The sequence below is a fragment of the Leucobacter sp. UT-8R-CII-1-4 genome, assembly GCF_030010235.1.
In the GTDB taxonomy this organism is placed as follows: domain Bacteria; phylum Actinomycetota; class Actinomycetes; order Actinomycetales; family Microbacteriaceae; genus Leucobacter.
Genome location: NZ_JASCRS010000005.1, coordinates 172,083 through 287,425 on the forward strand (window position 1 = coordinate 172,083; position 115,343 = coordinate 287,425).

The window sequence follows — 115,343 nt, forward strand, 5'->3', positions numbered from 1 at the left end:
ACTCAGGTGAAATTCGTGCTGGTCTGTGATGCTCACGAACCAAAGTGTCGTGTGTGCTACTTTCCTCGACGAGCGCGCAGCAGCTGAAGTCGTTCTTCAAGAAGCTCTTCGAGTTCTTCGCGGCTGCGGCGTTCAAGCAGCATGTCCCAATGGGTGCGTTGATTCTGGCCCTTTTCTTCAAACTCGGCGCGAGCTGCCTTACCGGCCTCGTCATCGAGAAAGCCAAGTTCACCGCTTTTCGGATCGAACCATTCGGGTGGAACTTCAGCCTCAGAATCGAACATTACCGAGAATGTATTGCCAAGGTCGGTAAGGTATTCAACGCGCTTTCGTGGTGAAAACTCGATGCCCTTATCGCCCTGCAGACTCGTCGCTCCAATGCGCGATCCGCGCAGTGTTCGCTCGGCCATGTCTACCTCCATGTCTCGCGTGCCAGGGTTCTGGCACCGCGTCGCAACGGCTGTTGTTTCTTGCAGAGTAGCGGTCCAAGCCGTGAAGCAACAGACCCCGTGTCCGTATCGTCATATTTCGACCGCTACGCTTGACTACATATATAGACATGGTCGCCATGTTTTGACGAACTCTATTCGAAGGAGACATCTTGACTCAGCCGCTCGCAGCAGGCAGCCTCGCGGGGAAGCGTGCCCTCGTAACCGGTTCATCACGTGGCATCGGTGCAGATACCGTCAGCTACTTCGCAAACGCTGGCGCAGACGTTGTGGTGAACTTCCGCAATAAGGCGCCGCGTGCAGAGAAGCTTGCCGCTCAGCTTCGCGAACTGGGCGTACGCGCGCTTGTGCAGGGCGCTGACCTGACCGATAACGATTCGCTTGCAGCTATGTTCGCTGAGGTGAAGCAGGAGTTCGGCGGCCTCGACATTCTCGTGCTCAACGCTTCTGGCGGCATGGAAAGCGGCATGGCTGAGGACTACGCGCTCAAGCTGAACCGTGATGCTCAGCTTGCAGTGCTCGACGCAGCATTGCCTTTGCTCGGCGAGGGATCGCGTGTCGTGTTTGTGACCAGTCACCAGGCGCACTTCATCCACACCACTCCAACGATGCCGGAGTATGAGCCGGTGGCACTGTCAAAGCGTGCCGGTGAAGACGCGCTTCGCGAGCGTATTCCGGCTTTGGCTGAACGAGGCATTGAATTTGTCGTTGTTTCGGGTGACATGATCGAGGGCACTGTGACCGCTACGCTGCTTGAGCGGGCGAATCCCGGTGCCATTGAAGAGCGCCGCGAATCTGCGGGCAAGCTCTACAATGTTTCCGAGTTTGCGGCTGAGGTTGCCCTGGCAGCTGTTGAGCCGGTCCCGGCTGACAACACTCGCCTGATCGGTGACACCTCTGGATTCAATAGCTGAGTGCAATTCACAACAAAACTCCTCGAGTCTCTTCGTGCCGACATCGAGCGGGCCGCATATCGTGTGAGCGATGTGCGGGCTTTGCTCGGCGCTTCGGCAGATGATGCTCGACTTCGGGGCGTCTTCGAGCCAGCCGTGATTGTGCTCGCCGAACGCGAAGAGACTCAGCTGGCGCTGATGATCAGGGCGCTCCTACTTGGTGAAACGCTTAGCGAGGCCGAACTTGATCTTGCTTTTCCTGAGCTTCGCTGTGCTGGGCTCTGCGAACTTGGTCTTTTGGCTGCCAAGGCTGAGGGCTTTAGGCTGCAATTCTCGCTCAACCCGATCGAATTGCCAGACGTAGACGATGCGACTGGAGGTACGAGCGATTGGTGGATTCTTTCCGATCTTGACGACCAGCTGCGTTTTGGTCCGGCTCGTTCAGATCACGTCATGGGAGTTGGGGGAGCAACTCGTTCGCTGCTCGCTCAATTGCCGCTTGGTGACGTACCAGATCTTCCGTCACAGGCGCTTGATCTTGGCACAGGTTGCGGTATCGTCGCGCTCTATCTTTCTCGCGCAGGAGTGAACAAGGTCGTCGCTAGTGACATTTCGGAGCGAGCGCTTGAGCTTGCGGCAGCAAACGCTGTGCTGAATCGAATTAACGGTGCTGTCAGTTTTGTGCGGGGTGACCTCTTCGCTCCGGTAACTGGGCAGACATTCGACCTCATCGCTTCGAACCCGCCTTTTGTGATTACTCCCCGAAATACCGATGAGAACGTCGAACGCTACGAATATCGAGACGGTGGCCTTGTCGGCGACGAACTGGCTCGACGTGTAGTCAGCGAAGCTCCCGGCTTCTTGGCTGACGAAGGCACCCTGGTCTGCCTCGCCAACTGGGAAAGCCACTGGGGGCAGCAGGGTTTGCACCGAGTAGCGTCGTGGATTGAAGAAGCGCAGCAGGCGCACGGTGCTCTCGCCTCATGGGTGATTGAACGGGACCGGCTCGAACCGATCCGCTATGCCGAAACTTGGATACGTGACGGCGGCACGCGGCCGGATCATGCTGAGTTTTCTGAGATGATGCGTGCCTGGCTCGGCGACTTCGCCGAACGAAGGGTCACCTCAATTGGGCTTGGCTCGATCCGCATACAAAAGCTTCGTGCAGTTCAGCAAAACGCTGGATCCGGGCACACGAGCGCGCCTATCCTGCGAAGCGAATACGCCCCGGAACCCTTTGCGCAAAGGCAATTGGGTGCCACAATCGATCGGGTATTCCGCAACGCGATCGCGTGTTCGCAAATGTCCGACGCTGAGATTCTTGATTGCTTCTGGATTCAGGCCGGCTCAATCACCGAGACTCGTGAACACAAACCGGGCGTTGACGCGCCATTCTCAATACAACTCCACACTGATCGACCGCTCGCCCGGGTCGTTCAGGCTGACCCGCTGCTCGCAGCTGCGGTTGGCGCTTGTGATGGCGATCTCACTCTTCACCAGATTGCTGGAGCGCTCGCCCAGATTCTTGAGCTCGAAGCCGAAGCCTGCGCGGAAGCTCTTGTAACGGGCGTCCGCGAGCTTGTCTGGCTCGGAATGCTTGAAACGCCCCAACGATAGAATAGGCAAGCTATGCTTCGTACGATTGACCTCCGAGGACAAAACCTTTCCCGCGCCGAGCTTTTGCGTTTGGTGCCGCGAGCTGCGGTGGATACCGCTGCTGCGACTCTTCAGGTGCGCCCACTTGTCGAAGCTGTGCGCGATCGTGGCGAGGAAGCGTTGCGTGAGCAAGCACGTGACTTTGACCGAGTCAGCGATCACGCGCTTCGTATTCCGGCCGAAGAAATTCAGGCCTCACTTGAAAGCTGCCCACCCGCACTGCGGGATGCGCTTGAACAGTTGATTGCGCGGCTTCGTATCGCTTCGGCCGCGCAGGTGCCTGCCGAACAGGTCACGCGATTTAATGACGGCGCCACGATTACCCAGCGTTGGCAACCGGTCAGCCGCGTTGGTCTTTACGCTCCAGGCGGGAAGGCAGCCTATCCCTCCTCAGTGCTGATGAATGCTGTGTCTGCGCAGGCCGCAGGGGTCAAAGGTCTTGCGCTTGCCTCGCCAGCGCAGCTCGACAACCGCGGTCGACCACACGAATCCGTACTTTGGGCAGCAGCTCTCGTGGGGGTTGACGAGGTCTACGCAATTGGGGGAGCCGGAGCAATTGCTGCCTTCGCCTACGGGGTGCCATCGATCGGGCTTGAACCGGTTGACGTTGTTACTGGCCCAGGCAATGTGTTTGTTGCGGCAGCGAAACGCGCGGTGACGGGCCTTGTCGGGATCGACAGCGAAGCTGGCACCACCGAAATTCTCGTGATCGCCGATCGAGACGCGAACCCAGACTTTGTCGCAGCGGACCTCGTAAGCCAAGCAGAACATGATGAGGCAGCTGCCTCGGTTCTGGTAACTGACTCTGCTAGCTTCGCCGAACAAGTACGAGCGGCCGTCGAGCGCCGCGTAGCTGCGACGAGGCACGCGCACCGCGCGCTTGAGGCTCTTTCTGGGCCGCAGTCGGCAGTGATCCTCGTCGATTCGCTTGAAGAAGCTGCCCGCGTAAGCAACGCTTATGGCCCTGAACACCTCGAAATCCAGACTGTTGATAACGATCGAGTGTTGGCGCTGATTAACGACGCCGGCGCAATCTTCGTCGGCGGATACACACCTGTCAGTCTCGGCGATTATCTTGCTGGTTCAAACCACGTGCTTCCAACCGGCGGTACCGCACGGTTCTCGGCCGGACTCGGTGCACACACTTTCTTACGGCCACAGCAGATCATTTCTTACGATCGTGGCGCACTCGCTGAAGTGCACGAGCCATTGCTCGCAATCTCGGCGGCTGAGGGGCTGCCGGCGCACGGCGAAGCCGTATCTGCCCGCTTCGAAAACGAAAGGTAATTCAGGTGCATTGCCCTTTTTGTCGACACCCGGATAGTCGCGTAATTGACTCGCGCACAAGTGACGACGGTCTCTCGATTCGTCGTCGTCGACAGTGCCCGGAGTGCGGCCGACGTTTCAGCACCACTGAAACCGCGAGTCTTACCGTGATCAAGCGCTCAGGAGTTGTCGAACCGTTTAGCCGCGGCAAAGTGATGAGCGGTGTGCGTAAAGCCTGCCAGGGCCGACCGGTAACCGAGAGCGACCTTGCAATGCTTGCGCAGCAGGTTGAGGAATCGGTTCGCTCAAGCGGTCAAGCACAGCTTGATGCAAACGACATTGGCCTTGCGATCTTGCCGCACCTGCGTGAACTCGACGAGATCGCTTACCTTCGATTTGCGAGTGTTTACCAAGCCTTTGAATCGCTTGAAGACTTCGAGTCGGCCATCGCGGGGCTGCGGCAGTTCCCAGGCACTGGCCAGATCCCAATCTTGGGTGACAGCGTTGAGACGAAGAAAGAGACCGACTAATCGTGCGAATCTATCCTGCGCTCTTTCAAACCTTCTTGCGCCATATGGAACCCGAACAGGCCCACCACCTCGCTTTCCCCGTGATCCAGGCAGCAGGCCTCGCGGGAAGCGCCGTGCGCGACTTCTGCGCGCCAGATCGTAGCCTGCGCGTTCGGGCGCTTGGGCTGGACTTTCCTAGTCCGTTCGGCATGGCGGCAGGCTTCGACAAGAACGCTGAGGGGATTCTCGGCCTTGGCGCACTCGGTTTTGGCCATGTTGAGATCGGTACCGTCACGCGACACGCCCAAGATGGAAATCCAAAACCAAGGATGTTTCGACTTGTCGATGATCGCGGCCTAATCAACCGAATGGGTTTCAACAATAAAGGTGCTGCCGATGCCGTGCCGCGCATCGAGAAAGCACGCCTCTCAAAACACCGACCAATTATCGGTGTGAATATCGGAAAGAGCCGAATCACTGAGGTCGAGAACGCGACCGGCGACTATGTTTACAGCGCTGAGCGACTCGCGCCCATCGCTGACTACCTGGCCGTCAACGTGAGCTCACCGAACACGCCGGGCCTGCGTGGTCTACAGGAGCTCGACTCGCTGGCACCGCTTCTCGCAGAGGTGAAGCGAGTCTCTGGCAGCACCCCGCTGCTCGTGAAGATCGCGCCAGACATGGACGACGAACAGCTCGATGGCATTGTGAAGCTTGCCAAAGATTTGGGCCTTGCCGGCATCATCGCGACAAACACGACGATTTCTCGCGATGGACTCAACGTAGCTACTGAGAAAATTGAGGAAATGGGTGCGGGTGGGCTCTCGGGTGCTCCGCTCAAGGAACGCTCACTCGAGGTGCTTCGACGCATCCGCGCAACCGAGCCTGATCCAGAGTTCTGCGTGATCTCTGTTGGGGGAGTGACCACTGCCGCCGACGTACTTGAACGTTTGGATGCTGGAGCGACGCTGGTGCAGGGCTTCACCGCGTTCATCTATGAAGGGCCGCTCTGGGCCCGAGAGATAAACCGGGGCCTCGCAGCGGCCGGTTGGCGGGCTCCGAAGCAGTAAATTCTACGGCGGATCGCCCGCTCTGCATACGGGCTGGGGGATCCAACGCAACATAAGAGGGGCTGAGTTTCAGAACGAAACTCAGCCCCTCTATTAGTTATGCAGATTCTCTAGTTATTCAGGAAACTGCAGGCGCTTCACTTGCGCGACGAGCTAAAAGAACGGGCCATTTCTGGCCTGTTCGCGAGGAGTCGGCGAGACCTCCGGGCTCGTGATGCGTGGGCGTTCCCAGTTATTCAGGGAACTGCAGGCGCTTCACCTGAGGCTTCGGCATGCGCAGCATGCGGAACTGGAAGGCGCGCATAGCGGCGTACCAGCGGAAGCCTGGCTGCACATTCGCCTCGCCGAACTTCTCAGCGAGCTTGCCCTTTAGCCGAAGGCCAAGGAAGACAGCGTCGAGTACGGACACGCCGAGGTAACCCCAAATAGCGAAGAGGCTAATGACCTGCCACTGCGCAGGCAGGAAGGTCATCACGAGGACTACGAGCATTGCCGGGATCAGGAACTCGCCGAGTGAGAACCGGGCGTCAACGTAGTCACGCACGTACCGGCGCTGTGGCCCCTTGTCTCGGGGGCCCAGGTAGCGTTCTTCACCGGCCATCATGCCAGTACGCGCCCGCTCACGGAACTCAGCTTCTTTTGCGCGCTGAGCTTTGCGTGCTTCTTTGTCTCGCGAGCCTACGAGCGGCTGCGCCTTCGCGGCCTGAGCTTCTTTACGGCTCGGAGTTGGGCGTCCCTTACCAACTGGGGTGGTCTCTTCTGGCTGCTGCTCGGACGCTCCCGATTCAGCGGTGCTCTTTTTTGCCACGCCATTCCTTTCGCACTGCGTACGTTTTGGGCAAACCAAAAACGCACTGTTCGTCTCATATAAGGATAGTGCGTCAGGGTGCGCCAAGATACCGCGCGAGAGAGGTAGACTGAAGCTTATGAGCGACACAGTAATGACGCCTGCGCATGAGGTGACGATTACCGATGCGGCACGCGAGAAGGTTCGTAAACTTCTCGACCAAGAAGGACGCGATGATTTGCGCCTTCGTATCGCCGTTCAACCGGGAGGTTGTTCGGGTCTGATCTATCAGCTGTTCTTCGATGAGCGCACCCTCGACAACGATGCAATCGTTGATTTTGAAGGTGTTCAGGTCGTCGTTGACCAGATGAGCGTCCCCTATTTGAGCGGTTCTACGATTGGTTTCGAAGACACCATTCAGAAGCAGGGATTCACCATTGACAACCCGAACGCGCAGGGAAGTTGCGCATGTGGCGACAGCTTCAGCTGACGACACCCCTGCCTCGTGTTCAGTAAACCCTCAGCTTCGCGCTAAGCTATTCCAGAGAGTCATCAGCTTTGTCTGCTTGCAGGCATCTCGACAGTCAGTTTCGAAAGGTATGCGGTGCGTCCCAATCGTCGAATGAAATGGGCCCTGACCGGCGTTGCAGTATCTGCGGCGTTGGTTCTTGCCGGTTGTACACCGGCTCAGCAGCGGGGATTCCTCCCCGAAGGGTCAACCAACGCTACGGAGCACACTCCGGGCATTACCAGTCTGTGGGTTAACTCATGGATTGTGTTGCTCGGTGTTGGTGTGATCACCTGGGGGTTGATCCTCTGGGCGACAATTGCTTACCGTCGCCGTAAGGGACAGACCGGCCTACCGGTTCAGTTCCGCTACAACATGCCCATCGAGACGTTCTTCACTGTGGTTCCAGTGATCTTGATCCTCGCATTCTTTGGCTTCACCGCTAAAGAGATGTCGTCGATCGAGGCTCGCTACGAGAACCCAGATAACGTCGTCGAAGTTATCGGTAAGCGTTGGAGCTGGGACTTCAACTACCTGAACGATGACGTGTACTTCCAGGGCGTACAGGTGCAGACCGACGATAACGGTTCTGCAATTCCTGAGACCATGCCGGTTCTTTACTTGCCGGTTGGCCAGAAGACCGAGATCCGTATCGAGACGCGCGACGTCATCCACTCCTTCTGGGTGGTCGAGTTCCTTTACAAGAAGGACATGATCCCGGGTCAGACCAACTACATGTCGGTCACGCCTCAGGAGACTGGCACTTACATGGGTAAGTGTGCAGAGCTCTGTGGCGAGTACCACTCGATGATGCTCTTCGAGGTTCGTGTTGTTGAGCAGGCTGAGTACGATGCCTACATCAAGGCACAGCGCGAAGCCGGTTTCGAGGGAAGTGTCGGTCTCGACTACAACCCGTTGCAGGACGAGTTCTTCGGTGACGAAGCTAAGGCTCAGAACGAGTAGTGAGAAGCGAGAGTAAGAAGATGAAGAAGGGCAACGTGATCGTTTCGTGGCTTACGTCCACGGATCACAAAGTGATCGGTTACATGTACCTGATCAGCTCGGTCGTGTGGTTCATGATCGGTGGCCTGATGGCCCTGATCATCCGCGCGCAGCTGTTCGCTCCCGGTCTCGAAATCGTCGCGACCAAGGAACAGTACAACCAGCTGTTCACCATGCACGGCACCATCATGCTGCTGATGTTTGCAACTCCACTGTTCGCAGGCTTCGCAAACGTATTGATGCCACTGCAGATTGGTGCTCCTGACGTGGCGTTCCCACGTCTGAACGCACTGGCATTCTGGCTCTACACGTTCGGTTCGCTGATTGCTGTCGGCGGCTTCCTCACCCCACAGGGTGCGGCATCGTTTGGCTGGTTCGCATACGCTCCGCTTTCGGACGTAACGTTCTCGCCGGGCGTCGGCGGAAACCTCTGGGTTCTCGGACTCGGCATCGGTGGCTTCGGCACGATCATGGGTGGCGTGAACTTCATCACCACCATCATCACCATGCGTGCTCCAGGCATGACCATGTGGCGTATGTCGGTGTTCACCTGGAACACTCTGATCACCTCGATCCTCGTGATCCTGGTGTTCCCAGTTCTCGCAGCGGCCTTCTTTGGCCTTGCAGCTGACCGTATCTTCGGTGCACATATCTTTAACGGAGAAGGCGGTGCCATTCTTTGGCAGCACCTGTTCTGGTTCTTCGGTCACCCAGAGGTCTACATCATTGCGCTGCCGTTCTTCGGTATTGTCTCTGAGGTCTTCCCGGTATTCAGCCGTAAGCCGATCTTCGGTTACAAGACGCTTATCTACGCGACAATTTCGATTGCTGCTCTGTCGATGACCGTGTGGGCTCACCACATGTATGTCACCGGTTCGGTGCTGCTACCGTTCTTCGCGCTGATGACGATGCTCATCGCGGTTCCTACCGGTGTGAAGATCTTCAACTGGATCGGCACAATGTGGCGTGGTTCGATCACCTTCGAGACTCCGATGCTGTGGGCCCTCGGCTTCCTCGTATCGTTCGTCTTCGGTGGTCTGACCGGTGTCATCCTGGCTTCGCCAGCGCTTGACTTCCACCTCTCGGATACCTACTTCGTTGTGGCTCACTTCCACTACGTGATCTTCGGTACCGTTGTGTTTGCCATGTTCTCGGGCTTCTACTTCTGGTGGCCAAAGTGGACCGGCAAGATGCTCAACGAGCGTCTCGGCAAGATTCACTTCTGGATCCTGTTCATCGGCTTCCACACCACCTTCCTTGTGCAGCACTGGGCTGGCGTCATGGCTATGCCACGTCGTTACTACACCTACCTGCCAGAAGACGGCCTGACCTGGATGAACCAGCTCTCGACCGTAGGCGCGATGATCCTCGGCATCTCGATGATTCCATTCCTGCTGAACGTCTACCTGACCGCACGCAATGCGCCAAAGGTCACCGTAAACGATCCATGGGGCTTCGGTCGTTCGCTGGAGTGGGCAACCTCTTGCCCTCCACCACGCCACAACTTCACCTCGATCCCACGCATCCGTTCGGAGTCTCCTGCCTTCGACCTCAACCATCCTGAGGTCAGCGGCGTGAAGCAGCCCGGACAAGAGGGCGAGCCTGCGCTCGCTCAGGCGAAGTAACGCAGAAAGGAAAGAAGAACCATGAAGTCAAATGTCGTAATCTTCGGAATCCTGACTGCTTACTTCCTGATCGTGGGCAGCATGTACACGATCTGGAACCTGATCACTCACGGTTACGTTGAGTGGGCTGGCACCACAGCCATCCTGCTCTCGGGCGGACTCACCGCAATGATCTCTGTCTACGTCTGGCTCGTCCAGAAGAAGCAGGGTGGCGTGCTGGTTGAGGACCGTCAGGACACCGACATCGATGATGGCGATCCAGAGATCGGCGAGTTCAGCCCTTGGAGCTGGTGGCCAATCGTGCTGGCGTTCTCGCTGTCACTGTTCATCCTTGGCCTCTGCATCGGCTTTAACTTCTGGCTGACATTCCTGTCGCTGCCAGTGGTGCTGATCGCAGTCGTCGGCTGGGTGTACGAGTACTACCGCGGGCATTTCGCTCGCTGATCGGTCCGCATAAGTCGTGACTATCACTATTCGGCGAGGGCGTGTTGAAGACGCTTCGGTGCTTCACGCCCTCGCCGTCCAGTATCAGACTGGACGCGAAGCTATCGGGCGTGACGAGTTTGACGTCGCGCTCGATAACGTGCTTCGCCATCGAGACCAAGAGACCAACGTTCTCTTCGTAGCCGAACAAGACGGTCGCGTCGCCGGCTACTCACTGCTTACCGTCTCCCGCCTGCTGCACGCACCAGGTCTCACTGCTCACTTGCAGGAGATCGTGGTTGATGCCGAGGCGCGCGGACACGGCATCGGTGACCGCCTCATGCAGGCCAACGAACACTATTGCATGGGCCGCGGTGTGCGTCAGCTTTCTGCTTCGACCGCACGTATCGGCTCGTTCTACAACCATCGCGGCTTTGAGCCAGTTGGTGAACACTACCGTAAGGTGCTCGAGCTCGGCTAAGTCGCCGAGATACGAGTATGTCCTCACACGACAACGACGTAGACCCTGCCGCTCCTTCTGTGAGCCGCAGGGTCCGTCGGCGTCCGGGGGAGAACCGTGCCCGGCTCATTGAAGCTGGGCTTTTCGTCTTTGGGCGTCAAGGTTTTCACGGTGCCTCAACCTCAGCGATCGCTTCTCTCGCAGATGTGCCTCAGCCGCACGTCTATGCGAGTTTCAGCACGAAGCAAGCTCTCTTCATCGAATGCGGCAATGAGGCCGCTCAAAGGCTCGCTGCGCGTGATTTAAGCGCGCTACTGACTCAGCCGCTCGACGAAGAACTCCGCTTGCTCGGCGCTTTCGTTTTGCAGTGTCTTGCGAACGTGTACGATCCTAAGCTTAAACTCGAACTCGAAGACCTGCTGAGCAGGCTCTCTGCAGCCCATGGGCAAGAGAACGTCGCCAACTTGGCCACAGCTACTACGCGGGATCTTCTCGGCGCTCTAGCGGACGATTCCTAGAACAGCTGCCTTTCCTCGCACAGCTGCCTTTCCTCGCACGGCTGCATTCTTCGCGCGTTCCTGCATTCCTTCGCGCGTCGCCCTGCATAGACGGCGCCGCCCAGCTCCCTCCAGTCGCGTCGACGAATCCTCCGCGATGCCCGTGCCATCTGCCCTGCGAGCCCGTAGTCGCCGGCACCCTGCAGGAGCTCGTGAGCCGCAGGATCCAGTGGAGCATACCAAGATCTTTACGATCCGCCTCAGCAGGCTGAAGAACGCCTCAGAATGACGGGCTGGGTGATGGGCAGGGTGACGATAGCCCCACAGAAGAGGATGGCAGGACGACGCTTACCGGAGCACGACCGTTGACCGATGATAAGGCCAGGGGAGTGCGCTTGCATTTAAGCGGCCGTCATCATCCAGTACAGACGTCATGAATCGCAGAATCAAACTGCGGCGAAGGATCGTGGGACCCACGCCCGGTGGCTTTGGATAGCAGTGGCAGGAAGATGCGGGGGTTGGCTTTGTGTGAATCCACGTTTCAGCGCTGCGCCAGCCTACAGAAACAGATGGAAGTCTCAGAATGTCATGGCGACGGGGGAGCGAGGGCATTGAAGTAACGAATTGGGTATGAAAAAAGGAGGCCCCGATCGGAAACAAATCCGATCGGGGCCTCCTTTTGACGAGGGCTTAGTGGCCTTCGTGCTCAGCCTGGTCGAGCTCACCCTGAGTTGGGGGAACGACGCGGTCTTCGAAGAACCAGCGGCTGAAGCCTGAGCGCAGACGACGTGAGAACGGAATACGTCCATCGTCGTTTGGACGAAGCATCAGTGGCTCGTAGCTGTGGTAGCTGACTAGCTCCCAACGCTCGTACTCGCTAACTGGCTTGTGAACCTCAACGTACTCGCCGCCTGGGAGGCGAACAATACGTCCCGACTCGTAGCCGTGCAGAGCGATCGAACGATCCTTCTTCTGCAGTGCGAGGCAGATGCGCTTGGTCACTACGTAAGCGACGATCGGTCCAAGGATCAGCAGAATCTGCAGAGCGTGGATCACGCCTTCCATCGAAAGCTGGAAGTGTGTTGCCATGAGGTCCGAGCTTGCGCCGGCCCACATCACTGCGTAGAAGGTGACACCTGCAGCACCGATAGCGGTACGGGTAGGAGCGTTGCGTGGGCGATCCAGGATGTGGTGCTCGCGCTGGTCACCGGTTACCCAAGCCTCTACGAACGGGTAGATAGCTACCAGGATCAGGAAGATTCCGATGATAATAAGCGGAATCAGCATGTTCCATGACCAGGTGTAGCCGAACCACTCGGTCTCGAGCCCTGGTGGAATCAGACGGAGCATACCGTCGGCGAAGCCGATGTACCAGTCGGGCTGGGTACCAGCCGAAACTGGTGACGGATCGTATGGACCGTAGTTCCAAATCGGGTTGATTCCAACGAAGGTGGCGATCAGCATGATCACGCCGAAGACGATGAAGAAGAAGCCACCGGCCTTTGCTGCGTACACAGGGAGAACAGGGAAGCCAACAACGTTCTGCTGGGTCTTGCCTGGGCCAGGGTACTGGGTGTGCTTGTGGATGACCACAAATGCGAGGTGGAGCGCGACAAAGAGGATAACCAGTGCAGGCAGCAGCATGATGTGCAGCATGTAGAGGCGGCCAACAATGTCGGTACCTGGGAACTCGCCACCGAAGAAGAAGAACGACAGGTAGGTGCCGACGACTGGAATCGCCTTGATGATGCCATCGATGATTCGCAAGCCGTTACCCGAGAGAACGTCATCGGGGAGTGAGTAGCCGGTGAAGCCCTCAGCCATTGCGAGAACGAAGAGAACGAAGCCGATCAGCCAGTTCAGTTCGCGTGGCTTGCGGAATGCACCCGTAAAGAAGATACGGAGCATGTGCAGGCCGATCGATGCCACGAACAGCAGGGCTGCCCAGTGGTGCACCTGACGCATCAGCAGACCGCCGCGAACACCGAACGAGATGTCGAGGGTCGAGGCCATTGCGCCCGACATTTCGACGCCCTTCATCGGCACGTATGGGCCGGTGTAGTGGGTCTCGATCATCGTCGCCTGGAAGAACAGGGTCAGGAAGGTACCCGAGAGGAGGATCACTACAAAGCTGTAGAGAGCTACCTCGCCGAGCAGGAACGACCAGTGGTCAGGGAAGACCTTGCGGCCGAACTCCTTGACTGCAACACCGATCTTGGTGCGGTCGTCAATGTAGCTGGCGGCCTTGGCGGTAAACGTTGAACCGCTCTGGCTTTGCGTTGATGGAGTAGTCACAGTGCTCACTTGAGGCGCTCCCAGAAGCTAGGTCCGACAGGTTCTTCAAAGTCGCTGCGTGCAACCAGGTAACCCTCGCTGTCCACCGTGATGGGGAGCTGCGGGAGTGGACGCTTGGCTGGGCCGAAGACGACCTTTGCCTGGTCGCTGACGTCAAACTGCGACTGGTGGCAAGGGCAGAGCAGGTGGTGCGTGTGCTGCTCGTTCAGAGCAACTGGGCAACCGACGTGCGTGCAGACCTTTGAGTAAGCAACGATGCCGTTGTATGACCAGTCCTTGCGATCTTCTGGCTCAGTGAGGTCAGCTGGATCGAGACGGATCAGCAGGACGATGGCCTTGGCCTTTTCGTCAAGCACGTTCGTTGCCTGGTCGAGGTTCTCAGGAACCACGTGGAAGACCGAACCGATGGTGACATCGGAAGCCTTGATCGCTGCACCAACCGAAGCTCCACCGAGGTCGCGGGAGAGGCGAGTGCCCTTTTCCCACATGGTGTGCTTGAGCAGAGTTACTGCGTCCTGATCCTGCGGAGCTAGGCCACGCAGCAGGGTGATGCCTGGGATCGGGAAGGCAACGAGTGCGCCGATGAGGCTGTTGCGAACCAGAGTGCGGCGCGAGAAGCCCGACTCCTTATCAGCGAGCTCGAATACCTCGGCTGCTGCTTCGCGCGTTGGCTCATCGCTTGGGGTTGGGTGACGCTCATCGATCGACTCGTGGTCGGCCATGATCGCCTTGCCCCAGTGCACTGCACCGATGCCGATGGCAAGCAGCGCAAGGGTCATGCCAATGCCGACGAACATGGTGTGCAGACGGATCTGCCCCAGGTCGCCTGACTCGATCGGGAAGAACATGTACGCCAGTACGGCGCCAAGGCTTCCTACGATTGAGATGTAGAAAAGCGAGTATACGATGCGCTCTGCGCGCTTCTCACGCTTTGGGTCTAGATCGGTTACCCGCTGACGATGCGGGGGAAGACCGGGGTTCTGAACGACATCGGGCGCAATGATCGCGGTGCCTACCGCTGCGCCATCGTTGTCGTGGCTCTGAGCGGGGACAACGGCGGTTGTGCCGTTGTTCTTCGCTTCCTCTGCCATGATGCTCCTTGCTTACTGACTGTTCTTGACGATGTTGATCGGTGCTAGTCGACTAGTTCGACTTTGCAGTGACCCACACCGTGAGCGCGACGATAATACCGAGGCCGATGACCCAGATGAAGAGACCCTCAGCAACTGGACCAATTGATCCGAGTGACAGACCGCCAACTGCAGGCTGCTCCTCGATGTACTTGAGGTAGCTGATGATGTCCGACTTCTGCTCTGGAGTGATGTTGGCATCGTTGAAGACTGGCATGTTCTGCGGGCCGGTAACCATGGCCTCGTAGATGTGCGTTGAAGGAACACCGGTGAGCTTTGGAGCCCACTTGCCCTGCGTCAGTGCGCCACCGGCGCCAGCAACGTTGTGGCACATTGCGCAGTTGATGCGGAAGAGTACGCCACCGTTAGCAATATCGCTATCGCCCTGGAGGTACTTTGCATCTGGCAGATCCGGTCCTGGTGCGAGCGATGCCACCCAAGCAGCGAGCTGCAGGGTCTGCTCTTCGTCGAACTGCTTTGGCTTGACCATGCCCTGTGGGCCCTGGAAAGCAAGCGGCATACGACCGGTACCAACCTGGAAGTTCACCGAAGCTGCGCCCGAGCCGATGAGCGATGGGCCATCGTTGGTGCCTTCAGCGTTCAGGCCGTGGCAGGTGGCGCAGTTGGCGCCGAACAGCTTCTCGCCAGCGGTGAGGTTCTTCTCATCCTGGCTGAACTTGGTCCAATCAACCTCTGCGGTAGCTGAGGTCTGGTTGAAGCCGGTGTATGCGGCGCCCGTGACAAGCAGACCAACTGCCACGAGGGCAACGGTTGCGAGCGGGTGACGACGACCAGTCTTGCTGGTGTTCTTCTTGAAGAGAGCCATGGTTCTCGGTAACTCCTGGGCTATTTGACCACGTAGATGACGATGAACAGCGCGATCCACACGATGTCAACGAAGTGCCAGTAGTACGACACAACGACCGCGGTGGTCTCTTCCTTTACGGTGAAGTTCTTCACTGCGTAGATACGACCGATCACGAAAAGGAACGCGATGAGGCCGAGACTCACGTGGATGCCGTGGAAACCTGTGGTCAGGTAGAAGGCCGAACCGTAAGGATCGCCGTTGAAGAGAATGTCTTCCGACACGAAGGTTGCGTACTCCCACGCCTGACCCGACACGAAGATCGCGCCAAGGAAGAAGGTGAGGTAGAACCACTCGACGGTGCCCCACTTCGCAGGCGACTTGCCAGTCGCGTACGGCTGCATACGCTCTGCAGCGAACACGCCAGCCTGGCAGGTAAACGACGACGCCACCAGGATCAGAGTGTTAATCAGGGCAAACGTGAAGTTGTGCTTCTCTGTTTGCTCGACCCAAAGGTCAGGGTTCATCGCTCGAAGCGTGAAGTAAATGGCAAATAGGCCAGCAAAGAACATAAGCTCGCTGCCTAGCCATACGATCGTGCCCACAGCGACCGTATTTGGACGCTTTACCGCAGACACGGCTGACTGAGTATTCATGGTGGTTGTCGTCACCCCTCCATTATGACTGAAAGTTTGGTGTGTATCTTTCACATTCACACGGCGCGCCGAACAATCCGCTGTGCGTTTGTGCCAGCCTAGCGGGTTTCGGGCCATTCCTTTTCATCAGATGAAGTCGTGGCGTGGTGGTAACGCTCGAAGCACCTTAAGCAATTAGGATTTACTTATGCTTGAAGAACGAACTTGGCCTGTCGTCCTCACCACTCTTATTGAGGGAGGCGACCTCAGCGTTTCCCAGGCTGACTGGGCGATGGGCGAGTTTATGACCGGCACCGCGACTGAGGCTCAGATGGGTGCATTTCTCGTCGCCCTGCAGCGCAAGGGCGTAACGGTTGACGAAATTGTTGGATTTCGTGACGCCATTCTTGCTGAGGCGAAAGAAGTAAACCTTCCGGCCATGTCACTCGACATCGTCGGAACCGGCGGAGATCGCTTCGGCACAGTGAACATTTCGACGATGGCCTCTGTAATCGCCGCAGCAACGGATATTCCTGTTGTGAAACACGGCAACAAGGCCGCGAGCAGCAAATCAGGGTCGTCTGATGTTCTTTCAGCTCTCGGGATCAACCTAGCTCTCGAACCGGATCAACTCGTGCGTAGCTTCGAAGAATCCGGTATCGCCTTTGTGCACGCAGCACGATTCCTCCCGGGGTTTCGCCATGTTGCGCCGGTTCGTGCCGAACTTGGCGTGCAGACAGTGTTTAACTATCTCGGGCCGCTATGTAACCCGGTTCGCCCTGAAGCAACCGCCGCTGGTGTGGCAGATATCGCGCGCGCCCCGCTTTTTGCGGACCTGTTCCGATTCCGAGGTGCGACAGCGCTAGTGTTCCGCGGTGACGATGGTCTCGACGAACTCACCACGACAGGTCATTCGCACATCTGGGAAGTGAGCAGGGGAGCACTCACCGAGCACGATATCGACCCCCGCGATCTAGGTATCAAGCGGGCTCGCATGGAGGATCTGATCGGCGGCACCCCTGAAGAGAATGCGGCAGTGGTTCGTCGTGTATTTGAGGGCGAAGAAGGCCCGGTGCGTGACATTGTGCTTTTGAATGCTGCTGCGGGCATCGTGACGTACAACCTCGTTCGTGATCCGGAATCGGTGGATCGACCCATTCTTGATCGTCTGCGCGAGAGCCTTGAGCTTGCCGGTGCAACTATTGACTCGGGTGCGGCGCTGCGCACACTCGACGGTTGGGTCGCGGCAACAAACCGCTAAACAAAAGACCTCGCTTCGAAGATAAAGTCATTTCTCTCTTCGAAGCGAGGTCTGTTGGTTCATCCGCAACTAGCGGCTCGACCACCACTAATACCGGATCGCGTCGATCACTCGAACCTTTGTAGCAACAATCGCGGGCACCAGACCGGCAAGCGCGCCTGTGAGCACCGCGGCGGCGAGCCCGATCAGCGCAGCAAGGATCGGGAATGGCGGCACATCTTGCATGCCGTAGAAAAGATTGTTCATAATCAATGGGCTGCGCACGACCGCAACAGCGAGAATGATCCCGAGCACACCGGCCACAGCCGTCGCAACAACGCTCTCCATCATCACGGAAGCAAATATTCGGCCGCTACTGGCACCAAAGCTTCTGCGCACGCCAATTTCTCGAATCCGCTGCCGCATCGCCACCAATTGAATGTTGACCAGGCTTAGGCCCCCGAGCAACAAGACAATGCTCGAGATAGCACTCGTAATGATCTGCATCATCATAAAGCTCTGTTCAAAGTCAGGGCTGGCGCCTGAGTCCGTGCGTGAGACGCTCACCTTCACGCCGGTCGGTAAGCCGGCCCGAAGATCCATCGCTAAAACTGGGCCAATTTCAGAAGCCTTCTTGCCGCTTACCCATACCTCTCGAACAACCGGCACCTCTTTGGGTACCGCCCCAACACGCTGAATATAGCTGTCAAAAAGCATGCTTACGCGCAACTCTTGATCCCACTCGCCAGCTTTTGGCAGCACCCCAATGATTTGGTAGGTACCCGCGTACGCATCGGTCATGGTGAGTGTCGGATGGCTTGAAAGCGGAGGGCTGCCAAGACGCTCCCACATCGGCGCAGAGACAACTACTGGTGGGGCCAAAAGCTCTGCGTCGCGCGCAGTAAACCAGCGCCCTTCTTGCAGTTTGGCGCGGTGAATGATGGGGTACGCCGGATCGATCTGCTGCGAGGCGACCATTGTGACGCCTTCTGGCAACTGAACGGGCACCTGCACCTGGCCGTCGATCAACCGGGTTGTGTGGGTAAACCCGTAGCGTTCGTTCACCGCAGCGAAGCGTTCGTCGGCGGCGCCCCAATCAACAGGGGTGCCATCTTCGGTGAAAGTATCGATGCGAAGGGTTGCGATTCGACCGCCCCAGCGCTCAGAATTTTCAAGAGTTGCTTGCTTTTGCAGTTCTCCAAGACCAACCACTGCGGTAAGCGCGGCGACGGCGACAGCAATGCCAATCAAACTTAAGATAACCCGAAGCTTATGGGTGCGCAGCTCACCCCAAGCCTCACCAAAGGTGCCCACCAGGCCAGCCGCGAAACGTGACCAGGTGCTCTCAACTTCAAGACGGTGATCATTGTGCGACATACGCGGCTCCCGCTACTTCAGAGAGGACGCCATGGTCAAGCCGAAGCTGACGAGCCGCAAGCGCCGCGACACCCGGATCATGCGTAATTGTGATCAAGGCTGCACCGTGCTCGGTCGCTACCTCTTCGAGAAGCTGCATGACAGTGGTACCGGTTTCAATGTCGAGCGCACCCGTTGGTTCATCGGCGAGGATCATGCGCGGTCCGCGCACAAGTGCTCGCGCAATGGCAACACGTTGCTGCTCGCCGCCAGAAAGCTGGTCTGGCATTGAATCGAGCCGGTGCGATAGCCCAACACGATCAAGCATCGCTTCAGCGAGTTGCTTACGTCGCCAAAACATTTGACCGCTGGCGTAACCAAGGGGCATCATCACGTTCTCGCGCGCATTCAGGCCCGAGAGCAAATTGAACTGCTGAAAGACATAGCCGATGCTGCTGCCGCGTTTGTGGTCGAGCGCGGCTTTGCCGAGCGTGCCCGTATCGACGCCGTCAAACATGACCGTGCCCGACGAGGGGGAGTCAAGCAGCCCGAGAATGTTCAGCAAAGTGGTTTTTCCTGATCCGCTTCGCCCGACCACGGCAACATGCTCACCAGAGTCAACCGTCATGTTAATGTCGTGCAGAATCTCAAGCTGGCTGCCATCCGGAAGCTCAACCTGTTTTGATACTCCGCTGATCTCGATCAGGCTCACCAGCTAGTGCCCGTCTCGCAAACTTCTTCGCCGGGAGCGACTTCATAGCAGAACTCTTCAACCGGAGCCGCAATACCCGGCACAAACTGGCGAAGAGTTGCGCCAGCTTCAATACCTGAAAGTACCTGCACCATCGTGCCATCGCTGACACCGAGCTCAACCTTGGTTTCAGTGATCTCATCGTCCTTGCCAACAAGCCAGACGACGCCAGTGCCAGAGCCGCCCTTTACCGCAGTTGCAGGGATCGCGAGAACGTCTTCAGCTGTTCCAACTGCAACGTTGAGCTGAGCCGGCAGGCCCGGGAACACAATCTGATCACTTGGGATGCTGCAACGGACACTCGTCGCCCCATCGTCCGAGACCTGCGTGCTCAAGCCCGTGCAGGTAAATGGTGCCGGGCCGCCGTTAATGGTGACCTCGGCCTCTGAAGGAGCGTTCAGTAGGCGATACAGCTGAACTGGTTCAACTGTTGCGAGCAGATGGAAGCGGTCAGGGGTGAGCTTGCCAATCTCGGTGCCGGTGCTGACGTCTTGACCCGCAACAACCCCAAAGCCGCTCAGACGACCGGACTCTGAAGCGACTACCTCGCCGATTCGATCGTTTTCAAGCTTTACCGTGAAGAGTGTTTCACCAGCACCCACCACACCCCCGTCGACAACATAAACCGTGCTGACGGTGCCGCCAGCGGTGGAACGCAAGGTGATGTCAGCGTCACGAGCAATCTTTCCCTGCAGTGAGAGGTTGTTCACAATTGTTGTGTTCTCTGCCGTTACCACCGGATCGGTGACGGAACCTCCTGGCGAGATAGATGACTGGCTATCTGTCGAAAAGAATGCCATTTTTGTGAGCGAAGCGGCAATTGCGCCAAAGACGATCACCATCAAAATAGGGAAGACCCAACGTCGCCAAATCACCATTGCAGCATTGCCTTTCGGTTTGCCCTCGCGGGAGTTACTCCAAACTATCTCCTGCGGGTGTCTGATTGCCTGGGAATTTCACTGGCAACACAAAGCGAATAACGCCATGAACTGGGAATTAGTCTATGAGATGGCGAATAAGGATCTGGCCCGGCCAGTCACCCTCGTCAAAAGGAAGCAGAAGTTCATAACCGCAAGATTCGTAGAAACGAACCAGGTTGCCAGAGCCGCCGGCATAACAATCAACCCTCAGCTGCGAAACCTTTGCAGCCCGCGCCTCCGCCTCTGCAAAACTCATCAGTGCGCGCCCCACGCCACGAGCCAGCGGGTGTCTCGAAGCGATAAGGAGGCGGACATATAGCTCTGTTGAATCCGCCGGTGGAACATAGGGCATTGCTTCACCCAATACGAGAGCGCCGCAAACGCCAATCTGCTCGTGCACTGCGATCCAGGCCCCCGGAAGCTCACAGGCCTCTCTCACCCGCGCGACCTGGCGGTCCTGCGTCGACCAAGGATCGGTGCCCCACTGTTGACCATTGCCAAAAGTCTGAAACCACTCAATTGCCTCGTCAAAAAGTTGAAGCACGGCTGCGGCATCCGCCTGGTTTGCTTGACGAAAAATGACGCCCTCAATGATGTTTGTCTCTTGAGAATTCATGATTCCTCTAATTCGTTCGTGCGTTAGAAGTCGAGCTTCTCGTGCTCGATGAAAATCGGTGCTTTGGGTGCCATCGATCGAAGCTGATGCCAGGCTTCAACAAAACGCGCGCGAACCACAACCGGCAGCCACGGCTTCGCACGAAGCTCATTTGGCAGGAGCGGATCTTTCAGCAGTGCATGCTCGAGCCCCTGCGAAAGCTGAAGCGCCACAGCAGCGACCGCGATTTCATCATGCAACGACTTGAGATCGATCTTGGAGAGCTGATCCTCAAGCTCAGCATATGACTCTGCGATGGGGGCTGCTGGCCAAAATTTTTCGGCAATCGCGAGGTCATTTTCGCACTCGGGCACTGAAAGTCCGGCAAGTGTAGCTGTGGTCAAAAGATTGTCGCCGAGCAGCTCTGGCACTGTGATGGCGAGCTCGTCTCCGAGCTCGTGCGGGGTGAGGTAGCTGCCCGGTGCAAGGGCTGCTGCCCCAAGCTGAGTGAGAGCGCTTCGAAGCGTGTCGCGAGCGGCTCGCTTCGACTCCGGCACATTAAATAGGTAGAGCCGCCAATTACCATCCCACTCGCTTAGGCCAGCGTCTTGGGCATACGCAAAGGCAACCAAGCTCGCATTTGTTCTCATCAGAGACGCGCCACGATTGCTCAACACCAATTGCCCTGCGCGGCCTCTGCCTTCTTGCCGAAGCTCGCCAGCGCGTTCCATGCGTCGGATCGCGAGACGTACCGTTTGCTCGGGAAGACCAAGCTGAACTGCGAGGTCATAGACATAGCGCAGTTCGGCTGTGCCAGTCGCGGTGAAACAGCCTTCAATAAGCGTGCGAGCCGTTACCGTCACTGGTGCAACTTCGGCGGCGCCCGATTTAGTCTTGTCGTTCACGGAGCGCCCTAGTCGTCAATCTTCTTCGAGTTCACGGTGCCTTCCCAGGGGTAACCGTGGGCGATGAAAGCATCGGCGGTCGCCTCGCGTTTTGTAGAGACGTCACCTTCGAATAGCACTCGGCCCGATGGGGATTCGATGCGGACTTTGCCGCTTCGGCGGTAGACTCCGGCAACTTGTTCGCGTTCGATCGTGCGAAGATCATCGCCTTCTTTTACCTGAATTGTCTGATCGGTGATGGTGAGCTCTGGGCTTTCATATGTGATGACAAAGGCGATGATCAAGCCGACAATTACCAGCACGGCTGGACGGCCAAAGACCATTAGGGGGTTGTCAAAGGAACCTAGAAACTTTAGGTATTCAATGAATGGAATTGGCCAGCTTGCGATGTGGCTGAGTAGCCACGGAAGCGCGAGCCCGAGAGCTAGACCAAGAACGCCGCAGGTTAACCAGACAAATACCTTGTCGCCGACCGTCATTTTGAGGGTGGTCTGTGTTGTCATGCTGTGTCCTTTCGGGTTTTCTCAGCTTTCATAACTATCATAGCACGCACGGTCGTAATCTAAACGATAGTAATGAAGTAAGATGAAATGAACAGAGGGACTATGCCCGAGAATTCCCACGTAGGAATGCCCGACGCCAGTGCGCATTCGCCGATAGCACACTGGCGTTCTGCCGCACTCAGCGACGTGCCTGACATTTATGCACTCATTACTGCTGCAGCGAGTGTCGACTCACCAAAAGACAGCACCACCCTTGAAGAGGTCGATCTTGCACTGCGCAGTTCGAATTTCAGTGAATCGCGGTTTCGCCTCGAGACCGATACTGCGCTCGGATTCGGACAGGACGGCTCGCTGATCGCGTTTGCGACAGTAAAACTCGCGGAACCGGGGGAGCGCGAGGTCGAGGCGAGCCTTGACGGCACGGTACACCCCGCCTGGCGAGGTAAGGGCGTAGGACGATCATTACTCGCCTGGCAGGAGAAGCGAGCGAGAGAATTGCTCCGCACGGATCAAAGTGGATTGCCGGGAATGATCCACCTCGGTGCGCGCGAGACCTGCGCTGACCACCTCGCTCTTTACCGCGCCGCCGGCTTTCACCCAGAACGTTGGTGGATGGATCTGCGCCGTCCGCTTGGAGACCTACCCGCGCTGAGATCCTTGCCGGAAGGAATGATGATGAGTGAGTTCAAAGCCGGCTATTCGGAGCGTGTGCGAAAAGCAATTAACGATGCGTTTCGAGACCATTGGTCGACTCAAGCAATCTCGCCTGAGCAGTGGGAGTCGGAGGGGAATCTTGCTGCTTTCTCGGCGTCCTGCTCGCGCGTCGTGCTGGCAAAAACCGGTAGATGGCCGCGAAAAAAGCGTGTGGTAGCGGCGCTGCTCAGTGAGATTCGGCCAGAAGACTGGGCACTCCACGGTGAATCATTTGGCTACATTTCTGCAATCGGTGTAGTGCGAGACGCGCGCGGGCAGGGACTGTCTTCTGCGCTAATCATTGAAGCGCTGCATGCTTTTTCCAATCGGCACCTTGACAGCGCAATGCTGAGTGTCGACTCCGTAAATCCCAGCGGAGCTTTGGCAATGTACGAGCGTCTCGGATTCAAGCTGGTCGATCGCTCGGTGAGTTATGTGAAGTACTGCTAAGCAGAGCGACTCAATCGTGAAGGCCGATCGTCGCTAGAGCCGATTTTGCATGCTTTGAAGCGGCTTCAACATTAGGCGCTGGCGCCAAACCGAGCAGTCGCTTGCGGTGCGCCTCGCCCAGGAGGAGGGAAAATAAGGGTTCGGCGAGTGCCGCGTTCTCGGCGCTGAGCCGGACTCGAATTTGCCGAATGTAGCCCTCTGGACCTTCCTGATAAAAGCTGCGGGCCAGATCTGGTTGATTCGCTGCTTCAATGATCATGAGCCGGTGCAGCCCCACAGCCTCATCCGAGTGCAGGGCGAGCACTATGTGCTCTGCCAGTTCACTCAGTGTTGCAGTTGACGGAGCTTGGTTCATCGTGCGCTCACGCAGGCGTTCAACACTGGCAAGGAAAATCTCCGTGCGGTCACCGAAGTGCGTGTAGATAGTGCGCTTTGCCACGCGCGCTTCGGCGGCGATGTCGTCGATTGTCACGCTTGAAAGACCCCTTGCCGCGAAAAGGCGAATGGCCGCATCTAGCAACTCATTGAGTCGTTCAGCGCGTTCAGCCGCGGTGGGCCGCCCACGCTTGCGCGCATCGACTGGGTTGCGATCCATACTGGGCTCTCCTGTGGGTTGGAAGTCTTCCCGTCTATTCTATAATGAAACGAAATCTGTTTCATTAACTCGGTGGGGGAACATCACACCCGCACCGTAAAAGTCTTTTCGACCTCAACACAGACGAAAGGGCAGGAATGCAAGAAGGAGAGAACCCAGTTATGTCTGCACCAAAAACGCAGTCTCGACGCGCTACATCGCGCAGCAAGGGCAAGTTGGGTGAGCTTTCCGCCGATGAAACACGTAGTTTCTATCGGCAAATGCTGATGATTCGCCGCTTCGAAGAGCGAGCCGCACGCGCCTACACAGAGGCAAACATCGGCGGATACTGCCACCTCAACCTAGGCGAAGAAGCAGCAGTTATCGGAATTACCGCTGCTATGCGCAAGAGCGACTACCTGTATACGAACTACCGCGAACACGGCTACGCACTCGCGCGAGGAATCGCTCCCGAACGACTCATGGCCGAACTATTTGGGAGACAGGACGGTGTCTCAAAGGGTTGGGGCGGATCAATGCACATGTTTGACGTCGCCACCAGGTTCATGGGCGGATACGGCATTGTCGGAGGACAAATACCACTCGCCACCGGAACAGCACTCGCGATTGACTATCGAAGCGGCACCGAAGCAGTGGTGTGCCTCATGGGCGACGGTACCACCAACATTGGTGCCTTCCACGAGTCACTGAACCTCGCCGCCATCTGGAATCTACCCGCGGTGTATGTGGTGAACAACAACGGCCTAGGAATGGGAACGACAGTGGAACAATCCTCGGCCGAGCCTGAACTCTACAAACGGGCCGCCGCCTATCGTATGTCATCGGCGCGAATCGACGGGAACAACCCCGAAACTGTGTACGCGGCAATGCTGAAAGCCCTTGAATCCGCGCGAAACGGCAAGCCGTACCTGCTTGAGGTCATGACCGGGCGCATGAAAGGCCACTCGGTGGTTGACCCAGCGAAATATCGAAATACAGACGAAGTGGCTGCGGTGCAAGCAGCAGACCCCGTTACGGCTTACGCCAGTGAACTCCTGAAACGCGGGGTGCTTCTCGAGGGTGACCTGGCAGAACTCGATGCCGAAACCAAAGCAGCGGTGCATGCGGCCGTGCTATTCGCCGAGCAAAGCCCGCACCCCGATGTGACGACCCTTTTTGACTACAACTATGCAACGCCTGTACCAAACGACTCACAACGGTTGCCGGGCGAACGCCTGTACCCCGCAGAGGAGCTCCCAGCATGAGCGTCATGAGCTACCGCCAGGCTTTGCACGACGCCCTGCGCGAAGAAATGCTACGAGATCAGAATGTCTTTTTGATCGGCGAAGAAATTGGCGTGTTCGAAGGCTCATACAAGATTACGGCAGGATTGCTTAAAGAATTCGGCGAGAAGAGAGTCCGCGATGCCCCAATTGCCGAAGAAGGCTTCACGGGAGCCGCAATTGGCGCCGCAATGGTCGGCTTGCGGCCGGTCGTTGAAATCATGACCATCAACTTCTCACTACTCGCTCTGGACCAGATCGTGAACCATGCGGCGAAAATCTACGGCATGTTTGGCGGGCAAGTCAGCGTTCCCATGGTGATTCGCACTCCGGGCGGTGGCGGACAGCAGCTCGGGGCCACACACTCACAAAACATTGAGCTCTACTACGCCTTTGTGCCCGGCATGAAAGTAGTCGCACCAGCCACGCCGGCTGACGCAAAAGCAATGATGCGGGCAGCTATTCGCGACAACGATCCGGTGCTTTTTCTCGAGAACCTATCGCTCTACAACACTGTCGGTGAAGTGCCAGATGACCTGCCCGAAATAGAAATCGGTAAGGCGCACGTAGCGAGGCAGGGGAGTGACATCACTGTGATCGCCTACTCCAGAATGAGCACCGTGGCGTTGCAGGCTGCCGAGACGCTGGCTGCCGAGGGCATAGACGTTGAGGTGATTGATTTGCGCAGCCTACGACCACTTGATCGAGAAACCATCATTCGCTCAGTCAAAAAGACCAACTGCGCAGTCATGCTGGAAGACGACTGGCTCACCTATGGCATCGGCGCCGAGATTGCCGCGACCATTTCTGACGGGGCATTCGACTGGCTCGACGCGCCGGTGAGACGAGTGGCTATGGCCGAAGTGCCCATGCCCTACGCAAAATCGCTCGAAGCTGCCGCCCTGCCATCACTCGAGGACGCGCTCACCGCAATACGCGAAACCATCGAAGCCGTAGCGCGGCGCAGCTGAAAGGACCAACTCATGATCGATGTACTGATGCCACGCCTCTCAGACACCATGACCGAGGGAACCATCGCTACCTGGCGAAAACAAGTTGGTGACACCGTCACTGCCGGGGAAGTGCTCATGGAAATCGAGACAGACAAAGCCCTGATGGAACAGGAAGCCTATGAAGATGGAACGCTGAGCGAAATCATTGTTGCCGAGGGTGAGCCCGCGCCAATCGGCACGCTCATCGCACGGATCGATAACGGCAGTGGGCCTGAGGAGGCCATTTCAGCGCCAGACGCAAGAGCTAACAGCGATACTTCCGCTAGCGCAACCACCACTCCCGATACGCGTCTATTGGCCAGCCCACTGGTGCGAAAGTTGGCTCGGGAGCGGGGGATCGACCTCGCCCCGATTCAGGGAAGTGGCCCAGGGGGCCGAATTGTGCGTGCGGACATTGAAGCTCGGGCGTTGCCTGCGACAGTTGCCGCGGTCAGCACTACCGATCGCAATGTGGACGCCCAGCGTGGAGCAGCGGCAGTCAGCGAGGGCGATCCCGTCTCCGTTGTGCCCTTCGATCCGATTCGCCAAACGATTGCGAAGCGGCTCAGCGAAAGTGCTACGACAATCCCAAGTTTTACCGTGACGAGCTCGGCAGATGTTACAGAGTTGCTCGAACTTCGGCACACGCTGAATGCGGCGCTCGATGCCCGGGGCGAAAAGCTGAGCGTAAACGATCTGATCGTTCGCGCAGTCGCGCTGGCTTTGCGGGCGCACCCCGGCGTAAACGCCTCGTATACGTCAGAGGGTGTCGGAGCTACCGTGCTGCATTCAGATGTGCACATTGGAGTTGCAATGGCTACGGCTGCGGGCCTCGTAGTGCCCGTGATCCGAAACGTAGACACACAATCGGTAACTGCGATCGCGAAGGCCGTAAAGGAGATGGCAATAAAAGCTGCAGAACGCAGACTCTCACCCGCCGAGATGAGTGAGGGCACTTTCACGGTGAGCAATCTCGGCATGTTTGGGGTGGATCAATTCGACGCGATCATAAACCCGCCGCAGGGAGCGATTCTTGCAGTGGGTGCCGCGCGAGACGAACTTCAGTTGCGTGATGGTGCGGTTGTTCAGCGCATACGTATGAGTTTCACCCTCACTTCTGATCACCGCATTATTGATGGCGCACTTGCTGCTCAGTTCTTGAAGGAGTTGACCGCTCTTATCGAGACTCCGATGCGCGTGATTGCATAAGGGAACGCAATAGCGGTTAGGGTGGCGTTAACTGAACGTCGCCACTTAGGGACACCAAGCCACATCGGGGGGATACGCGGTGCACACTCAACTGGATAGCGAAAGCTACGCGCGGGAGATTGTGCGAGCGTTGGCGCTTCGAGCCGAACAACAATTCGGCTCGAAGCTCTCCGGTGTCTTTATGCTGGGCAGTCTTGCACACGGAGGTTTTGCCCCAGACTCAAGCGACATTGATGTGGCGCTTGTGCTGCATGAGGTTGACGCAGAAACCAGGGGAGAGGTTGCTCGGCTGCGTGATTGGGCTGCTGCCAACTTTGACACTCCGCTTGCAGGCAGAGTGTCAATCTTCTGGAGCGATCTTGCGCATCTTGAGACCGGGGCGGGGCAGCACATGCGTCTAGGTGCGGTGGATCGCGCAGATCTTCTTGCTTTTGGAGTGTGCATGGGTGGGACAGACCTTTCCGATCGAAGCGCGCTGCCCACAAGGGACGAGTTGGTTGCTGAGGGGGCGAAATTCGCTGTCGAGAAATTCACGCTTGAATACGTTGAGACGCCAGCAGAGGCACTTATTTCTGGTGGGCCGAGGCAGGCCACGAAATATGTGCTTTTCCCGGTGCGATTGCTTTACACCTTGCACAGCGGCAACATCGGCCTGAATGAAGCAGCCGCGCAATGGTATGTTTCAGGAAAGCGTGCGTATTTCACCCTCGTGCAAATGGCTTTTGAATGGCGCCAGCGGGGAAGTATTACTGGCGGTGAGGCGATCGATGAGATTCGAAAGTTCGGGCCTTCGCTTTACGCAGAGTTATTTCACGAGCTCGGCAATGAGCCAGCAATAAGTTCAATGATGCGAGAGGTGTTCGCGGAGCGCGCGAGCAAGATTGACGCACGAGGGACGATGGTCTCGTAACTATCTGTTCTGCCTATGAAAAGGTTTTTCGGCGAAGCGGCTGAGTGTCGGGGTAGCTCGGTTTGGGGCGGTAGGGAACCTCTAGAGATCTTTGACCTGACATAATACAGATTATCCCACTAATAGTAATTTTGAGTCACACCTGATGAATTAGCAAGGATCACGTGCCGGCGTGCTCGCGCAATCGCGTGCGCGAAAACCAATCACTGTTGACGCCAACACAACGGCTTCGCTCAGAACGATCCTCAGGATCAAGCGAACAACCTCCGCGCACACAACTGAATCAGTTTGCTAAGGATTCGCCTGGTCCAACGAGCAATCGGCCCCGACCGCGCAAATCCCCCGAAAAACAACCTGACATAACGTGGAGGTGGTTGTTTACAGGACAGAGAGCTGTTGTGCCGTAGCTTCGATCCGCGCGATTCGTTCCCGTGCCGGTTCGCCAATTCGAACCAACAGCGCTTCAAAAAGCGCCTCGATCATTGCCATCACTGGCACAACCGAATCAAACGGCCCACGCTCTGAGGCAACGCTTGTCAAAACAGCATCGGCCTCTGGCGCACACGGCGACAACCACTGATCGGTGATCACAATGACACTTGCGCGACGTGACGTTGCGAGCTGCACAAGCTCTCGTGTCGACGCTTCGTAGCGACGGAAATCAAAGGCAACCAGCACGTCTTTTGATCCGAAATCTGCCATCGTTGCGGCTCGAAGGCTCGCCATTTCGGGCACCATTCGCACCTCTGTGCGCAATTGCTGCAAACTCGCGGCGAGGTACTGCGCCAGAAATCCGCTGTAACGGCCGCCAACGATCCAGATTCGGTTTTTGGGAGCGGCGAGAGCGTCAAGCGTGGTGTTGAAGTCATGCTCAGTGAGGCCCGCAAAGGTTGATTTCAGGTCTTCCGACGGTGGCGTTGCGAGCTCCGCGAGCTGGTCTCCCCTAGTTGCCCTTCGGTTTGAGCTTGTGCGCTCATAAAGAGATGCGGGTGAAGCGCCACGCATTTCGAGCTCGATCCGAAGCGCTTTCTGGAAATCTGGAAAGCCTCGGTAGCCCAGCCTGCTCGTGAATCGCACCACCGTCGCGCCACTGACACCAGCGATCTCAGCCAACCCGGCGACGGTCTCAAAGCCAGCGCCCGGATAGGTCGCCAGCAGTGTTCGGGCCACTTTTCTCTCAGCGGGGGTACACTCCCCCATCCGCTCGCGAATTCGAGAGGCAACAGAGTCCTCTGCATCGTGCGTCGTTGACGCGCGGAGCGAATCTGAGTTCACGGTGCGACCTCCAGGTGATCGGAATTATGCCGATGCGGCTGTGCGTAGCGCCTCGAGGCTGTCGGCTTCGACGGGACTCGCTGCGCCGAGTGTATCAATGAGCGTGGCTAGGAACGCGACACGCTGCGGAACGGTGCGAAGTTGCAGCCACTCGCCGGGTGTGTGGTCTCCGCCCCCAATCGGGCCAAGTCCATCTAAGGTTGGCACGCCAAGCGCAGACACACGATTGGCGTCAGAAACGCCGCCTGTGGTGGCGAGACGAATGCTGAAACCGAGCGAATCTGCAATCTTCGAAGCTGCGGCTCCGATCGACTCACTCGCAGCCGTTCGTTCCATTGGCGGGCAATCTTCAAGCTCAAGAATCGAAATCTTGGTGCCTGGAACGAGTGGCTTTGCAATTCGCTCACGAATCTTTGCCATCAGCAATTCGAGGTCTTCTTGCCTTGGTGCGCGCATTTCAACCGATAGCCTCGCGTAATCAGGAACGATGTTGAGTCGCTCGCCCGCACGAAGCTTGCCGACGTTGACTGTGATCCCGGCAGGCCAATCGGCAATTGATTGCAAAAAGATGGTGAGGTGCGCGGCTTCGAGTCCCGCGTGCGCCCCGCGCTCGGGCTCGATTCCCGAGTGCGCGGCAATACCGTCAATTTCGAGTTCAAGATCGATGACGCCCTTGCGCGCAGCCACCAGGTCACCGTTTTCACGCGCGCACTCAAGGCAAAGTGCAACATCAACGTCGCGTGCAGCGCTCGCAAGAACGGTGCGCCCAAAGGGTGAACCAATCTCCTCGTCTGGGGTGAACACCAACACAAGTTCGGAGTAGCGTTCACTCCCCTCCGCGATGAGGTGGGCGGCCGCATGCAATCCAGCAACGATGCCTGCCTTGTCGTCTGTGACGCCGGGGCCGTGCGCAAGTCCATCGCTATCGATGCTGAAAGGACGCTTCGCTGCGTCACCGCGCAGAAATACCGTATCCATGTGCGCAAACAGCAGCACTCGACTCTGGCCACTTCCCTTACGGCGCGCAACCAGCGCATCTCCGTAACGGGCTTGGCCCGTTGCCTCATCGCTTGGTGCAGTCTGCCGCTCGATCGAGAATCCTAGGGCAACGAGTCTGTCTGAAACCCAATCGGCAACTCGGTTGACACCCGCGGGATCATCGGAGCCAGAATCGATCCCCACTAGGGCGCTGAGGTCACTCGTGTACTGCGATGCAGCAGCCTCAGCGCTGCGCAGCATGTTGCGTACGAAATCCACATTGCTCCTTTACATGCAAGATTGCAATGAACGTTACATGTTTATTTCATAATTCACCAACAGAAATGTGTATTTCAAAGTGCAATTGTGCGAGAGATTGCATATGGATAAAGGGAACACGCCCAATTCGACGAACTCTTACATTCCCGAAATAGGCGTTTCAGTAATTGCGAATGACCCAAAGGTGTGAAATGATTCGATCACTTCAACGAGGAGGAATTTGTGAGCAACCCCGCATCGCACGCCACACGGAACGCCCCGCGCCTTCACGCGCCAGCGGCGGGCACACTCGTGCTGATTGGCGGGGCTCTTGAAGAAGATCCAGTCATCTTGCAGCGAATTGTTTCACTCGCAGCCAACTCGCGATCCGACCACAACGACACCTCTCCCCCGCGAATCTCGATTCTCACGACAGCTTCCGAACCAGCAAACTCGGCCGCAGCAGCAAGTTCGAACGAAGAAGAAAACGACGAAGCCGACGGGCGCTACTACGTCGAGCTCTTCGCCAGGCACGGAGCCCTCGGCGTACCCGTACCCATCGGAGTCGCGACCGAACCAAGCTTTTCCGGCTCAAACTATCTGCGCTCGAATGCGCTGAGCGAGCAGATCGCAGAGTCTGTGCGATCCAGCGATGCCATCTTTTTAGGTGGCGGCGACCAAACCCACTACCTGCTCGCCCTCTTTCAAAGCGCACAAGCAGGCGAACCCCCATTCGGTGAACGCTTCGACACGCCTGTCATGACGGCTATGCGCGATGTACTTGCTCGCGGCGGCGTAATCGCCGGCACAAGTGCCGGGCTCGCCGTGCAGCAGGCAGCTCCAATGGTCTCAGGCGGAGACAGCCGCGAAGCATGGCTCTACGGAGCCAGCGCTGGCTACGCCGACGACAATCGGCTGCGATACATACCAGCCGGTGGACTCGGATTCTTTGGTGAAGGTTTGCTCGATTCACACTTCAACGAATGGGGCCGAGTGGCACGCGCCGTCAAGCTCGCGCATGCGTGCAGTGAACGGCTAGCAATCGGAGTTGATGAAAACACCGCGCTCATCTACTCACCGGCTTCACGCCGTGGCGAAGTAATCGGCAGCGGCGGCGTCAGCATTCTTGACCTGAGTGAAGCCACGTTCGCGGAGGGCATCAACGGCGCAGCTGCAACTGATGTTCGGTGGAGCCACTACACGGTCGGTGACCACTACGATTTCGCAAACGGCGAAGCCCAGAGAGCGAACGAAACTCATGCGATACCCGGCAACAGCGCTTCGCCTACAACGGCGATCGACGTCTGGGCAGAAGAGAACGGCCTCGCACTATTGCGCCTGGCCCAGACACTAGTCGCCTCACCCGAGCGCATCGCAGCCGGCGAATCTTCGCTCACTGACGAAACACGTTTTCGGATCACCCTGCACCGAGACGAGCGCACCAGCTGGAACGCTGCCGGTGGATTCGCAGACCTCAAACTTTCTATAACCCCCATCGCACCATCAGCTTAGAAAGGCAACGAATGCCATATTCACACTCCACCACGGGTGATAACGCCCGGACGTTTGCCCGCAAGGCGCGACGTTTCGCAACCGGCACAGCCATGGTCACAGCCGGAGCACTGTTGCTCGCAGGTTGTGCCTCAGGCGGCAACTCCGGCGGCGACGCAGACAAAAACATGGTAAACCTGGTCACTCCAGCGCAACCAGAGAGCATGGACCCGCAGATCTCAACCGATTCGATCATGGGCGAAATTGCCAGCCCAATCTTCGAAACGCTCGTGACAACAGATGAAAACCTGCAGGTCACACCAATGCTGGCCGAATCGTTCGAAGCAAACGCCGACAACACTGAGTACACATTTGTGCTGCGTGAGGGCGTCAAATTTCAGGACGGCAGCGATATGGATGCCGACGACGTCGTCGCATCGATGAACCGTTGGCTTCGAGTATCGGTTGCTGCGGTCGAGGCATTCGCGGGCGCAGAGTGGACCAAGGTCGACGATCGCACAGTGAAGCTCACCACGCCGTCGGCAAGCTTTCTGCACCTGCTCTACCTTTCGCAGGTCAGCACTGCCTTCCCAGCAGTACTTCCGCTAGAAGTCGTTGATAAGGTCGGTGACGCGCCCATTCAGGAAGTCAGCGACATCATCGGTACCGGTCCATACAAGCTTGTTGAATGGGACGCTGACCAGAAAATCGTGATCGAGAAGTGGGACGATTACCAGTCAGTAGAAGCGCCATCAAGCGGTCGTAGCGGCGCGAAAGAGGCGAAGCTGGACCAGGTAGTCTTCAACTTCGTAGCAGACGCATCCACACGCTCGCTCGGCCTGCAGTCGGGTCAGTACGATGCAACCACTGAGCTGCCTTTCGACAGCCTGGAGCAGTTCCAGAACGATCCCAATTTGGTGCTCGACACCTACATGGTTGGCCCAATCAACCTGGTATACAGCGACGATCCATCAAGCAAGTTCTCGAATGTGATCAACCGTCAAGCCATCAACACTGGACTTGACCGCGACCCAATCATGCTCGCCGCCGTTGGCTCAGCTGATCTGTACGATCTAGTGCACCACAACATGACACTCGGCCAGGCCGCGATCTGGGACACCGAAGTTGGCAAAGCAGACTTCAATCAGGCCGACGTCGAGAAGGCAAAGAAGATGCTCGCCGAGGGCGGCTACGACGGCTCGCCAGCGGTAGTGCTCGCAAACAAAGATTACTCGGAAGCATACAACTCAGCAGTTGTCGTGGTTGAGCAGCTGAAGGCAATGGGTGTAGACGCAACACTCGACGCCTACGAGTGGGGCGCATTCAGCGAGAAATACCGTGAGCGTCGTGGCGAGTGGGATTTCGTGGTCTTCCCGTTCGGTACCGAGCTTGACCCAACCCAAACCATCGGCTTCCTGCCAACCCGTGCGGGTTACTTCGATGGACCAGAGCTTCAGGCACTGCTGACCAAGTTCCGTAGCGCGCCAACTCAGGCCGACGCGAGCGCCATTTACGACGAGATGCAGCAGTGGATCGAAGACACTAGGCCAATGAGCCGAATCGGCGATGCACACAATGTGTACGCTGCGAACAAGGATCTCGAACTGCCTTGGTTCGATGGTCGCTTTGTCTGGTGGAACGCTCACTGGAAGTAAGCAGTACCGGGTGGTGTGGTGATCAGAACCCGGGTCACCACACCACCGCTGGCCCCAACAGTGCTCAGCTGACCATAAGTTTTGCCCCGCTCCCCCGCCAAACCCCCTGAAGACCGGAACACCGATGCTTAGATTCATCTTCCGCAGACTGCTCAGCCTGATTCCAGTGCTGTTTGTAGTGTCTGTGGTGATCTTCTCCCTGATCCACCTCACGCCCGGTGATCCAGCGCGCCGAATTCTCGGCGAAAAAGCCTCAGACCAGGCGGTAGCGGCGCTCCACGCGAGTATGGGCCTCGACGCACCCGTGGTCGTGCAGTACTTCAAATGGGTCGGCGGAGTATTTACCGGCAACCTTGGCAACTCATACTTCCTGAACAAAACAGTTGTTGAAGCAATTGGCGACAACGCAGTGCCAACTATTCAGCTCGCCATAATCGCGATTCTCGTCGCTGTGCTGCTAGCCGTGCCGTTTGGCACCCTGGCGGCCCGCTACCGTGATGGAGTTCTTGACCGTTCGGTGAACGCCTTCACACTGATCGGCATGACCGTGCCGAGCTTTGTACTAGCGCTCGCGATGATGCTGATCTTCGGGCTGAGCCTGCGTTGGCTGCCCATTTCGGGGTACATTAACCCCTTTGAAAACTTCGCTGATGGCCTGCGCACTCTGCTCATGCCCGGCATCGCACTTGGCGCCATCACCGCCGCTCTCATTGCGCGAACGACCCGAGCTTCGGTGCTTGATGTGTTGGGCGCCGACTACATTGATGCCGCCCGTTCACGCGGCGTAACCGAAAAGCGTTTGCTTTTCGCGCACACCCTGAAGAACGCAAGTTTGCCCGTGCTCACCATCGTTGGACTCTCACTTGGCTCACTCGTCACGGGAGCTGCGGTGACCGAAACTATCTTTAACATTCCGGGACTCGGCCAATTACTGATCAACGCAATCTCGCGCCGCGACTACCCGGTGATCCAAGGCGTGATCCTATTCATCACCCTGATCTATTTGCTCACCAACCTGATCATCGATTTGCTCTACGGCATTGTTGATCCTCGTGTACGAGTCGGAAAGGCGTAACCATGTCACGACCTGAATCGCCAAACTCCGCTCCTTCCGGCCCGGGCCAGCGAGGAGAACAACCGGCAGATCTCGGCCCATCGAAATCGGCTCCCTCAACTCGATCAAATACTGTGCCAAGCACTCAGATGATCTCAATGAGGCCAGCCGCGAGCTACCAGCGTCCGACGCTGTGGCAACGAATGCTCGGCAACACGCAACTTATGGTTGGCCTGTTGATCATTCTGGTGATCTTTGTGATCTCGTATGTGATTCCACCTCTGCTGCAGCTCGATCCGCTAGCCGTCGACCCAGCAAACCGACTCGCGCCACCATCTTCCGAGCACGTCTTCGGCACCGATCCATTTGGGCGCGATCTTTTCGCGCGAATCGTGTCAGGTGCATCTACCTCACTCATTGTCGGATTTGTCGTAGCAGCCGTGAGCGGTGTGCTCGGCACAATCATCGGGGTCGCAGCAGTCTTTAACAGCGCACTCGATGCTGTACTCATGCGTATCTGCGATGGCCTGATGGCAATACCAGCAATTCTGCTCGCGGTAGCCCTCGCTGCCGCTCTCGGACCAAGCGTCACCAACCTAGTGATCGCGTTGACGATTGTTTACACTCCGGGGCTTGCCCGGCTGGTTCGATCACGAGCAATGGCGATCACCCAGGAAACCTTTGTGACCGCGAGCACAATGCAAGGGGCGAATATGTTCCACATCATGTGGAAGCATATTCTGCCAAACACGCTCTCGGTGCTCGTAGTGCAGTCAACCTTCACCTTCGCGGAATCGGTAATCACCGAAGCGGCGATGAGTTTTCTCGGGGCCGGTGTTCCTGCGCCGCAGGCCAGCTGGGGCAACATTCTTTACGATGGCAAAGCAGTCATCATGCAGTCACCCCAAATGATTGTGCTCACGAGCGTGTTCCTGATCGTGACAGTGCTTGCGCTGAACATGATCGGTGACGGCCTGCGCGACCTGGTAGATCAGCGCTCTCGCGCGCTGCTTGGCAAACCCGGCATCTTTGCCCGACTGTTCAACATCATCGGGCCACGCACCGTTGGAAAGGAAACCCAGCGATGAGCACCACACAAAAGGCTCTGCCTATCAAGATCGACCAGCTCACACTCGATATCGACACCCCCCAGGGAACCGTGCACGCGGTGAGCGGGGTAAGCCTCGAGCTTCGCCCCCGCGAGATCCTTGCGGTCGTTGGAGAGTCAGGTTCAGGAAAAACACTCACTGCACGCGCCGTGCTTGGTTTGTTGCCGCCACGCACAACAGCGGGCGGCGCAGTATTGCTCTCGGGCAAGAATGTGCTGACGGCTGATGCCAAGTCGCTTCGGGCGATGCGCGGCGGCGAAGCAGCAATGATTTTCCAAGAACCCTCGACTGCCTTGAACCCCGTGTTCCGTGTGGGATGGCAACTTGAAGAAGGCCTTCGCGCACACGGGATGAAAAGCAAAGCTGAGCGCCGCCGCGTGGCGATCGATATGCTGCGGGCAGTGGGCATTCCAGAACCTGAGGTTCGTGTTGACCATTACCCGCACCAGTTCTCTGGCGGTCAGAAGCAGCGAATTGTTATTGCGATGGCACTAGCGCTTCGCCCTTCAGTGATCATCGCAGACGAACCAACTACCGCCCTCGATGTCACAGTTCAAGCAGAAATCTTGCAACTGCTTCGCGAGTGCCGAGACAACTTTGGTGCGTCAATTCTGCTGATCACTCACAACATGGGTGTCGTCGCCGATCTGGCTGACCGAGTCGCAGTGATGTATCGCGGCGACTTGGTTGAAGAAGCCCCGGTTGACGAGCTTTTTCGTGCACCACGCGAGCTGTACACCCAAGAGCTACTGGCAGCTGTGCCGAGGCTTGGGAGCGGCCGTCAGGCAGGCCAAAGCACAGTGGTCACTGTCGCTGAAGAGCTCGAACAGTCGCAGTCAACCAGCACGAGCAGCGACGGGGCTGCTTCAGAAACCCCGACGGTACAGGTAAAAGACCTCGATATTGTCTATCGTTCCGGGTTCGGAAAAGACCCGGTTCGCGCGGTGCGCTCGGTCAGCCTAGATATCGCGCCCGGAGAGGTAGTTGGCCTGGTCGGTGAATCAGGGTCTGGCAAATCAACTATCGGTCGCGCTATCGGTGGACTTGAACCGATCGCTGCCGGTACGCTCAAGGTTTTCGGCGAGGATCTGCGCAAGTTGCGCGGCCGCCGCTTGCGCGAACTTCGGCGACGGGTGGGTTTTGTTTTCCAAGACCCCGCGGCATCGTTCAATTCGTTCATGACAGTTGAGGAGTGCATTACCGAGCCAATGGGCATTCACCGACTGCCCGGTGGTAAATCAGCTCACCAGCGTCGGGCGCTTGAGCTCCTTGATGCCGTCGAATTGCCAGAGTCGTATGCACAACGGTACCCATTCGAGCTCTCAGGTGGTCAACGGCAACGAGTCGGCCTAGCCCGGGCGCTTGCTCTCTCACCCGAACTCGTCATCGCGGATGAGCCAACCAGTGCACTCGACGTATCGGTGCAGGCGAAAGTGCTCGATATTTTCGCAGCGCTGCAGCGAGAGCTGGGTTTTGCCTCACTGTTTATCAGCCACGATCTTGCCGTGGTCGAAATGCTAGCGGACCGCGTAGGTGTCTTATGCAAGGGTGAACTGGTGGAGCTCGGGCCAACAGAATCAGTGTTGCACTCCCCCAAGGACCCCTACACGCAACGTCTCATCGCCGCAGTGCCGGTTCCTGATCCAGCGGTGCAGCGGAAACGCCGCGAACAGCAACTTCTCGAAAACCCTATTTTGATGCCAGAGGAGCACAGCAATTGAGTTTTGACCCGAGCGTCATTCGAGCTGACCTGGTGCTGCTTGCGGGAAGGGTACACACTGGCTGCAATGCAGACGAAGCTGCACCTGTGCCCACGGCGGTTGCCGTGAGCGGTCGCCGCATCGTCGCGGTTGGGAGTCAGCATGATGTCGCGAAATGGGACACCTCGGGCGCCCAGGTGATTCAGCTCGGCGACGCAACTGTGACTGCCGGTTTTGTCGACGCGCATGTGCACCCGCTTTCCGGCGCCGAGTCACGTCATCAGGCGCTCATGCTGCACGACTGCACCACGGTTGAACAAGTTGCAGAGCGGATCACCGAATTCGTAAAGGAACTAGGCCCTGATGAGTGGGTGCGCGGCTTCGGGCTTTCCTTCGACATGTTCGTCGGCACCGAAGTAAGTAACGCTCCGTTCGAAGCGGCTTTCGGTGGCCGACCCGCCTACCTGCTTCTCTTTGATGGGCACTCGATCATTGCCACGAATCGTGCCCTCGAACTGGCCGGTATCGATGGGCCGCGCGATTTTGGGAACAACTCTTCAATTGAGGTCGATTCTGCGGGCAGACCCACTGGCTACCTGATCGAGAGCGACGCAGAAATGCTCGTAACGGATCTTTACCCGCGTATGCCGTTTGCTGAGCGTTGCGCAGCAGTGAAGAACAAACTGCGTGAGTTTGCTGCCAGCGGTTACACCTCACTGCACCAAATGAACATGGAAGTCGGCGACCTAGAGGTACTGCGAGCCCTCGAAGCGGAAGGCGAACTGCCCGTAAAGGTCCGCGTTTCGCCTATTTGGCGGGCGAGCGATCCGTGGGCTGAAACGCTGCAAGAAATGATCTCGATGCAGGGAGTCGGCGGCCGTCGCTGGCAAATAGAGGGCGTCAAGTTCATGCTCGATGGCAGCATTGACAACGGATCCGCCTGGCTCTTTGAAGCTGACACTCGTGGCGGTGGCCTCGAACCCTACTGGGTGCCGAACGACACTTTCACCCGCACGATTCATGCTCTGAATGCGAGTGGCGTGCCGACAGCTACCCACGCGATTGGCGATCGAGCCGTCGAGTTTGTGCTCGATACGGTGCAGGCCATTCCAGCTGACGTGCCTCGGGTCACGCACCGTATTGAACACATTGAAACGATTCCCGACCGTTTGATCCCACGTTTTGTAGAACTGGGAGTTCCCGCAAGCATGCAGCCGATTCATGCCTTCGCCCAGCGGCCAGACGGACAGGACATGTGGACCACACTGCTCGGGCGCGACTCAGAGCGCGCAGCGCACGGCTGGCGGATTGCCGACCTCGATGCTGCGGGAGCCTGTGTTGCGCTCGGTTCTGATTGGCCTGTCGAAGAGTTTGATGCCAGGCGGGTATTTGCAGCGAACGTCACCCGCCGCAGGCATGGTTCTGACGGTCCCGCCGTCGATCCGCACCAGGCGCTTTCGCCCGAACGCACCCTCGCGGCGCTCACCAAAAACTGCTGGGAGTCGATCGACCAGGGCGGCAATGGAATGATCGTTCCTGGCGCCATCGCAGATCTCGCGGTGTTCGCTGAGGACCCATTGAGCTGCGACCCTGATCTCTTTGCAGAAGGCGAAGTGTTGCTGACTGTCGTGAATGGGAAGGTTTCGCACCATCAATGATTCGCCGCATTCGCTCAGCAAAGTATCTTGGGTCGCCAGAACTGCTCGATATTGAAATCGGCCATGACGGTGTGATTCAGGCGATCACGCCGGCCGACAAGGGCTCATTCGGATCAGGCGGATCACGGGAATCGTTTACTACAGCTGAAGAGATTTACGCCGGCGGCCGAACGGTGACTTCAGGTCTTTGGGACGAGCACGTTCATTTTGGGCAATGGGCTCAGCAGGCATCGCGCATCGACCTGAGTGATTGTGTAGATGCCGGGCAAGTGTTGCAGCTGGTCAGTGATGCTGCCCGCACCCAGGCAGAGGTTATTGCTGTGCGCGTGCGCGGGAGCATCTGGGGCAGAGAACTCACAAGGGAACGCCTAGACACCGCAAGTGGCACTGTGCCTGTGGTGCTTATCGGGCTTGATCTGCACAGCGCCTGGCTGAACACCGCCGCCTTACAAAAATATGGATTTGATACCGCTGGCCCGTCGCGGGTGGTGGAAGACGAGTGTTTCGCGCTTGTTCGAGAACTTGATCGAATCTCTGACGCTGAGCTTGACGAGGCGGTGCACGCTGCGGCAAATGCAGCTGCGGCCAGAGGCGTTGTGGGCGTCGTCGACTTCGAGATGCGCTGGGGTGTTGCCGACTGGCTGCGCCGCGAAGAAGCGGGTTTCGATGCGCTGCGCGTCGAAACTTCGGTCTACCCGCAGTATCTGGATAGGGCGATCGCATCGGGCCTTTCTGCCGGAACGGTGCTCGGCTCGACAGGCCTGATTCAGCTTGGACCGCTCAAGGTGATTACCGACGGCTCACTGGGCACCCATACGGCTTGGTGCTGCGAACCCTATCCGAGTGGGGATTTTGGGCGGTCACTGGTATCGAGCGACGAACTTGAAAGCCTTTTGCTTCGTGCAGACCGCGCCGGTATCTCGGCAGCAATCCACGCTATCGGAGATCAGGCTGCGTCACAGGTGCTTGAGACATTTGAGCGGACCGGGATTCAAGGCAGGATCGAGCACGCTCAGTTGCTCCGCTCGGAAGACATCGCCCGTTTCGCACGGCTAGGGATTACCGCGAGTGTGCAGCCTGAACACCTGCTTGACGACCGCGCCGCCATTGCTGAACTCTGGGCTGATCGGGCGGATCGTGCTTTTGCCTTCGCATCGCTTCTGAGCACCGGAGCCAGGCTGTGTTTCGGTTCCGATGCACCGGTTGCCCCGCTCGATCCGTGGCGCGCAATCGCTGCTGCGATCCACCGTGCATCACCTGGCGAGGAGTCATGGCGGCCTGAGCAGCGTATCTCGCTCGAGCAGGCGCTTCAGGCGTCTATGCGGGGCTCATTGCTGCCGAAGGTGGGCGAAGTGGCAGACCTGGTGTTGTTGGAGGAGGATCCACACGATCTCAGCCACCGTGAACTCGTGGAGACGCAGGTCGCAGCCACCCTCATCGCGGGTAAGCCAAGTTACCTTGCACCCAGCCTGAGCTAATTCTTTCTTTCTTTCTCAGCAGACAAGCAAGAGAGGCGCCGCCCCCGAAGGGACGGCGCCTCTCAGAGCGCTCATCTCAGCGTTCTGCTTATGCGCGGCGCTTTCGCAACACGAGGGTGCCACCTGCTGCCAGCATCAGCAGCGCGATGCCGCCGAGCCAGAGCAGTGAGCTGCCACCGGTGTTCACGAGGCCGTTGCCGCCTGCCGCAGCTGGGGACACAGATGCGTGCCAATCATCTGCGTCTTCGACGTTCTTGCCCGAGTGCACTCCGACTGCGGTCACAGTTGCGCGGTCTGCGTGATGCTGACCGGCTTGAAGCGCAGGCATCGTAGCAACACAGTCAAACTGTGTGCCAACCTCAAATTCGCCAGCCCATTCGGTGCCGGTGGAACCATCGGGGAACTCGCAGACCAGGTCGCTGATCGTTCCCTTACCCGAGATGAGTGCATCACTCACCTGCAGCTGCTTGAGAGCCTCGCGTCCGTCGTTTGAGATCGTGAAGTTGATCTGCTGTTTCGCGCCAGCAGCGAGCTGCTTTCCTGGAGCTTCGTTGAAGTCACCATCGAAGTCAGCATTCAGCAGTGCGCCAGCCGCATCAAACTCGGGGGTCTTACCCTCGTCATTCCACTTCACAATGCTGATACTCGGATCGCCAACCGGGTGAATCGTCGCAGAAGAGCCCGCTATCGTGTTCACAATGCTCTGACTGGTGTCATTGCCCGAGACCGCGAAGTAGGCGACGATGCGTCCCTGCTTCGGGTCAAGGCTCGTACCAGGCTTCTGCTTGACGGTGACGGCGCCAGATTCATAGCTCGCGATGAGATTGCCGTTGAGTTCAATCTCGCTAGCTGTCGATTCCCCATCAAGTGGGGCACCGTTGGCGTCGACATCAACAAAACCGAGGAAGTCGACACTCGCAGGCAGTACGTCTTGGCGTGGGTAGACCTCAACCGCAAACTGCGAACCGTAGTTGCCGCGCGGGATCAATTCAATCGAGTAAACAAATCGTGGCGCTACGAACTCGCCGCCCTCAATGAGTGCGTTCAGGTTCGAAACCCAGCTCCCGGTTTCTGGGTCGTAAATACGCTTGCGAAGCTCTGCTTCGTCGCCGAATGAGGTTGCCTCAGACTTCTGATCGCTCCAGTAGTCCCAGTCGGTCTTCTCGCCGAGCAGCGAAGCTCGGTTGTAGATTTCGAACGTTTCCTTATTCGTTTTGTCGAATGGAACCGTAGTCAGCACGAGATCGACGATCCACTGCTTTCCGGTTTTCTCGCCAGAAACAACGGCCTTACCTGCGTCACTCAATTCAATGACCAGGTGACCCGCTTTGTTCAGGCTCAGAGCGAAGTGTTCCTGACTGAGTGGGGTTTTTCCGTAGAGTCCGCTCACGGGGAGCGCGTTGAGATCTTCGATGTCGAAGACAGTCGTATCGACCTCGTCTACGATCTTGCTTTTCAGCGGATCAATTTGAGGCTTGGCGGTGTCAATCGTGAAGCGGTATGGCACCTGTGCGCGTTCCCCCGGGCTCACCCTGACAGCGTCGCTGTTGGTGGTCTTGTTGAACGCTGCCGAGTCGTTTACGCCTGCTTCGTAGTCTTCTGGCAGCACCACCACGGTGGCATTGTGGTCGCGTTCGGCGGTGTACCCGTCTTCGTAGGTGAAGCCGGCGCGGTTATTCCATGAGTATTGGAAACCGCCGAGCACGGTCTTGCTCGGCGCTGCGGTCAACCCTGTGACGGTGTTGAGCGCGGCACGCACCTCAATGTCGATGTTGGTGGTGTTGTCCTGCCCCACGTTCACGAGCAGGGTCTGGCCCACAATTGCGTAGTGTCCGACGTACTCTTTGGCAGCAAATTCGAGAGCGTCACCGGAGAAGTTTTTCGCCTCACTGAGCTTCTGAATCGGGCCATCACCGGTGACCGAGATGAAGTCTGAACCGGTCGACCAGGAAGCCTGGTCAATGAGCGTGTCGCTGATTACTACATTGCGCTTGAGCGTGAAGTTCTGGTTTCGTTTGTCCCAGACGGTGAGGTCTGCGTGCAGGTGGTACTTCATTTCGGCAGCCGGAAGCAGCGTTCCCTGCTCGTCGGTCAGTGCGTCGATGGTGTTCCAATTGCCAGACTTCGCAAAGTTTTCACCGATGCCAACCCCTGGAATGTTTCCGCGCAGACGGACGTCAGCAGTGCGTTCTTCGGTGCCTCCGAACATTACTTTGTTCTGCAGGTTGATGAGGTAGTCGCCGGGAACATCGTTGCGGGCTTCGTAGCGGTCTTTCAGTTCTGCTTCGAGGGCCCTCATATCGGTCACCATGACCTGGTAGGTGATGGTGAGACGCGACTGAGCGGGAACGCTCACGACTCCTGAGAATCCTTGACCGCTAAGAGTAGGAACGAAGCTCACGTTCTCTTCACCATCAGCTGTGTTGAGTGTCGCAACAAACGATCCCCGCTGGTATGTCAGGCCGGCCCCAAGCTCGTCAGCGATCTCGTAGTTGTTACGTGCATCGGCTGAGTCCATAACGAGTGTGTAGGTGAGCACTTCGTCGGTAATGCTTGGCTTGAGCCCAAGGAACGCGTAGCTGGGCGCATCGTCAATGCTTACAAACCCGTCGAGATTGTTCGGGGTGACACTCTTGCTGTAGCCATCGGTAATCTCTGTCACCGGTGGAACCTCATGCTCGACCACGAGATTGACGCCGCCCTTATCGTCGCCAATTGTCCAACTGATCGGTGCTTCGGTGTCTGCTCGCACAGACTCAGTGCTGAGGTTGATAACAAATGCGCCCTCTGCAATTCCGTTTGGAATTGGGTCTTTGAAGGTCACGGTCACAGTGCCGTCACCGTTGCCGGTGATGGTGTCGATGGCTTCGTTGCCCGGGAGGTCACCCTTCACGGTGATCTCGGGCGGCAATTCAATGTTGATCTGCGTTCCGCCGATTGGCTGCGCCGCGTCATACTGTACGCGCAGCTGGATTTCATCGCCTTCTGGAACGACGGCGTCGTTTGAGATGACCTGCCCCTTGTGCAGCACGTCAATCGCTACGGGTGGTTTATCAGCGTGTGCGGTGGCGCTCGTGACGCTGACCAGGCCGAGACTCAAGGCGGCCATACTGACCATCGCAATGGCGCGGCGCACAATGTTGCCCGCAGCTATCGGTTCTTTTTCCCTCATCTGTATTTAGCTCTCCCCTTCAAAATCCAGATTTTGTGTGAGTGCGTAAGACGACGCCCAGACACAGAAAAAGACCCCCGTAATGAAAGATCGTTCTTTCGCACGGGGGTCGTGACACACCAGTCAATCGGTGCAGCGGGAGAGAGCGAGTCCACCTTGACACAAAATCACCCTGGAGTTCACCCTGCGTGCAATTTTCGGCCACTCATTAGATACCAAGATTCACACTCCGCCATAATCGCGCAGAAATGTGTGTCTAATCCGCCTCGTGGTTATGCGTAACGAAAAGCCCGTGCAAAGCCGCTTTTGTCAGCGCTGCCTCTCGAGATGAGACGTCAAGTTTGCGATAGACGCTGCGCAATTGAGTCTTCACAGTGTTTCTAGAAATGAAGAGAGTCGCCGCTATTTCGTCGGTCGATCCAGTGGACTCGAGAAGCTGCAGGACCGTCGACTCGCGCGGAGTGAGTTTTGGTGGTGGCATTTCTGCGCCAGTCCGATGCGCCGCGCTTATGGCCACAAGCGAAAGCGCTGAATCACTCAAGCCCGCTTCGCGAAGCAGAGCAACCATCGTGGCGCGATCTTGCGGTGGCACAGTACGCAGTGGTGCTTGCAGCGTCGAAATTCGCAGCAGCTCGACCACCCGCTGCGCACTAGCGAGTGCCTCGACTCGCTCGCCCGATCGCAAAGCTGCCCCAATGAGCACAAGTTCAGCTTCGACAATGTGGCGCGGTGCCGATGACGCCTCAACTACGCGCTGAGCCTGAATCGCCGCTGCGGCCGGACGATCGAGCGCAAGCTCAATTCGGGCAAGCACGCTGCGAGCGATGGAACCGTTTTTGGCAGACCGCGCGGCAATCTTTCGAGCCTGATCGAACTTACCCTGAGCGAGCAGCAACTCGGCTTCAGCGGCGTCGAGAAAACTTCGGTCGAGTGGCGTACCAGCCTCCGTACCACGCTGTTCTCTCAATTGGCGCAGCCGAACAAGACCGAGGTCAGCATCGTCGGCGAGATTGTCTCGTCTGGAGGCAACAAGTGCGTAGAGTCGCCAGTGCTCGGTGGTTTCAAGGAAATGCGGACGCGCCAGCAACCACCTGCTTGCGGCCTCATGATCACCATCTTCAATCGCAAGAATCGCTTGAGCAAGGTAATAGAAGTCTGCCGCGTTCGTGTCTAGCCAGCCTTCTGGCCACTCTGCAGTGCTCGCAGCATCGAGCAGACGTCTCGCCAGAGGCACCTCACCGTTGAGCGCGGCGAGCCCCGCTCTCATTGAGAGCGGGTCAACACGGTCTTTGCGGCCGGCACTCATGTGCTCGGCATCGGCAAGCTCGAAACAACTACGCGCGAGCTTGACATCGCGAAGATAAAACGCGCTGATACCGAGGTGCACGTAAATCATTGGGCCAAGTCGCCCTAACGCTTCAAAGTCGCTTTCGCTGAGCGAAGAGAAGTCGCTGTAGGCCCGCCGAACTGAGTTGAGGGCGTCAACTTTGAACGGTGCAAGTCTCATCGCAGCAGCTTCAAACGCCCGGTAGACAACACGCTCACAGTGCGATCCTCTCCCTGGCTGCACACGCTGCATTAGGGACTCGCGTGCCATAAGTTGCAGAGCACGCGGCCGAGTATCTGGGTGCGAGTTGTTTAGGAGGATCAGCAGTATCGTGAGCGCGGATTGCCCCCGGAGCTTTGAGGCGGGCACTGCACTAACGATGCGAAGGGTATCTTCCCGATGCTCGAGAAACTCGACCATTCGAAAGAGCACAATCTCATTGGCAAGCTCGTAGTCTGCTCCCTGAATCGCCACTTGCAGGGCCAGCTGCTCATCCCGTTCAAGATAGGAAGAACGGATCGCTAGGGCCACCAGCTCACTGCGCTCGGAATCTGCTAGTTGCAATTCGGCATCTTCGTGGATGACTCCGCGAATGAACGGCTGCATTACGAACCAGTCGCGTTCCCAGCTCCCCATTCCGATCGTATGCAGATGATCGAGAAGGTTTTCGCGAATTCCCCAGGAACGCAATACCGCCCGGTCGACCTTCGGCACGACCGAGATTTTTACGGCAGCCTGATAGTCAAGCAGCCGCGTAATGAGTTCGGACCTGAGCTTGTTGCGCAGCCGCTCTTTTGCGATAGAGGTGTCAGAGTGCAGATCTTCAAGGCCAGCGCTTACGGCTACAGCGAGCCCACCGGTGCTCCGAATCAATTCGTGCCGCGCTTCTTCGCTCAGATGGGGTTCTGCGTCTGAGAGCTCTTCAACAGTGAACTGCAGGTCTGATCCGGTGATCAGCTTGATACCGGCCTCACAGCGCGAGGCAATCTCAACTGCGGTCTGCGCGGTACGGCTTGCGAGGGCAATTTGCAGCGCTGAATGCTGATCAATGATTGCGCCTAGCTCAGCAAATTGCCGGGTTGCAATCTGTTCTGCGTTGTCGATGACAAGGACTCCGGAACCATGTGCAGCAAAGTTCGCTATCTCGCTGAGAGGCAAGTCGCCTCGATAGTTGGGCCTGGCCCAAAAGCCTGGTTTCTTCTGCAAGTGCATCCAGGCGGCTAGCAAAGTGGTTTTGCCTGAACCAATGGGACCAGTCACCAGCGTGATGTCTGGCCAGCCGTCGAGTCGAGCGAAAAGCCGAGGGCGCGCAAATGCGTTCGCCGAGACGCGAGGCGCGATCCAGGCCCCGTGTTCATATACGTGTTCAGTCATACCCCTGCGTACGGGCACAAAAGCAGTTGATTGCATTGTGCACCCGAAGCGGCACAGTTGACCTGTGCCTGCACATCCCCCATGTGTGGTCCAAGCCAAATTTGGTGAAGTGTTCCCCCGGCTTCAACGTGCCGCACTTCCCTTCTCAAGAGCTTAGCTGCTTTTGCTGCGGGCACACTGGCGCGGCTGCCAATGAGCGTTGCACTTTGGTGAAACGCTTTGACACTGCTTCACCGCGCGAAACCTTGTTTCGCAAGATTTTTCAGTTACTTTGCAGTAACGATCATTGCTATTTAAGTCATGTGAGTTTTATTATTTAGAAGTGCGAGCATCGCGGCTCATCGGGAGTTTTTCCGCATCGCATCCTGGGGAGTTAGCAATGGTACGCAGTTCAAATAGCCGCGCGCCCCGCCATCTTCTGCGATCGCTATTGATCGGCACCATCACCGCAGCAATGCTCACCCCGCTCTTCGGCAGCGCGGCCGTCGCCATTCCCGAAACAGTTACCGGCTACGATGCAGTCCAGCGGGTGGAATTTCAATACGATAAGAACAATCTCGCTGCCGGGGCAAGCTACGTTAAAACCACCGGGGTCTCCGATGGCCATCTCGTCATCCCTGAACGGGTCATCGACACAAACCTGGCCATTCCACTCGAACTTCAAATCACTCGACTCGGTAGTGAATCACACGGCTACGAAGACACATTCTCCCGGGTAGTGGTGCCCGGGAGCGTCGAAAGCTTCGACTACCGACTCTTTCGCCGAGCGACCGTTCATGAACTCGTGTTGAGCGAAGGAATCACCAGCGTGGACGCGCGCGCCTTTCGCGAGGTAGGCCTACAAAAACTCAGTCTTCCAAGCACCATCACCACCCTTGGCGAGGAGGCATTCGCGGACAACGAGCTCACCGAGCTCGCGGTTCCGGCTTCACTCTCCGCTATCGGCGGCTCGGCATTCGCCCGTAACCAACTCCATACGCTAGTTCTCTCAGACGGCCTCACACATATTGGTGAACGCATGTTTGAGAGCAATCAAGTCACCTCTATCGCGTTGCCGGATTCAATTAGCGAAATCGGCTCTGGCAGCTTTGCAAACAACTTCATCTCGTCGATGGTGATTGGTGAGAATGTGTTGCAGATTGGCGATCAGGCCTTTGTGAACAACTCGATCTCAACGCTGACTCTCACAAACCCCGCTACCTCACTCGGCAAAATGGTGTTTGGTTTCAATAATCTGCACAGCCTCAAGCTGCCAGAAGGGATCACCACGATCCCTTCGAACGCGTTTATTGGCAATGCTCTCCTTGAACTGACACTGCCAGAATCGGTCACCAGTATCGGCCCGGGCGCCTTCGCGCTCAACGAACTCAGAGAACTCGCCTTCAGCGATAGCCTCACCACGATAGAAGACTCGGCATTCCTCGGAAACAAACTCAATCGAGTGACTTTCGGCACCAGAATTGAGTCCATCGGGCCCTGGACCTTCGGCGACAACCCGGGCCTGAACCGCGTGATCTTTCAGGGCGCTCCCCCAGCTTTCATCGATCCTGCAGACAGTGAAGGCGCATCACTCGGCACCGCTGACGGCCTGGTGGTGCTCTTCCCGCGTGAGTTCACAGAGCTGTATCTTGCAGATGATCGCAGCTCAAACCATTGGCAGGCATATGCTGCCTCACCGAGTGTGCTTCGGGTGAACTATGACACCCACGGCAGTGCCGCGATTCCGGGCGAAGACGTTGAGTACGGCCGACTGATAGGCCTGCCGAAGTCGCCCAAAAAACACGGTGCGGTGTTTACTGGCTGGTTCAGCGACGCACAACTCACGGCAAAGTTTGATCCAGCGCAGCCAGTCACAGCAGATCTCACCCTGCACGCCGGTTGGAAGAGCGTAGCGACACCGGCAAACGGAAGTGATGCGAACGGCGCCCAGGGCACTCACAACGGCCTCGCAAGAACCGGCGGCGATCCGCAGAGCCTTCCTGCAATCGCGATCGGGGCAGCTGCGCTGCTCGCGGCTGGCGCATTGTTTGTGACGAGGGATCGCCTTCGCGCAAAGGTTCGCCGCTAGGGGCAAAGGTTCGCCATAGTGCGAACCGAAAGCAAACCAACACCGACCATAGCGATTTCACCGCTTGCGAGCATCAGTGCGTCGCTGCGCGACGAAGCCGCGTAAGCCAAAAGTCCGAGCGATCCAACGAGCACAGCAATGCCCGCGATCGTGAGCACTATCGATACCACCCTTGAATAGCCGCTGAGTCCACGCTTTGACTGCACCGCTCGGGTGCGCAGCGGGCTCACAAGAGTCGCGATGGCAAAAGCGAACACAGCGAGAGCTTGCGCGCCGATCAAATCGCTCGGCCTATGCCAGCCATATTCGAGCAGCTGCCACGAAACCACGCCGAGCAGGACCGATCCGCCGATCATCACCACACCCCGCGCCTGGCTGGGCAACGCCCAGAGCAGCGCGCCGACAACGACGGCATACACCGTCATATGTCCGCTCGGAAAGGTGTTGGCGACATCGAAATCAATAAGCTCTGGCCGACCAAGCCAGGCATCTTTCAAAATTTGCGAGGCGAGGATCGCCAACGCGCTAAACACTGCCACAGTGACGGCGCGCGCAATGCCATGCACCCAGAGAGCGATCAACGAGATTACGGCGAGAGCAATAAGCACCGTGAGTGGCGAAACCAGCTGTAGTGGCCCAGCAGGGTTTGCGTTGAATGCTGAAGCGTCAAGCACCTTCTCCTCGGCACGCTGACCGAGAAAGCTCCCGACACCCAATAGGTAGGCGAGACCTCCGACGAGAAGCGCAAGCAGGGCATAGATCAGCGCACGCAGTCTCGTTTTCATAATGTTTGAGCCTAGCGACCGAAACTATCAGTCAGCTGTGCTGCGCGGGCGCGTCGGCAGTTCGAACAGCCCACAATGCGAGTGCCGCAGCAGTAGCTACATTCAACGAGTCAACGTCGTGTTCCATTGGAATAGTGACGCATCGCGTTGACGAGGCAAGTGCGCGTTTACTCAAGCCATCACCCTCAGAACCAAACATCAGGGCCAACTTTTCGGGCACAGCCTGCACAAATTCAGCCAGGTCTTCGGCATCATCGCGAAGCGCGAAGGCAGCAAGTTCGTAACCGGCCTCGCGGATAAGCGGACCGGCCTCTCGCCAGTGCGGAAGACGCGCCCAAGGCACCTGCAACACCGCCCCCATGCTCACTCTGACGGCCCGACGATAGAGCGGATCTGCGCATGCAGGCGAGAGCAACACGCCGTCGGCGCCGAGCGCCGCGACAGAACGGAAAATCGCGCCAACGTTCGTGTGGTCGGCGAGATCTTCAAGCACGACCACGCGTTTCGACGTGGCAAGCAGCTCAGCAGGATCCAGAGCTGCTGGTCGATGCATCGAAGCGAGTGCGCCACGGTGCAAATGAAAACCCGTAAGAGCTTCAAGCTGTTCGGCCTCGCCTACGTACACCGTCACATCTGGGTGCTCAGAAAGCAGGGGCTCAATCTTTGGCAACCACTGCTCAAGAAGAAGTACCGAGCGAGGTTGATGCCCCGCTGCAAGGGCTCGCTCAATGACTTTGGGCGACTCGGCGAGATAGAGACCTGCCTCGGGCTCAAGCTTTCGCCGCAGTGCTACGTCTGTGAGACTCGTGAAATCTTCAAGCCCTGCTTGGTCGAGGCTGTCGATTCGTTCTACTCTCACGCGTGCTGTCCGCTCATACTGGGCACTGTCTCTTGTCGCAAAAAGGCCACCATTTCAGCGGCCGCGTAATCGACAGCTTCGTAGTGCACCAAATGTCCCACCCCAGGAATGATTTTCAAGCTCGCGTCTGCAAGGCGTCTGCTGAGTTCAAGTTGCGCCGTCAACGGAGTGATGTCATCGCGGTCCCCCGCGATAAGAAGTGTTGGTGTCGTAAAGCTATCGGCATACTGCATGACCGTGTGCGACACCGAGGCTCGAAAAGCTTGCAACAGCGAACGACTGTCGGCAAAAACACTGAAGTATTGGTGGTGTTGATTGTGAATCCAAGAGCGCAACTCGGCATCGCTCGTCTTGGCCATAACCTCGCTCATCACCCGAACAATGATCGGGTTCCCAAGCAGAGCGCGCGAGGGTGCTTCTGGCAGCAAGTCGGCACAGCGGTAGTATCCGATGGCGAACTGCGTCATAAGGGCCTGAGGGCCCTTCAGCGCTGGTGCTGAGATGGGGTTGATCAACATGGTTCGGCTCGGCGAAAGCCCCTGTGAGAGCGCGTTTGCGACAACAAGTGATCCGAAGGAGTGGCCGAGGATCGCAAAGCCTGATTGTTGAGGGGCTACTTGCGCAGTGAACTCAATCAGCCATTCGCCGAAAAGGTCAAGCGAGTGTTCCCGATTTGGAATAGCTGGAGTCTCACCAAAGCCAGGCAGATCGGGCACAATTATCCGCAACTCTGGTGCGAGTTCTGCAGCTGCAATAGCGAGGCCCTGCAATCCGTGGTGATCGCCCCGGAAGCCGTGCACCAGAACCAGCGGCTCACCGTCAGCCGAACCGTATTGCCATGCACGAGTGAGCACGCCAAGTGTGCTCACTTCAATGGTGTTGATTGCGTCACTCACCCCAAAAGTCTATTGCGTTCCGGCTGGAAAACCTGCGAGGTGAATTCGTCTCGGGGATCCGACCGGTTCTCGATAGGGTTAAGCACGAACGAAAGGATCGCTTGTGACCAACACGCTTCCCCTCTGGGCCGAGAACATCGCTGTCTTCGACACCGAGACCACAGGTATTGACACCGCAAACGATCGCGTCGTGAGCAGCACCATCGCATTACTTGGTAAAAACGGTGAGGTGCTCGAACGCTATGACTGGCTAATTGATCCGGGTATCGAGATTCCCGCGGCAGCAGCCAATGTACACGGCATCACGACCGAGGTAGCTCGCACAAGCGGCGTCGAAACTTCGGTGGGCATTAGTCAGCTCGTTGCTCAGCTGCTGAGTATGATCGACCGCGGGTTTGCGCTGGTTGCCTATAACGCGCCTTTTGACCTGTCGCTGCTCAAGGCGGAAGCGGAACGCAATGGCATTGCCTGGCCGAAGGAAATCGCGCCGGTTATTGATCCACTTGTAATTGACAAACAGGTAGATCGTTACCGGAAGGGCAAGCGCACGCTTGAGGTTGTTAGCGCCCACTACGGCGTCGAATTAGGCACAGCCCACGACGCCGGCGAAGATGCAATCGCCGCGGGCAGAGTGCTGCAGGGCCTCGCTCTGAGGTATGCGCATGTGCTGCCCGCAGAGGTTATGCAGCTTCATGAGGCGCAGGTTGCCTGGGCCGCGAATCAGGCGGCGAGCTTTCAGGAGTACATGCGCCGTGTACGTGACCCAAACTTCACGGCCGAGGGTGGCTGGCCAATTCGCTAGTTGATTGTGGGCTTGGTGTTCACCAAGTCCACTCAACGACGCGTTTGCAGGGCTGCTGCGCTGCAGCCCAGAGTCTCAGCAAACAGGCAACAAAAAAAGCGGCGGGGTCTCCCCCGCCGCTTTTCATTGGTGCGTAAAACTTACGCGCCGAAGCCCTTGAAGCGCTGGTTGAACTTGTCGATACGACCAGCCGAGTCGAGAATACGCTGCTTGCCGGTGTAGAACGGGTGCGAAGCGCTCGAGATTTCAACGTCGATCACTGGGTAGCTAGCGCCGTCGAGCTCGATGGTCTTGTCGCTAGTCATGGTGCTGCGAGTGAGGAAGGTCTCGCCCGAAGCCAGATCGCGGAAGACGATGGCGTTGTATTCGGGGTGGATCTCGGTCTTCATGATGTTCCTTTGAAATGGTATTTGGGTGGAAGGAGCGCTGAAACACTCAAAAACTACGGTGCGAAACACACGCGGTCAGTGCACCAAGGTTCTACTTTAGCAGAAAAACGTTCAGAATCTGGCAGTGGCGGCGTAACGACCACGCTCATTGCTGAGTTCAAACTGCATACCGAAGGTAGCCGCAAGGTTTTCTTCGGTAAGTGTGGTCTCAATCGGGCCGGCAGCCTGCGCCATACCGTCGCGAATCAACATCACATGAGTGAACCCTGGCGGGATCTCCTCGACGTGGTGCGTGACCATGATCATCGCCGGAGAACTCGGTGACTGCGCAAAACCAGAGAGCATCTGCAGCAGACGCTCGCGTGCACCAAGATCAAGGCTTGCGCTCGGCTCGTCGAGCAGCAGCATCTCAGGGTCTGTCATTACTGCGCGGGCAATCATTGCGCGCTTGCGCTCGCCATCGCTCAGCGTTCCGAACGGCGCGTCGGCCAAATCAGTGAGCTGCCACTCAGCAAGAATCCGGTTTGCCTGACGGGTGTCCATCTCGTCATAGTGCTCATTCCATCGGCCCTCTACGCCATAGGCGGCAGTCAGCACCAGGTCGCGAACGGTCTCGTTTGCTGGGATCCTGCGCGCTGTAGCAGTCGACGCGAAGCCAAGACGGTTGCGAAATTCCCAAATGTCGAAAGTTCCGAGGCGTTCGCCAAGCACATCAACGGTGCCCGTCGTCGGGTAATCGTTTGCCGTGGCGATACGAAGCAGGGTGGTTTTTCCGGCACCATTTGGGCCGAGGATCACCCAGCGCTGGGTTTCGTCTACTTCCCAGTTGATACCGCCCAGAATGGGTCGGCCGTTTCGAACGTAGGTGACATCGCTGAAGCGCAACACATTCGTCATAGAACTAACCCTATCCTTGTCGGTATGACTTCTTCTGGTGCCACACGCCCACTTGTCGTGCTTGATTGCGACTCCACCACAATTCAGGACGAGGTGATCGAACTTATTGCCGAGGCCGCCGGCACTCGCGAGCTTGTCGCTGAGATCACTGAGCGCGCGATGCAGGGCAGTCTTGATTTCTCCGCGAGCCTGAAGGAACGTGTCGAAACCCTTGCTGGTACGCCCGACACTGTGTTTGCAGAAACAGTTGAGAAGGTTCGCCTTTCGACAGGTATTCGCGAACTTGTTGCTGCGGTGCACGAGCGTGGCGGCAAGGTGGGAGTTGTCTCGGGCGGATTCCACGAGGTTCTTGATCCCCTGGCGGAAGACCTCGGTATTGACTTCTGGCGCGCCAACCGGCTCGAGGTCTCAGCGGGCACCCTTACCGGGCAGACTCTCGGGCCGATCGTGGACGCAGCAGCAAAAGCCGTAGCGCTGCGTGAATGGGCTGCAGAAACCGGCATTCCCCTCTCTGCCACAATCGCGATTGGCGATGGCGCAAACGACCTGAAGATGATGGAAGTAGCCGCCATCTCGGTGGCCTTCAACGCGAAGCCGATCGTGCGCGAACAGGCAGACGTCTCAATTGAAGACGATCTGGCCAAAGTAATCCCCCTGCTAGATACGCTGAACTAACGACTCAATGCTCGCGAGGGTTGAGTCTACGAGCGGAAGAGAGCCAAGATGACTCGAATAAATGGACGGAAGCTCGGTATTTGGAGTCTGCGAATTGACGCCATCTACTGCCTCATCCTCGGCGCATTCGTGGCAATAACAGCGCCTCAACTCTCTCGCGTCATCGCCCTGCCGATGCCACTCATCGCGGGCACCGGCTTGCTAGTAGCGATTTGGGCGATGCTCGTTTGGCGGATGGTTCAACGCATGCGTATTCGCCTCGCGCTACAGCTCGTGATGGGCGTAAACATTGTGGCGGCACTGCTCATCGTCGCCGCCTCACTCACTTCGGCCAGCACTCTAGTGATGTTCATTGTGGTTGCCGTTGCGATCGACGTAGCTCTTTTTGCGGTGAGCCAGGCCGTTGCGATTCGCAACATCGGGCCGGCGCTTCTTGCTAGGTAGCCGAAAGCATTGAGCGCGGGCATGAGCTTCCGCGCAAACAAAGCGCCGGCCTGTTCAACACCAAGTGAACAGGCCGGCGCTTTGTATTAGCCGATAAAGGGTTCTTGAAAGGGCACGCTAGTGCCCCATGCCCGCTCCGCCGCTACAGGCAACGCAAAGCGTTGCGCGGCGCGTGCGCCGAGACCGACAGGTCTCGGATATTTGGCAGTAAAAGGGCACGCTAGTGCCCCATGCCAAGTCCACCATCGACTGGAATAACAGCTCCCGAAATGTAGGCGGCGTCGTCGCCCGCGAGCCACGCAGCCACGCCGGCAATCTCTGAAACTTGACCAAAACGTGCGGCAGGAATCGAATCGAGGTACTGCTTCTGCTGAGCCTCTGGGAGCTCTGCGGTCATATCAGTTTCAATGAAACCCGGCGCAATAACGTTGGCGGTGATACCTCGGCTGCCAAGCTCACGAGTAAGCGAGCGAGCGAAACCGACGAGCGCAGCCTTCGAAGACGAGTAATTGATCTGTCCTGGCGATCCGTACAGGCCAACAACACTTGAAATCAGAATGACACGACCGAAGCGTCCCTTCAACAGTCCCTTTGCGGCGCGCTTGACGACCCGGAAGGTACCGGTGAGGTTCGTATCGATGACCTCGGTGAAGTCTTCTTCACTCATGCGCAGGAGCAGCATGTCGCGCGTGATTCCGGCGTTTGCTACAACAACCTCCACCGGACCAAGCGTTGCCTCAACCTCGGTGAAGGCAGCATCAATTGACGCAGAATCATTCATCTCTGCCCGAACGGTCAACGCCCCTTCTGGCCCTTCGCCCGATCGAGCGGTGACGGCCACACGGTGGCCCTCCTCGATCATGCGCTGTGCGATGGCAAAACCGATACCTCGGTTGCCTCCGGTGACGAGAACGGTGCGGGCGGTGCTCATATGGATCCTTTCATCCGATGACGCCCAGCCTAGTAGGAGTGAAGCGGAGTAGGCTTGAGCGTCGTGGCGAAGCAGTACAAACTCACTTCGGTTGGGGTTAACCCAACGCGCGATCGCGCGTATCGAATGCGAATGTACTTTTTGACGATGACCCTGCGCATGGCCTGCGTAATCTCACTCTTCTGGGTGCGCGGCCCCTGGATCATTCTGGTAGCAATTGGCGCCATCGTGCTGCCCTACGTTGCCGTGCTAATTGCGAATGCCGTCTCGCATGTCGGCGGCACCGCGCCCGACGCGCCGACCCCGCACGAACTCTCTGCCCCAGAAAAACCCGTAGAGCCAAGCGACGCTTCGGCGCCACCGAGCCAAACGATTATCGTGATCGACGCACCAGCGGAGCGCCGATCACGCGGAGAGGGGCAACAACCGTGATCGGCATGCTTGGCGGGGAGCACCCCGCTGAACGCGAGTGCTCGCGCGCAGGCTGTCAGCGCGATGCGGTATCTGCGATCCGCTGGCGAAACCCGAAGATTCACGATGAGCATCGTCGCAAGACCTGGCTCGCTTGCGCAGAACACATCGAATATCTGAGAGACTTCCTAGAGGCGCGTTCGTTTCCGCTTGAGGTTATTTCGTTGGATCGCCTCGCAACGAACACGCCAAGCGATGAGAGGCAGGCATGACGACAGCACCGCAGGTCGGTTGGAGTTTTCTTCGAACCAGGCGCTGGATCGGATACTTTGCACTGCTCATCGTGTTTAGCATCGCCTGTGTCTGGCTGGGTAATTGGCAGTTTGAGCGCCGCGCCGAGGCCCGTGCTGAAATCGCACGCATTGATAACAACTACGACGCTGCTCCAATGACACTGAGCGACGCCGTGCCGAGTTTCACTGATTTTGATGAAGATGCTCGCAAGTGGCAGCCGGTTGAATTGCGCGGGCAGTACGTTGGCGAAGAATACTTAGCCCGAAACCGACCCGGCGTAAACGGTGTGGGCTCGAACCTTCTGCAAGCATTTGAACTTGATAACGGTACCGTCGTGTTTATTGACCGCGGCTGGGTGCCGGTTTCTGGCACAGACGTCGTGCCAGAGGGTCTGCCTGCGGCACCGGAGGGTGAAACCACCGTACTCGCGCGGCTTCGAGCGAGCGAGCCGGAGATTCCTGGCCGCACCTCGGTTGGGCGTTTCGTGCCGAGCATTAATGGTACTGAACTCGCTCAGGTCGCTGGCCTAGAGGAAGACGTCTACACGGGCGCTTACGGGCAGCTGATTGAAGAGCATCCAGCTGCAGAGACCGGTGTGCTTGCGGTTCGCCCAGAACGTGATGAGGGACCACACCTTTCATATGCGCTGCAATGGTACGTCTTTATTCTGATCGCGACCATTGGTCTCGCCTACGGCGCCCGCCAGGAGTTCCGGTCGTTTAACGCTGAGGGCGAATCCGTTCGCCGTGAGGACGAACGCCGTGCCGAACGCAAACGCAAGCGTGGTCCGAGTGACGCCGATGAGGAAGATGCGCTTCTGGGCAGCTAAGTTCGCTCGCCACGCTTTAGCGGATCCGCTTTGCTCTTGCCTCAGGCAACTAAAATGAGTCAAATGAACACGGGTATTCGGGCAGGGCGCATGCGTCGATTTTGGGCACCAATCGGTGTTGCTACAGTCGCGGCTCCGCTTTTGCTTTCGCTTGCTGCGTGTTCACAGGTGCCTGATGCCGAAGAAAATATCGATTCGCTCACCTCAGTGACCGAAGCGCCGGCTCCACCCGTCGCAGCAGATGAGTACGACATTAAGACGAACCCCGAGCCGATCGTCGAAGCAATGGACTGCACGCCCTACCTCGTGGTGACTGCGCGCGGAACAGGCGAACCGAATAAAGGGCAGCTTCTCTCCCCCGTCGCCCGGGCGGTGAAAAAAGCTCTGCCCACTGAAGTGACCGTGCTTGATCTTGACTATCCGGCAGATACGGATGTGAATGAGGGCGGCACGTACGCGACCCGACTGCTGCTTGACACGCTCAACGTGCAGGCAGAAGCGTGTCCGAAGCAAGAGTTTGCGCTGCTCGGTTACTCCCAGGGCGCGCTGATCATTGGCGACGCGCTCTCACCCGTCGATGCCAGGCTCGTGGGCGCGACCGTTGGCGAGCTGAGCGAAGAGGCCCAAAAGAGAATCCTCGCTGTCGTGCTGTACGGCAACCCTCGTTTTAACGGCGAAGAGCGATACGACGTCGGCAGCTTTGATGAAAAGCTCGGCGGCATCTTGCCGCGCACGACTGGCAGCTTGGAGCCGTACGCGGAGCGAATTCAAGACTTCTGCGTAAAGGGAGATTTCATCTGCCAGAGCAACATGGAACTTGATGAGAAGGGTCACGTTGCGTATTTCAAGAATGGAATGCAGCAGGACGGCTCGAACTATGTGCTCGCCCAGATCGCAATGTCAAAGGCCCTGAAAGCAATTACGCCGGGTGATGCTGCCACAGACAGCACCCCCGGCGAAACAGCTACTCCTCCGTCTACGCCAGCTCAATAAGCTCGAGGTATTCCTTAGACCAGTGGTCTTCAGTGCCTTCTGGCATGATCAGAACGCGCTCTGGATTGAGCGCTTCAACTGCACCTGGGTCGTGCGAGACGAGCACCACAGCGCCGGTGAAGTTTGCGAGCGCATCAAGAATCTCCGCGCGGCTCGCAGGGTCAAGGTTGTTCGTTGGCTCGTCGAGCAAGAGCACATTCGCACTCGATACCACAAGCATGGCAAGCGCCAGACGGGTTTTCTCGCCACCTGAAAGCACGCCGGCAGGCTTGTGCACGTCGTCACCTGAGAACAGGAACGAGCCGAGCACCTTGCGCGCTTCGGTCTCGGTGAGGTGTTGCGACACAGAAACCATGTTCTGCAGGACGCTCGCCTTCACATCAAGAGTTTCATGCTCCTGCGCGTAATAGCCAACTTTGAGACCGTGACCCGGTTCAAGTTGACCGGCATCTGGCTCGTCAACACCCGCCAGCAAACGCAGCAGCGTCGTCTTACCGGCACCGTTGAGGCCCAGCACAACAACTTTTGACCCGCGGTCGATTGCGAGGTCAACACCGGCGAAAATCTCAAGCGAACCGTACGACTTCGAAAGACCAGAAGCCATCAACGGGGTCTTGCCACACGGCGATGGATCAGGGAAGCGCAGCTTCGCTACCCGATCGACCTGGCGCTCATCGTCAAGGCTTGCAAGCATCTTCTCCGCGCGCGCAACCATCTGATGAGCTGCGGCAGCCTTCGACGCCTTCGCACCAAACTTCGCAGCCTGGTCCTTCAGCGCAGAAGCCTTCTTCTCGACGTTTGTACGTTCCTTGCGGCGGCGCTCCTCGTCAGCAGCACGCTGGCGCAGGTAAAGCTTCCAACCCATGTTGTACACGTCGATAACTTGACGGTTTGCGTCAAGGTAGAACACACGGTTCACGGTTTCACCCACGAGATCGACATCGTGGCTAATCACGATCACTCCGCCGCGGTAGCTCTTAAGAAAGTCGCGCAACCACACAATACTGTCAGCGTCGAGGTGGTTGGTTGGCTCGTCAAGGATCATGGTGTCGGCATCGCTGAAGAGAATTCGAGCGAGCTCAATACGACGACGCTGACCACCAGAAAGCGTGCCTAGTGGCTGATCGAGCACCCGATCAGGCAGTCCAAGATTGTTAGAAATCGACGCGGCTTCAGCTTCGGCAGCATAACCACCGAGCGCCTGAAAACGGTCGGTGAGGTTGCCGAATCGCTTCATGGCTTTTTCGGCGATCGCTGGATCATCACTCGCCATGTCCTCAGAGGCCTTTTTCAACTGCTGGGTGAGGGTGCCTAGACCGCGCGCGTCAAGAATGCGGTGCCTGGCCAACTGCTCGGGGTCTCCAGTACGAGGATCCTGCGGCAAGAATCCGAGTTCGCCGCTCACAGTGATGCTGCCTTCAGCGGGCTGCAGCTCACCGGATAGCGTGCGGGTCAATGTGGTTTTTCCGGCACCGTTTCGGCCCACGAGTCCGATCTTGTCGCCAGGGTTGACCCGGAAACTCACTTCGCTCATGAGGCGGCGCGCGCCAACGTCGATAGCTAGGTTCTCGACGGTAATCATCTGAATGTTCTTTCGTAACACGGCTAATCACGCTAAAACCGGCAGCCTTGGTGAAAGCTGCCGGTTTTAGCGTGAAAGAACCGCTATTTGGTTGATCGCTGAAGCATCAGGCAAAGCCCAACCGCTCCCGCGGGGCATTGGGCATTTAGCCCCACTGGGGCTAAATCGCGAAGCCCAACCGCTCCCGCGGGGCATTGGGCATTTAGCCCCACTGGGGCTAAATTGCGAAGCCCAATGCCCTCATCATGTCGCGACCATCATCGGTGATTCGTTCTGGCGTCCAAGGTGGCATCCATACCCAGTTGATACGGAATGCGCGAACCAAGCCATCGAGTGATTCTGCGATGTCATTCTCGATCACGTCGGTGAGAGGGCAGCCAGCGCTGGTGAGTGTCATCGAAATGACCAGCGCGTCGTGCTCTTCATCAAAAGCAAGATCGTAAATGAGACCGAGATCAACAATGTTTACGCCAAGCTCAGGGTCGCTCACGTTTTTCAACGCTTCGAGCGCCTGCTCCTTGAACTCCGGGTCGATTGAGGCGACCCCTGTTGTCTCTTCCATGCTGCCTAGCCTACGCGTTCGATGCCTCAGTAAGGAAGCGATCGTAGCCTTCGTTCTCAAGACGGTCGGCCAGCTCTGGGCCGCCCTGCTCTGCAACGCGACCGTTCACGAAGACGTGAACGAAGTCAGGCTTGATGTAGCGGAGGATACGCGTGTAGTGCGTGATCAGCATGATGCCGAGGCCGGTGTTCTCCTTGGCGCGGTTCACACCCTCCGACACGATCTTCAGCGCGTCGACGTCAAGACCCGAGTCGGTCTCATCGAGCACTGCGAAGCGAGGCTTCAGCAGTTCGAGCTGCAGAATCTCGTTGCGCTTCTTCTCGCCACCCGAGAAACCCTCGTTGACGTTACGCTCAGCGAACGATGCGTCCATGCGCAGGTTCTCCATTGCGCCGCGAACATCCTTCATCCAGGTGCGGATGGCAGGCGCTTCGCCGTCAATTGCGGTCTTAGCGGTACGCAGGAAGTTAGCGTTGGTGACGCCTGGAATCTCCACTGGGTACTGCATAGCCAGGAACAGGCCTGCCTGAGCACGCTCGTCAACTGACATTTCGGTTACTTCTTCACCGTCGAGCAGAATCGAGCCGCTAGTGATTTCGTAACGTGGGTGGCCGGCAATCGCGTAAGCAAGCGTTGACTTGCCCGAGCCGTTTGGCCCCATGATCGCGTGGGTCTCGCCCTGGCGAATGGTCAGGTTTACACCCTTAAGGATTGGCTTTGCACCCTGGTCGGTCTCGACGCTTACGTGCAGATCCTTGATTTCAAGAACGGAGCTCATGCTGCAATCTCTTTCGTAACAGTTGGGTCAATGTAGACGTCGTCACCCTCGATTTCGACGACATAAACGGGTACCGGCTCGTAGGCCGGGAGGTTTCGGGGCTTGCCCGTAGTGAGCGAAAACGCGGATCCGTGAGCCCAGCACTCGAGTTCGCCGTTTTCAGCGAAACCTTCCGAGAGGCTGATCTGGCCGTGGGTGCAGGTGTCGCCAATGGCGTGCACCTCCCCCTCGCCGTCCATCACCACAGCAATGGGCACGCCGTCAAGCACGACACGCACTGCCTGGTCCTGGAACAATTCACTTACCGAGAGTGCTCGCTGACGGCTCACGCACTCACCGATTCGGCGAGTTCAGCCTCGACAGCATCGCGCAAGCGCTCCTGGGTTTCAGCATCATCGATCTGCTGAATAACCTCAAGCAAGAAGCCGTGCACAACAAGCTTGCGCGCTTCTTCTTCCGAAATTCCACGGCTACGCAGGTAGAACAGGTGCTCGTCGTCGAAACGACCGGTAGCACTTGCGTGACCTGCGCCAGCGATGTCGCCAGTCTCAATCTCAAGGTTCGGGATTGAATCTGCGCGAGTACCCTCGCTAAGCACGAGGTTACGGTTCTGCTCGTAGCTGTCGGTGCCGGTTGCGCTATTGCGGATCAGCACATCGCCAATCCAAACAGTGTGCGCGCCCTCGCCCTGCAGTGCGCCCTTGTAGTTGACACGACTGCGAGTGTGCGGTGCATCGTGGTCCATGTAGACCTGGTGCTCAAGGTGCTGGCCCGCATCGGCAAAGTAGGCACCGAGTGCCTCGCCGTTTGCGCCCTCGTGATCAAGGTGAATCGATGGGTTCAAGCGAACCAATGCGCCACCAAGGGTGACAACAATGTGCTTGAGCGATCCATCGCGACCCACTGTTGCATAGTGGCTTGAGAGATGCTGTGCCTCGTCAGCCCACTGCTGCACGCTGACAACGGTGAGCTCTGCGCCCTCGCCGACAACGATTTCGACGTTTTCGCTGAGCTGTGCGTCACCCGTGTTTTCGAGAATCACGAGACCGCGCGAATTTGGCTTTGCCTCGATCACGGTGTGAGCCGCGCGAGCCGAGGTGCCAAGCTCAGAACGGTCAACGATCGCAGTAACCTGCTCTTCAGCGGTGACCGTGACCAAGTGAGCCTCGCCAAAAGCCGACCAAGCGGCGGCCGCACCGCGCTCTTCTGGCTTACCTGCGCGACCGATGCGGGCGTCGTCGCGAGCGATCCACTCGCTCGAGACACCGGCAACATCGGTCACGGTGAGCGGGGTGCGTGCACCGTCGAGCTCGCCATTCAGCAGGCTCTCGATCTTCGCAATTGGGGTGTACTTCCAGTTCGCTTCGCGACCGGTCACTGCCTCAAAATCACTGACATCAGTTGAGGTGAAGCGCGCGCTTCGGGTTTGCACTGGCACGTGCTTTGCCGCGCCATCTGCGTCCCAACCTCCGTCTGAGTGTGCCTTGAAGCCGTGCTGAGCGGTCTCAGTGCTTTCAGTCAGCGCCATTATCCGACGGATCCTTCCATGCCCATCTCGATGAGCTTGTTCAGTTCGAGTGCGTACTCCATAGGCAGCTCACGAGCGATTGGCTCGATGAAGCCGCGAACGATCATTGCCATTGCTTCTTCTTCAGCGAGGCCGCGGCTCATCAGGTAGAAGAGCTGCTCTTCGCTGACACGCGAGACAGTTGCCTCGTGGCCGAGTTCGGCATCGTCAGTGCGAATGTCAATCGCTGGGTAGGTGTCGCTGCGTGAAATCGTGTCAACGAGCAGTGCGTCACAGACCACTGAGTTGGCTGCGTGGTGCGCGTTCGCGTCAACACGAACCTCGCCACGGTAACCGGTGCGGCCGCCGCCACGCGCAATCGACTTCGAGAGGATCGAAGACTTGGTGTGTGGTGCCAGGTGAATCATCTTGGCGCCGGCATCCTGGTGCTGGCCTGGGCCTGCGAATGCCACCGAAAGCGTTTCGCCCTTTGCGTGCTCGCCGGTGAGGTAGATCGAAGGGTACTTCATGGTGACCTTCGAACCGATGTTGCCATCGACCCACTCCATGGTCGCGCCGGCCTCAGCCACGGCACGCTTGGTGACCAGGTTGTAGACGTTGTTCGACCAGTTTTGGATAGTCGTGTAGCGAACGCGAGCGCCCTTCTTCACGATAATCTCGACGACTGCGGAGTGCAGCGAGTCGCTCTTGTAGATCGGCGCGGTGCAACCCTCGATGTAGTGCACGTAGCTGTCTTCGTCAGCGATGATGAGTGTGCGCTCAAACTGGCCCATGTTCTCCGTATTGATACGGAAGTAGGCCTGCAGTGGAATCTCAACGTGTACGCCCTTAGGCACGTACACGAACGAGCCACCTGACCACACAGCGGTGTTCAGTGCTGCGAACTTGTTGTCGCCCGAAGGGATCACGGTACCGAAGTACTGCTCGAAGATCTCCGGGTGCTCCTTCAGCGCGGTGTCGGTATCGAGGAAGAGAACGCCCTGCTCCTCGAGGTCCTCACGAATCTGGTGGTACACAACCTCTGATTCGTACTGAGCCGCAACACCGGCTACGAGGCGCTGACGCTCTGCCTCGGGGATACCGAGACGCTCGTAAGTGTTTTTGATCTCTTCTGGAAGTTCTTCCCAGCTCGTCGCCTGTTTTTCAGTCGAACGAACAAAGTACTTGATGTTGTCGAAGTCAATTTCGCTCAGGTCTGCACCAAAAGTCGGCATTGGCTTGCGATCAAAGATCTGCAGAGCCTTGAGTCGACGCTGAAGCATCCACTCAGGCTCATTTTTAAGTTTCGAGATGTTCCGAACCACATCTTCGCTGAGTCCGCGCTTTGCCGTTTCACCGGCAGCATCGGCATCATGCCATCCGAACTCATACACCCCCAGACTCTCAAGCTCTGGGCGGTCAATCAGCACTTCTGGCATCGTGTCATCCCTCATTCTTCGTAGCGCTGCGGGAGTCAGTCATCCACACGAAAAACGAGTACACAACTGGTTCCCTGCAGCAGTGCAGTATTCTGGGCGTCGAACGAAGCTATCCCCGGTGCACGTTGTCACCGATGATCGCTTCGCATTACGCAACCACAGCTTCTCATTCTACAGATTTCGTCACGAAACCGGAATACCGTGAAAGCGCCTGTCGTAGATGGTGTCTGGGAATGAGGGGTCTGCCGAGAGGAGTCGTTTTGTCAGCCGCGAGCACCGATCAGGTGAAGGTCTCCAAATCTCCGGGGTTACCCTCTCGAGCTTTGCGTATCTTTGCGTGGGCATCTTTCGTCCTAAACACCCTGATTATTGCGACCGGTGGCGCAGTGCGACTGACCGGTTCTGGGCTTGGCTGCTCTGAATGGCCCTTGTGTACACCTGGATCTCTCGTGCCAACGGCCGAAATGGGTGTGCACGGCCTGATTGAGTTTGGGAACCGCACAATCTCTGGCCCGCTACTGCTTGTTGCCATCTTGGTGGTTGTGCTCACCTGGAAGATTCGCGCAGAACGCCGTGACCTCATGGTGCTTTCTTGGATCGTTCTCGGTCTCGTACTGTTGCAAGCGTTCGTTGGTGGCGTAATTGTTTGGGAAGAGCTCAAGGCCGTCTTGGTAGGTTTCCACTACACCGTGTCCCTGATTATCGTGTGCATCACTGCGGCCTACCTCAGCCGCATGTATGAAGTCGGCGGGCCACGCGAGTCTGCAGCACCCAAGGGGTTCAAAATCCTTGCCCACGTTACGACTCTGGTTATGGCTGTTTTGATCTTCATGGGTGTGCTCACCACAGGATCTGGCCCGCACTCCGGCGACGAAAACGTCGTGCGCCAGGGCTTCGACGCTACCCTGCTGAGCCACCTACACGCATGGCCAGGCTATGTCGCCTTCGCACTTGTGGCTGTGCTCGTTGGATGGGCCGTCTCGAAACATCTGCGTGCGGCCCGCTGGGCGGTCACTTTGCTACTTGTGCTCGTCGTCCAGATCGCGGTGGGCATTTACCAGTCACGCCACGGATTGCCACCGGTGCTGGTTGGCGTGCACATGGTGCTGGCTTCGCTCGCCGCCGCGACTATGACAGTCACAGTGCTTCGACTCAAGAAGCCGGTTGCTGAGGGTGCGTAACTGATGAACTTAGTGGAGCCCGCACCCGACATGCCGTCTGTGCCACAGCCGTGGCGGCGGCAATCGAGAGTGGGCTCCGCAAAAAATCTCGCGTGGGTATCGCTGCCTTTTCAGTTCTTCTTCGGCGGTGCCATTCTTGCCGGAATCGTGACGGGTATGCACGAACTCTGGTCTCAGCTTCCCTACGACGGACTAATGTCACTGATAGGCATTGGCCTCAACGGCGTAGTGTACGCGCTGCCAGCGATGATCTTGGCAGCCCTCATAGGGATGCCGCTGCGAATCTCTCCTCGCCAACGCGAATATTGGTTTCGCTTCGCATGGATCGTTACTCCGCTGATGGTGTGCGCCGGAATTCTCGGAATTTATCTTTCGTACCAGTTCGGAACCGCTGTACAAACTCAGATCAGTAATTCGTATACCCCGGAATACACGGTTACTTCCCCTTCACAACCGTTACACCTGTTCTCAGTCCTGATCACCGCATTCGGTTTCTCGCATTTCTTGCTGAGGCCGAAGAAGCCAGTTACCGAGGGCGCGCTGGATCACCCAAGCAAGTAACGAGCAATCAAACAGTGGCGATGATCTCTGCGTGCGGCACCAACAGCCAACCGTCGGGATCATCTGCCCACTTGCGCCAGCCATCCGCAATACGCTGCAGTCGCGCATGATCGGCAAGCCCGAGACGCATGGCATTCTCAGCAAATGCTGACTCGATTGCCCGCTCTGCCCACATGCCGCCCCACCACGCGCGATCCTCGTCATTTTCAAATAACCACAGCGAAGCGGTGCAGGTCACCTCTATAAAGCCAGCCTCGCGAGCCCACTTCTTCAGGAAACGACCGGCAGCAGGTTCGCCGCTCACTCCCTTGTGCACCTGCAGATACAGCGCGAGCCAGTCTTCAAGTTCAGGCATTCTCGGCGAAATTATCACGCCCTCGTAGTCGACATCGCGCGCTGCGACCGCACCGCCTGGTTTTACGACTCGTCGCATTTCGCGCAGCATTGCGACCGGATCGGTAACGTGCTGCAACACTTGGTGGGCGTGCGCAAGATCAAAGCTCGCATCGGCGTATTCAAGGGCGTAAGCATCGGCGACCGCAAACTCGAGGTTTTCGAGTCCGAGCGAGGCCGTGTCTGCGGTGGCCTTTGCAACCACATCGGCGGCAGCATCGACACCAACAACTCGCCCCGGCGCCACCAGGCGCGCAAAGTCTGCTGTAATTGTGCCAGGTCCTGCTCCCACATCGAGCACACTGCGACCGCTGGTCAACTCCCCCAGCAGATAGGCTGCCGAGTTCTCAGCCGTGCGCCAGGTGTGCGATCGCAAAACGCTCGCGTGATGTCCGTGTGCATATGCGTCAGCCATGTTTTGAGTCTAACCAGACGCTGCCGCTTCAGCCTAAGCGCCGCCGCTTGCCGTGAGCGCAGCCTCCAGGTCTGCCCAGAGATCTTCAACGTGCTCGATACCGATGCTGAGCCTCACGAGCGATTCGGGCACTGCCTTCGGTTCAGAAGGCAAGCGCCGACGTCGCTCTGCGAGTGATTCAACGCCACCAAGACTCGTCGCTGGAGTAAACACCCGGAGCGCCTCAACAAAACGCTCAGCTGCCTCAGCTCCCCCAGCAAGCTCAATCGAAACCATCGCCCCGAAACCATCGAGTTGCGCAACAGCAAGCTGGTGACCCGGATCGCCCGGCAGTCCTGGATATCTCACCCGTGAAACCTCTGGCCGACTCTCGAGTCTTGCAGCAAGCTCACCTGCGGAGGCCTCGGCGCGATCGAGACGGACCGCCAGCGTGCGCAGCCCACGCAGTGTCAGCCAAGCTTCAAATGGGCCAGCGATAGACCCCTGCAGCGCTCGCTTACCGAGCAGCCGATCACGCACCTTCGGGTCGGCCGCAACCGAAATTCCCAACAGCACGTCTGAATGACCCGCAATAAACTTTGTCGCGGAATGCACAACGAGATCGGCGCCAAGTTCCAGCGGCCGCTGTCTCAGCGGTGTCGAGAAAGTGTTATCTACGACAACGAACGCTCCGGCACTCTTCGCGGCAGTGATCAGGGTCGGAAGATCCAACACATCAAGGAGCGGGTTTGTCGGCGATTCAAGCCAGACCAGATCGGCACCCTCAAACGTCGCAATAGTTTCTTCAAGGTTCGTTGGATCCACTTCACGCAACGCAAACAAACCATCGGCTTGCAGTTCACGAGCAAGCCCGATGGTGCCGTTATACGAGGCCCCGGGCACCACCGCGACTCCCCCAACAGGAACAAGCGAAAATGCTGCCGCCACTGTGGCCATTCCGGAGGCATAGGAGATTGCCGCAAGATCGCTGCCTTCTAGCGCCGCAATCGCTTCCTCAAGTGGTTCCCAACTCGGGTTGCTGAACCTCGCGTATACCCGGTCTTCGGGCTCAGGGCTGCGCGATCCAACGTATGTTGAAGTGAGCGTAATCGGCGCGTTCAGCGCCTCGCCAGGGGTCTTCGGTGGCCGGCCGAGGGCGACAACTGAGGTAGCTGGGTGTGCGGCGTGATCGCTCATAACTTTCAGCCTAGTGCGCGCAGAAAACCCCTGTAAATCACAGTGAAACAAAGTGACTTACAGGGGCCTAGATTTCTATCTGCCGGTCTTAACCAAGACCCTTCGCAGCTTAGAAAGGAAGCAGCGGATCAACCGCGATTGCGATCGAAAGCAGCGAGAGATAACCGATGGAGCCGTGGAACACCTTCATCGGTTTGCCCTCTTGGCCACGAATCGCACTGCCGTAGAGACGGTGCGACTCGGTGATAAACCAGCCGCCAGTCACGAGAGCGACAACCGTGTACACAATGCCCATATCCGCAACCGGAATCAGCAAGAGGCTAGATGCCACAGTCGCCCACGCATAAAGAATGATCTGCAGGCCAACCGTTGCGCGGCCACGCACCACACCCAGCATCGGAACGCCAGCGTTTGCGTAGTCGTTTCGGTACTTCATTGAGAGCGGCCAGTAATGTGGTGGCGTCCACAAGAAGATGATCAAGAAGAAGATCCAGGCTGGCCAATCAAGTGACTCGGTCACTGCTGCCCAACCGATCAGCACTGGGAAGCAGCCTGCGATACCGCCCCAGATAATGTTCTGCTCGCTGTGACGCTTCAGAATCAGCGTGTAGATCACTACGTAGAAGAAGATCGCGCCAGCCGAAAGTGCCGCAGCAAGCCAGTTAGTGGTGAAGTACAGCCAAACAACCGAAGCAATGCCAAGCACCCACGAGAAAATCAGTGCGTTCCGGTCACTGATCTCGCCGGTCACGAGCGGCCTGCTTGAGGTTCGCTTCATTCGGCGATCCATGTCGCGATCAATGTAGCAGTTGAAGGCGCCGGCAGAACCTGCGCTCATCGCACCGCCAAGCAGCGTCGCCAGAACAAGCCAAAGATTGGGTAGTCCACCCTGCGCGAGAATCATCGCGGGTACCGTGACTACGAGCAGAAGCTCCATCACGCGCGGCTTGGTGAGCGATACGTAAGCCTTTACGGTTCGCTTGAAGCCGATCTTTTCAGGGCCAGTGCCTGACTGAACTGAGGATACGGTTTCGCTAGACATCACCTCTATCGTACCTCCTCTCACGCTAGGCTTGTGGTAGGTCTCGGTTACACACCGTCGAGGCCTCAGATTTAAACGCGCGTAGAAGTCGCGCGAGAACCCAGAGAGGCCGGTCAGTGGGCGCAGAATTGCAGTGGGACGAGCTTGACGATCGTGCGGTAGATACCGCACGCGTGCTTGCAGCGGATGCAGTAGAGAAGGTCGGTAATGGCCATCCAGGCACCGCAATCAGCCTGGCCCCCGCAGCATATTTGCTGTACCAGAAGGTGATGCGCCATGACCCACGCGATACCGACTGGATCGGCCGCGACCGTTTCATTCTCTCGATCGGTCACAGCTCACTGACTCAGTACGTACAGCTCTACCTCGGCGGATTCGGTCTAGAACTCGAAGACATTGAGGCACTACGTACCCTTCACTCGAAAACTCCAGGACACCCAGAGTACGGACACACCGCAGGTGTAGAGATCACGACCGGCCCACTCGGTCAGGGACTCGCATCAGCTGTCGGTTTCGCATACGCGCAGCGTTACGAGCGTGGTCTCTTTGACCCCAACGCGGCTGCAGGACAGAGCCCATTCGATCACTTCACCTACGTCATTGCCGGTGATGGCGATCTGCAAGAGGGCGTTACAAGCGAGGCTGCCTCGCTTGCTGGGCACCAAGAACTCGGTAACTTGATCGCCATTTACGATTCGAACCAGATTTCAATCGAAGACGACACCGACATCGCCTACAGCGAAGACGTGCGCATGCGCTACGAGGCGTACGGCTGGCAGGTGCTAGAGGTCGACTGGCGCGCAGGCGGCATGAACGGCGCTGAGTACCGCGAAGATCTACCAGCACTCTACGCAGCGATTGAGTCGGCGAAAGCCGAAAGCACCAAGCCAACGCTTGTGATCTTGAAGACCATTATCGGCTGGCCCTCACCCGACAAGCAGAACACCGGCGGCATTCACGGCTCGGCACTCGGCGCCGAGGAGCTTGCTGGCCTCAAAGTCGCACTCGGATTTGACCCGGAACAGCACTTCGCTGTTGCGCCGGAGGTCATCTCACACGCTCGCGAACTCGCTGATCGTGCAGCGGCGGATCGCGCTACCTGGCAGCAAAGCTTTGACGCATGGGCAGCCGCAAACCCTGAGCGCAAAGAACTCTTCGATCGTCTCGAAGCCGGTGATTTGCCTGCTGGAGCAGCCGAAGCGCTGCCGGTCTTTGAGGCTGGCACGAGTGTCGCTACCCGTTCGGCAAGCGGTAAGGTAATCAACTCGCTCGCGCCGATCATGCCTGAGCTTTGGGGCGGATCAGCTGACCTTGCAGGGTCGAACAATACGACCATTAACGGCGCACCATCGTTCGTGCCGGCTCACCACTCAACTAGCACCTGGCAGGGTAGCCCCTACGGTCGTGTCCTGCACTTCGGTATTCGTGAGCACGCGATGGCGGCGATCATCAACGGTATTCAGCTACACGGGAAGACCCGCAGTTATGCCGGCACCTTCTTGCAGTTCGCTGACTACATGCGCCCAGCTGTTCGCCTTGCAGCGCTCATGAACGTTCCGAGTATTTTCGTCTGGACACATGACTCGATTGGTCTCGGCGAAGACGGGCCAACCCACCAACCAATCGAGCACATTGCAGCCCTTCGCGCGATTCCTAATCTGGCGATGGTTCGTCCGGCAGACGCGAACGAGGTCTCAATCGCTTGGCACGAGATGCTTAGCCGTCAGGCCGGTCCGAGCGGTATTGCTCTTACTCGCCAGAATGTACCCGTCTTTGCTCGCGGCGAAGGCGCAGCAAACGGAAACGAATTCGGATCAGCTGAGGGCGTCCGTAACGGCGCTTATGTGCTCGCCGAGTCGGCTACCGGCAAGGTTGATGTTGTGCTGATTGCGACCGGCAGTGAAGTGCAGCTTGCGGTAGAGGCTCGCGAACAGCTTGCAGCTGAGGGCATCGGTGCACGTGTCGTATCTGCTCCTTGCCTTGAGTGGTTCGCCGAGCAGACTCCGGAGTACCGCGAGTCGGTACTGCCCGCTGCTGTAACAGCGCGCGTGAGCGTCGAAGCCGGCATTTCGCTCGGCTGGCGTGAACTCGTTGGGGATCGCGGTCGCTCAGTGAGCATCGAGCACTTTGGAGCGTCGGCAGACGCAAACACGCTGTTCCGTGAGTTCGGCGTCACCACCGAAGCTGTTGTCGCAGCTGCTCGCGAATCCATCGCCGCTGCTTAACTCACCACTTCCAGAAAGGATGGCCTGATGAGCAACCCCCGTACCGCCGCGCTGAGCAGCGCTGGCGTTAGCATCTGGCTTGACGATCTCTCTCGCACACGTATCGAGAGCGGCAACCTTGCAGAGCTTGTCGACAGCATCAATGTCGTCGGTGTCACCACAAACCCAACCATTTTTGCGAACGCGATTGGTTCGGGAGAAGGCTACGGCGAGCGTATTGCCGCCGCCGCTGCTGCTGGACTCGGCGCAGAACAAACCGTCTTCTCCCTCATGTGTAGCGACGTCGCCGATGCTTGCGACATCCTGGCACCCGTCGCAGTGGCCAGCAGCGGACAAGATGGCCGTGTCTCAATCGAGGTGTCTCCGACGCTCTCACGCGACACTGCTGGCACCATTGCTCAGGCGCGAGAGCTCTGGGCTCAGGTGGACCGTGAAAACGCCATGATCAAGATTCCAGCAACCGTTGAGGGCCTTGAAGCAATCAGCGAGGTCATCGGTTCCGGTATCAGCGTGAATGTCACTCTGATTTTCAGTCTTGAGCGCTATCGCCAAGTCATCAACGCCTACCTTGTTGGCATTGAAAAGGCTCGAGCAGCGGGTCACGATATTTCAAAGATCCACTCTGTTGCTTCGTTCTTTGTGTCACGCGTTGACACCCTGATTGACGGCAAGCTAGATGCCATCGTTGCAGCCGATCCCGCGCAAGTAGACACTGTTGCCGGTCTTCGCAGTAAAGCTGGCCTCGCAAATGCGCGACTCGCTTACGAAGTGTTTGAGCAGGGATTCTCGACCGAGCGCGCACAGATGCTCATCGATCTTGGCGCCAACCTTCAGCGTCCGCTGTGGGCCTCAACAGGCGTGAAAGATCCTCAACTCCCGGATACGCTCTATGTCAGCGGCCTGGTCGCAGAGCAGACTGTCAATACAATGCCGGAGGCAACTCTGAACGCCTACGCCGATCACGGCGAGCTCGAAGCTGTCGCCCTGCACACGAGCTACCGAGAAAGCGATGCGGTGCTCAACGATCTTGACGGCCTGGGCATTGACTACGCCGAGGTTACAGAGTTTCTTGAGGTAGACGGACTCAAAAAGTTTGAGGCTTCTTGGGCCGAGCTACTGCAGACCGTTGAGACGGCTCTTCTGGAGAATAAGTGAGTATTCGCTTAACTATCGATAGCGAACTGGAGCAGGCAGGCAACCCCTTTCTTCGGGAGTTGCTTGATGCCCAGTTCGCTAGTCGACTCCTGGCTCAGGATCCCACTCTTTGGGGTGCCGCCGCAGAAGAAGAAGCTTCACGACGATTGGGCTGGGTAGACCCCTTTCCTGAGTCTGAAAAAGTACTTCGCGAAACCGAATCGCTAAAAGCTGAGCTTTCCAAGCGCGGTATTCGCCATGTAGTGCTCTGCGGTATGGGCGGTTCCAGCCTTGGCTCAGAGGTAATTGCTCGCGAGGCTGGAGTCACCCTCAACGTGCTCGATTCGACGCACCCAGATGTGATCCGTCGCGCCCTCTCCGGGGACCTCGCAACGACCGTAGTGGTGATCTCGTCGAAATCCGGCAGCACACTCGAAACGCGAAGCCACGCTGAGTTCTTCAGAGTAGCTTTCAACGAAGCGGGTCTGAACCCTGCAGATCACATGATTTACGTGACAGACCCTGGCTCTTCGTTTGCTGAGTATGCCAGTGCCGGCTATCGAGTGATGCAGGCAGATCCGAATGTTGGCGGCCGTTTTTCGGCACTGTCAGCTTTCGGCATAGTGCCGACGGTGCTGGCAGGCGCCGATACTGGTCGCCTGCTCGTGGGAGCGAAGTCAGTGCAGGCAGAGCTCTTTAGCGACACGCCAGAGAACCCCGCGCTCCGTCTTGCCGCAGCGATCGCAGGTGCACTTCCAAAACAGTACGTGTTGTTGCTCGCTGAGGGTGCGACACATCGCTGGGGCCTTGGCGACTGGGTTGAACAGCTCATTGCCGAGTCGACAGGCAAAGAAGGCAAGGGCATTCTGCCTATCTCGCTACCGCTCGGGGCTTACGAGTTTTCAACATTGCCCGAAAACGCACTGCACGTTGGTATCGGTAGCGCATCCGCCGGATCACGCTCGATCGGTATCGAGGCGCCTCTGGGTGAGCAACTTCTGCTTTGGGAGGTTGCCACGGCAGCGCTCGGGCGACTGATGGGTATCAACCCCTTCGATCAACCCGATGTTGAGTCAGGAAAGATTGCGGCGCACACGGCGCTCGCGGAAGAGCACGGCTTTATTGAGGTCGATGCCGCCGCAGACGATGCCGAATTGCTTGAGCAGTTGCGCGCGGCACTCCCCCAGAATGGTTATGTCGCGGTACAAGCCTTTGTTGACCGTGATTCTGCGCAAGCAGAGGCAGCACGCGAAATCAGCAACCGGATCGCCAAAGAGCTCAATGTACCTGTCGCGTTGGGCTGGGGTCCGCGTTACCTGCACTCGACCGGCCAAATGCACAAGGGCGGCCCAGCGCTGGGAGTCTATTTGCAGCTGGTTGATGCCGGCGCCGAAGATCTGCCCATCCCCGGGCAAGAAGACGGCACAGCTGAGCTGATGAGGGCGCAAGCCCGCGGCGACCGCGAGGTACTTCGCGCGCGAGGCAGAAGCGTAATTACCCGCGCAGTTTGAGTTCTCTGTGAACTCATGTGCCAGTTCAATTGGACAGGCTCAGTATACGAAAACTCTTCGTCTATTGAGCCTGTTTCTACATCACCCGCAAAGCCTATAGACGGCGCGTTGAGACAGAAAAGAGGGGCACACTCAAATGAGTGTGCCCCTCTTCACAATCTGAAGTCTTACGACGAGACCTTCGCGCTTCCGCGACGCTGACGAAGCTTCTGCAGCGCCTGCTCAAGAAGCTCTTCAGCCTCTTCAGCGGTGCGGCGCTCCTTCACATATGCGAGGTGCGTCTTGTAAGGCTCGTTCTTCAAGAGCTCCGGCGGGTTCTGACGATCCCGACCGGCAGGAAGACCGCTGTGTGGAGAATCGATCTGTTCTGGAATCTCTTCTGGGTCAACGTCTGCTGCGAAATAACGCACAGTCTCGTTGCCAAGAATATCGAAGTAGGAAACTGCGATGCGCTCTGCGCGCACGCCGTGATCCATTTCGCCCATCGGGCCCGAACCAACTCGGGCGCCGCGAATAGCATTGCTGCCAGACACGTAATACCTTTCTCTGGACGTTTCTGTCCGTGAAGTGATCTGTTGCGAAACCTAGCTCGCCAAAGACACGGCGAAACTCAGCTCTCGGGGTTTAGACGACCGAGAAACGAGCGATCAGGCCGAGGCCAACAATCGCTGCAAACCAAACCAGCGACACCACAATGGTGATGCGGTTCAGGTTACGTTCAGCCACACCCGAAGAGCCGAGGCTAGAGGTGACACCGCCGCCGAACATATCGGAGAGACCGCCACCGCGGCCCTTGTGCAACAGAATAAACAGGGTGAGCAGGAGGCTCGTGAGTACCAATACGCAGATAAGTGCGATCTTCAAAATGAGCACTACGGCCGCCCTTTCAATGTTTGCAAACCAACGACAAGTATAACGCGCTATGCGCCAGTAACGTGCTTCTTAAACTGCACGATTCGTGAAAACTCTTGCGAATCGAGGCTCGCACCGCCGACCAGCGCGCCATCAACGTTGGCCTGACGCAAATATCCGGCCACATTCTGGCTGGCAACTGATCCACCGTAAAGCAGACGAGTTTCCGCCGCGACCTTTGCTCCGCGCAATTCTGCGATACGTGCGCGGAGTGCCGCACACACCTGCTCTGCCTGCTCAGCCGTCGCCGGTTCACCGCTGCCAATCGCCCAAACAGGCTCGTAGGCGATTACGAACTCAGCGTCTTTCGGCAAGGCTGCGATTGCGGCTTCGAGCTGCGCAAGAGGCACCGCTGCGGCACCCTGCTCCTCAAGGTCTGCCGCTGTCTCACCAACGCAGATCATTGGAACCATGCCTTGAGTGGCAACAGCCTTGGCTTTCGCCGCGACGATATCGTCGCCCTCACCGTGACCGTGACGACGCTCTGAGTGCCCTACAAGCACATAGCGGGTATCGAGCTTGCTGAGGAACTGTGCTGAGATATCGCCTGTGTACGCACCCGAAAGGTGCGGTGAAACGTCCTGCGCGCCAAGAGCGAGCGAAAGTTTGTCGGCAGCAAGCAGCGTCTGCACGGAACGAAGATCCGTAAACGGAGGGAACACCGCGACCTCAACGTCACCGAAGTCGTGCTTTACGTCTTTGAGTGACCAAGCAAGCTTCTGCACAAGCGCAATCGCCTGCAAGTGGTCAAGGTTCATCTTCCAGTTGCCTGCGATAAGCGGCACGCGGGCAGCAAACTGCTCCTGCGGCTCAGCCTGCTCGCCAGCTACTGCGGTTTCGTTCTGCTCGCTCACGCAAGCACCTCCAATCCCGGGAGCGCCTTACCCTCGAGGTATTCGAGACTCGCTCCACCACCGGTAGAAATGTGACCAAACTGGTCATCTGCAAAGCCTAGGGCGCGAACGGCTGCAGCGGAATCTCCACCGCCGACAACAGTGAAACCCTGAGTCTCAGTGAGCGCGCGGGCAACCGTTCGGGTCCCCTCTGCGAACGCTGCCATCTCAAAGACTCCCATTGGGCCGTTCCAGAACACCGTGGACGACTCTTCAATCACCGAGGCGAAGGCCTTAGCAGTCTCTGGCCCAATGTCGAGGCCGAGACCGGCAGCACCGAAGCTGCTCGACTCGATAGCGTCAGCAGCAACAACCTCATGGGCAGCGTCTGCAGCAAAAGCTTCAGCAACCACAATGTCGGTCGGCAACACAATACGCACACCCAGACGGTCTGCCTCAGCAAGATAGCCGCGCACCGTATCAAGTTGATCCGATTCAAGCAGGCTAGCGCCAACCTTGTGCCCCTGAGCTGCAAGGAAAGTAAAGAGCATTCCGCCACCGATCAGCAGCGTGTCAACTCGCTGCAGCAGGTGCGAAATGACGCCAAGCTTGTCACTGACCTTTGAACCGCCAAGAACCACGGTGTAAGGGCGCTGGGGCGATTCAGTGAGGCGCTTCAGAACTTCAAGCTCGCCGGCGACCAGGCGACCGGCCGCGCTCGGCAATAGTTGAGCAAGGTCGTAGACACTCGCTTGCTTACGATGCACTACACCAAAGCCATCCGAGACAAAGGCTTGACCGAAAGCGGCCAGCTGCTCAGCAAAAGCACGACGAGTTGCATCGTCCTTGCTGGTTTCCCCTGCGTTGAAACGCAGATTTTCCAGCAGTACCACGTCGCCGTCCCCGAGAGCCGCGACGGCTGCAGTCGCAGCGGCGCCGACGGTCTCGGGAACGAAGCTGACGGGGCTTTCGAGAAGTTCAGCCATGCGCACAGCAACAGGCTGCAGCGAGTACTTAGCCTCTGGCTCACCGTTTGGCCGTCCGAGGTGGCTGATCAGCACAACACGAGCGCCCGCTGCACGCAGCTCACGAATAGTCGTGAGCGAAGCGCGAATACGGCCGTCATCGGTGATCACCCCCTCCTTCAGCGGAACATTCAGGTCGCAGCGAACTACGACCGTCTGTGAACGCAGGTCACCCAGTGACTCAAGTGTGCGCATCGCTTCGTGTGATCCTCTCGGAATTAAATCAGGCCAGGAGTCTGCTTACGAGCAGCCTCGAAACGCTTCGAAACGTCAGCCCAGTTGGCGATGTTCCAGAATGCCTTGACGTAATCAGCGCGAACGTTGAGGTAATCAAGGTAGTAGGCGTGCTCCCAGACATCGAGCATCAGCAGAGGCACAGTGCCAGCTGGCAGGTTACCCTGCTGGTCAAACAGCTGCACGATGTTCGCACGCTGACCGAGCGAATCCCAAGCGAGCACCGACCAACCGCTGCCCTGAACACCCATCGCGTTTGCAGTGAAGTGAGCCTGGAACTTCTCGAACGAGCCGAAGAACTCGTCGATTGCGGCCGCCAGCTCACCCTCTGGACGCTCGCCACCCTCAGGCGACATGTTGTTCCAGAAAATGGTGTGGTTGACGTGACCGCCAACGTTGAATGCCAGATCCTTCTCAAGCTTGTTTACAGCGGCAAGATTGCCGTTGTCACGAGCTTCAGCAAGCTGCTCAAGTGCAGTGTTTGCGCCGGTGACATAAGCCTGGTGGTGCTTGTCATGGTGCAACTGCATAATCTTGCCGCTGATATGCGGCTCGAGTGCAGCGTAGTCGTAAGGAAGTTCGGGCAGAGTGTATGCAGACATCTTTTTCTCCATTCGTGAACTATGTTCTCGCGCGCTCTCAGTCTAGTGTTCGAGCGCTGCGCACGGCAGGGGTCGCAGCGTGCATCACAACGCTGCGAGCGAAACTACATCGAGTCGAGCTCGTCAGGCAGATTCGCTTCGGTGCCTGGAATGCCACGCTGCTCGGCCGACTTGTCAGCAAGTGCCAAGAGGCGACGAATGCGGCCCGCAATGGCATCCTTCGTGAGCGGCGGGTCAGCCTTGGTACCAAGTTCGTCAAGGCTCGCGTCGCGGTGCGTCAGACGCAACTCGCCCGCATACTTCAAATGATCTGGAACTTCATCGCCGAGGATCTCCAACGCCCGTTCAACACGAGCACACGCCGAGACTGACGCCTGAGCGCTACGGCGCAGATTCGCATCGTCAAAGTTCACGAGTCGGTTTGCAGTGTTGCGGGTCTCACGTGCCTTACGCAGCTCGTCCCACTTTGCCTGAGCCTCGACGGCACCCATGATGCCGAGCATCTGCCCGATGGTCTCACCATCACGAATCAACACCTTGTGCTGACCCCGGATCTCACGGCTCTTCGCCTGCACGCCGAGGCGACCGGCCGCACCAACGAGAGCCATAGCAGCCTCGTTAGTTGGGCACAGAATCTCAAGGCTCGCAGAACGGCCCGGAGGGGTTACCGTGCCACGCGCGAGAAATGCGCCACGCCAGATGGCGGCGAGTTCTGCTGGCGATCCAGTGGTCAAACGGTTAGGCAGTCCACGAATCGGGCGACGCTTCTGATCGAGCAAGCCGAGCTGACGTGCGAGGGTCTCGCCGTCAAGCACTCGAACTACGAACTGCGGAGCTCCCGGGCGAGTCGATGCAGCAGGCATCTGCTTTGCATCTGAACGAACCCCATACAGCTCAGCGAGATCCTTACGCACACGCTGCACAATCGGTGGCGTGTGGAGCTCAGCTTCAAGAGCGATTCGTCCCGAAATCGTGTGTAGCCCACCGGCAAGACGCAAAACGGTTGCGAGTTCGCTCATCCGTTCACCCACCTGCGGGGTGACCACGCGAACGAGTTCGTTTTTCACGTCGGGGGTCGAGGGCAATCCGATTCCTTTCAGAGGGGTTTCAACAAACGTGTCCGGGCAGCGCTATTCGCGCCCTAGATCACGGTGGCGCAAGCTAACGTGTACGCCTGGCAGTGCGGCGAGTCGGTCTGCGAGCTCGCGTGCCATCGCGACGGAGCGGTGCTTGCCGCCGGTACAGCCTACAGCGAGTGAGACATGCCGTTTGTTCTCACGCTGGTAACCGGCGAGCATAGGCTCGAGTGCTGCCACATAGTTTTCGAGAAACTCCTGAGCGCCCTCGCGGCTCATTACGAAGTCCTTGACCTCCACGTCAACCCCTGTAAGGGGGCGCAATTCTGTCTCCCAAAATGGGTTTGGAAGGAAGCGCATATCGGCCATCAAATCGACATCGGTGGGGGTGCCGTACTTAAAGCCAAAGCTCTGTACCGACAGCTGCAGGCCGGGCGTGTCTTCGTCGCTGAAAAGCTCGCGAGTGGCGGTCGAAAGTTCGTGCACGTTGTAGCGTGAAGTATCAATCACAACGTCGCTCGAGGCGCGGAGCTCTTGCAGGCGTTCGCGCTCTAGCTTGATGCCATCGACCAGACTTCCCGCTTCGATCTGCAGCGGGTGTGGCCGACGAACAGACTCATATCGACGCACCAAAATATCGTCGGTGGCGTCGAGGAACACTACGCGCACGGTAGCGGTTTGACGCAGTTCGGTCACCGTTGCCTGAATGTCTTCAAATAGGTCACGGCCACGCACATCAATCACTGCAACGATCTTGGGCAAGGCCCCGCCAGAGCGGTCTGCCATATCAGCGAGTGTTTTCAGCATCGCAAGTGGCAGATTGTCGACCACGTACCAGCCGAGGTCTTCAAGCGCATTCGCTACTGTGCTTCGACCGGCACCAGACATGCCTGTGACGATCAAGATTTCCTGCTTCATCGCCTGATCACTCACGACTATTCCTCTCGGGCTTGGCTGAGCTCTTCGCTTCGATCTAGCTTATCGTTTGCGGCATTCTTGGTGAGCCTGTCATGAATAAGTTCAGCCAATTGGGGGCCTACGCCTGGCGCAGAAGAAATCTCGCTGAGACTCGCTTCACGCAACCTCGACACCGACCCGAAATGCTTAAGTAGCGCCTGGACGCGCTTCGGGCCAAGGCCTGGAATCTCTGAGAGCTGGCTCGCAATGGCGGTACTGCGGCGTTGACGCTGAAAGGTGATTGCGAAGCGGTGCGCTTCGTCGCGCACGCGCTGCACCAAAAAGAGCGCCTCGCTGGCACGCGGCAAGACCACTGGAAACGGATCATCAGGAAGCCACAGTTCTTCAAGACGTTTTGCCACACCGGTGAGGGCAATATCGGTGATTCCGGCCTCATCAAGCGCTCGTTGCGCGGCCGCAACCTGCGGTGCGCCGCCGTCAACGATGAGCAGTTGCGGGCGGTCACGGTAGCGGCCGTCCGGCAGTGCGCCTGATTCAACGAGTTGGTTGAGTTGGATCGCCCGGCGCAGCACTACTTGATAAATGCTGTCGGTGTCGTCGGTGGTCTCTTCGATGCGGTATTTCCGGTAGGCACCCTTTGCGGGCAATCCATCTTCAAACACCACGAGCGAGGCGACCACACCTGTTCCCTGCAGGTGCGAGACATCGATGCACTCGATTCGAAGTGGTGGCTCAGCCATTCCGAGTGACTGCTGCAGTTCGGCAAGCGCGTCGGTCCTCGCCGAGATGTCTGCCGCACGCTTCAGTTTGTAGCGCAGCAGGTGCTCCCCCGCATTCAAGGTTGCCCGGTCCATGAGCGCCGCTTTGTCGCCACGCTCTGGAATCTGTACTCGGACTCTGCCGCCTCTTGGTCTGCGCGCCCTCAACACTTTCTCAAGGGCGTCGCTGTTATCGGGCAGCATTGGGACGAGGATCTGCGGTGGCGGTTCACGGTCGTCCTCGTAGGCGGACTGAATCACCTGCTCGAGCAGTGCGTTCGGCGAGTCGTCAAGTTCAACATCGACCAACCAGCTTCGTTCGCCTCTGATCCTGCCGCCACGGATAATAAACTGGTGCGCTGCAGCAGAGAGATCGTCGTGTTTTAGGCCGAATACATCGGCGTCAACGTCGTGGCCGAGCGCGACGGAGTTTCGTTCCATCACATGTTGAACGGCAGCGACCTGGTCGCGAAGCCTGGCAGCGTCTTCGTAGCGCTGCTCTGCGGCCGCATCTCGCATACCTCGCTGCAATTGCTTGAGCGTGCTGTCATCGCCGCCTGCGAGGAAGGCGACGAGTTCAGTCACCCGTTCCCGATGGGCTTCGATTGTCATCTTGCCCGAGCACGGGCCGTGACAGCGACCGATCTGACCTGCCAGGCACGGCCGCCCACTCTGCATAGCGCGACGGTAGTCGGCATCATTGCAGGTGCGAATCGGAAATGCCTGCTGCAGAAGAGCCGTCATCTCGCGCACGAGCCAGACTTTCGGGTACGGCCCGAAATAACGTGCTCCCTTGATCTTTTCGTTTCTGGTGATTAATAGCCTCGGCGCTTCTTCGCGAAGTGTCACAGCGAGGTACGGATATGTCTTGTCATCTTTAAACTGCACGTTAAACGGCGGTTTAAACTCCGTGATCCACGTGTGCTCAAGTACAAGTGATTCGGTGTCAGTAGCGACGACCGTCCAATCCAGCCGCGCCGCGAGTGCGAGCATTCGTTGTGTGCGTGGCTGAATTGAGCGCAGAGGTTGAAAATAGTTTGCGAGGCGAGCGCGTAGGTTTTTCGCTTTGCCGATATAGAGCACGCGGCCGTGACGGTCACTGAACCGATACACACCTGGGCTGGTGGGTATTTCTCCCTGTGCCGGGCGAAAGCTGTCTCTATTGTCGGGCACCTCGGTCAACGTTTGCGGGCCCCTGGGTGTTTCGCGAGCGCTTCCGCGAGGAATCGTCCGGTGTGACTCTCGGGGTGTTCCGCGAGCTGTTCAGGTGTGCCTGTAGCCAAGATAGTGCCGCCGCCGCTGCCGCCTTCTGGTCCGAGATCAATCACCCAGTCGCAGCTTCGAATCACGTCAAGATTGTGCTCGATCGTGATGACGGTGTTGCCTTTGTCTACCAGCCCGTTAAGCACGAGCAGCAGTTTGCGCACGTCTTCGAAGTGCAGGCCGGTTGTTGGCTCGTCAAGCACGTAAATGCTTCGACCGTTTGAGCGCTTCTGAAGCTCAGTCGCGAGTTTCACACGTTGAGCTTCGCCGCCGCTGAGGGTGGTTGCAGCCTGACCGAGACGCACGTAGCCAAGACCAACGTCTACGAGGGTCTTCAAGTAACGATGAATGCTTGAGATCGGTTCAAAGAACTCGGCAGCCTCAGCGATGGGCATGTCGAGCACTTCGCTAATGTTCTTGCCTTTGTATCGGACTTGCAGGGTCTCGCGGTTGTAGCGCTTGCCACCGCATACCTCGCACGCAACGTACACGTCTGGCAAGAAGTTCATTTCGATCTTCAGCGTGCCATCACCAGCGCAGGCCTCGCAGCGACCGCCCTTGACGTTAAAACTGAAGCGACCGGGCAGGTAGCCACGTATCTTTGCTTCCTGGGTCTCGGCAAAGAGGTTTCTGATCTTGTCGAAGACGCCCGTATAGGTTGCCGGGTTTGATCTTGGGGTGCGGCCGATTGGCGCTTGATCGACGTGCACTACTTTGTCGAGGTGTTCGAGACCGGTCACACGAGTGTGCTTACCTGGCACCTGCCGCGCACCATTGAGCTGGTTCGCGAGCACACGATACAAGATGTCGTTGACGAGAGTACTCTTACCGCTGCCACTCACACCGGTAACGGCGGTCATCACGCCGAGCGGGAAGGTTGCACTCACGTCTTTCAGGTTGTTCGACTTGGCGCCGACGACTTTGAGCTCGCGACCTTTTTCACGCTTGCGGCGCTTCGCTGGTGTTGCGATCGCCTTACGTCCGGTGAGATAGTCCGAGGTAATTGAGCCCTTGTTCTCAAGCATTGAGGCATAGTCCCCCGAGTGCACCACTGTGCCGCCCTCGACTCCGGCGCCTGGCCCAATATCGACGATCCAGTCGGCTGCCTCAATGGTCTCTTCATCGTGTTCAACTACGATCAGCGTGTTGCCGAGGTCTCGCAGCTTCACGAGGGTTTCGATGAGTCTGCGGTTATCCCTTTGGTGCAAGCCAATGCTTGGCTCATCAAGCACATAGAGCACGCCGGTGAGTCCAGAGCCAATCTGGGTTGCGAGACGAATGCGCTGGGCTTCGCCGCCGCTCAGGGTGCCTGCGGCACGAGCGAGGGTGAGGTAGCCGAGTCCAACCTCAATCAGGAAGTTGAAGCGAAGGCGAATCTCACGAAGTACTTGAGCTGCGATCTTTGCTTCACGCTCGGTCAACTGGACCTCATCGAAGAATCGCTGTGCATCGGTCAGACTGAACTCACCTACGCCGGAGATTGACTCGCCGTTCACGGTGACTGCAAGAACTTCTGGCTTGAGTCGCTGCCCGTTACAGGCGTGGCAGGGCACCTCACGCAAGAATTCTGCCCAGCGTTCACGACGAGTGTCGCTCTCCGCTTCGGCATACTGGCGTTCGATAAAGGGAATGACGCCCTCGAAACCGCTGCTGTATTTGACTTCGCGGCCAAAGCGGTTCTTCCATCGAACGTTGACCTTGAAGTTGTTGCCGTAGAGCACCGCTTCGCGCACTTCTTCTGGCAATTTTTCCCAGGGAGTGGTGAGCTTGAAGTCTAGGTCTGCGGCAAGGCCTTTGAGCAGTTTTTCATAGTAGTTGTAGAGGCTTTTACCCTGGCTGGTCCACGGGATGATGACTCCCTCAGCGATGCTGAGCTGCGGATCACCAAGCACAAGATCTTCATCGACCGACATGCTTGTGCCGAGTCCCGAACAGCTCGCACAGGCACCGAATGGAGCGTTGAACGAAAAGGTTCGAGGCTCAATCTCTGTGAGCGACACCGGGTGGCGGTTTGGGCAGCTCAGGCTTTCACTGAACGTTTGGGTTCGATCGCTGGCTTTTTCTTCGCGGTCAACGAAGTCGATGGTGACCAGTCCGTTTGCCAGCTTCAGCGCTGTCTCAAGCGAGTCTGTGAGGCGGCCGAGGCCTTCTGCGCTTGCCACCAAGCGGTCGATTACTACTGAGATATCGTGCTTGACCTGTTTCTTTAGGGTCGGTGGATCGCTCAGCTGAATCATCTCGCCATCGACGATGGCGCGAGAATAACCGCTCGCGGCCAAGTCCTGGAAGAGATCTACGAACTCACCTTTCTTTTTGCTCACGACCGGAGCAAGTACCTGGAACCGAGTTCGTTCTTCGAGTTCCATAAGCGTGTCGGCAATTTGCTGCACGGTCTGTGAGCGAATCTGTTCACCGCACACCGCACAGTGAGGGATGCCAACACGCGCCCAAAGCAAACGCATGTAGTCATAAATCTCGGTGATGGTGCCGACTGTTGACCGGGGGTTACGGTTGGTCGACTTCTGATCGATGCTGACGGCCGGGCTGAGGCCCTCAATAAAATCGACGTCTGGACGATCTACTTGGCCGAGGAACTGGCGCGCATATGCGCTCAGGCTCTCAACGTAGCGACGCTGCCCCTCGGCGAAGATGGTGTCGAAGGCGAGGCTTGACTTACCGCTACCCGATAGGCCGGTAAATACGACCATTGAGTCGCGTGGAATGGCAAGATCTACGTTGCGCAAATTGTGCACGCGTGCACCCTGAACGCTGATCTGTGCGTGGGCAGCAGACGATCGAATCGGGGCGGTTGGGGTGGCGGGATTCTTCGAACTCACCCTCACATACTAGTGCAGAGAAGCCGTAAAATCGAAGATATGTTCGAAGCGTTTCGCTCAGGGCGCGAAGCCTTGAGCTTAACGGTGTCCCGCTTGATCCATGCTGCGTAGTTCCTTCTTCAGCTCGGCAACTTCGTCACGCAGACGCGCCGCCAGCTCGAACTTCAGCTCGTCTGCAGCAACCAACATCTGTTCTGTGAGTTCGCCAATCAACTCTTCAAGTTTGGCCGAACCCTCTGCAGCGATCGCGCCAGCCCGTGCCGCAGTTTTGCCCTTCACTCGCTGCTGCGAAGTGCCCTTTCGCTGCGCATGTGCGCCGGTTCTCGACAGGAGATCTTCGGTATCAGCGGCCTCACGCCCAAGCACCTCGGTAATATCGCCAATCTTCTTCCGAAGTGGCTTCGGGTCAATGCCGTGCTTTTCGTTGTAGGCAATCTGCAACTCGCGACGGCGCTCGGTTTCTTCAATGGCCTGGGTCATTGAGCGTGTCATGTTGTCGGCATACATGTGCACTTCGCCCGAGACGTTTCGAGCCGCACGGCCAATCGTCTGAATGAGCGAGGTGCTAGAGCGCAAGAATCCTTCTTTGTCTGCATCGAGAATCGAGACGAGCGAGACTTCTGGCAGGTCGAGTCCCTCTCGAAGCAGGTTGATGCCAATCAGCACGTCGAACACGCCGGCTCGCAATTCAGTAAGCAACTCGACCCGACGCAGCGTGTCAACGTCGCTGTGCAGGTACCGCACTCGCACACCGGCTTCTTCCATGAAGGTAGTGAGCTGCTCCGCCATCTTCTTCGTGAGCGTGGTGACAAGCACACGCTCATCGCGCTCGGCACGAATGCGTACCTCTTCGAGCAGATCATCAATCTGCCCTTCGGAGGGCTTGACCACAATCTTTGGATCGATCAAGCCAGTCGGCCTGATGATCTGCTCGACGACACCGTCAGCGAGGTCAAGCTCATATTTGCCGGGGGTCGCCGAAAGGTAAACGGTTTGACCAACTCGCTCTTTGAACTCGCTAAATTTGAGCGGTCGGTTGTCAAGCGCACTGGGCAGCCGGAAGCCGTGGTCGACGAGCGTTCGCTTACGAGAGGCATCGCCCTCGTACATTGCACCGATCTGTGGAACCGTGACATGGGACTCATCGATTACGACGAGGAAGTCATCGGGGAAATAGTCGAGCAGGCAGTGCGGTGCCTCGCCGGGCTCGCGACCGTCGATGTGACGCGAGTAATTCTCAATTCCGGTGCAGAAGCCAATCTGCTCCATCATCTCGAGGTCGAAGGTCGTACGCATACGCAATCGCTGCTCTTCTACGAGCTTCGTTTGCTTCTTCAGCTCGGTGGTGCGCTCTTCGAGCTCATCGGTGATCTGCCCCATGGCCCGGTTCATTACGTCGCGGCTTGCGACGTAATGGGAACCGGGAAACACCGAAACAGTATCAACTTGCTTCATAACATCGCCGGTCAACGGATGCAGGTAGTAGAGAGCTTCAATCTCATCACCGAAAAACTCGATACGAATTGCGAGCTCTTCGTACATCGGAATGATCTCTACGGTGTCGCCACGCACCCTGAAGTTGCCGCGAACGAACTCAATATCGTTTCGCTGGTACTGCATGTCGACAAAACGGCGCAGCAGCACGTCACGATCAAGGCGATCGCCTACTGCCAGCGGCACCATTGCATCGTAATATTCTTCTGGCTTACCCAGACCGTAAATGCAGGAGACTGTTGACACCACCACAACATCGCGACGACTCAGTAGCGCGTTTGTTGTCGAGTGCCGAAGCCGCTCAACTTCTGCGTTTACCGAGCTGTCTTTCTCAATGAAAGTATCAGTCTGGGGAACGTAGGCTTCTGGCTGGTAGTAGTCGTAGTAAGACACAAAATACTCGACCGCGTTGTTCGGCAGCAGCTCTCGAAACTCGTTGGCAAGCTGGGCAGCAAGCGTCTTGTTGTGCGCCAACACCAGGGTGGGCCGCTGTACTGCTTCAACGAGCCATGCAGTCGTTGCAGACTTACCCGTACCGGTCGCACCAAGGAGCACCACGTCGGTCTCGCCGGCGTTGATGCGTGAAGCAAGCTCAGCGATAGCCTGCGGCTGATCGCCACTCGGCTCGTATTCGCTGATGACCTCAAATGGGCGCACGCTACGTGTTGGTTCCATGTGTAAGAGTTTAGAAGCGACCACCGACATTCAGGTGAAACTTCGCTCTCAGCACGCGCGATGGTGATGCCCGATGTCTCCTGGCCCGAGCGCGACGAATCTCACCACAAACAAAAAGTGGCCCCGATCCGAAGACCGAGACCACTCCAGGCGCTCTGGTTTATGCGAACCAGAGACCGAGCTCACGCTCCGACGAAAGAGTCGAGTCACTGCCGTGCACCAGATTCTGCTGCACCGCGACACCCCAGTCGCGGCCGAGGTCACCACGAATGGTGCCCGGCGCAGCTGCGGTTGGATCGGTAGCGCCGGCGAGCGAACGGAAACCTTCGATCACTCGATTGCCTGCAACTCGCACGGCTACAACCGGGCCCGAAAGCATGAATTCAACCAGGGGCTCAAAGAATGGCTTGCCCTGGTGCTCCTCGTAGTGAGCCTCCAGCAGCTCGCGAGATGCCGTCACCATGCGCAGGTCTACGATTGTGTAGCCCTTTGCTTCGATACGGCGCAGAATCTCACCGGTGAGGCCCCTTGCAACGCCATCAGGCTTTACCAGTACCAGGGTCTCTTCTGCGTGCATGCTCTCTCCTTGTTCGTTCGAGAAATTCTCTCGTGCTAAGCCTACCGAAACTAGCCTGAAATACCGTTCTCGGCGTAGTAGGCAGCCCGTCCGCGATCAATCTGAGCGCCCTTAATCATGCAGTAGACCCACAGAGCCGTAAATAGCAGGCTGACTACGAGCGACATTGGCAGAATGAATGCGGTTGCAAGCATGAGCACGTGCACGCCCCACCCGATCCAGATTCCGACCTTGCCAACTCGCATAAAGCCGAGGCCAAGCACACAAGCAAGCGCCATTCCGCCGGCAATCCAGAGCCCTAATTCACGCGGTTCGAGCAAACTCAAGCCAAAAATTGCCAGCCCGATCAGCACTACCACGATCAGTTCGAATCCGAGCGTAATAGAGGCGAGAGCACGTTGGGTTTTAGCTGCTACTTCACCTTTTCCGGCGCCCGCGAGCCGCATGGCGGCGTTGTGCGCTGCGGTTTCAGACGGCGACAGCTGCAATTCTTCATCGTTCTGGCTCACTTGATTCCCCAACCCTCATTTTTAGCCACGAGGATCGCCTCGCCTGCTAGCAGGACCGAACCTGCAACGAGCACAGCCCGCCCCTCGCCCTGCTCCGTCCATGCCCTGGCAGCATCGAGTGCTTCGGTGAGCGAGTCCGCTACCTCGGTCTGGCCGTTCCATTCGAGCGTACCTGCCAACTGATAGAGCTCTTCCGCACCTACGGTACGTGGCGAATCTACTGGCGCAAGGAAGAGCGCGTCAGAAATTGGCAGCAGTGCACCGAGTACCCCACTGGCGTCTTTGTCGCTCATCATGCCAGTCACTAGCGCCATCTCAGTGAATGCAAATGACTCGGTTACCGCACGCGCAAGAGCCTCCGCACCGTGCGGGTTATGCGCTGCGTCGACGTAGACAATTGGTTCGGTACTGATCAGCTGCAGTCGTCCCGGCGAGGTCAACTGGCCAAGCCCTTCGTCGAGGACTTCCCCTGGAACTGGTCGTTCTGCTCCGAAGAATGCCTCTACCGCGGCGACGGCAAGTGCTACGTTTTGCGCTTGATGTGCGCCGTAGAGCGGCACAAAGGATGGTTCGTATGCGTGGTTGTGCAGTCCGCGTAAGGTGACCTGTCGACCACCTACTGCTAGCAGATCCTCAGTCACGTCAAAGTCACGACCCTGCACGAAGAGATGAACACCTTCGCGCTCGCTCGCTTCAACGATTTCACCAATCGCTTCGCTTGCCTGCGCAGCAGAGACGACTGTGCTGCCTTGTTTAATAATGCCCGCTTTAGTTTTTGCGATTGTCGCAATGTCTTTTCCAAGCACGGCTGTGTGGTCAAGGTCGATCGGGGTGAACACGGCGACCTGAGCATCAACGATGTTAGTGGCGTCCCACTCCCCGCCCATGCCGACTTCGACTACGGCTACATCAACGGGAGCATCAGCAAAAATCGTGAATGCCAACACAGCGAGCGCTTCAAAGAAGGTGATGGCACCCTGACCCTCAGCTTCGAGCTGAGCATCAAGTACCTGTAGTGGCATACGAAGCTCTTCCCATGCCTCTTCGAGCACATTTCCGCTGACCGGTGAACCGTCAAGCTGAAATCGCTCAGTGAAGTCGATCAGGTGCGGACTGGTAAACAAGCCGGTACGCAGACCGTGAGCCCGAAGCAGCGACTCAACGGCGCGACTTGTTGAGGTCTTGCCATTTGTGCCAGCCACCTGGATCACTGGGAAAGAGAGCTGAGGCGAACCAGCCAACTCGGCCAGCCTTCGAACAGGCTCGATACGTGGGCGGGGATTCGCCTCACCCACGCGGCTCAGTAGTTCTTCGTAGACGCGCTCGGCAGCGCGTTCAGCAGTAGTCATTTTGCTGCCTTCTGTAGAGCAATGGCAAGCACTGCCTTGTCGAGTCCAAGCGCACCTGGCGCCGCAGAATGCAACACTTCAAACGGAGCGGCAACGGCAAGCACCGAAGCATCAGGGCCTTCTGCCCCGGCAACGATCACAGAGAGCGATTGAGCGAGAGTCTCATTCTGAATCAGTTCAGCGTGCTGCTCTAGCGCTTCGGCGTGCTCGGCCGAAGCCTGCAGTGCAAGCTCGATCCGATCGCTCACGTCAAGGCCAGCGCCCTTTCGAGCTTCCTGCACCGCGCGGATTGCGTCGCGCGCCACGCCCTCTGCTTCAAGTTCTGGCGTGGTTTCAGTGCGCAGCAGCACAAAGCCGCCACCGGGCAGCAGGCCGAGAGCATCGCGATCCTCGTCGCCCGAAGCCGTGGTCAGCGTGAGTTCGTACTCGCCCTCAACCAGGTCGATTCCGCCAGCTGTAACGACACCGTCGTTTTCGCTCCAGTCGCCCGACTTTGCAGCTTTGATTACCGCCTGAACGTTCTTGCCGAGGCGCGGTCCGGCTGCTCGAGCATTCACACTGAGGGTCTGCACGATGCCGTACTTTTCGGCACTGTCGTCTTTCAGACGGCTGATCTTCACCTTCTTGACGTTGAGCTCTTCAGCCAAGATGCTGGCGAATGGTTTCAATGCATGCTTGCGGGAGGTGACAACCTTGAGCTTCGCGAGCGGCAAACGCACCCGAAGGCGCTGAGACTTGCGCAGTGCGAGTGCTTGCGATGTGATCTGACGGAGTTCATCCATCGCGTCAACAAGCTCGTCTTCGACGGGGAAAGCGTCGGCATCTGGCCAGTCGGTGAGGTGCACTGAACGTCCGCCAGTGAGTCCTCGCCACAGTTCCTCGCCGACGAGTGGAGCCATCGGTGCGGCTACCCTCGCGACAGTCTCAAGCACGGTGTAGAGCGTGTCAAACGCCTGCCGGTTCTCGGGGCGCCCATTGTCGCTGAGCACGCCTTCCCAGAAACGATCGCGTGAGCGACGAATGTACCAGTTTGTGAGCACCTCCGCGTAGCCACGCAGTGAGTCTGCAGCTGAGGTGGTGTCCAGGGCATCGAGGTGTGCTGCTACGTCGCGCACGAGCTGTCCGGTTTTCGCCAGAATGTATCGGTCGAGCGGATCCGAGCTGTCAGTGCGCCACTCGCCCTCAATACCGTCGGCATTCGCATAGAGGCTGAAGAAGTACCAGGTGTTCCAGAGCGGAAGAAGGAACTGGCGAACACCCTCGCGAATGCCTTCTTCGGTGACAACGAGGTTGCCACCGCGCACCACTGGAGAGGCCATCAGGAACCAGCGCATTGCGTCAGATCCATCGCGATCAAACACTTCGTTGACATCTGGGTAGTTGCGGAGGCTCTTTGACATCTTGTTGCCGTCGCTACCGAGCACAATGCCGTGACTAATGACGTTTTTGAACGCTGGTCGATCAAACAGTGCCGTAGCGAGCACGTGCATCACGTAGAACCATCCGCGAGTCTGGCCAATGTACTCAACGATGAAGTCGGCTGGCTGATGCTCGTCGAACCAATCCTGGTTCTCGAATGGGTAGTGCGCCTGCGCGAATGGCATCGAACCAGAGTCGAACCAAACGTCAAAGACGTCTTCGATCCTGCGCATTGTTGACTTACCGCTCGGATCATCGGGGTTCGGCCTGGTCAGTGAATCAATGTAGGGGCGGTGGAGATCAACTTCGCCGCTGTCTGGGTTTACTGGCAGCTCACCGAAATCGGCGCGAAGCTCGTCAAGCGATCCGTAGACATCAACTCGTGGGAAATCTGGGTTGTCGCTCTTCCACACAGGAATCGGGCTGCCCCAGTAGCGGTTGCGGCTGATCGACCAGTCGCGTGCACCCTCAAGCCACTTACCAAATTGGCCGTGCTTGACGTTCTCTGGCACCCAAGTGATTTCTTCATTGAGCTCGAGCATTCGCGGCTTAATGTCTGTGACGCGTACAAACCAGCTCGACACGGCTTTGTAGATCAGTGGGTTGCGGCAGCGCCAGCAGTGCGGGTAGCTGTGTTCGTAGCTTTGCTCGCGCAGTAGACGTGAACGTTCGCGCAGCAGGCGAATCAGCGGGCGGTTTGCTTCGAACCACAGCTCACCGGCAACGTCGGTAACTGCGTTTACAAATCGACCACCGTCGTCAACGCTCACAATCGTTGGCATACCCGCTGCAGCGGTGATTCGCATATCGTCTTCACCGTAGGCCGGTGACTGGTGCACGATACCGGTGCCGTCTGTCGTCGAAACGTAGTCGTCGACGAGCACCCGCCAGCAGTTTTCGGTGCCCCATTTTTCGGCATCGGCGTAGTAGTCGAAGATTCGTTCGTACTCGACGTTCTCGAGTTCGCTACCGAGGATCGTGCGGCTCACTGCCTCGCGAAGCTCGTCAGCAGATTCGTAGCCGAGGTCTTTCGCGTGCCCGGCGAGCAGGTCTGCAGCGAGTAAGTACTGGGCTTCGCCAGCCGCTCCACCGTCTGCGGCGCCCGCTGGTCCGGCTGGCACAATTGCGTAAGAAATCGCTGGCCCCACCGCGAGTGCTGCGTTTGTGGGTAGCGTCCAAGGAGTGGTGGTCCAGGCGAGAGCACGCACTCCTACGATGTCGAGCTCGGCAGCACGCGAGCCAACGAATGGGAAAGTGACGGTCACCGAGGGGTCTTGACGCATCTGGTAGACGTCGTCATCCATGCGGAGCTCGTGGTTTGAGAGCGGTGTTTCATCGCGCCAGCAATATGGCAACACGCGGTGGCCCTCGTATGCCAGGCCTTTGTTGTGCAGCTGCTTAAATGCCCAAAGCACGCTCTCCATGAACCCCAGGTTGAGGGTTTTGTAGTCATTTTCGAAGTCGACCCAGCGAGCCTGACGGGTAACGTATTCTTCCCACTCGCGGGTGTAGAAAAGTACTGACTCTCGAGCCTTCGCGTTGAAGACATCGATACCCATGTCTTCGATTTCGCTTTTCTCGGTGATGCCGAGCTGCTTCATAACTTCAAGTTCAGCGGGGAGACCGTGTGTGTCCCACCCGAAGCGGCGCTCTACCTTTTTGCCTCGCATGGTTTGGAAGCGGGGGAAGACGTCTTTGGCGTAGCCGGTCAGCAGGTGGCCATAGTGCGGCAGGCCGTTTGCGAACGGGGGGCCATCGTTGAACACCCATTCTTCGCAGCCTTCGCGAGCGCGAATCGACTCACGGAAGGTATCGTCAGCTTTCCAGAAGGCCAGGACGCTCTGCTCAATATGCGGAAACGACGGTGAGGGTGCAACGCCCTCGGTTGCGCGAGGCTCAGCGTGCTTTGGCTGTTTCGCGGCGACAGTGTCGGTCGGCTGCTTTGGGTACGTCATGTGGTCTCCGGCTGATCGAATCGTACGTTCTGCCGGGACGAGAGGAGAGACTATCTCCCACCCGCGGTACCACCCCGCTTGCCACAGTGCCGTGGCCTCTTCATTTGGCTGTGACGGGCCGACCCGCTCGGTTCTACTTGGTGCGCTCTTCCGCGAGGGTGTCGTGCACTGTTCTTCCGAGAACTCCCCGGTGATAGCCGGCTCAATGTCTTTCCGACAAGCTTACGGCATTCAACCTGAGATAGCTCATCAGGCGCACTATATAACGACTGGGTAACAATGGGCTCTCAATATAAACCCTGATCAGCGTGCATATATTGGAACAACGTGAGCCAAAATAGCGCGCAGTGCTCTTGATCTTTTGGTCAATAGCTTGTTAGCCTCGATGACAGCGTTGAACGCGGTGAGCAGTTCGCGCGTTGATTGTTGCGATCAAAATGCGGCGTCGAGATACGACAGCCCGACCGGATCGGCCAATCACGTGCACACCGTGTCCGCAATACAAAATCTGGCCTTTTGAGAGGCCACCCGGTGAACGGCGCCATTTTGCCCTACGCCCACCGAGGCACGGCTTTAGCCTGCCGTTTTTCATCACATCCTGAGGAGTAAAGCGTGAGCATACCCACGGCTCAACCCAACGCGTCTGCTGAGCAACCACAGCAGGCACAGCCCGCTGTATCCGTAAAAGCCGCATACAAAGTATTTGGCAAACGTCCCAAAGAGGCAGTGAGCCGTCTGCAAGCCGGAGCAAGCAGAGAAGACGTAAAGGCACTCGGAACAGCTGCCGTCATCGACGCAAGCTTTGACGTTCGCCCCGGCGAGATTTTTGTGGTCATGGGGCTCTCGGGATCAGGAAAGTCAACACTGATCCGCATGCTCAACGGCCTCAATTCCACAACGAGCGGATCAATCACCGTATTCGGCGAAGAAGTAGTCGGCCGTGACGCCAAAGAGCTGCGCGAGTTGCGCCGCGGCAGAATGTCGATGGTCTTTCAACACTTCGCACTCCTACCGCACCGAACGGTGCTTGAAAACGTAGCCTACGGGCTCGAACTGCAGGGTGTCTCGCGCGAGGAGCGGATTGAACGCGCCAGCTACTGGCTCGGCAGAGTTGGCCTTGAAGGCTGGCAGCACAGCCTGCCAGAAGAACTCTCCGGAGGCATGCAGCAGCGAGTCGGCATCGCCCGTGCACTCGCTGCCGACACCGAGATCCTACTTATGGACGAGGCATTCTCAGCCCTCGACCCATTGATTCGCCGAGAGATGCAAGAGCAACTCATCGAATTGCAGCAGGAGCTCGGTAAAACCATCGTCTTTATTACCCACGATTTGAACGAGGCGATGTTTCTTGGCGACCGAATCGCGGTGATGCGCGACGGTCGTATCGTGCAGATCGGTACACCGAATGAGATTTTGACTGATCCAGCGAACGATTACGTTTCACAGTTTGTGCAAGACGTCGATCGCGCCCGAGTGCTCACCGCGGCCGATGTCATGGAACCCCCACACGCAGTCGTGTTTGCCTCGGCAGGTCCGCGCACGGCACTTCGCCTGATGCGCGACCAGCAGACCTCTGCGTGCTTCGTGACGACCGCGAACCGCAAACTTCTCGGAGTTGTACGTGACCGAGACGTGCTCCGACAAGTGCGTGAGGGCAGCACAGACCTCACCGAACGCCTGCGGCCAGCACCGGGCACGGTTACCAAAGACCAGATCATCGCCGAACTCTTTGAGCTTGCTGTCGAAAGCCACCTCCCCGTCGCGGTGACCGATGAACAAGATCGCCTCATCGGCGTGGTGCCCCGAGTCACACTGCTCGCAGCCCTAGCCGATTTGCCTGCCACAACAACGGAGATACCAATCATCGAACCAACCCCTGATGTTCCGGCGGCCACAATCACCGCGGCGCTGGAGAGCGTGCGATCCAGCGAAACAAGCGTGAACAATACTCCGGCCGATCCTCAGAAGGGAGCGTAAGCATGAACCCCGAACTCCCCCGCATCCCCCTTGGCGACTGGGTCAAGGTCGCGCTTGATTGGTTCCGCGTAACGTTTGAATGGTTGCTTGATTTCTTCAGCATGATCTTTAAGGGATCTGTCGAGGGACTCGTCGATCTACTCATGGCAGTGCCTTACCCAGCCCTCATTCTGGTGTTTGCTTTTATCGGCTGGCTCGTGCGCTCCTGGAAACTCGCTATCGGTACCGTACTTGGCTTCTTGCTCATTGTGAGCATGGGGCTATGGCATCACGCGATGCAGACGCTCAGTTTGGTGCTGATTGCAACGTTCGTGTCGGTTGTAATCGCCGTTCCCCTTGGTATTCTCGCGGCACGAAACGACCGCTTTAGTGCTTTCATCAAACCCGTACTCGACTTCATGCAAACAATGCCCGCCTTCGTCTGGCTTGTTCCAGCAGTGCTCTTCTTCAGCATCGGCTTTGCACCCGGAGTCTTCGCGACGATCATATTTGCGATGCCACCGGGAGTTCGTTTCACCGAGCTCGGCATTCGCGGTGTCGATTCCGAAACAGTCGAAGCTGGCTACGCCTTTGGCGCCACTCCGGGCCAGATTTTGCGAGGGATCCAGCTGCCACTTGCGATGCCAACGATTATGGCAGGCATCAATCAGGTCATCATGCTTTCGCTCTCGATGGTTGTGCTCGCCGGAATCGTCGGCGCGAACGGCCTCGGTAAAGACGTCGTCACAGCTGTCTCCACCGCAAAGGTGGGGCTCGGCGTCGAAGCAGGTCTTGCCATCGTTGTGATCGCGATCTTCCTTGATCGCGTGACGGCTGCGCTTGGCAACCCGAACGAACACCCAAACTCTCTGCTTGCCAAACGTCGCAAGCAGATCAAGGCCAAGTAAGAGTGGCCGACCCCACACTTGTCCCCAATCACAGCGCAAGCTGAACGAAAGGAAACACCATGAAGAAGCTAGGACTCACCGGAGTGCTCGCCCTTGGAGCCGCCGCGAGCATCGCGCTGGCTGGCTGCCAGTCCGGAGCTACCGGCGGTGATAGCGGCACGGGCGGCTCAGGCGACACCATCACCCTCGGGTACATTCCGTCTTGGACCGACGGCCTGAGCACCGCCTACCTGTTGGAGAATCAGCTCACACAGCTTGGCTACAACGTCGAAATGGAAGAACTCACCGAGGCTGGTGTGCTGTATGCCGGCCTGTCGCAGGGTGACATCGACATCTATCCTTCGGCTTGGCCTGAGGTAACTCACGCTGAATACATGGAACAGTTTGGCGATGATCTCGAAGATCTCGGGGCGTACTACGACAACGCGAAGCTCACCATCGCGGTACCGAGCTACACCGATATCGATTCGATCGATCAGCTTGCGGCAAATGCCGACAAGTTCGGTGGCGAAATCGTTGGTATCGAGCCAGGTGCGGGACTCACCGGCGTTACCGAGAACGAGATGATGCCGGCATACGGCCTGACCGACAAATACTCACTGCTTACCTCGTCGACCGCGACCATGCTCACGGAGCTTGGCAACGCAATCGATAAAAAGGAAGACATTGTGGTCACCCTCTGGCGTCCGTTCTGGGCGTACGACGCCTACGACGTCAAGGATCTGAAGGACCCACTCGGCGCTATGGGTGACGCAGAGGGCCTCCACTTCCTCGGGAAGAAGGGCCTATCAGAGCAGTACCCAGATATTGCTGAGCTGATTGCCGGCATCAAACTCGATGACGCAGCCTACGGTTCGCTTGAGTCGATGGTGACCGGAGACGAATACGACGGCGATCCAGCCGGTGCGGTTTCTGCGTGGATCAAGGAACACCCAGAAGCGTTCCCGACGCTGATCGCCAGCTAGCACGGTTCGGGTGGGCGATCCTCGTTTATATAAAGGTAACGAGGATCGCCCACCCTTTTGCCGTCTTATGCCTGCTTGCGGCGCGAACGCAGGACCTTGATCAGTGCGGCAATTGCGCGCCAGCCAATCAGGCTTACGCCGAGTGTTCCGGTAGCGACCAAAACGAACGGCAATGGCGCCCCACCGGTCGTAAACCACACCCGGAAGAGCATGCCGAGGGCGACAGTGCCGAGCCAGATTGGCAGACCGCTTCGCAACATCGCGAAGGGGCGACGCCAAGCAAAGCTCAACACCCAAGAGAGCAGAAGCGCCAGTAAGAACGGCCAAGCTGTCGCAAAGGTGCCTTCAATCGACGAAACCTCGCCGTGCTGCGAGCGTCCGCTCGAAGCAAAAACCAGCACGAAGAACACATCGAGTATCACGGCGATCGCGATCACCCCAAGACCCGTACGTACTACTGACTGAGAACCTTCGGTGCCGTCACCGTTCATTTGCGCGCTCACGCGTTTCACTCTACCCGTCAAGGGTGAATGCCTGGCTAGCTCAACTCCGAAACGTCGCTTTGACCTGTTTCAGTAAGCACAACCGTCAATTCGACAGGACGCTTTGAGACTTCTGACGGCAATGTAAAGGTGTGCGTGGCTGGAGACATATCTGCTGTGCAGACCTCATTTGGTGAAGCCTTGAAAGTCAGCAGCAGGCTGGTATCTGACCTCGCCTCAAGAGAGTCAGCGACCGGCACGCAGGTGCTGCTGCCCCAGGTCACAACGGCAAAAGTTTTACCTTCGTCGATCCATCCGGTCAAAATCTGTTCGCCGAGCTTGTCGTTGTCGATGCGATCTTCCCACCCCTCGGGTACACCCTGTGTTACCGAATCGCTGACCGCAGCCGGCGGTGTGGTCTCAACTGGTGCTTCGGGGCTTTCTGCACCGCAGCCGATCAAAAGAAGCGCAGCAGTTATCAAGACCGCTGATTGAGCAAGATGTTTTTTCATGGCGACCTCGCCTCGAAGTTCGAGTGTGTTTGGGCGAGACCGAACTGTCTCACTGGGTTCTCATTGTGTCACCGCGACTTGCGACAGGGTAGGGCTTGAGCCATTTTTGAGTAGCTACCGGCTAAGATTGTTGAAACCACCATTAGGCACCAAGACCGCGCACATTTCAGCGGTCGATCACTCGGTGCCGCCCATATCGAAATCGGAGACCAGACATGAGTGCGATCCCAGACAAGCCACAACTCGAGGGTCTCGAAGAAAAGTGGGGGGCAATTTGGGAAGCACAGGGCACATATCGCTTTGAGCGCGAGGGCGCTGACCGCGACGCCGTCTACAGCATCGATACCCCGCCACCAACCGCTTCAGGTTCGCTCCATGTCGGCCACGTGTTCAGCTATACGCACACGGATACTGTTGCGCGATTCCAGCGGATGCGCGGCAAGCGAGTGTTCTACCCAATGGGTTGGGACGACAACGGACTGCCCACTGAGCGTCGCGTGCAGAACTACTACGGTGTGCGCTGTGATCCATCGCTCCCCTACGTTGACGGTTTCGTACCACCGCACGAGGGCGGTGACGGCAAGAGCATCAAGGCAGCGGATCAGCAGCCGATTTCACGCCGCAACTTTATTGAGCTCTGCGAACGTCTCACCGTCGAAGACGAAAAGCAGTTTGAAGACCTCTGGCGCACCCTCGGCCTTTCAGTTGACTGGGCACAGAGCTACCGCACAATTGGCCAGGAGTCGCTGCGGGCATCGCAGCTCGCGTTTATTCGTAACGTTGAGCGCGGTGAGGCTTACCAGGCTCAGGCGCCAACCCTGTGGGACGTGACCTTCCGCACCGCTGTTGCGCAGGCTGAGCTCGAAGATCGTGATCAGCCAAGCGCCTACCATGCGCTCGCGTTCCATCGCACCGATGGTGCAGGCGACATCGTCATCGACACCACCCGTCCCGAACTTCTTGCTGCCTGCGTGGCACTGGTTGCACATCCTGACGACGAACGGTACAAGCCGCTCTTTGGCAGCACCGTTCGCACCCCAATCTTCGGTGTCGAGGTTCCAATTGTTGCGCACCACCTGGCCCAGCAAGACAAGGGCACCGGCATCGCGATGATTTGCACCTTCGGTGACGTCACCGACGTGATCTGGTGGCGCGAGCTCAACCTGCCCAACCGTGCAATTCTCGGTTTTGACGGCCGTATTGTCTCGGAAGCGCCGGAAGCGATCAGCACCGAGGCGGGCCTCGAAGCATTCGCCCAGATTGCTGGGAAGACCGTTTTCAGCGCGAAGCAGGTCATGGTTGAGATGCTGCAGGCAAGCGGCGAACTTCAGGGTGAGATCCGAAAGATCACTCACCCGGTGAAATTCTTCGAGAAGGGCGACAAGCCACTCGAGATCGTGTCGACCCGCCAGTGGTACATCAAGAACGGTGCGCGTGACGAAGCCCTCCGTGAGCGCCTGCTTGCACACGGCAAGGAACTCGAATGGCACCCTGACTTCATGCGGGTTCGCTACGAAAACTGGGTCGAAGGACTCTCCGGCGACTGGTTGATTTCTCGCCAGCGTTTCTTTGGTGTGCCAATTCCTGTCTGGTACCCGCTTGATGCCGACGGAAACCCGGTCTTTGATCAGCCGATCATGCCTGAGCTGTCTCAACTGCCCGTTGACCCATCAAGTGATGTGCCAGCTGGCTTCACGGAAGATCAGCGCGGGGTTGCTGGAGGATTCCAGGGCGAGGTAGACGTGATGGATACCTGGGCCACCTCATCTCTGACCCCGCAGCTCGCAGGCGGCTGGGAGCGCGATCAGGAACTCTACGATCTGGTCTTCCCATTTGATCTGCGCCCTCAGGGCCAGGACATCATTCGCACTTGGCTGTTCTCTACGCTGCTGCGCAGTGAGCTTGAATCGGGCACACTGCCTTGGCGTCACGCAGGCATCTCGGGCTGGATCCTTGATCCAGACCGCAAGAAGATGTCGAAGTCGAAGGGCAACGTGGTAACGCCTGCTGGTATGCTGCAGCAGCACGGCAGCGACGCGGTTCGCTATTGGGCCGCTTCTGCAAAGCTCGGCACCGACGCCTCGTTCGATCCGCAGAACCCGACGCAGATCAAGATCGGTCGCCGTCTGGCGATCAAGCTGCTGAACGCTGCAAAGTTCACGCTCGGTTTCGACGCGAGCGGAGTCGGTGGCGGAGTTACTGAAGCGCTCGATCGTTCGATGCTTGCAAGTCTGGCAAAGGTTGTGGACGACGCGACTCGCGCGTTTGAGGCTTACGACCACGCACGTGCGCTGGAGCTCACCGAAAGCTTCTTCTGGACCTTCTGCGACGACTACCTCGAACTGGTTAAGGAACGCGCGCACAGCGGCGAGGGCCAGCCGCAGGCATCGGCCGTTGCTGCGCTTCGTGAAGCTCTCTCGGTGTTCGTTCGACTGCTCGCACCGTTCATTCCATACGCAACTGAGGAGGTGTGGTCATGGTTTGCCGAGGGCTCGGTGCACCAGGCACAATGGCCTACTTCTGCGGAGCTGATCGCAGTTGCTGGCGAAGAAGCTGATCTTGGCCTGCTCTCACTTATGGGCGGTGCTCTGATCGGCGTTCGCGGCGCAAAGACAGCCGCCAAAGCGTCGCAAAAGACCCAGGTCGAGCTTGCCGTTGTACAGGCCCCCGAAGTAGATGCAGCTCGCCTGCGTCTTGCTGCGGAGGACCTCGCAGGTGTCGGTCGTATTACTGAACTGCGAATCGAAGCAGCCGACGTCGCAGCGGTCACCGTGAGCGAAATCGTTCTCGCGCAGGCAGAGACCGAAGGTTAAGAGGCTGCAATGCAGTTGGGGGCACGTTGGCGAGTGGGCGATCCACCGCATCGAAGCGTGCCCCCTTCTCTGCATCAGGCAATTGCCGAGGCAGAACTGGCGCACCCTTCAGCAGCATCTTGGACTCTCACCTGGCTTGAGGGAAGACCGCGATGTGAGCTCGATGACCTGGCGCTGGTGACGCTCACCGCCACCGGAGACGTTTCTTCAAGTCAGCTGCAAACGCTGAGTGGCGAAGATGATGACGATGATTGGCTGCTGTAACCTCAGAAGCTCAGTGACTACAGACTGCTAGGGGCACTCATGACTGCACACAATTCAAGCGACACCACACAAAAGTTTGTTCGTGGTGTCGTCCTTCCTATTGCTGCGCTGATGCTCGTGTTTGGCACTGCTGCTTGTGCGCCCGAGCCTGTTGCTGGGTCTGTAGATAAGGAAGCTGAAACTACGAGCCCCGAAACAGAGTGGGCCACGGACGATACCGCAGGCACCGAGCTCACAGCGACGCTGCCAGAGTCATTCCCAAGCGAGTTCTTTAAGCTGCCAACAGACGCAACTATCTACAATGCAGGCGAACGCAATTCCGAGCAGTGGTTTGTGGTGCTGAAAACCACGGACACCGCAACTGGAGATGCACTCTGGTCTTCGATCATTGAGCTGAACGCATTCGCCGTGGCAGACGAGACAGAAACTTCAGAGGGCGGTGTTGCAGCGACGCTGAGCCAAGGCCCACTCACGGTGCAGGCGATGACCATTCCAAACGCCGACGGCAGCGTGCTATTGAGCTACGACGTCAGCCGGATGTTCTAGGCGGCCTAGGCGCTACGCTCTGCTCCCCCGGCCGCACTGAGCACACGCGGTGCTGCTTCACCGAGAACAGCTTCTCTGGTCACGATGACCTTCGTCACCTCAGTGTTTGACGGAACATCAAACATCACCGGACCAAGCACGTCTTCGAGAATCGCTCGAAGACCGCGGGCGCCGGTCTTTCTCGCTACTGCAAGTTCAGCAATCGCTTCAAGTGACGCGAGTTCAAACTCTAGACTCACACCGTCGAGCTCAAACATACGTTGATATTGCTTTACGAGAGCATTCTTGGGTTCTGAAAGAATACGCACGAGCGCTTCGACATCGAGTGGCTCGACGGTGGCCACCACAGGAAGGCGACCAATAAACTCTGGGATCAAGCCGAACTTATGCAGATCTTCGGGTTGCACCTGGGAAAGCAGTTCTGCTTCGTTTCGTTTACTCTCAACCGGAGCTCCGAAGCCAATACCGCCCTTGCCAAGGCGCGAGCCAATGATTTCCTCAAGGCCGGCAAAGGCACCCGCCACAATAAAGAGAACGTTCGTGGTGTCAAGCTGAATAAATTCTTGGTTTGGGTGCTTGCGCCCGCCCTGCGGTGGGATCGAGGCGACGGTGCCTTCAAGAATCTTTAGGAGCGCCTGCTGTACGCCCTCGCCCGAGACATCTCGAGTGATCGAGGGGTTCTCAGCCTTGCGCGTGATCTTATCGACCTCATCGATATAGATAATGCCCATTTCTGCACGCGCAACATCGTAGTCGGCGGCCTGCAGCAACTTGAGAAGAATATTCTCAACGTCTTCGCCTACGTAGCCGGCCTCGGTAAGCGCGGTGGCATCGGCTACAGCAAACGGAACATTCAATTGACGCGCGAGCGACTGTGCGAGATAGGTCTTGCCACAGCCCGTTGGACCCAGAAGCAAGATGTTGGACTTTGCAATCTCAACCTGTTCAGAGATTGACTCAGCACTCGTAATTGATTTTGCGGCGCGAACTCGCTTGTAGTGGTTGTAGACGGCGACCGCGAGTGATTGTTTTGCACGATCTTGACCGATCACGTACTGATCAAGAAAATCTGAGATTTCGCGAGGCTTGTGCAGTGTGAACTCACTCTGCTCAGTTGCAGAGTGCTCGGCAAGGCGCTCTTCAATGATCTCGTTGCAAAGCCCAACGCATTCATCGCAGATATAGATCTGCGGGCCAGCGATAAGCTGCTGAACCTGCTTCTGGGATTTACCGCAGAACGAGCACTTGAGCAACTCGCTGCTCTCGATCTTCGCCATGTGCGCCCCTCGTTGATCTCGTACGTTTCCGGTTGACCCGAGCCTAGCCCCAGCCACCGACATTCAGGATTCAGGCACGCCGCTCTCGGAAGAACGACGTGCCTGCGTCCATAACAGTGAATCTAGCCGAAGCTACTGACCAATTACTGGCTGTGGGTTCTTGCGGCTGGTGAGCACCTGATCGATCAGACCGTATTCGAGCGCCTCGTTGGCGTTCAGGATCTTGTCGCGATCAATGTCGTTGTGAACCTGCTCAACCGAACGCTTTGAATGCTTCGAAAGCGTTGACTCAAGCCACTCACGCATACGCATGATTTCGCGGGCCTGAATCTCGATATCGCTTGCCTGGCCGTGACCGCCCTGCCCCGTTGAGGGCTGGTGAATCAGCACGCGCGCATTTGGCAGAGCCAGGCGCTTGCCTGGGGTACCGCCGGCGAGGAGCACAGCAGCTGCAGAAGCCGCCTGGCCGAGGCACACAGTCTGAATGTGCGGCTTGATGTACTGCATGGTGTCGTAGATCGCCGTCATTGCGGTGAATGATCCACCTGGCGAGTTGATGTACATAATGATGTCGCGCTCAGTGTCCTTGCTTTCGAGCACGAGCAACTGCGCCATGATGTCATCGGCCGAGGTGTCATCTACCTGCACACCGAGGAAAATAATACGGTCTTCGAAAAGCTTGGCGTACGGATCGGTAAAGCGAGTGCCGTATGCGGTGCGCTCCTCAAACTGCGGGAGGATGTAGCGCGAGTTCGGCATCATCAGTGGTGAGACGCCTGCCTGGGGCTGGGTATTTTGCATCAAAGGTCTCCTGTGCCGTCTTACTTCTTGGTTCCGCCGCCACCGACGACGTCGCTAGCCGAGTCGCGAATGAAGTCAACGAAACCGTACTCAAGTGCCTCATCGGCACTGAACCAACGGTCACGATCGCCGTCGGCATTAATCTGTTCTACGGTCTTGCCGGTCTGCGCAGCCGTAATCTCAGCAAGACGGTTCTTCATCGAGGTAATGAGTTGCGCCTGAGTCTGAATATCGCTTGCGGTGCCGCCAAAGCCACCGTGTGGCTGGTGCAGCAGCACGCGAGCGTTTGGCGTGATGTAACGCTTGCCCTTGGTACCAGCGGTCAACAGGAACTGGCCCATCGAAGCAGCCATACCAATACCCACGGTCACGATATCGTTCGGCACGAAGCTCATCGTGTCGTAGATAGCCATGCCTGCGGTAATCGAACCACCGGGCGAGTTAATGTAGAGGTAAATATCTGCCTCGGGATCCTCGGCAGCGAGCAACAAGATCTTTGCGCAGATCTCGTTCGCATTTTCATCTCGCACTTCCGACCCAAGCCAAATGATGCGATCCTTGAGCAGTCGCTCGAACACGCTGTTCGGCGCCATCTGTTCAGCCATAGCTGCACTCCTTCAATTCGTGCCTGATATGAGGCTACCGATTTCGCGGCCCTCGCGCGTGCCTGTTCGCCCTAGGCGTTCTAGTGCGAACAAACAAAGAACCCCCACCAAAAACTTGGCGGGGGTTCTTTTCAAAGAAAGTGAAGGAATTACTTCTCTTCGTCCTTCTTTGCTGGCTTCTTAGCGGCTGGCTTCTTCGCAGCAGGCTTCTTTGCAGGAGCCTTCTCGTCTGCATCAGCCTTCTTCGCTGCTGGCTTCTTCGCAGGAGCCTTCTTCGCAGGTGCCTTCTTGGCTGGAGCAGCCTCGGTTGCCTCTGCGGCCTCCTCGACGATCTCCTCAGCCTCGTTGACTACCTCGGCAACTTCTTCGTCATCAACAGCGGTGAATTCGCTGAGGTCAACTGCCTTGCCGTTCTTGTCGACAACCTTTGCCTTCGACAGAGCAACTGCGAGTGCCTTGTTACGGGTCACCTCGCCGAGGATCATGCCCATCTGGTTGCCCTGGCTGATTGCCTGGAGGAACTGCGATGGGTCCATGCCGTACTGCTGAGCCGACTGGAAGATGTACTGCGAGAGCTCGTTCTGGGTTGGGGTGATGTTCTCAGCCTCAACGATTGCGTCGAGCAGGAGCTGCAGAGCGATCTGCTTCTCGGTCTGCTCACGAACCTCTGCGCGGTGCTCATCGTCTTCAAGGCGACCTTCGCCCTCGAGGTGACGGTGAACTTCTTCTTCAACGAGCTCCTCGCTGACAGGGATGCCAGCCTTCTCGATGAGGGTGTCGGTGAACAGGTCACGCGCCTGGCGGCCCTGTGCAAAGACCGAAGCCTGTGCGACCTGCTCGCCGAGGCTCTCGCGGAGTTCTGCAATAGTGTCGAACTCGCTAGCGAGCTGCGCGAAGTCGTCATCTGCCGTAGCGAGCTCGCGCTCCTTAACAGCGGTGATCGAAACCTCGACCTCTGCGTCCTGGCCTTCGTACTCGCCGCCGAGCAGCTGAGAGGTAAAGGTGGTGGTCTCGCCTGCAGTGAGAGTCTCAACTGCTTCGTCAAGGCCAACAAGCATGTTGCCTGCGCCGACCTCGTACGAAACGCCGTTCGCCTGGTCAACGTCGTTACCGTCGATGCGAGCAACGAGGTCGAGCTCAACAAAGTCGCCGGTCTTAGCTGGGCGTTCAACGGTGTTCAGGTTACCGAAGCGCTCACGCAGCTTGGTAAGTTCCTGCTCAACAGCGTCGTCGCCTACCTCAGCGTTGTCGACCTCGATCTTGAGGCCCTCGTACTTAGGAAGCTTGAACTCTGGGCGAGCCTCTACCTCGAAGACAAGCGTCATGACGCTCTTCTCGTCTTTAAGGTCAAGCCACTTGGCAACGTCAGCAGTTGGACGACCCATTGGCTGAGTGTCGGTCTCGGTGAGCGCTGCCTGGAAGAAAGAATCGAGCGAGTCGTTGACTGCCTGCTCGATAACTGCCTGACGGCCAACGCGCTGATCGATGATCGGTGCTGGCACGTGACCCTTGCGGAAGCCAGGGATCGAGACCTGCTCAGAGATCGTCTTGTAAGCCTGCTTGAGGAATGGCTCGAGATCAGCGATTGTGATATCGACCGTGAGCTTTACCCGAGTCGGATTCAGCTTCTCTGCATTTGTCTTAGGCAATTTGGCCTCTCAATATCTCTTTGTGCAGTAGGACTCAGTGTTGTTGTAAACCGAAAGAGGTTCGTGGTCGGGGTAACAGGATTCGAACCTGCGACCTCCCGCTCCCAAAGCGGGCGCTCTAGCCAAGCTGAGCTATACCCCGGTAACAAACAACCATGCAAGTCTAGCGGAACATTCGGCACCAGGTGAATCACCGGTGGAATTTCTGCCGAACTCCGCGAGTTTCTCTGCATGGATTACATTACAGGTAGATCGCTCCAGGTTTCAAACTGAGCGCGTTCTTACGGCGATTCGTCAATGTTTAAGCCAAAGTTCTCAAAAGCGTTTATCGGCAATCGCGGGCATGATCAGTTCGCGAACAAACGATGAAGACGAGTTTTCGAGCAGCACCTTCACCACGTCGACAACGTCGTGCAGAGGGATCAATTCGCCCTCACCGCGCGCCGCCGCGGTCACTCTTGGGGTGTCGAGGGCATCTTCGGTATTAAGGTTGCCCAACTGCAGCACGGTGACAGCCAATCGCTGATCGCGGTAGCCCTCGCGAAGCGCATCTGCGACACCGTTGAGAGCGGCCTTTGTGGCGCCGAAGGTCACTTCAGGCCGGCCGCTACGGGGCAGCCCTGAAGTTGATCCGGTGATGATGACTTTTGGCGCGCCACTTCCAAGCAGCTTCGGCACAATGGCTTTGGCCGCGACGATCAGTCCTGTTACGTTTACGGCGAGCATTTCCTCGACCGCACTGTCGTCTTGCTCTTCAAAACGATATTCGTCGCTAAACGCTGTGGGTTCCCATATCCCAAGATTCCAGATAAGCACGTCAAGTGGCCCCGGCAGAGCATCTTCGAGTGCGGCTACCGCGACCTTTGGCTCACTAAAATCGACCGCGATCCAGCGCCCGTTACACCAGACAGGTACCGACCTCGACACTCCGATTACTTCGTGTCCGGATGCTGTCAAACCCTCGACGAAGGCTTTACCAAGCCCGGAGCTTGCACCAATCACCAGTATTCGCATGCTGTCAATTATCCAGCCATCGGCCTGGGAAAGACGGGAGCGCCGGGTTGTTAGAAACAATCACCGGCGCTCCAGCAGCCGGTTAGGGCTGCGCAGGATCAGTTCACCGCCATAGGGCGAAAGTGGTGATGGTTAGGCAACACACTTGTCAAGCACGGCAGTGAGCTTTGCGTTGTCTTCTTCGGTTGCCGTGCCGCTAGCAATCGCGGTCTCAAGCGCCATGAATTCTTCGAAGGTGAATGTTTCTGTGACCACTTCGAAGCACTTGCCACATAGCTCTTCGCTGGCGCCAGCTTGTGATGAACACGAAGAAACGAAGTTGTCACGCACCTGTGCGGGGTACTCAGAACCATTCTGTGGAGCCTGCGATTCGGTGGTCTCTGCGACCGAATCTTCTTTGAGGGTTTCTGGGCCTGATGGACTGCAGGCAGCGAGCGAGAACACGAGTGCAACGGCACCAATCAGTGCAGCAGAAGTACGATTCAGGTTATTTTTCATACATCTATCCTGCGTTTATGTACGCCGGTAAAGCAAATGCGCAAAACCCGGCTCGCTCAGCGAACCGGGTTTGTTGGAGGGGATGACGGGAATTGCGTAAAGCGCTCAAAACAAAGGCCATTTCTGGGCTTTGTGCGCGTTGCGCCGAGGCCGTCCCGGCCTCGGACAAGGGTTCGTGAGGATTCCCGGAGTCCCAAACAAAAACCCGGTTCGCTCAGCGAACCGGGTTTGTTGGAGGGGATGACGGGAATCGAACCCGCGTAATCAGTTTGGAAGACTGAGGCTCTACCATTGAGCTACATCCCCACAATTCGGCAGTTCAATGAACTCCCTCATCATTTACGAAAACCCTCACATTGTGAGGGTTTCGCTCCCCCGGCTGGGCTCGAACCAGCGACATCCTGATTAACAGTCAAGCGCTCTGCCAACTGAGCTACAGGGGATCATTGCCTGGGCAACGTCGTTAAGCTTAGCAAGCTCCAGAAAGCTGACGCAAATCCGACTCGCCGATAGAATTTACTCCTCGGCTACCTCGTCGTAAGCCGTCGCTCGAAGTGCGGTTGCTAGTCGTTGCACATACCCGTGATCAGCTCTGCGGAAGATCTCATTAATGTCTCCAGCACCCACCAGATGGCCCTGTTGCAGCACGAGAACATCGTGCACAAGCGCTTCAAGCAAACCAATGTCATGAGTCACCAGGATCATGCTGGCACTCGTGCGCGCTTTGAACCATTTGAGCAGTTCAACGATTCGAGGACGGTTGTTCGCGTCAACGCCTAGCGTTGGTTCGTCTGCGACCAGTAGCGAAGGTGAGAGCATCAGTGACTTCATCACTGCGATGCGCTGCCGTTGGCCTTTTGAGAGTTCGTATGGGTACTCTTTGAGCTTGGTCAGCGGAAGCGAAACGATATCCATCATCTCGGCAATCACAGTACCGAGCTCTTCGCGATCAAAGTCTTTCGTTCGTTCCGAAATCGGCTGCAACAAAATATCGCCGACGTTGAGTTCCGGGGTAAGTGTCGCGCCGGCATCCTGAGACAAGAATCCAACATGAGCAGTGAGCCGGTTAGTGGCGCGGCGGTTGAGTCTGCGCATTGGCAGTCCGAGCACGGTTGCGTCTCCCCCGCCAACTTTGATCCGCGCGTGCTTCTCTCCAGCGTCGTTGCCGTGGCCTGCCAAGAATCGAGCGACGGTTGATTTGCCAGATCCGCTCTCGCCAAGCAGCGCGAGCACATGACCCCTGCCGAGTTCAAAGCTCAAGCCGTCAACGGCGTTAAAGGCCTTCGCTCCCCCGTGCGCGGGGTACATCAGCGAAAGATCCGATACCGTCACTGCCGGGTCAGCGTCTCTGACTGGCTCGATCATGCGACTTGCCTCCTATTGGGTGCGGATACTTTAGGGTAGCGCGCACCAGGCCACTATTCCGCGCGCAAACTCCGGCGCGCCGATTCGAGTGCGGCGAGTTGCTCTTGAATTCTTCTTGATCCGGGGTCGCTCGGGTCACCGATCCGCTGCATTCTCGAAACAAGTTCAGATTTTAGTGAGAGTAAATCACGATCAAGCAGTGAAGCGATCACGTCACGTGAATAAGCGGGTAGCAGTTCCGGCTTGTTTTGCGGCATTGGAGCAAAAGCCAGCTCTCGAATGAGCTCACGATACGGCTCCGGGGCCTCTGACATAACCTGTTCAAACCAGCCAGCTTGACCTAGAGTTTCCAGCGACGCGCCGATTGCATCGCGCACTACGCGCAACGCTGGATCACCGACCTCAGCGGTAACCGCCTGAGCCATGAGCTCGGGGCCAACCATTTCAGATTGCTGGATCATAGCCATCAGCGCGTCGCGCTCAAGGCGAACCCCTGGCGTCGATGGCAGTGAAGCGAGAGTCGCCCGGGGCCGCTCCGCTTCGGCTGAGAGCTGCTGATTGCCGTATTGTCCAGGTTCTTGAGGTGCGCGAGGATCACCCGGCCTCGTTCGTGAGGACTTCGCTGATCCACGCACAGCCCGCTGCACTTCGCCGAGCTCCATGCCAAGCATTCGCGCCAGTTCTCTGGTGTACCCGGGTTTCAGAGCTTGATCTTTCAGCTCGGCAATGATCGGTGCCGAAGCACGAAGCGCGGAGACCCGACCCTCAACTGTGTTCAAGTTGAAGCGGGAGATTGCTTGTCTCAATGCGAATTCAAATAGTGGAACCTTGGTGGTGAACAAATCACGCACAGCCTGATCACCGCGGTGCAAGCGCAGGTCGGCAGGGTCAAGCCCCTCTGGGGCAACAGCGACATAGGTTTGTGCGCTGAAGAGCTTCTCATCGCTAAAGGCACGTAGCGCGGCCTTTTGACCAGCTTCATCAGGGTCAAAAGTGAAGATCACTTCGGCCGCAGAATCGTCGCCCATCACGCGGCGCAGTACCGAAATATGGTCTTTGCCGAATGCCGTGCCACAGGTCGCAACAGCAGCTTCTTCGCCTGCCAGGTGACATGCCATGACGTCTGTGTAGCCTTCAACGACCACCACGCGTTTGCCCTTTGAGATGGCCCGCTTGGCGAGGTCAAGCCCGTAGAGCACGCGCGACTTGTGGTAAATCGGCGTTTCTGGGGTGTTCAGATACTTCGGTCCGTTGTCGTCCTCGTAAAGCTTGCGGGCGCCAAAACCAACTGTCTGGCCGCTGGTATCGCGAATTGGCCAGACAATTCTGCCGCGGAAACGATCATATACACCGCGCTGCCCCTCACTCGCGAGACCCGATTGAGCAAGTTCTTTCGGGTTATAGCCCTGAGCTTTGAGGTGGTTCGTGAGCGCATCCCACCCCTTCGGAGCGTATCCAACACCAAACTTTGCGCAGGCTGCCTCATCAAAACCGCGCTGCTGCAAGAACTCTCGCGCAGTCTGCGCTTCGGCGCTGCGCAATTGCTCGACGTAAAACTCACTTGCGGCCTGGTGCGCGGCAAAGAGCCGGGCCCGGTTCGGGCCATCATCGCGCCGCTCGGTGCCCTCTTCATAGCTCAACACGTAGTGCAGGCGACCCGCTAGCCGTTCAACCGCCTCGGTAAAGGTGAGGTGATCCATGCGCTGCAAAAAACTAATGGCGTCGCCAGATTCACCGCAGCCAAAGCAGTGGTAATAGCCGAGGCTCGGCCGCACGTGAAAACTCGGGCTGCGTTCGTCGTGAAAAGGGCACAAGCCCTTCATCGAATCGATACCACCGGTTTTTAATGCGACATGCTCGCCGACGAGATCGGCCAGGTTGGTGCGTCGCTTGACTTCTTCAATGTCTGAAGACTTAATTCGACCCGCCATAGCTGAATTCTAGTCAGCTAAACGAGCGGAATATCGCACAATCGGCGATGCCAAGCAATTGCAGCCTGATCGGTCAACGAAGCCACCTGATCGATGATGACGCGCCGCGCCGCAGTTTCGTCGCCAGCCTCACGCATATCTGCAGCAAATGCCGGTTCAAGTTCATGCTCGCCCGTCTCCCAGAGCACATCGGCTAGTTCGAGAAGCAGTTCGCGCTGTTTACGATAAGTGGGCTGCCTGCGACCACTTTCCATCACAAAAGCCGCGACGATTCCCTTCAGTACGGCAATCTCTGCCCAGACTTCGCGAGGCACAACAACCTCTGCACCGTACCGTGCGAGCGGGCGACCGTCTGCCGCCTCGGTCGTGTGAGAGATGGCCGCACGCGCAAAACGCCCGATCATGTCGCTCGTAAAGTTCTTGAGCTGCGCCTGATCTGCGCGGCTTCCACGCCAACTGGTAAGCCACGAATCAGACTCGGCGATCCGCTCGAAAGCAGCACCGAGTTCATCTTCAGAAAAACTTCCATCAGCCCAATTCGCTACTGCGCGAATGAGCGTGTCATGACCGGATCGGGCAGTCAGAATCTCAGGGTCGATAAAATCACCGACAACCGCATCTTCAAAGTCATGCACCGAGTAGGCGATGTCGTCGCTGAGGTCCATAACCTGAGCTTCAACACACTTGCGGCGAGCCGGTGCTCCCTGGCGCATCCACTCGAAGATCTCACGATCATCTTCAAAAAACCCGAACTTTGCCGAGCCTGGATTCGCCTCGGCAAGTGGCCACGGATACTTTGTGCTCGCATCAAGCGTGGCACGCGTGAGGTTCAGGCCTACGCTCCGACCGTCGCTATCGAGTCGTTTGGGCTCAAGTCGTGCCAGAATTCGCAGTGTTTGAGCATTGCCTTCGAAGCCACCGTGGCCCTCAGCCCAGGCGTTCAAGGCTTTTTCGCCATTATGCCCGAATGGAGGGTGACCTAGGTCATGCGCGAGGCAAGCCGTGTCAACTATCTCTTGATCCAGCCCGAGCGAGAGAGCGAGTTCACGGCCAATCTGCGCCACTTCAAGTGAGTGGGTAAGTCGGTTGCGCGCAAAATCAACCCCGGCTGTGGGGCTCAGCACCTGAGTTTTGGCGGCGAGCCTACGCCAGGCGCTCGAGTGCAACACTCGAGCGCGATCCCGCGCGAAATCGCTGCGGTTTCCACCGTGCCGCTCAGACACAAAACGTTCTGCGTCGTGTTCGCCGTACTCGCTCACAGTGATTGGGCGCTCAGCCACCATCGACTCCATGCCCAAGGCGCTCAGCTTCGACCATCTCAGAGAGATCGAGGCCAGCCGTCTCACGGTTGTTTAACCAGCCGTCTGGCAGCACAACACGCTTGGGACTTCCGGCACGACCACGCTGGCCCTCCGCTCCCTCACCTGGGTACGGCATCGACGCATCCATCTCAGAGAAAATTTCGTCCATCTGTTCGAGCGACTCGACTGCAGCGAGTGAACGGCGCAGATCTCCACCAACACCGTAGCCCTTGTAGTACCAAGCGACATGTTTGCGAATGTCTCGGCAGGCGCGATCTTCTTCGCCATCGAAAAACTCAACAAGCAATTCCGTGTGACGACGCATCGCCTGCATCACAAAGCCAAGCGGAGGCTTCGCAATTGCCTTCTCGGCATCATCCCAAGAAATCTCGCCAGCCTCAGCCCGAAACGCAGCAACGAGATCACCAAAAAGCCAAGGCCTGCCAAGGCAACCTCGGCCAACCACGACACCGTCGCAGCCGGTTTCACGCACCATTCGAATAGCGTCTTCAGCCGACCAAATATCGCCATTTCCAAGAATCGGCACACTCGTGATCGTCTCTTTTAGAGTGCGAATCGACGACCAATCAGCCTGGCCCGAATAAAACTCACTCGCAGTTCGACCGTGCAACGCAATCGCAGCAACTCCGGCACCCTCCGCCGCACGAGCAGCATCGAGATAGGTAAGGTGGTCCTCGTCGATACCCTTGCGCATCTTCACCGTAAGCGGAATATCACCGGCAGCCTTTACAGCTTGCTCGACAATTGCCCGAAACAGGTCACTCTTCCAAGGCAGGGCCGATCCGCCGCCCTTTCTCGTCACCTTAGGTACCGGGCAACCAAAGTTGAGGTCGATGTGGTCAGCAAGGTCTTCGTCGACCAGGAAACGAACCGCTTCACGCACCGTGACCGGGTCGACACCGTACAACTGGATTGAGCGGGGAGTTTCACTCTCGTGATGCTTGATCAAGCGCAGCGAGGCCGGAGTGCGCTCAACAAGTGCACGACTCGTGATCATCTCGCTGACGTACAGCCCCGCTCCGTATTCTCGGCAAAGCCGACGAAACGCGGTGTTTGTGATGCCAGCCATCGGCGCGAGCACAACGGGTACGTCGAGCGTCAGCGGGCCGATGCGCAGCCGGGAATCGTTCATTGTTGCGGTAGACATATACCGCAATTGTCTCACGGCTACGAAGCGATGTGTGATTGCGCGTTGGATCGCCAGAGCCGCAAGAGTGCGAGACAATTAGGGCATGTCTCTGTATCGCGAGCAAGGCGTTGTGCTGCGCACCCAAAAACTGGGTGAAGCTGACCGTATCGTCACCCTATTAACGCTGTCTCGCGGCATCATTCGAGTGGTTGCGAAGGGCGTACGTAAAACCACCTCAAAGTTTGGGGCTCGACTCGAGCCTTTTATGGTGGCTGACCTGCAACTCTATGAAGGCCGCACCCTCGACACAATCACCCAGGCGTCCACGCTCGGTGCGTACGGGCCACACATCAGCCAGGACTACGACAGGTATCGCGCGGGCAGCGCCATGGTTGAAACCGCCGAGCGGCTCAGCGAGGGTGGGCCTGCACCCGAACAGTATCGACTCCTGATTGGCGCCCTGCGTACTCTTGCGCAGGGAAACATCGCACCCGAACTATTGCGAGACGGTTATTTGCTGCGAGCAATGGCCGCGGCAGGCTGGGCACCCGGCTTTCAAGAGTGCGTGCGGTGCGGCGCCCCAGGGCCACACACCCGAGTGATTGTGCAACTTGGTGGTGTCGTCTGTCAGGACTGCGCGGTACCTGGCACACCACAACTCGAGCCGGGCAGCATCGTGCTGCTTGCCGCTCTGCTCGCCGGCGACTGGGATACCGCTCTCGCCTCAAGTGAACTTGAGCGCGGCCAAGCAGCAGGCATTGTTGCCGCCTACACCCAATGGCATATGGAAAAAGGTTTGCGTTCACTACGCACGAATTGAGACTGCCTGCTGTTTCGCTGCAGCTTTGATGTGCTGGCTGGGGCTATTCTGGTGTGCATGCGCCGAGCCCCCTCAGAGCTGGTACCGGTCGATTGGACCGGCGAATACCCGCCAACCTTTCGTGGCCCCGTGCCGAAACACGTCGCCATTGTGATGGACGGTAATGGGCGCTGGGCCAATCAGCGCGGTCTGCCCCGAGTCGAGGGGCACCGGCAGGGTGAGCAAGCTTTGCTCGACGTCGTTGCTGGAGCTATTCAGGCGGGTGTCACTCATCTCAGCGTGTACGCGTTTTCGACTGAGAATTGGCGCCGCTCCCCCGATGAGGTTCGATTTTTGATGGGTTTCAATCGCGAAGTCCTGCGCGGACGCCGCGCCCAACTCGATGCCTGGAATGTGCGAATGCGCTGGGCGGGCCGCCGGCCAAGACTCTGGGGCTCAGTTATCAGCGAGTTGAAGGCCTCTGAGCGCGCAACAGCAAAAAATACGGGCCTCACACTCACCATGTGTGTGAATTACGGCGGCAGAAACGAACTCACCGATGCAGTGCGTTCAATCGCCGAAGAGGTCGCTGCCGGCAAGCTCTCACCGCACGGCATCACCGAGCGCACGATTGCCCGACACCTTTATGTGCCCGAACTGCCGGAAGTGGATCTCTTTTTGCGATCCAGCGGCGAACAGCGCACCAGCAACTTTATGCTCTGGCAGTCGGCCTACGCCGAGATGGTATTTCTTGACACGCTTTGGCCAGATTTTGACCGCAAGGAACTGTGGCGGGCCATAGGTATCTACGAGGATCGCGATCGCCGTTTTGGCGGCGCAGTCGATACACCCGCCGGATCGTAACGTCGCGCACATCCTGTGCTTGTGTCGTGCTGAGCAATCGTCATCCTGAGCGAGCAAAACGAGACACAGAATGACGGGGCGAGGCAACTCAAACGGGCGAAAGCCTGCCTACTCACTTTCAGCCAGGACCACTCAACATTGTGTCTGATTGAGGCACTGCCGAATACCTGAGACGAGCACGGTAGCTAGTTACATCAGCAAGCCAAGCGAACCGGCGCACACACCGTTCTTGGACCAGTCGAGGTGAACGAGCTAACCACCACGGGCGCCACGGCGGCGGCCCTGCTTCTGCTCAGCTTCGCGCCAAGCCCGCTGCGCTGGAGTTTCACTGCCCAGGCTAGCGCCCAGACTCCCCTGAGTTTCGTTCTGTCGGCGCGCTGTGCCACCGCGTCCGAGATGCCATGCGTGCGTAATCGCAAGGGCAAGGGCGTCGGCCGCATCGGCAGGTTTCGGCGGCGCTGCGAGACCGAGCAATCGGGTAACCATTGTGGTGACCTGCGCCTTATCGGCGGCACCGTAACCAGTGATCTGCTTCTTCACCTCGTTTGGCGTGTACAAAGACACGGGGATCCCGCGTTTCTCAGCAAGAAACATGACCACGCCACTGATCTGGGCAACGCCCATCACGCTTGCAACGTTATCTTGAGCAAACACACGCTCGAGCGCGATGCCGTCTGGTTTGTGCCCATCAAGCAGCCGCTCAATGCTTGAACCGATCTGGTGCAAGCGAGCCGGCGCACTAGCGCCCGCGGGGCTCTGCAGCACCTCTACGTGCTCGAACACGACCTTTCGACCCTGAGCGGTGGTAACAATACCAATGCCGCAGCGGGTGAGCCCGGGGTCAATGCCGATGATTCTCATAGACCCCTCCCCTCACGTCGCTGCGGCATGTGGCGTTGTCTTACTCGTCAGATTCGAGCTCGGCCTGAACCTCAGGGGTCAGGTCAAAGTTCGAGAAGACGTTCTGCACATCGTCGCTGTCTTCGAGAGCATCAATCAGGTTGAAAACCTTACGCGCAGTGTCCGCGTCGATTTCGACCTTCAGGTTTGGCACGAATTCAGCGTCCGCTGCTTCATAATCGATGCCAGCATCAACCAGAGCGGTACGAACAGCAACAAGGTCAGATGCCTCGGTAATCACTTCAAAGGCCTCGCCGTTCGGAGTCGCGTTGACCTCGTCAGCCCCCGCATCAAGCACAGCCATCAGCACATCATCTTCGGTGGTTCCCTCGGCAGGAACCGTGATCACACCCTTACGCGCGAAGTTGTACGCCACGCTACCTGGGTCGGCAAGGGTGCCGCCGTTGCGACTGAGCGCGGTTCGCACTTCTGCGGCCGCACGGTTCTTGTTGTCGGTCAGACATTCAATCATGAGCGCGACACCGTTCGGGCCGTAGCCTTCGTACATGATGGTGGTGTACTCAACAGCATCACCGGTAAGACCTGCACCACGCTTGATGGCGCGATCAATGTTGTCACCGGGAACCGAATTCTTTTTTGCCTTGTGT

Annotated in this window: 104 protein-coding genes and 3 tRNA genes (1 of these 107 only partly in view); 44 read left to right on the forward strand and 63 right to left on the reverse strand. The window is 57.7% G+C overall.

Translation table 11 applies throughout. The features are described 5' to 3' along the window. Nucleotides 1-56 precede the first annotated feature (56 nt). Nucleotides 57-410, reverse strand: a complete 354-nt coding sequence (locus QBL02_RS12365; protein ID WP_282726732.1) for an RNA polymerase-binding protein RbpA — start codon at nt 408-410, stop codon at nt 57-59. Nucleotides 411-601: 191 nt separating this feature from the next. Here QBL02_RS12365 and QBL02_RS12370 point away from each other — a divergent pair, with 191 nt between their 5' ends. The 5 genes from QBL02_RS12370 to QBL02_RS12390 are packed head-to-tail and all read left to right on the forward strand — an operon-like array spanning nt 602 to nt 5,843. Beyond that, a complete protein-coding gene (locus QBL02_RS12370) occupies nt 602-1,363 on the forward strand; it encodes an SDR family oxidoreductase (RefSeq protein ID WP_282726733.1) in 762 nt (253 codons plus the stop codon). After that, nucleotides 1,364-2,959 (forward strand): class I SAM-dependent methyltransferase, encoded by a 1,596-nt coding sequence (locus tag QBL02_RS12375; RefSeq protein ID WP_282726734.1) that lies wholly within the window; start codon nt 1,364-1,366, stop codon nt 2,957-2,959. Nucleotides 2,960-2,971: 12 nt separating this feature from the next. Then, nucleotides 2,972-4,285 carry a histidinol dehydrogenase gene (hisD, locus tag QBL02_RS12380; RefSeq protein ID WP_282726735.1) on the forward strand — a complete coding sequence of 438 codons (1,314 nt, stop codon included), beginning with the start codon at nt 2,972-2,974 and terminating at the stop codon, nt 4,283-4,285. Nucleotides 4,286-4,290: 5 nt separating this feature from the next. Beyond that, nucleotides 4,291-4,794, forward strand: coding sequence for a transcriptional regulator NrdR (gene nrdR, locus QBL02_RS12385; RefSeq protein ID WP_282726736.1), 504 nt, complete (start codon nt 4,291-4,293; stop codon nt 4,792-4,794). Between the two features lie 8 nt (nt 4,795-4,802). Further along, nucleotides 4,803-5,843, forward strand: coding sequence for a quinone-dependent dihydroorotate dehydrogenase (locus tag QBL02_RS12390; protein ID WP_282726934.1), 1,041 nt, complete (start codon nt 4,803-4,805; stop codon nt 5,841-5,843). Between the two features lie 232 nt (nt 5,844-6,075). Here QBL02_RS12390 and QBL02_RS12395 read toward each other — a convergent pair whose 3' ends face one another. Then, the gene (locus QBL02_RS12395; protein WP_282726737.1) at nt 6,076-6,651 is read right to left on the reverse strand and encodes a DUF3043 domain-containing protein; all 576 of its coding nucleotides are present in this window, start codon (nt 6,649-6,651) and stop codon (nt 6,076-6,078) included. A 118-nt stretch (nt 6,652-6,769) separates the two neighbouring features. Between QBL02_RS12395 and QBL02_RS12400 the strand changes: the two genes are divergently transcribed. From QBL02_RS12400 to QBL02_RS12420, 5 genes are all read left to right on the forward strand, one after another. After that, on the forward strand, nt 6,770-7,120 hold the full coding sequence (locus tag QBL02_RS12400) for an iron-sulfur cluster assembly accessory protein (RefSeq protein ID WP_282726738.1): 351 nt from the start codon (nt 6,770-6,772) through the stop codon (nt 7,118-7,120). 132 nt (nt 7,121-7,252) lie between these two features. Beyond that, nucleotides 7,253-8,101 carry a cytochrome c oxidase subunit II gene (gene coxB / locus QBL02_RS12405; RefSeq protein ID WP_282726739.1) on the forward strand — a complete coding sequence of 283 codons (849 nt, stop codon included), beginning with the start codon at nt 7,253-7,255 and terminating at the stop codon, nt 8,099-8,101. A 20-nt stretch (nt 8,102-8,121) separates the two neighbouring features. Beyond that, complete coding sequence (gene ctaD / locus QBL02_RS12410) at nt 8,122-9,765, forward strand: cytochrome c oxidase subunit I (RefSeq protein ID WP_282726740.1); 1,644 nt, start codon at nt 8,122-8,124, stop codon at nt 9,763-9,765. A gap of 21 nt (nt 9,766-9,786) precedes the next feature. Further along, nucleotides 9,787-10,209, forward strand: coding sequence for a cytochrome c oxidase subunit 4 (locus QBL02_RS12415; RefSeq protein ID WP_282726741.1), 423 nt, complete (start codon nt 9,787-9,789; stop codon nt 10,207-10,209). A 16-nt stretch (nt 10,210-10,225) separates the two neighbouring features. Next, on the forward strand, nt 10,226-10,669 hold the full coding sequence (locus QBL02_RS12420) for a GNAT family N-acetyltransferase (protein ID WP_282726742.1): 444 nt from the start codon (nt 10,226-10,228) through the stop codon (nt 10,667-10,669). Between the two features lie 1,166 nt (nt 10,670-11,835). Here QBL02_RS12420 and QBL02_RS12425 read toward each other — a convergent pair. The 4 genes from QBL02_RS12425 to QBL02_RS12440 are packed head-to-tail and all read right to left on the reverse strand — an operon-like array spanning nt 11,836 to nt 16,031. Next, nucleotides 11,836-13,440: a cytochrome bc complex cytochrome b subunit gene (locus tag QBL02_RS12425; RefSeq protein WP_282726935.1), complete on the reverse strand. Its 1,605-nt coding sequence runs from the start codon at nt 13,438-13,440 to the stop codon at nt 11,836-11,838. Nucleotides 13,441-13,445: 5 nt separating this feature from the next. Further along, nucleotides 13,446-14,531 carry a Rieske 2Fe-2S domain-containing protein gene (locus QBL02_RS12430; RefSeq protein ID WP_282726743.1) on the reverse strand — a complete coding sequence of 362 codons (1,086 nt, stop codon included), beginning with the start codon at nt 14,529-14,531 and terminating at the stop codon, nt 13,446-13,448. A 52-nt stretch (nt 14,532-14,583) separates the two neighbouring features. Further along, a complete protein-coding gene (locus tag QBL02_RS12435) occupies nt 14,584-15,396 on the reverse strand; it encodes a cytochrome c (protein ID WP_282726744.1) in 813 nt (270 codons plus the stop codon). A gap of 20 nt (nt 15,397-15,416) precedes the next feature. Then, on the reverse strand, nt 15,417-16,031 hold the full coding sequence (locus tag QBL02_RS12440) for a heme-copper oxidase subunit III (protein ID WP_282726936.1): 615 nt from the start codon (nt 16,029-16,031) through the stop codon (nt 15,417-15,419). A gap of 187 nt (nt 16,032-16,218) precedes the next feature. Here QBL02_RS12440 and trpD point away from each other — a divergent pair, with 187 nt between their 5' ends. After that, on the forward strand, nt 16,219-17,271 hold the full coding sequence (gene trpD / locus QBL02_RS12445) for an anthranilate phosphoribosyltransferase (protein ID WP_282726745.1): 1,053 nt from the start codon (nt 16,219-16,221) through the stop codon (nt 17,269-17,271). An 87-nt stretch (nt 17,272-17,358) separates the two neighbouring features. Here the strand turns inward: trpD and QBL02_RS12450 are convergent, their stop codons facing one another. The 6 genes from QBL02_RS12450 to QBL02_RS12475 form a co-directional block, all read right to left on the reverse strand. Further along, the gene (locus QBL02_RS12450; RefSeq protein WP_282726746.1) at nt 17,359-18,627 is read right to left on the reverse strand and encodes an ABC transporter permease; all 1,269 of its coding nucleotides are present in this window, start codon (nt 18,625-18,627) and stop codon (nt 17,359-17,361) included. Further along, nucleotides 18,614-19,318, reverse strand: a complete 705-nt coding sequence (locus QBL02_RS12455; protein ID WP_282726747.1) for an ABC transporter ATP-binding protein — start codon at nt 19,316-19,318, stop codon at nt 18,614-18,616. Before QBL02_RS12455 ends, QBL02_RS12450 begins: the two co-directional genes overlap by 14 nt. Further along, nucleotides 19,315-20,235 (reverse strand): hypothetical protein, encoded by a 921-nt coding sequence (locus tag QBL02_RS12460; RefSeq protein ID WP_282726748.1) that lies wholly within the window; start codon nt 20,233-20,235, stop codon nt 19,315-19,317. Before QBL02_RS12460 ends, QBL02_RS12455 begins: the two co-directional genes overlap by 4 nt. A 118-nt stretch (nt 20,236-20,353) precedes the next feature. After that, entirely contained in the window at nt 20,354-20,893 is a 540-nt protein-coding gene (locus QBL02_RS12465; RefSeq protein WP_282726749.1) for a GNAT family N-acetyltransferase, read from the reverse strand. Nucleotides 20,894-20,916: 23 nt separating this feature from the next. Beyond that, nucleotides 20,917-21,777: a PaaX family transcriptional regulator C-terminal domain-containing protein gene (locus tag QBL02_RS12470; RefSeq protein WP_282726750.1), complete on the reverse strand. Its 861-nt coding sequence runs from the start codon at nt 21,775-21,777 to the stop codon at nt 20,917-20,919. Between the two features lie 8 nt (nt 21,778-21,785). Next, the gene (locus QBL02_RS12475) at nt 21,786-22,280 is read right to left on the reverse strand and encodes a hypothetical protein (protein WP_282726752.1); all 495 of its coding nucleotides are present in this window, start codon (nt 22,278-22,280) and stop codon (nt 21,786-21,788) included. Between the two features lie 102 nt (nt 22,281-22,382). Here QBL02_RS12475 and QBL02_RS12480 point away from each other — a divergent pair, with 102 nt between their 5' ends. Continuing rightward, nucleotides 22,383-23,423, forward strand: a complete 1,041-nt coding sequence (locus tag QBL02_RS12480; RefSeq protein ID WP_282726753.1) for a GNAT family N-acetyltransferase — start codon at nt 22,383-22,385, stop codon at nt 23,421-23,423. Nucleotides 23,424-23,433: 10 nt separating this feature from the next. On the opposite strand, the gene QBL02_RS12485 is transcribed toward QBL02_RS12480, so the two are convergent. Further along, nucleotides 23,434-24,018, reverse strand: coding sequence for a TetR/AcrR family transcriptional regulator (locus QBL02_RS12485; protein ID WP_282726754.1), 585 nt, complete (start codon nt 24,016-24,018; stop codon nt 23,434-23,436). Nucleotides 24,019-24,179: 161 nt separating this feature from the next. Here QBL02_RS12485 and pdhA point away from each other — a divergent pair, with 161 nt between their 5' ends. The 4 genes from pdhA to QBL02_RS12505 all read left to right on the forward strand — a co-directional run bounded on the left by pdhA (nt 24,180) and on the right by QBL02_RS12505 (nt 28,391). Beyond that, on the forward strand, nt 24,180-25,262 hold the full coding sequence (gene pdhA / locus QBL02_RS12490; RefSeq protein WP_282726755.1) for a pyruvate dehydrogenase (acetyl-transferring) E1 component subunit alpha: 1,083 nt from the start codon (nt 24,180-24,182) through the stop codon (nt 25,260-25,262). Next, nucleotides 25,259-26,251 carry an alpha-ketoacid dehydrogenase subunit beta gene (locus QBL02_RS12495; RefSeq protein ID WP_282726756.1) on the forward strand — a complete coding sequence of 331 codons (993 nt, stop codon included), beginning with the start codon at nt 25,259-25,261 and terminating at the stop codon, nt 26,249-26,251. Before pdhA ends, QBL02_RS12495 begins: the two co-directional genes overlap by 4 nt. A gap of 12 nt (nt 26,252-26,263) precedes the next feature. Then, a complete protein-coding gene (locus tag QBL02_RS12500; protein WP_282726757.1) occupies nt 26,264-27,481 on the forward strand; it encodes a dihydrolipoamide acetyltransferase family protein in 1,218 nt (405 codons plus the stop codon). A 79-nt stretch (nt 27,482-27,560) separates the two neighbouring features. Continuing rightward, the gene (locus tag QBL02_RS12505) at nt 27,561-28,391 is read left to right on the forward strand and encodes a hypothetical protein (RefSeq protein ID WP_282726758.1); all 831 of its coding nucleotides are present in this window, start codon (nt 27,561-27,563) and stop codon (nt 28,389-28,391) included. Nucleotides 28,392-28,769: 378 nt separating this feature from the next. Here the strand turns inward: QBL02_RS12505 and QBL02_RS12510 are convergent, their stop codons facing one another. Together QBL02_RS12510 and QBL02_RS12515 are read right to left on the reverse strand one after the other, a co-directional pair. Beyond that, a complete protein-coding gene (locus tag QBL02_RS12510) occupies nt 28,770-29,666 on the reverse strand; it encodes a MurR/RpiR family transcriptional regulator (RefSeq protein WP_282726759.1) in 897 nt (298 codons plus the stop codon). Between the two features lie 24 nt (nt 29,667-29,690). Next, on the reverse strand, nt 29,691-30,923 hold the full coding sequence (locus tag QBL02_RS12515) for a M20 family metallopeptidase (RefSeq protein WP_282726760.1): 1,233 nt from the start codon (nt 30,921-30,923) through the stop codon (nt 29,691-29,693). Nucleotides 30,924-31,145: 222 nt separating this feature from the next. Between QBL02_RS12515 and QBL02_RS12520 the strand changes: the two genes are divergently transcribed. The 7 genes from QBL02_RS12520 to QBL02_RS12550 all read left to right on the forward strand — a co-directional run bounded on the left by QBL02_RS12520 (nt 31,146) and on the right by QBL02_RS12550 (nt 41,047). Then, entirely contained in the window at nt 31,146-32,414 is a 1,269-nt protein-coding gene (locus QBL02_RS12520; protein ID WP_282726762.1) for a cyanophycinase, read from the forward strand. 11 nt (nt 32,415-32,425) lie between these two features. Continuing rightward, the gene (locus QBL02_RS12525; RefSeq protein ID WP_282726763.1) at nt 32,426-34,048 is read left to right on the forward strand and encodes an ABC transporter substrate-binding protein; all 1,623 of its coding nucleotides are present in this window, start codon (nt 32,426-32,428) and stop codon (nt 34,046-34,048) included. Between the two features lie 124 nt (nt 34,049-34,172). Further along, nucleotides 34,173-35,123 carry an ABC transporter permease gene (locus tag QBL02_RS12530; protein WP_282726764.1) on the forward strand — a complete coding sequence of 317 codons (951 nt, stop codon included), beginning with the start codon at nt 34,173-34,175 and terminating at the stop codon, nt 35,121-35,123. A 2-nt stretch (nt 35,124-35,125) separates the two neighbouring features. After that, nucleotides 35,126-36,190, forward strand: a complete 1,065-nt coding sequence (locus QBL02_RS12535; protein ID WP_282726765.1) for an ABC transporter permease — start codon at nt 35,126-35,128, stop codon at nt 36,188-36,190. Next, nucleotides 36,187-37,932 carry an ABC transporter ATP-binding protein gene (locus tag QBL02_RS12540; protein ID WP_282726766.1) on the forward strand — a complete coding sequence of 582 codons (1,746 nt, stop codon included), beginning with the start codon at nt 36,187-36,189 and terminating at the stop codon, nt 37,930-37,932. Before QBL02_RS12535 ends, QBL02_RS12540 begins: the two co-directional genes overlap by 4 nt. Continuing rightward, the gene (locus QBL02_RS12545; RefSeq protein ID WP_282726767.1) at nt 37,929-39,569 is read left to right on the forward strand and encodes an amidohydrolase; all 1,641 of its coding nucleotides are present in this window, start codon (nt 37,929-37,931) and stop codon (nt 39,567-39,569) included. The genes QBL02_RS12540 and QBL02_RS12545 overlap by 4 nt, the downstream gene beginning before the upstream one ends. Next, entirely contained in the window at nt 39,566-41,047 is a 1,482-nt protein-coding gene (locus QBL02_RS12550; protein ID WP_282726768.1) for an amidohydrolase family protein, read from the forward strand. Before QBL02_RS12545 ends, QBL02_RS12550 begins: the two co-directional genes overlap by 4 nt. Nucleotides 41,048-41,135: 88 nt before the next feature. On the opposite strand, the gene QBL02_RS12555 is transcribed toward QBL02_RS12550, so the two are convergent. After that, a complete protein-coding gene (locus tag QBL02_RS12555; RefSeq protein WP_282726769.1) occupies nt 41,136-44,219 on the reverse strand; it encodes a hypothetical protein in 3,084 nt (1,027 codons plus the stop codon). 256 nt (nt 44,220-44,475) lie between these two features. Continuing rightward, nucleotides 44,476-46,920 carry a LuxR C-terminal-related transcriptional regulator gene (locus QBL02_RS12560; RefSeq protein ID WP_282726770.1) on the reverse strand — a complete coding sequence of 815 codons (2,445 nt, stop codon included), beginning with the start codon at nt 46,918-46,920 and terminating at the stop codon, nt 44,476-44,478. Nucleotides 46,921-47,299: 379 nt separating this feature from the next. On the opposite strand from QBL02_RS12560, the gene QBL02_RS12565 reads away from it, so the two are divergent. Continuing rightward, nucleotides 47,300-48,988, forward strand: coding sequence for a leucine-rich repeat protein (locus QBL02_RS12565; RefSeq protein WP_282726771.1), 1,689 nt, complete (start codon nt 47,300-47,302; stop codon nt 48,986-48,988). On the opposite strand, the gene QBL02_RS12570 is transcribed toward QBL02_RS12565, so the two are convergent. From QBL02_RS12570 to QBL02_RS12580, 3 genes are read right to left on the reverse strand one after another with little or no spacing between them, the layout of a single operon-like run. After that, nucleotides 48,985-49,773: a phosphoesterase gene (locus QBL02_RS12570; RefSeq protein ID WP_282726772.1), complete on the reverse strand. Its 789-nt coding sequence runs from the start codon at nt 49,771-49,773 to the stop codon at nt 48,985-48,987. The genes QBL02_RS12565 and QBL02_RS12570 overlap by 4 nt on opposite strands. Before the next feature lie 31 nt (nt 49,774-49,804). Continuing rightward, on the reverse strand, nt 49,805-50,632 hold the full coding sequence (locus tag QBL02_RS12575) for an RNA methyltransferase (RefSeq protein ID WP_282726773.1): 828 nt from the start codon (nt 50,630-50,632) through the stop codon (nt 49,805-49,807). Beyond that, nucleotides 50,629-51,528, reverse strand: a complete 900-nt coding sequence (locus QBL02_RS12580) for an alpha/beta hydrolase (RefSeq protein WP_282726774.1) — start codon at nt 51,526-51,528, stop codon at nt 50,629-50,631. The genes QBL02_RS12575 and QBL02_RS12580 overlap by 4 nt, the downstream gene beginning before the upstream one ends. 103 nt (nt 51,529-51,631) lie before the next feature. Here QBL02_RS12580 and QBL02_RS12585 point away from each other — a divergent pair, with 103 nt between their 5' ends. Further along, nucleotides 51,632-52,330, forward strand: a complete 699-nt coding sequence (locus QBL02_RS12585; RefSeq protein ID WP_282726775.1) for an exonuclease domain-containing protein — start codon at nt 51,632-51,634, stop codon at nt 52,328-52,330. Nucleotides 52,331-52,470: 140 nt separating this feature from the next. Here the strand turns inward: QBL02_RS12585 and QBL02_RS12590 are convergent, their stop codons facing one another. After that, nucleotides 52,471-52,719 (reverse strand): type B 50S ribosomal protein L31, encoded by a 249-nt coding sequence (locus tag QBL02_RS12590; RefSeq protein WP_282726776.1) that lies wholly within the window; start codon nt 52,717-52,719, stop codon nt 52,471-52,473. A gap of 111 nt (nt 52,720-52,830) precedes the next feature. Beyond that, on the reverse strand, nt 52,831-53,616 hold the full coding sequence (locus QBL02_RS12595; RefSeq protein ID WP_282726777.1) for an ABC transporter ATP-binding protein: 786 nt from the start codon (nt 53,614-53,616) through the stop codon (nt 52,831-52,833). Between the two features lie 24 nt (nt 53,617-53,640). On the opposite strand from QBL02_RS12595, the gene serB reads away from it, so the two are divergent. Both serB and QBL02_RS12605 read left to right on the forward strand, forming a co-directional pair. Beyond that, a complete protein-coding gene (serB, locus tag QBL02_RS12600; RefSeq protein ID WP_282726778.1) occupies nt 53,641-54,291 on the forward strand; it encodes a phosphoserine phosphatase SerB in 651 nt (216 codons plus the stop codon). 48 nt (nt 54,292-54,339) lie between these two features. Continuing rightward, entirely contained in the window at nt 54,340-54,735 is a 396-nt protein-coding gene (locus tag QBL02_RS12605) for a hypothetical protein (RefSeq protein ID WP_282726779.1), read from the forward strand. 220 nt (nt 54,736-54,955) lie between these two features. Here the strand turns inward: QBL02_RS12605 and fabG are convergent, their stop codons facing one another. Then, entirely contained in the window at nt 54,956-55,666 is a 711-nt protein-coding gene (gene fabG, locus QBL02_RS12610; RefSeq protein WP_282726780.1) for a 3-oxoacyl-ACP reductase FabG, read from the reverse strand. A gap of 63 nt (nt 55,667-55,729) precedes the next feature. On the opposite strand from fabG, the gene QBL02_RS12615 reads away from it, so the two are divergent. The 4 genes from QBL02_RS12615 (at nt 55,730) to QBL02_RS12630 (ending at nt 58,193) form a co-directional block, all read left to right on the forward strand. Next, complete coding sequence (locus tag QBL02_RS12615; RefSeq protein ID WP_282726781.1) at nt 55,730-56,098, forward strand: DUF3099 domain-containing protein; 369 nt, start codon at nt 55,730-55,732, stop codon at nt 56,096-56,098. Nucleotides 56,099-56,103: 5 nt separating this feature from the next. Next, entirely contained in the window at nt 56,104-56,349 is a 246-nt protein-coding gene (locus QBL02_RS12620; RefSeq protein WP_282726937.1) for a hypothetical protein, read from the forward strand. Next, nucleotides 56,346-57,200 carry an SURF1 family protein gene (locus QBL02_RS12625; protein ID WP_282726782.1) on the forward strand — a complete coding sequence of 285 codons (855 nt, stop codon included), beginning with the start codon at nt 56,346-56,348 and terminating at the stop codon, nt 57,198-57,200. The genes QBL02_RS12620 and QBL02_RS12625 overlap by 4 nt, the downstream gene beginning before the upstream one ends. A 63-nt stretch (nt 57,201-57,263) precedes the next feature. Next, nucleotides 57,264-58,193, forward strand: a complete 930-nt coding sequence (locus QBL02_RS12630; RefSeq protein WP_282726783.1) for a cutinase family protein — start codon at nt 57,264-57,266, stop codon at nt 58,191-58,193. On the opposite strand, the gene QBL02_RS12635 is transcribed toward QBL02_RS12630, so the two are convergent. The 6 genes from QBL02_RS12635 to sufB all read right to left on the reverse strand — a co-directional run bounded on the left by QBL02_RS12635 (nt 58,177) and on the right by sufB (nt 64,061). After that, complete coding sequence (locus tag QBL02_RS12635; RefSeq protein WP_282726784.1) at nt 58,177-59,775, reverse strand: ABC-F family ATP-binding cassette domain-containing protein; 1,599 nt, start codon at nt 59,773-59,775, stop codon at nt 58,177-58,179. The two genes, QBL02_RS12630 and QBL02_RS12635, sit on opposite strands and share 17 nt — an antisense overlap. A gap of 217 nt (nt 59,776-59,992) precedes the next feature. After that, nucleotides 59,993-60,337 (reverse strand): metal-sulfur cluster assembly factor, encoded by a 345-nt coding sequence (locus QBL02_RS12640; RefSeq protein WP_282726785.1) that lies wholly within the window; start codon nt 60,335-60,337, stop codon nt 59,993-59,995. A gap of 10 nt (nt 60,338-60,347) precedes the next feature. Next, entirely contained in the window at nt 60,348-61,115 is a 768-nt protein-coding gene (sufC, locus tag QBL02_RS12645) for a Fe-S cluster assembly ATPase SufC (RefSeq protein ID WP_282726786.1), read from the reverse strand. Next, nucleotides 61,112-61,444 (reverse strand): non-heme iron oxygenase ferredoxin subunit, encoded by a 333-nt coding sequence (locus QBL02_RS12650; protein WP_282726787.1) that lies wholly within the window; start codon nt 61,442-61,444, stop codon nt 61,112-61,114. Before QBL02_RS12650 ends, sufC begins: the two co-directional genes overlap by 4 nt. Then, nucleotides 61,441-62,643 carry a Fe-S cluster assembly protein SufD gene (sufD, locus tag QBL02_RS12655; RefSeq protein WP_282726788.1) on the reverse strand — a complete coding sequence of 401 codons (1,203 nt, stop codon included), beginning with the start codon at nt 62,641-62,643 and terminating at the stop codon, nt 61,441-61,443. The genes QBL02_RS12650 and sufD overlap by 4 nt, the downstream gene beginning before the upstream one ends. Further along, nucleotides 62,643-64,061 (reverse strand): Fe-S cluster assembly protein SufB, encoded by a 1,419-nt coding sequence (gene sufB / locus QBL02_RS12660; RefSeq protein WP_282726789.1) that lies wholly within the window; start codon nt 64,059-64,061, stop codon nt 62,643-62,645. The genes sufD and sufB overlap by 1 nt, the downstream gene beginning before the upstream one ends. A gap of 323 nt (nt 64,062-64,384) precedes the next feature. Between sufB and QBL02_RS12665 the strand changes: the two genes are divergently transcribed. Both QBL02_RS12665 and QBL02_RS12670 read left to right on the forward strand, forming a co-directional pair. Then, nucleotides 64,385-65,242: a COX15/CtaA family protein gene (locus tag QBL02_RS12665; protein WP_282726790.1), complete on the forward strand. Its 858-nt coding sequence runs from the start codon at nt 64,385-64,387 to the stop codon at nt 65,240-65,242. Between the two features lie 69 nt (nt 65,243-65,311). Beyond that, nucleotides 65,312-65,803: a hypothetical protein gene (locus tag QBL02_RS12670; protein ID WP_282726791.1), complete on the forward strand. Its 492-nt coding sequence runs from the start codon at nt 65,312-65,314 to the stop codon at nt 65,801-65,803. A 7-nt stretch (nt 65,804-65,810) separates the two neighbouring features. Here the strand turns inward: QBL02_RS12670 and QBL02_RS12675 are convergent, their stop codons facing one another. The 3 genes from QBL02_RS12675 to QBL02_RS12685 all read right to left on the reverse strand — a co-directional run bounded on the left by QBL02_RS12675 (nt 65,811) and on the right by QBL02_RS12685 (nt 68,829). Then, nucleotides 65,811-66,611, reverse strand: coding sequence for a methyltransferase domain-containing protein (locus tag QBL02_RS12675; RefSeq protein ID WP_282726792.1), 801 nt, complete (start codon nt 66,609-66,611; stop codon nt 65,811-65,813). A gap of 33 nt (nt 66,612-66,644) precedes the next feature. Continuing rightward, the gene (locus QBL02_RS12680) at nt 66,645-67,787 is read right to left on the reverse strand and encodes a PLP-dependent aspartate aminotransferase family protein (protein WP_282726793.1); all 1,143 of its coding nucleotides are present in this window, start codon (nt 67,785-67,787) and stop codon (nt 66,645-66,647) included. Between the two features lie 109 nt (nt 67,788-67,896). Then, nucleotides 67,897-68,829, reverse strand: coding sequence for a heme o synthase (locus QBL02_RS12685; protein WP_282726794.1), 933 nt, complete (start codon nt 68,827-68,829; stop codon nt 67,897-67,899). 116 nt (nt 68,830-68,945) lie between these two features. Between QBL02_RS12685 and tkt the strand changes: the two genes are divergently transcribed. The 3 genes from tkt to QBL02_RS12700 are packed head-to-tail and all read left to right on the forward strand — an operon-like array spanning nt 68,946 to nt 73,699. Next, nucleotides 68,946-71,054, forward strand: coding sequence for a transketolase (tkt, locus tag QBL02_RS12690; RefSeq protein WP_282726795.1), 2,109 nt, complete (start codon nt 68,946-68,948; stop codon nt 71,052-71,054). Between the two features lie 27 nt (nt 71,055-71,081). After that, complete coding sequence (tal, locus tag QBL02_RS12695) at nt 71,082-72,209, forward strand: transaldolase (RefSeq protein ID WP_282726796.1); 1,128 nt, start codon at nt 71,082-71,084, stop codon at nt 72,207-72,209. Then, entirely contained in the window at nt 72,206-73,699 is a 1,494-nt protein-coding gene (locus QBL02_RS12700; protein ID WP_282726797.1) for a glucose-6-phosphate isomerase, read from the forward strand. Before tal ends, QBL02_RS12700 begins: the two co-directional genes overlap by 4 nt. 167 nt (nt 73,700-73,866) lie before the next feature. On the opposite strand, the gene QBL02_RS12705 is transcribed toward QBL02_RS12700, so the two are convergent. The 14 genes from QBL02_RS12705 to ileS all read right to left on the reverse strand — a co-directional run bounded on the left by QBL02_RS12705 (nt 73,867) and on the right by ileS (nt 92,135). Further along, nucleotides 73,867-74,232, reverse strand: a complete 366-nt coding sequence (locus tag QBL02_RS12705) for an RNA polymerase-binding protein RbpA (RefSeq protein WP_282726798.1) — start codon at nt 74,230-74,232, stop codon at nt 73,867-73,869. A 91-nt stretch (nt 74,233-74,323) separates the two neighbouring features. Next, nucleotides 74,324-74,572 carry a preprotein translocase subunit SecG gene (secG, locus tag QBL02_RS12710; protein WP_282726799.1) on the reverse strand — a complete coding sequence of 83 codons (249 nt, stop codon included), beginning with the start codon at nt 74,570-74,572 and terminating at the stop codon, nt 74,324-74,326. Between the two features lie 47 nt (nt 74,573-74,619). Beyond that, entirely contained in the window at nt 74,620-75,396 is a 777-nt protein-coding gene (tpiA, locus tag QBL02_RS12715) for a triose-phosphate isomerase (RefSeq protein ID WP_282726938.1), read from the reverse strand. 65 nt (nt 75,397-75,461) lie between these two features. Then, nucleotides 75,462-76,664 (reverse strand): phosphoglycerate kinase, encoded by a 1,203-nt coding sequence (locus tag QBL02_RS12720; RefSeq protein WP_282726800.1) that lies wholly within the window; start codon nt 76,662-76,664, stop codon nt 75,462-75,464. A 23-nt stretch (nt 76,665-76,687) separates the two neighbouring features. Continuing rightward, the gene (locus tag QBL02_RS12725; protein WP_282726801.1) at nt 76,688-77,305 is read right to left on the reverse strand and encodes a superoxide dismutase; all 618 of its coding nucleotides are present in this window, start codon (nt 77,303-77,305) and stop codon (nt 76,688-76,690) included. Nucleotides 77,306-77,409: 104 nt separating this feature from the next. Next, complete coding sequence (whiA, locus tag QBL02_RS12730; RefSeq protein WP_282726802.1) at nt 77,410-78,390, reverse strand: DNA-binding protein WhiA; 981 nt, start codon at nt 78,388-78,390, stop codon at nt 77,410-77,412. A 45-nt stretch (nt 78,391-78,435) separates the two neighbouring features. Further along, nucleotides 78,436-79,314, reverse strand: coding sequence for an RNase adapter RapZ (gene rapZ, locus QBL02_RS12735; protein WP_282726803.1), 879 nt, complete (start codon nt 79,312-79,314; stop codon nt 78,436-78,438). A 2-nt stretch (nt 79,315-79,316) separates the two neighbouring features. Beyond that, a complete protein-coding gene (gene uvrC / locus QBL02_RS12740; RefSeq protein ID WP_282726804.1) occupies nt 79,317-81,239 on the reverse strand; it encodes an excinuclease ABC subunit UvrC in 1,923 nt (640 codons plus the stop codon). Continuing rightward, entirely contained in the window at nt 81,236-84,157 is a 2,922-nt protein-coding gene (gene uvrA / locus QBL02_RS12745) for an excinuclease ABC subunit UvrA (RefSeq protein WP_282726805.1), read from the reverse strand. Before uvrA ends, uvrC begins: the two co-directional genes overlap by 4 nt. Nucleotides 84,158-84,235: 78 nt before the next feature. Continuing rightward, nucleotides 84,236-86,326 (reverse strand): excinuclease ABC subunit UvrB, encoded by a 2,091-nt coding sequence (gene uvrB, locus QBL02_RS12750; protein WP_282726806.1) that lies wholly within the window; start codon nt 86,324-86,326, stop codon nt 84,236-84,238. Nucleotides 86,327-86,486: 160 nt separating this feature from the next. Further along, nucleotides 86,487-86,903, reverse strand: a complete 417-nt coding sequence (gene ndk, locus QBL02_RS12755; protein ID WP_282726807.1) for a nucleoside-diphosphate kinase — start codon at nt 86,901-86,903, stop codon at nt 86,487-86,489. A 50-nt stretch (nt 86,904-86,953) separates the two neighbouring features. Continuing rightward, entirely contained in the window at nt 86,954-87,412 is a 459-nt protein-coding gene (locus QBL02_RS12760) for a DUF4233 domain-containing protein (RefSeq protein ID WP_282726808.1), read from the reverse strand. Next, nucleotides 87,409-88,761 carry a folylpolyglutamate synthase/dihydrofolate synthase family protein gene (locus QBL02_RS12765; protein WP_282726809.1) on the reverse strand — a complete coding sequence of 451 codons (1,353 nt, stop codon included), beginning with the start codon at nt 88,759-88,761 and terminating at the stop codon, nt 87,409-87,411. The genes QBL02_RS12760 and QBL02_RS12765 overlap by 4 nt, the downstream gene beginning before the upstream one ends. Next, entirely contained in the window at nt 88,758-92,135 is a 3,378-nt protein-coding gene (gene ileS, locus QBL02_RS12770) for an isoleucine--tRNA ligase (protein WP_282726810.1), read from the reverse strand. The genes QBL02_RS12765 and ileS overlap by 4 nt, the downstream gene beginning before the upstream one ends. A gap of 612 nt (nt 92,136-92,747) precedes the next feature. Between ileS and QBL02_RS12775 the strand changes: the two genes are divergently transcribed. The 3 genes from QBL02_RS12775 to QBL02_RS12785 are packed head-to-tail and all read left to right on the forward strand — an operon-like array spanning nt 92,748 to nt 95,964. Beyond that, nucleotides 92,748-94,112, forward strand: coding sequence for a glycine betaine/L-proline ABC transporter ATP-binding protein (locus QBL02_RS12775; protein ID WP_282726811.1), 1,365 nt, complete (start codon nt 92,748-92,750; stop codon nt 94,110-94,112). 2 nt (nt 94,113-94,114) lie between these two features. After that, the gene (locus QBL02_RS12780; protein WP_282726812.1) at nt 94,115-94,999 is read left to right on the forward strand and encodes a proline/glycine betaine ABC transporter permease; all 885 of its coding nucleotides are present in this window, start codon (nt 94,115-94,117) and stop codon (nt 94,997-94,999) included. A 59-nt stretch (nt 95,000-95,058) separates the two neighbouring features. Then, nucleotides 95,059-95,964 carry a glycine betaine ABC transporter substrate-binding protein gene (locus tag QBL02_RS12785; protein ID WP_282726813.1) on the forward strand — a complete coding sequence of 302 codons (906 nt, stop codon included), beginning with the start codon at nt 95,059-95,061 and terminating at the stop codon, nt 95,962-95,964. A 65-nt stretch (nt 95,965-96,029) separates the two neighbouring features. Here the strand turns inward: QBL02_RS12785 and QBL02_RS12790 are convergent, their stop codons facing one another. Next, the gene (locus tag QBL02_RS12790) at nt 96,030-96,467 is read right to left on the reverse strand and encodes a DUF3054 domain-containing protein (protein ID WP_282726814.1); all 438 of its coding nucleotides are present in this window, start codon (nt 96,465-96,467) and stop codon (nt 96,030-96,032) included. A gap of 35 nt (nt 96,468-96,502) precedes the next feature. Continuing rightward, nucleotides 96,503-96,958, reverse strand: coding sequence for a hypothetical protein (locus tag QBL02_RS12795; RefSeq protein ID WP_282726815.1), 456 nt, complete (start codon nt 96,956-96,958; stop codon nt 96,503-96,505). Between the two features lie 215 nt (nt 96,959-97,173). Here QBL02_RS12795 and valS point away from each other — a divergent pair, with 215 nt between their 5' ends. Genes valS through QBL02_RS12810 form a run of 3 tightly spaced genes read left to right on the forward strand, consistent with a single transcriptional unit; the run spans nt 97,174 to nt 100,581 of the window. Then, entirely contained in the window at nt 97,174-99,771 is a 2,598-nt protein-coding gene (valS, locus tag QBL02_RS12800; protein WP_282726816.1) for a valine--tRNA ligase, read from the forward strand. 9 nt (nt 99,772-99,780) lie between these two features. Beyond that, nucleotides 99,781-100,035 carry a Fe-S oxidoreductase gene (locus QBL02_RS12805; RefSeq protein ID WP_282726817.1) on the forward strand — a complete coding sequence of 85 codons (255 nt, stop codon included), beginning with the start codon at nt 99,781-99,783 and terminating at the stop codon, nt 100,033-100,035. Nucleotides 100,036-100,074: 39 nt separating this feature from the next. Then, nucleotides 100,075-100,581, forward strand: coding sequence for a hypothetical protein (locus tag QBL02_RS12810; protein WP_282726818.1), 507 nt, complete (start codon nt 100,075-100,077; stop codon nt 100,579-100,581). A gap of 5 nt (nt 100,582-100,586) precedes the next feature. On the opposite strand, the gene clpX is transcribed toward QBL02_RS12810, so the two are convergent. The 13 genes from clpX to dusB form a co-directional block, all read right to left on the reverse strand. After that, complete coding sequence (gene clpX / locus QBL02_RS12815) at nt 100,587-101,858, reverse strand: ATP-dependent Clp protease ATP-binding subunit ClpX (RefSeq protein ID WP_282726819.1); 1,272 nt, start codon at nt 101,856-101,858, stop codon at nt 100,587-100,589. 132 nt (nt 101,859-101,990) lie between these two features. After that, on the reverse strand, nt 101,991-102,659 hold the full coding sequence (locus QBL02_RS12820; RefSeq protein ID WP_282726820.1) for an ATP-dependent Clp protease proteolytic subunit: 669 nt from the start codon (nt 102,657-102,659) through the stop codon (nt 101,991-101,993). A gap of 20 nt (nt 102,660-102,679) precedes the next feature. Next, nucleotides 102,680-103,264, reverse strand: a complete 585-nt coding sequence (locus QBL02_RS12825; protein WP_282726821.1) for an ATP-dependent Clp protease proteolytic subunit — start codon at nt 103,262-103,264, stop codon at nt 102,680-102,682. Nucleotides 103,265-103,413: 149 nt separating this feature from the next. Beyond that, nucleotides 103,414-104,913, reverse strand: coding sequence for a trigger factor (gene tig, locus QBL02_RS12830; protein ID WP_282726822.1), 1,500 nt, complete (start codon nt 104,911-104,913; stop codon nt 103,414-103,416). Between the two features lie 64 nt (nt 104,914-104,977). Then, nucleotides 104,978-105,055, reverse strand: a tRNA-Pro gene (locus tag QBL02_RS12835). A gap of 173 nt (nt 105,056-105,228) precedes the next feature. After that, nucleotides 105,229-105,927, reverse strand: coding sequence for an SDR family NAD(P)-dependent oxidoreductase (locus QBL02_RS12840; protein WP_282726823.1), 699 nt, complete (start codon nt 105,925-105,927; stop codon nt 105,229-105,231). A gap of 132 nt (nt 105,928-106,059) precedes the next feature. Then, nucleotides 106,060-106,425 (reverse strand): hypothetical protein, encoded by a 366-nt coding sequence (locus tag QBL02_RS12845; RefSeq protein ID WP_282726824.1) that lies wholly within the window; start codon nt 106,423-106,425, stop codon nt 106,060-106,062. A gap of 232 nt (nt 106,426-106,657) precedes the next feature. Further along, nucleotides 106,658-106,731 (reverse strand) — tRNA-Gly (locus tag QBL02_RS12850). Nucleotides 106,732-106,795: 64 nt separating this feature from the next. Then, nucleotides 106,796-106,868: transfer RNA gene (locus QBL02_RS12855), tRNA-Asn, on the reverse strand. 73 nt (nt 106,869-106,941) lie between these two features. Continuing rightward, a complete protein-coding gene (locus QBL02_RS12860; RefSeq protein WP_282726825.1) occupies nt 106,942-107,790 on the reverse strand; it encodes an ATP-binding cassette domain-containing protein in 849 nt (282 codons plus the stop codon). Nucleotides 107,791-107,843: 53 nt separating this feature from the next. Next, nucleotides 107,844-109,721: a DNA primase gene (dnaG, locus tag QBL02_RS12865; protein ID WP_282726826.1), complete on the reverse strand. Its 1,878-nt coding sequence runs from the start codon at nt 109,719-109,721 to the stop codon at nt 107,844-107,846. A gap of 17 nt (nt 109,722-109,738) precedes the next feature. After that, entirely contained in the window at nt 109,739-111,004 is a 1,266-nt protein-coding gene (locus tag QBL02_RS12870) for a deoxyguanosinetriphosphate triphosphohydrolase (protein ID WP_282726939.1), read from the reverse strand. Then, nucleotides 110,994-112,190, reverse strand: a complete 1,197-nt coding sequence (dusB, locus tag QBL02_RS12875; RefSeq protein WP_282726827.1) for a tRNA dihydrouridine synthase DusB — start codon at nt 112,188-112,190, stop codon at nt 110,994-110,996. Before dusB ends, QBL02_RS12870 begins: the two co-directional genes overlap by 11 nt. Nucleotides 112,191-112,275: 85 nt before the next feature. Here dusB and recO point away from each other — a divergent pair, with 85 nt between their 5' ends. Beyond that, nucleotides 112,276-112,992 (forward strand): DNA repair protein RecO, encoded by a 717-nt coding sequence (gene recO, locus QBL02_RS12880; protein ID WP_282726828.1) that lies wholly within the window; start codon nt 112,276-112,278, stop codon nt 112,990-112,992. A gap of 57 nt (nt 112,993-113,049) precedes the next feature. Further along, a complete protein-coding gene (locus tag QBL02_RS12885) occupies nt 113,050-113,835 on the forward strand; it encodes an isoprenyl transferase (protein ID WP_282726829.1) in 786 nt (261 codons plus the stop codon). 252 nt (nt 113,836-114,087) lie between these two features. On the opposite strand, the gene ruvC is transcribed toward QBL02_RS12885, so the two are convergent. Both ruvC and QBL02_RS12895 read right to left on the reverse strand, forming a co-directional pair. Beyond that, complete coding sequence (ruvC, locus tag QBL02_RS12890) at nt 114,088-114,696, reverse strand: crossover junction endodeoxyribonuclease RuvC (protein WP_282726830.1); 609 nt, start codon at nt 114,694-114,696, stop codon at nt 114,088-114,090. Nucleotides 114,697-114,736: 40 nt separating this feature from the next. Then, a protein-coding gene (locus QBL02_RS12895) for a YebC/PmpR family DNA-binding transcriptional regulator (protein ID WP_282726831.1) crosses the window boundary here: on the reverse strand, nt 114,737-115,343 show its 3' portion. 158 nt of this gene lie beyond the right edge of the window; the window shows 607 of its 765 coding nt (coding positions 159-765); its start codon lies beyond the right edge, outside the window; its stop codon occupies nt 114,737-114,739.

Coding starts and splice junctions, on each gene's coding strand:
- QBL02_RS12565 (WP_282726771.1), top strand. CDS start 47,300: ATGGTACGCAGTTCAAATAGCCGCGCGCCCCGCCATCTTCTGCGATCG.
- QBL02_RS12500 (WP_282726757.1), top strand. CDS start 26,264: ATGATCGATGTACTGATGCCACGCCTCTCAGACACCATGACCGAGGGA.
- QBL02_RS12525 (WP_282726763.1), top strand. CDS start 32,426: ATGCCATATTCACACTCCACCACGGGTGATAACGCCCGGACGTTTGCC.
- QBL02_RS12885 (WP_282726829.1), top strand. CDS start 113,050: ATGCGCCGAGCCCCCTCAGAGCTGGTACCGGTCGATTGGACCGGCGAA.
- QBL02_RS12840 (WP_282726823.1), bottom strand. CDS start 105,927: ATGCGAATACTGGTGATTGGTGCAAGCTCCGGGCTTGGTAAAGCCTTC.
- QBL02_RS12845 (WP_282726824.1), bottom strand. CDS start 106,425: ATGAAAAATAACCTGAATCGTACTTCTGCTGCACTGATTGGTGCCGTT.
- dusB (WP_282726827.1), bottom strand. CDS start 112,190: ATGTCTACCGCAACAATGAACGATTCCCGGCTGCGCATCGGCCCGCTG.
- serB (WP_282726778.1), top strand. CDS start 53,641: ATGACTTCTTCTGGTGCCACACGCCCACTTGTCGTGCTTGATTGCGAC.
- fabG (WP_282726780.1), bottom strand. CDS start 55,666: ATGAGCACCGCCCGCACCGTTCTCGTCACCGGAGGCAACCGAGGTATC.
- QBL02_RS12825 (WP_282726821.1), bottom strand. CDS start 103,264: ATGGCTGAACAGATGGCGCCGAACAGCGTGTTCGAGCGACTGCTCAAG.
- uvrB (WP_282726806.1), bottom strand. CDS start 86,326: ATGGAACCAACACGTAGCGTGCGCCCATTTGAGGTCATCAGCGAATAC.
- hisD (WP_282726735.1), top strand. CDS start 2,972: ATGCTTCGTACGATTGACCTCCGAGGACAAAACCTTTCCCGCGCCGAG.
- QBL02_RS12870 (WP_282726939.1), bottom strand. CDS start 111,004: ATGGTGGCTGAGCGCCCAATCACTGTGAGCGAGTACGGCGAACACGAC.
- QBL02_RS12805 (WP_282726817.1), top strand. CDS start 99,781: ATGCAGTTGGGGGCACGTTGGCGAGTGGGCGATCCACCGCATCGAAGC.
- QBL02_RS12785 (WP_282726813.1), top strand. CDS start 95,059: ATGAAGAAGCTAGGACTCACCGGAGTGCTCGCCCTTGGAGCCGCCGCG.
- QBL02_RS12820 (WP_282726820.1), bottom strand. CDS start 102,659: ATGCAAAATACCCAGCCCCAGGCAGGCGTCTCACCACTGATGATGCCG.
- QBL02_RS12535 (WP_282726765.1), top strand. CDS start 35,126: ATGTCACGACCTGAATCGCCAAACTCCGCTCCTTCCGGCCCGGGCCAG.
- coxB (WP_282726739.1), top strand. CDS start 7,253: ATGAAATGGGCCCTGACCGGCGTTGCAGTATCTGCGGCGTTGGTTCTT.
- QBL02_RS12480 (WP_282726753.1), top strand. CDS start 22,383: ATGCCCGAGAATTCCCACGTAGGAATGCCCGACGCCAGTGCGCATTCG.
- QBL02_RS12440 (WP_282726936.1), bottom strand. CDS start 16,031: ATGAATACTCAGTCAGCCGTGTCTGCGGTAAAGCGTCCAAATACGGTC.
- ndk (WP_282726807.1), bottom strand. CDS start 86,903: ATGCACGCAGAAGAGACCCTGGTACTGGTAAAGCCTGATGGCGTTGCA.
- QBL02_RS12415 (WP_282726741.1), top strand. CDS start 9,787: ATGAAGTCAAATGTCGTAATCTTCGGAATCCTGACTGCTTACTTCCTG.
- QBL02_RS12725 (WP_282726801.1), bottom strand. CDS start 77,305: ATGTCTGCATACACTCTGCCCGAACTTCCTTACGACTACGCTGCACTC.
- QBL02_RS12620 (WP_282726937.1), top strand. CDS start 56,104: ATGCTTGGCGGGGAGCACCCCGCTGAACGCGAGTGCTCGCGCGCAGGC.
- tal (WP_282726796.1), top strand. CDS start 71,082: ATGAGCAACCCCCGTACCGCCGCGCTGAGCAGCGCTGGCGTTAGCATC.
- QBL02_RS12485 (WP_282726754.1), bottom strand. CDS start 24,018: ATGGATCGCAACCCAGTCGATGCGCGCAAGCGTGGGCGGCCCACCGCG.
- QBL02_RS12530 (WP_282726764.1), top strand. CDS start 34,173: ATGCTTAGATTCATCTTCCGCAGACTGCTCAGCCTGATTCCAGTGCTG.
- QBL02_RS12765 (WP_282726809.1), bottom strand. CDS start 88,761: ATGACTACTGCTGAACGCGCTGCCGAGCGCGTCTACGAAGAACTACTG.
- QBL02_RS12860 (WP_282726825.1), bottom strand. CDS start 107,790: ATGATCGAGCCAGTCAGAGACGCTGACCCGGCAGTGACGGTATCGGAT.
- QBL02_RS12550 (WP_282726768.1), top strand. CDS start 39,566: ATGATTCGCCGCATTCGCTCAGCAAAGTATCTTGGGTCGCCAGAACTG.
- QBL02_RS12365 (WP_282726732.1), bottom strand. CDS start 410: ATGGCCGAGCGAACACTGCGCGGATCGCGCATTGGAGCGACGAGTCTG.
- QBL02_RS12685 (WP_282726794.1), bottom strand. CDS start 68,829: ATGTCTAGCGAAACCGTATCCTCAGTTCAGTCAGGCACTGGCCCTGAA.
- sufD (WP_282726788.1), bottom strand. CDS start 62,643: ATGGCGCTGACTGAAAGCACTGAGACCGCTCAGCACGGCTTCAAGGCA.
- ruvC (WP_282726830.1), bottom strand. CDS start 114,696: ATGAGAATCATCGGCATTGACCCCGGGCTCACCCGCTGCGGCATTGGT.
- ileS (WP_282726810.1), bottom strand. CDS start 92,135: ATGACGTACCCAAAGCAGCCGACCGACACTGTCGCCGCGAAACAGCCA.
- QBL02_RS12625 (WP_282726782.1), top strand. CDS start 56,346: ATGACGACAGCACCGCAGGTCGGTTGGAGTTTTCTTCGAACCAGGCGC.
- QBL02_RS12590 (WP_282726776.1), bottom strand. CDS start 52,719: ATGAAGACCGAGATCCACCCCGAATACAACGCCATCGTCTTCCGCGAT.
- QBL02_RS12450 (WP_282726746.1), bottom strand. CDS start 18,627: ATGTCGCACAATGATCACCGTCTTGAAGTTGAGAGCACCTGGTCACGT.
- QBL02_RS12640 (WP_282726785.1), bottom strand. CDS start 60,337: ATGGAAGAGACAACAGGGGTCGCCTCAATCGACCCGGAGTTCAAGGAG.
- QBL02_RS12495 (WP_282726756.1), top strand. CDS start 25,259: ATGAGCGTCATGAGCTACCGCCAGGCTTTGCACGACGCCCTGCGCGAA.
- sufC (WP_282726786.1), bottom strand. CDS start 61,115: ATGAGCTCCGTTCTTGAAATCAAGGATCTGCACGTAAGCGTCGAGACC.
- QBL02_RS12400 (WP_282726738.1), top strand. CDS start 6,770: ATGAGCGACACAGTAATGACGCCTGCGCATGAGGTGACGATTACCGAT.
- ctaD (WP_282726740.1), top strand. CDS start 8,122: ATGAAGAAGGGCAACGTGATCGTTTCGTGGCTTACGTCCACGGATCAC.
- dnaG (WP_282726826.1), bottom strand. CDS start 109,721: ATGGCGGGTCGAATTAAGTCTTCAGACATTGAAGAAGTCAAGCGACGC.
- QBL02_RS12555 (WP_282726769.1), bottom strand. CDS start 44,219: ATGAGGGAAAAAGAACCGATAGCTGCGGGCAACATTGTGCGCCGCGCC.
- QBL02_RS12560 (WP_282726770.1), bottom strand. CDS start 46,920: ATGACTGAACACGTATATGAACACGGGGCCTGGATCGCGCCTCGCGTC.
- sufB (WP_282726789.1), bottom strand. CDS start 64,061: ATGCCAGAAGTGCTGATTGACCGCCCAGAGCTTGAGAGTCTGGGGGTG.
- QBL02_RS12540 (WP_282726766.1), top strand. CDS start 36,187: ATGAGCACCACACAAAAGGCTCTGCCTATCAAGATCGACCAGCTCACA.
- recO (WP_282726828.1), top strand. CDS start 112,276: ATGTCTCTGTATCGCGAGCAAGGCGTTGTGCTGCGCACCCAAAAACTG.
- QBL02_RS12605 (WP_282726779.1), top strand. CDS start 54,340: ATGACTCGAATAAATGGACGGAAGCTCGGTATTTGGAGTCTGCGAATT.
- QBL02_RS12570 (WP_282726772.1), bottom strand. CDS start 49,773: ATGAAAACGAGACTGCGTGCGCTGATCTATGCCCTGCTTGCGCTTCTC.
- QBL02_RS12635 (WP_282726784.1), bottom strand. CDS start 59,775: ATGATTACCGTCGAGAACCTAGCTATCGACGTTGGCGCGCGCCGCCTC.
- QBL02_RS12680 (WP_282726793.1), bottom strand. CDS start 67,787: ATGAGCGATCACGCCGCACACCCAGCTACCTCAGTTGTCGCCCTCGGC.
- QBL02_RS12460 (WP_282726748.1), bottom strand. CDS start 20,235: ATGGTGATTTGGCGACGTTGGGTCTTCCCTATTTTGATGGTGATCGTC.
- QBL02_RS12630 (WP_282726783.1), top strand. CDS start 57,264: ATGAACACGGGTATTCGGGCAGGGCGCATGCGTCGATTTTGGGCACCA.
- QBL02_RS12595 (WP_282726777.1), bottom strand. CDS start 53,616: ATGACGAATGTGTTGCGCTTCAGCGATGTCACCTACGTTCGAAACGGC.
- QBL02_RS12720 (WP_282726800.1), bottom strand. CDS start 76,664: ATGCGCACACTTGAGTCACTGGGTGACCTGCGTTCACAGACGGTCGTA.
- QBL02_RS12465 (WP_282726749.1), bottom strand. CDS start 20,893: ATGAATTCTCAAGAGACAAACATCATTGAGGGCGTCATTTTTCGTCAA.
- QBL02_RS12810 (WP_282726818.1), top strand. CDS start 100,075: ATGACTGCACACAATTCAAGCGACACCACACAAAAGTTTGTTCGTGGT.
- valS (WP_282726816.1), top strand. CDS start 97,174: ATGAGTGCGATCCCAGACAAGCCACAACTCGAGGGTCTCGAAGAAAAG.
- clpX (WP_282726819.1), bottom strand. CDS start 101,858: ATGGCGAAGATCGAGAGCAGCGAGTTGCTCAAGTGCTCGTTCTGCGGT.
- QBL02_RS12435 (WP_282726744.1), bottom strand. CDS start 15,396: ATGGCTCTCTTCAAGAAGAACACCAGCAAGACTGGTCGTCGTCACCCG.
- pdhA (WP_282726755.1), top strand. CDS start 24,180: ATGTCTGCACCAAAAACGCAGTCTCGACGCGCTACATCGCGCAGCAAG.
- QBL02_RS12430 (WP_282726743.1), bottom strand. CDS start 14,531: ATGGCAGAGGAAGCGAAGAACAACGGCACAACCGCCGTTGTCCCCGCT.
- QBL02_RS12475 (WP_282726752.1), bottom strand. CDS start 22,280: ATGACAACACAGACCACCCTCAAAATGACGGTCGGCGACAAGGTATTT.
- QBL02_RS12675 (WP_282726792.1), bottom strand. CDS start 66,611: ATGGCTGACGCATATGCACACGGACATCACGCGAGCGTTTTGCGATCG.
- QBL02_RS12795 (WP_282726815.1), bottom strand. CDS start 96,958: ATGAAAAAACATCTTGCTCAATCAGCGGTCTTGATAACTGCTGCGCTT.
- QBL02_RS12780 (WP_282726812.1), top strand. CDS start 94,115: ATGAACCCCGAACTCCCCCGCATCCCCCTTGGCGACTGGGTCAAGGTC.
- trpD (WP_282726745.1), top strand. CDS start 16,219: ATGCTTGAAGAACGAACTTGGCCTGTCGTCCTCACCACTCTTATTGAG.